The organism is Bacteroides muris (ex Afrizal et al. 2022), from assembly GCF_004793475.1.
Taxonomy (GTDB): domain Bacteria; phylum Bacteroidota; class Bacteroidia; order Bacteroidales; family Bacteroidaceae; genus Bacteroides; species Bacteroides muris.
The window spans coordinates 1-115,343 of the sequence record NZ_SRYZ01000001.1 but is presented as its reverse complement, the minus strand read 5'-3'; the positions used below and the strand labels follow the sequence as shown (position 1 = coordinate 115,343).

The following is a 115,343-nucleotide window of genomic DNA, read 5'->3' as shown; positions in this document are numbered from 1 at the left end:
TGCCCAAAAGAGAACCCATCTTCGCTATGATGGCGGTCTTTGCCTCCATCTTGACCGCCTCCAACTTTTGCGTGTTGATTTCCTTTCTGGCCGTTTCCAGCCGTTTTTCCGCCTCTTCCTGCTCGGTTTGGAGTTGTCGCACGTTCTCTTCCAGTTCGTCCGTCTGCCGCCTCAAATCGCGGTAATACTGGGCGGTGGAGACATGCCGGGCTTCCGAACCTCTTATCCCGCGTTGCAGGCCGTATTTCACCATGACTCTGGCATAGTCGTCGTGGTAGGCAATCAGTCTGGTGCGGTTCAGCACGTCGTCGGCACACAGCCGGGCGGCATTCGCCTTCTTGCGGTAGGTTCGCCCTCCCTCCTGCGGCTTCTTCTGCCCCGCCTTCCTGCGCTCTCCCGTCACTATCGGTACGAGCGTGGCGTGTATGTGCGGCGTGTGCTCGTCCATGTGCAGCACCGCCGAGACCACGTTCTCCTGCCCGAAGGTCCTGTACAGCCAGTCCATGCTGTCTCGGCACCAGTCGTCCAGTCTTCCGGCTTTCTCTATTTCCATCATGTCCTCATGTGTTCCTGAGAGCATGACACGGATGGCGCGTACCTGGTCGTGGGTGATTTTCCTTCTGATGCCCGCACTACTGATGCGGGCGGCAATCGCATCGTCACGCTCCCTGATGCCTTCGGGCATCCGGACGAGCTCGCGGTTCAGGTGCGTGCGCGTAGGGTCGACGTTCGGTGCTATCACCCTGCGCTCGATATGGTCGGACATCCGGCTGTCGGATGCCCCCTTCGCTTTTCTGAAATCGAGTGAGAAATATCCCATTGTAAAGTCTTTTTAAGTTTGACAATTCCGCCTGCCGTGCGGATATGCCTCACGGCGAACGGGGTGTGCAGAGGGGCCGGCCCCTCGCCTCAATAGGGCGTTTTTAGCTGCGCTTGCGCTGCGTGAAGAAAACGCCCTATTGAGCTATGGCTTTTCACTGTGCAAAAAGCCTGCGGGATGCGTGCAGTTACATTCCGATGCCTTTCCCCTTTTTCTTGCCAGGCTGCTGCACCCACTGTACTTGCTTTGCCTGCCGTACCGGGTTCGCCTGCTGTGACAACTTTTTTCCGTTCAGGTAGTCGTTCAGGTCCTTGTACCCGCTGTACACATGTGACGCGTCGCGGACACGCAAACCGTACTCTCTTTGGATTTCGCGCAGGGCTTCCAGCCCGGCGCGGTCGTTGTCAAGGAAGCAGTGTATCCGCTCATAATCCCCCAGCGGCCGCAGGGCTTTGGAAAGGTTGGAAACCGAGTTCAGCACAATACAGTCCTGTCCGTCAAGGGCGGGGCGGTCGGGATGCCTCTCCTGCCGCAGCGTGAGGAAGGATAGGTAGTCCATGAAACCTTCGAAGAGGCAGCAGGTTTCCCCCGGTTCCGTTTGCCGTATGTGGGTGATGTCTTTCGGGGCTATGCAGCCCTTGAAGAACTTGTTGCGTATCTCGTAGCCTCCCGAACGGTTGGGAAAACCGACGGCAAAGTAGGGTTTGCCGTCGGTCAGATAGTGCACCTCCCTGCATTCTCTTTTTGCCAGTTCCGTATTTATCCCCCTTTCCCGCAGATAGGAGAATAAGGCGGGGGAAGAAAGCGGCATTACTTCCAACTGCCGGAAGCTTGGTTGTGATAATGTCTGCCCGCCAAAAGAGAAGGAGACGGGGCGCACGTGCGGTGCCTGCCTTGCTATCATTTCCAGAAGGTAGGGCACATGGTCGGATGCGTAGAGTTCCGCCGCCAGTGCGATGATGTTGCCGCCTTTCCCGGTGGCAAAGTCATACCAGAGGTTTTTCCCGGTGTTCACCTTGAACGAGGCCTCGGTTTCCTCCCTCAGCGGTGACTTGTACCATAGGTTGCCGCCCTGCCGTCTTACGGGTGAGCACCCCAGACTGTGCAGGTATTCGGCTATGCTGATTTGTTTCGCTGTCTGAATGTCCATACGTGTGAGTGTTTGAATGAATGACTGTTTTTGTTTTTTCGCCCGCACCTTCTTATATAAGGTACGGCATATACATGGCTTCACTTAAATGCTCGTATATATAGGATACGGATATTAAGTGAAGCGGTTGCGTGATGTCCTCGTACCGCTTCGCTTTTCCCTTATATATAGGCACCGTGAATAAAGTGAAGCGTTTTTCCGCAGCCGGTTTAATAATGGAAATCGGGCATGAAGGTGTATTTCCTGCCGTTCTCCTGCACTATCATCCGCTTGTTGCGCAGCGTGGTGATGAGTGATACCGCCTTATGGTGGTTCAACTTCACGCCGACGGCGGCATAGGCATTTATCAGCGCGTCCTCCAGCTCCTTGTAGCCGTATTCGCTTTTCAGTGCGAATGCCGCCTCCAGCGCGATGCGGTGCTGCTGCTCCGTGATGTGCCTGTACGCGTCGAACGGCTCCTGCTGCGGTCTTCCGGCCTTCCTCTCCTGCGGGGCATAGTTCTCCACCAGTTCGGGAAGTGCCCTGTCATTGATGCGGAAGGCGAACGGCTCGAAGTCCATCGCCCGGATGTGCATGGCCGACACCCGGCTGATGTCGCAGTCGTTCTTGTCCTTCTCCACGAGCAGGACGGTTTCCGCTTTGTTGTTCAGTTCCGTACCGATATGTCCTCTTGCATTCTCGTCGCCCTTGTTCTGGTGCAGTATCGTGTGGATGTGTATCTGGCGGTCGTCCGTCCACTGCATCAGCTTGGAGATGATGCGTGTGGATTCGCCGGGGCTGTTGATGTCGTACACCATGTCGCGGATGCCGTCTATCACGACAAGCCCCAGTTCCGGGGTGTTGTAGATGGCCTGCTCCACAGCCGCGATGCGTTCTTTCGGGGTGTACTTGCGAAGGGCGAGAAATTCGAGGTGCTCGCTGTCCCGGTCGGTCGGCAGTCCCGCCATGCGCAGGATGCGTTCCATCACCTTGAGACAATGATAGGGGCTTTGCTCGGTATCGACATAGAGGATTTTCCGCTTGTCCTTGGGCAGTTCCGCCGAGTACAGCAGTACCGTGCCGTTCTTCAGCGCCGCCGCGACGATGGCGGAGACGTTGAACGTCTTCTTGCTTTTCGCCTTGCCGATGGACGCGCTGAAATTGCCCAGTGTGCCGACGACAGTTCCGTTCGCCTTCAGTATCTCGGGGGCCTTCTCACATTTCATGCCGATGCTCAGCCGTGAGGCCTGCCAGATGATGATAGCGTTCTCACGGGTCACCTCCTCCATGCGTTCGCTACTTTCCATGGCTGCGGAGCTTTCGGTTTGCGCTTCTGGCGATGGCGAGTGCCGCCTCACCCTTGTCGTTCACACGTCTTGCGAGGCTTTCGGCCCATGACAGCAGTTCCCTGCGGGAGAACAGCAGCTTGTTCCCGTACTTGCGGAACGGCACGTCCCCTTTGGCGGTCAGCTTGTAGAGGCGGGCCTTTGAAATCAGGAACCCGTGCTGTTCGAGCACCCCCACAGCCGCATCCGGCGTGAGGTTGTCGGGTTCGTTCTTCGGCAGGGTCAGCCCCGCCAGTGTCTGCGAGACGCTCTCGCTCACGATTGCCCGGAGTTCCTCGGGCGTGGTAAGAATGATCTGGTTCATGTTCTTCCTTTCTTTTTGGGTGTTTGTACTATGGCTGTCGTCACAGCCGTTCCAACCGGTTGTGGCGCAAAGGAAGAATAAAGGAAAGCGAATATCAAACCGCAAATAACTTAACACGGATATGACTTTTATGGACGTTTCATGACTTTTGGTGACACTGCGTGGGGCGGGTAAAAAGAGAAACGGTGCAATAGGCGGACATAATCCTCCAATGGCACCGTTTTGCACACATATGTCAAGTGATTCGGAATGTACCTTTATTTCACACCCTTTAACTTTCCGAGTTGGGAAATGACTTCTTCTATTACGAAATATTTCTCTCCCGGTATCCCGATGTCGGAGCGCGATATGAAGCCCAGCTCTTCCCACCGGGCTATGGTCTGGCGGCTCACGCCCGCCATCTTTGCCAGTACGCTCTGGCCTATCATCTCCCTGCCGAGGATGGCGGGGTACCTGTACTTGCGGGTGGCGTGGCTGAACCTTATGCGTTCGATGACCGCCTCCACATTGTTTATGGTGGGCCGTACCCGCTCCTGCACGCGTATCACGGCCTCCGTTATCTCATATCCGGCAAGCCCGGGATGTCCGGAAAGCTCCTCCCATATGGCACCGAAACATTTGAGGTGCCGTATCTTTATCTCTCTGGTCTTCTTTCTTGGCATGGTCAGTCGAATTTGGTAAGTAACTGCGCGTTCCTCATCCGTTCGTCCCGCTCGAAACTAGCAAGGTAGTTCTCCGTTATGACAAGGTTGGAGTGCCCCAGACTTTCGGATATGTAGGAGATGTTCGTCCCGCTGCGCTTGAGCACGGTGGCGAACGAGTGCCGGGCCGAATACGTGGTCACGGGTGGCAGACCCACCGCCTCGGCTATCCTGCCCAATACCTTGTTGCATTTCTGTATGACCGTATCGACAAGGTGCTTGGTGGCGAAGCCGTCCTCCTTCCCCGTGGCGAACTTGAAGATGAGCGTGCCGGGGTTGCCGTCATCGGGGTTGCCCCAGCGGTCCATGATTTTCCGCATCTCGGGAGTGAGCACCGCACGTATGGTACGCACTTGCTTGGAAGTGTTCATCGTCTTTGCCCTGACAAAACAGATTTCACCGCCCACGATGTTCCCGTAAGTAAGATAGAGCATGTCCCGGAAGTTGATGCCGTTGCAGAGGTAGGAGAAGAACCACATGTCTCGGTAAAGCTCGGTTTCCTCCCTCCCGTCGGTATAGGTGACGAGCCTCTTTATCTGTTCCAGCGTGAGTGCCAGCTTCCTGCCCTCGGCTGAGGGTATCTCGAACCTGTTCCTGCCGAACGGGAAGTGCGCCTCCTTTATTATGCCGTCCGCCTTTGCCCGGTTCATTATCGCCTTGAGCATCTTGAAATAGACGCTGAGCGTGGACTTGCTTTTCTTTTGGCCCGTCCAGAATCTTCCGCAGCGGTTCAGCCAGTCCACCGTGACGGCAGAAAACGGAATGTCTTTCCCTGCGAACTCCTCCACCGCCGTCAGCAGTGCATGATAGCTGCGGTACGTGCCCGCCTGCCCGTTGAGCCTCAGTTCCTCTATTTTTGCCTTTATCGCGGCGTTCACCGTCGCGGTGGAGCATCTGCCCAGCCGGACACTCAGCAGGTCGAAAGCGAAATCGCCACGTTCGGCGAGTGCCTCTACCTGCCCCTTGATGATTGAGAAGCTGTTCTCTATGTTCGAGCGTGCCTCCGTGAGCCTGCGGCTCTTGCTTTCCGCAAGGTTCGCCCAATCCTCCTTTGACAGCTCCTGTCCCGTGGAATAGTATTTCTGCCTGCGGTTGTGTATGACTTGTATCTTCACGGGGAACAAGCCGCTTTTCTTCGCCCTGCGTGCGTCCAGCACCGACAGCACCGAAATGCCGTCCTTTGAATACTTGTACATAATCTGCCGTTTTTGATGGTTCTCTACTTGGTCTGTATGCAAATATACGTGCATACGATTTGCATACAAAAATAGAGATTATCGGAAAACGATGCAAATTATTTGGAGAGAAAATTTGCCAAAATACGCTATAATACAGCGATTTGCGTATATCAGTCAAATAGTGGAAAATAAATAAAAATGGGCTTGTTTTAACGTCTTGTTAACATGGAACAACTACTGCATTACGTTTGGAAGCACAAAATATTTCCTTTGTCGGCACTCCAAACAACTTCCGGACAGCCGGTAGAAGTGATAGATCCCGGTTTGCCGAACATCAATGCAGGCCCCGACTTCTTTAATGCCAAGCTGAAAATAGACGGTACGCTCTGGGTGGGCAACGTTGAAGTGCATACACGGGCATCAGACTGGTTGCTCCATAGACACGACCGCGACAAGGCATATGATAACGTCATTCTGCACGTAGTGGGCGAATCTAATTGTGATGTGTATCGCACGAACGGTGAATTGATTCCTCAAATGGTGCTCGCTTGTCCCGAAACTGTCAGCCGGCGTTATGAAGAGCTCCGTCAGACGGAGATTTATCCTCCCTGCTACTCCATCCTTGCATCCCTTCCGAAGCTCACCGTCCATTCCTGGCTGTCCGCCTTGCAGGTGGAGCGCTTCGGGCAGAAGGCACGCGCCATATCCTGTCGGCTCGAACGCTGTAATCATCATTGGGAAGATGTTTTTTTCATTACTCTTGCCCGTAACTTCGGTTTCGGGCTGAATGGAGACGCTTTCGAGGCATGGGCAAACCGTCTTCCGTTCCGCGCCGTAGACAAGCATCGGGACAGTCTGCTTCAGGTGGAGGCTTTCTTCCTGGGGCAGGCAGGACTGCTGGAGGAAGACTCGGCAGGGATGGATGATTACTATTTGAAACTTCAGAAAGAGTTCCGCTACCTGCAGCACAAGTTCGGGCTGGCAGCTCCTATGTCTGTTGAACAGTGGCGGTTTCTGCGTCTTCGTCCCGATAACTTTCCGCATGTACGTCTGGCCCAGCTTGCCAAGCTGTATCACAAGGAGCGGGCACTCTTCTCGCGCGTCATGGAAGCTGAAACGCCGGAAGCAGTGAAGAAGATACTGGCTGCCGATACTTCCGTATATTGGGAGGAGCACTTCAACTTCAGAAAGGTTTCACCCCGGAGGGAAAAGCGGGTAGGGGACGGCGCCTTGAATCTGATAGCCATCAATACGGTTATTCCGTTTCTTTATGCATACGGCATGCACAAGGCCGATGACGCTTTGTGTGACCGTGCCACCCGTTTCCTTGAATCCTTGAAGGCTGAGAACAACCACGTGACCCGTCTGTGGGACGGTGCCGGCCTGCCGGTATCTACCGCTGCCGATTCGCAGGCATTGCTCCAACTTCAAAAGGAGTATTGCGACAAGAAGGACTGCCTGTGCTGCCGGTTCGGTTACGAGTATTTGCGGCGTAGATGATGGTTTAATGTGCTAATATGGGTAATGTGCCAATGTGCTAATGTGCTGCGCTGTGTTTCTGTTATGTCTTTACACCGCAGGTTATTGGCATATTAGCACATTGGCACATTAGCACATTAGATTTTTATCATTATCTTTGCGCCTTGAAAAATAATCCGAGTATATGAAGGCTATCCGCTTTGTTCTTTGTCTGTTTGCGGCACTTATGCTGACCATTCCCAATGGTCTGGCTGCCGAAGAGGAGGATTTCAAGACATTTCTCAGGAAATTCACGTCCAGTGCCTCATTCCAGTATTCCCGAATCAAGTTTCCTTTGAAGTCTTCCATCGTCCTTTTGAAGGATGACGGTGAGACGGAACAGACTTTTCCCTTCACCCGCGAGAAGTGGGCATTGCTGGACGAAGAAACGCTGAAGGAAGGGCATATTGCCGAAGAGGAGGGAGGCACCTATATATCTCGTTTCACAGTCAATGAACCTGCCCATAAGGAGTTCGAAGCAGGCTATGATGAATCGGAACCTTCCCTTCGTGTGGTCTTTGAACTGGCAGACGGCAAGTGGTACGTCACCGACTGCTATAACGACTGGTACAACTTCGACCTCCCCGTCAGTGAACTGGAAGAAACCATTCAGGCGGTGCAAGAAGAAAACAAGGCTTTCGAAGAACTTCATCCTTGAGAAAGTAGGGGCAGAAATTCGCCTCAATCATTATTTTATCCTTCTTCTGTACGATTTATGCCCCTCTTTTTCCAAAAAGAGGGGTTTCTTTGTACCGTACTAATACATTGAAATATGCGGTTACGACTTCTTTTGCCGATTTTCAAGCGGTGAATATCAATAACCTTAAATAAACGGACATGATGCAATTCAGTAAATGGAAAATGGGAGCGGCAGCGCTCGTTTGCATGTGGCTGCCGGGCAGTGTACATGCACAAATCGTGAAGAATGAGCGTTTGCTTTCTTTTGAGGAGAAGCTGGTTCCGGCGTTTGTCACTACGGCAGCCGGTTCGCAGTTGGGCATTAGCGATGAACATTATAGGGACGGCGACCACAGCTTGAGCTGGACTTTCGAGCCGGGTGCCGCACTGTCCATCAAGAAAGACTTGAAGTTTGAGAAGAAAGATCCGACGGGGAAAGACACCTATCTTTCGGCTTTCATCGTATGGGTGTACAATGAGCAGGCCCAGGACAAGCAGATTCAGTTCGAGTTCCTGAAGGATGGCAAGGTATGCACCTCTTTTCCTTTTGGCATCAACTTTACCGGTTGGCGCGGAGCATGGGTATGTTATGAACGCGATATGCAAGGCACCCCGGAAGAAGGGATGGACGAAATCCGCATTGTAGCCCTCGACGTGAAGGGGAAGCTCTTTTTCGACCATCTGATTACTGCCGGCAAGGTAGATGCCCGCCAGCAGACTGCCGACTTGCAGGTGCCGTTCGTAAATAAGGGAACCACCAACCACTGGCTGGTTATCTACGAACACTCCTTGTGGAAACCGGACATCCCCTTGACAGACGTGACCGAGGCGCAGAAGCAGGATATACGGGTTATGGAGAAGCGTTTCCGCGACATGCTCTACACGCCTTCCGCGCTTTCGGACAAGGAGATGCAGTCCATTCGCAAGAAGTATGATTTTTACCGGATTACCTATAAGAACGGAAAAGTGGCGGGACGTCCTATCTATTTCGTACGTCAGTCCGAGGCTTACGAACGTATCATACCCGATTGGGACAAAGATATGTTCTCCAGACTGGGGGTGGAGATAAGCGACTACTTCAATCTGATGAAACGCATTGCCACTGCTTATAACAATACGCAGGATGCGGTGCTGAGACACGAGTTGAAGCAGAAATTCATCGCCATGTACGATAACGCCACCGACCAGGGCATTGCCTACGGCAGTTGCTGGGGAAATATCCACCATTACGGATATAGTATGCGCGGCCTTTTTGTGGCTTATTTCCTGATGAAGGACGTGTTGCGTGAGGCAGGTAAGCTGGAAGAGGCGGTACGTACGCTCAACTGGTATGCCATCACCAATGAGGTATATCCCGAACCTGCCGTCAACGGTATTGATATAGATACGTTCAACACCAAGTTGCAAGGGCGCGTAGCCAGCATTCTGATTATGGAGGATACGCCGGAGAAACTGCAATACCTTCGTTCCTTCTCCCGCTGGCTGAACAAAGGCTGCCTTCCTGCGCCGGGACTGGCCGGTTCTTTCAAGTCGGACGGTGCCTGCTTCCATCATTGCAACAATTATCCCGCTTATGCGGTGGGCGGTCTGGACGGTGCCACCAATATGATTTACTTGCTGAGCGGTACGGAGTTCCGTCTGTCCCGGCAGGCGCACGAGACGGTGAAGAAAGTGCTTCTCGCCATGCGTTTCTATTGCAACCTCAAGCAATGGCCGCTCTCCATGTCGGGCCGCCATCCCAACGGGGGAGGAAGTCTGATACCTATCCAATATGCCACGATGGCCATTGCCGGTACGCCGGACGGCAAGCAGAAATACGACCCCGAAATGGCCGCAGCCTATCTGCGTCTGGTTGCCCATACGGAAGCTCCGGACAAGAATGCGCCCGACTATCTGCCGAAGGCTTCTACCCGCCACGAGCTGGAGATGAAGAAGCTGCTCGAAACCCAAGGCTTCCGCCCCGAACCGGTTCCGCAAGGCAATCTGGCTTTGGGCTATGGTTGTGTATCCGTGCAGCGCCGCGACAACTGGGCTGTCGTAGTACGCGGACATTCCCGTTACCTCTGGGCTGCCGAACACTATCTCCCCGCCAACTTCTATGGCCGTTATCTGGCGCATGGCAGCATGCAGATTCTTACCGGAAAACCCGATGAAACGGTTACTTTTGCCACCAGTGGCTGGCAGGAGGCAGGCTTCGACTGGAATCGTATTCCGGGGGTCACGAGTATTCATCTGCCTTTCGACCATTTGCGTGCCCGGGTCTTGAATGTCGATACCTTCTCCGGCATGGAGGAGATGCTCTATTCCGATGAGACTTTCGCCGGCGGTTTGTCCCAAGCACATCAGAACGGTAACTTCGGTATGGTACTGCACGAACATGACAAGTACAACGGCTCGCACCGTGCCCGCAAGTCTTTCCACTTCTTCGGCGGCACCATTGTATGCCTCGGTACGGACATCGAGAACCTGAATGACGAGTATCCGACGGAAACCACCGTGTTCCAGCTTGCCGCCACCACTCCCGAAACCCGCCGGTACTGGGAAGCTTATCAGAGTGACGGACAGACCTATATCGACCCCAACGGCGTGGGCTATTACATCTCCAAAGCCTCACGCCCGGATGCCCGTTACGAGAAGAACTTCCCGCAAGTGACCGTGGGCGAGCGCAGCACCGAGCCTACTTCCGGCGACTGGATATCCCTGACGCTGCAACATGGCAAAGCCCCGAAGGGTGCTTCCTACGAATATGCCGTGCTGCCCCACACGGATGCCGCCGCTTTGAAGGCATTTGCCAAGAAACCCACTTACAAGATTCTGCGGCAAGACCGCAACGCCCACATTGTGTCTTCTCCGGTCGACGGTCTTACTTCTTACGTCCTGTTCGAGACCCCGCAGGCGCTACCCGACGGCGGATTGTTGCAGAAAGCCGATACATCGTGCCTTGTCATGATACGCGAATATGAGGACAAGCTTCTGCTGACTGTCTCCCAGCCCGACCTGGCCTTGTATCGTGGCCCGAGCGACGAGGCTTTCGACAAAGACGGAAAACGTATTGAGCGCAGTATCTATTCACGCCCGTGGATAAAAAATGTCAGTGGTGAAATTCCCGTGACCATTACGCTGAAAGGTTTGTGGAGAGTGACCGAAACTCCATATTGTCAAGTGGTGGTGGCCGACCGGAAGCAGACAGTACTTCGTTTTACCTGTCGCGATGCAGTGAGCCTTGACGTGGAATTGAAAAGGTGAACCTTAGAAATCGATTTTTAAATCCGATAAATTTGTACCATGATGAAATTCAAAGACGTACTATTTTGTACCACAGCTTTTGTTCCAGTTTTGTCGGGAGCCAAGGAGTTGCCGAATATTATCTATATTGTGACCGATCAGCAAACGGCTTCTGCCATGAGCTGTGTGGGAAATACGGATGTGCATACCCCGAATATAGACCGTTTGGCGCAGGCGGGTGTCTTGTTTACCAATGCTTATTGCTCTGCTCCCTTGAGCGGTCCTTCTAGGGCATCCATGTTTACGGGACACACATCCCATGAAATAGGTCTTGCGAGAAACAATGTGCCTATGCCCGATTCCTTGCGGGCAACGACCTTGGGAGTTCTGATGCAGCATGCCGGATATGAATGCGCATATGCCGGAAAGTGGCATGTACATACCGCTTCCATACCGGATCGGGAGTTTGGTTTTTCTGTCCTTCATCCGCACACCGACCACGGATTGGCTGAGGCTTCCGTTGCCTTTCTTGAACGGGAACACACCCGGCCCTTCTTTCTTGTAGTTGGCTTCGATAATCCCCACAATATCTGTGAATATGCACGTGGGCAGAATCTGCCATACGGCAATTTGCCTGAACTTTCTCAAGACGAATGGCCTGGATTGCCCTTGAACTTTTCCCGCCATCCTTACGATGCCGATGTGATAACCTATGAACAATCGCTGAACTATTCGACCTATCCCACGCGTCATTATTCCCCGGATGACTGGCGTCGCTATCGCAGTCTTTATTTCCGTTTGGTAGAAAAAGTGGATGCTGAAATCGGAAAGATTGTCGACATCATTGATCGGCGGAATCTATGGAAGAACACGGTAATTATCTTCACGAGCGACCACGGTGACGGTGTGGGAGCACATCAATGGAATCAGAAGTCTGCTCTTTACGAAGAAGTGGTGAACATCCCTCTGATAGTGACTCTACCCGGAAAGAAGAATGCCGGAAAAGAGATGCCGCAGCTCGTCAATGCAGGTGTTGACTTCTTTGCTTCCGTATGCGACTGGGCAGACATTCCTCTGCCCGGAGGTTTGTATGGCGTTTCTTTTAAATCCTTGGTTGAGAGTGCCGACCCAGAACAGGCACACCAACCTTATGTGGTCATAGAAACCACCTTCGACAAAGGTATTACCCGTGGTTGGGCTTTGCGTACTCCGCGTTATAAATATGTGTTGTATGATAAAGGAAACTATCGTGAACAGCTTTATAACATGGAGGACGACCGCGGAGAGATGCGTAACTTGGCTCTTGAAAAGAATTATCGGGAAGTGTTGCAGCAGCATCGCGCCTATTTGGGCGAATGGATGAGACGGCATCGTGTGGCGCAGATACGGCCTGAGGTACATCTAATCCCAGAGTAATGTTCTTTCCATTTTGTAACTGTTTGCATCGCTTGTGAAACTTCGGTAAGCTCAAAATCGGTTTCTCAAAGTTCTGCAAACAGTCGAGCGACGGCTACTTCGTAGTTGCTTAGCTTCGTTGTCTTATGGATGATTTTCTTTGCTTTCCGGTCGGCATTGGGAAGCAGGTATTCCCAAAAACTTTTCATTTTTGTCAGCAGTTGTAGGTCACCACCTTGTAGGCGTTCCTTGTAGGCATTGAACACTTCGTTGTGTAGTAGTCTCACTTTTTTTGCCATTTCATCGGAAGAAAGAGGATGTCCTTGCTGGTACTCCCAGGCCAAAGCAGGGTTGGCGAGCAATCCACGTCCTATGACAACACCAACCAATCGGGGAAAGCGGGCGACTATGCTTTCGATGTCATCTGGCGTGTGTATGTCACCGTTGTACAACAGTGGTTTGTCACATCCCTTGTAGAAGGCTTCAAAGCCATTCCAGTCAACAGTACCTTTATACTGCTGGATGCCTAAGCGCGGATGGAGAGTGACATGTGAAAGTGGCAGTTCGTTCAGTAGAGGGAGCAGGGCGAGGCACTCGTCCGCATGTTCCCATCCCAATCGCAGTTTTACTGAAAAGCGGATTTCCGGGAACTTCTCTACAGCGGTTTTCAGCAGCGCCTCTACCTCCTTGGGGTGGGGCAACATACCTGCTCCGTTGTGCCGCTTGACCAACATGGGAAACGGACAGCCAAGGTTGATGTCGGCTTCCCGATAGCCGTATTCGATGAAAAGGGCCATTATCTGCTCTAATTTATCGGGAGTCGGGGCTATGAGTTGCGGAATGAAGTGCATTTCCCCGTTGTTGTCGGGATGGATTTCGCGTATGTCCTTGCGACGGATTTCGCCGTGTTCCACACGTACAAACGGAGAATAGTAGGTGTTGATACCTCCGAAGATTCGGGCATGTGCCAAGCGGTAGGCCGAATCAGTGTAGCCTTGCAGTGGGGCGAAGTAGATGGGTAATCTGTTTTCGTTCATATCGGCAAAGATACATGTTTTCTTGCGAAACAGCACTTGCTTTGCCGAAATTTTATATTTTCCCCACTGCTTTCTCCGGCTTTTTATCGCTTGCTAACTATTTGTTCAGCAGGATAAATTCTATAGGCTGCCCGTGTCTGCAAGTCACGGTGAGTACTGTTTCTGTTTGTCCTACTTCTACGGTTACGTCCTCCTGCAGTGTTTTACATTTCCATTGACCTTTCAGTATCAACTTCTTCTCAATGGGGCGGCTTGGCTCTTTGGTGGTAAAAGCCTTTTCAGAGATATTCAAATTGGGGTCGCATACGCTGAGCAAGAGGTTGGAACCAGATTGCTTTTGCATTACCATCGTTTCTGCAGGGATGGAAAGGAATAGTTCGTCTTTTTGGGGAAGATAAGTTTCAAAAGCTGCGTATGCAGTGATACCTGTCTGTTTATCGATAACCACATGGGCGATACTGTCTTTGTGGAGTATCTGGTAAGGTGCTTTCCGTCGGGCGGCATCCAGTTCTTTTGGACTGGGCTGTATCAATACCATATATTCGTATCCGGCATTTTGTGGCGCTGCCCCATGATTGATATAGGCAGAAGCAAAAGTTCCTTGTGTCTTGGCACGGTTTTTTTCATGGTGGGAGTCTTGCCGGGCAATCTGTATCTGCACGTTATCTCCATTCACCAGATAGTAATTGTTATATCCATCTTGGATGCAATGACGTTTGCCATCGTTTAATTCTTGGTGGAAAGGCACGTCCTTTAGTTTGCCGTCTACATAGATGTCGCTTTTCCCCTTTTGGAAGGTACTTTGAAAGAGCGTTGTTTCCGTTGGGAAAGAAGCATTGCTATTGCTGATACCCGTACCCAGACATATCATACGGTTATTGAAACAGAACACAGATTTGCGGGCAACGAAATCGGGTGTGAAGTTTTTCAAGTTACGTTCCATCAGCTTCATGGCAAACATACCGTTCTTACCTTCAAGGGAACTGCTGCCGGAGAAGTTCTCTTTGGAATGTGCCATGGTGGTACCGGGCAGAGGACTGTCTAGTAAGTCGAACGGTAAATGTATTGTGGTGGTTCCGGGCAGACGGTTCCAGTCCCATCCGTTTTCATCGAAACCGCTGGCTTTGCGCGACGGATAACCCATGATTTGGACGGAACCATAACTTTGGTAACGTCCGTAACGATTATCTTTCCTATATATTTCGGATCCCCATACATCGGTAGTATAGCCTTTCAAGGTTACCATCCAGTCGTTTCGGCGGAAAATGCCTGCCGAACCATAATTGTATACAAAAAAGCCTTGCGGAGCTTTTGCGGGGGTAATTCCTTCTTTTCTGAAATAGATGGCTTCGGGAGTATCATTGTTGCAAAGCCGCATATAGTCTGCTGCTAAGTGGTGGTCGAAGGTATTGCTTTCTCCTGATAAATCTCCGGCAAGGGCAAGATAGGCAAAGGCAGCTACGTCATTTTCTTTCATGGAACCTCCGAAAGGGTGTCTTCCGCTGATACCGATACCCCATTCATAGATGTTGCAATAATTGCGCATAGATATGAATGCGGATTTCAGCACCTGGCGTGCTTCCATGGTAGGCACGTACCGGGTATGGCTGGTGAGTGCTATGAACTGCCCTACTATGGCGAGCACTCCGGTGGTATAGGCAGGATAGAATCCTCCGTGGTGGAAGGTTGTTCCGTCTACCTTGATACCGCCAATGGTTCCCGGACTGTATTGCAAGGAACCACTCAGCCATCTGGAGAGTCCGGCAAGGGCCCGTGCTCTTTCCCTTTCGTCCACAAACAAGAGTGCAGATACGGTTTTTGCCATCAGCAGGGTGTGCCAGCTATCCAGTAATTCGTCCCGTCCGTATTGGAAAGGTATCCTTGTTTCTTGTAATGCTGACCAGAAGATAAGTGCTGAGAGAATATTATCCCTATTGGGAGCTTTCCAGATAGCGTCGCGCATCAGCCATGCCGTAGTATATATTTTTCGTACCTGATAACCGTAGTGATGGTTGGTGCCCATGCCACTGCCAAAAGCGAAACCTTGGTTGATAGCGTAGTCCCAAACGAGGAAGTAATTCTTTGCCGATTGGGCAGAATGGTTGTAGTAAGCATCGTATGCAAACCCCGAGAGCATATCTTCCAGATTGTTCCAAGAGAGTTCGCCTTTTCGACGGTTTAGTTCATCGGGTGCTACAACGGGAGCACCGGTGAAACCGTTACTGGATGGACGGATATTGGCCGCCTTGAATGTGCTGTAGGCTTTTGATATTCCTTTTTTAGGTGCTTTTGGGGTGTCGAGTATTGCGGTCAGCCGTGCTTCTATAGTGGCCAGTTCTTGTTTCTCGTCGGTGGTTAACGATTCGCTCAGAGGTAGGTCGTATTGATATTGTTCCCATTGCCAGACGCGGCACCAATGCCACAGGTCGCGATAGGTCAGCGAGTTATTGGTCGGCATCTGCAAATCGGGGGTAGTACGGTCATTGATTTTTTTTACCGGGAAGGTCAGTCGGTCTATAAAGACTCGTCCGGTGCGGTTGGGGGCAATGATACGGTAACCGGCAATTTTCTTATCTTGTTTGTCTCCTTGCATGTGCTTGAAGCTTATCCAGCAGGCGCGCCATCCGGCAGCGTATAGTCGGAATCCGAAGTGATGGGAAACATGTCCGTTGGGAGAGTAAAATTCAAAACGCAGGGAGTCTTGCTGAGGCTTTTCATTGTATATCCACAGAGTGATTCCATTGTCGCCCTCCAGGGTAAAAACAGATTCGGATGGAATGTCCAATATGCTGTTAGGAGAGAATTTCCACTCCAGGCTCTTGCTTCCTTCTTTATAGTATGATGATGATAACGCCAACTCTTGTTTATCGGAACTTTTGAAGTTACAGGGGATTTCTTCTTCGAAACTTACGAATTGTGCAAAAGCGGATGAACTAAGATAGGTCAAAATAAATAGCAACTGAAAAAACTTTCGTGTCATAACTATCAGGTTAAATAAGGTAATTAATTGATTGTGTTACAAAATTACGGAATATTGTTTTCATAAGATGTGTGGATTGTACAAAACAAGTGGTAAAATCATTCATTAAAATGAGGAGAGTAATCTCTCGATTACCCTCCTCTGCACAAATAAAATTAATTAAGGTCTATTTGATTATTTGTGATATAGAGATAATAAGGTTAGAAGTCTTGCGGTTTTATTACCACCATTTGTTCTGTTTTAGTTTAGTATTCACGGACAGTTCTTTGTTGGGAATGGGATAGAACTGATGTTTTTCTTCTGTTTTGGCTGCTACAGTAGCGGCGAAGTCATATTTGCCACCGGTCTTGTCGGCCTTGGCTTCATTTTCACTCTGTGAGTTCCAGCGTTTGTCGGCTGCTGCCGTACCCAGTGTATTCTGCATTCTTTCCAAGTAAATTCCCCAACGTACCAAATCGAACTTACGTATGGACTCGAAGCAAAGTTCGCGGGCGCGTTCATCACGTAATTCTTGTTGGAACTGGTCGTATGACAAGTTTTTGAGTTCCGGAATGCCGGCGCGCTTGCGTACAAGATTTATTGCTGTATAAGCCAGGTCCGTAGGTTGCTTGTTCACTTCATTTTCGGCTTCGGCCAGCATTAGCAATACGTCGGCATAGCGCAGAATCGGATAATTCTCGGGAGTCCAGTTCTTGTTCTTGTTTTCGGCTGTTTCCCACTCACGGCGGAACTTACCACAACGGCGCATGGTGATTTCATGGTCTTTCCATTTTACTTGCACGTCTTTCGCATTCAAGTAATAAGGTGCCATGGAAAGGTCACGACGTTTGTCTGTACTGTTCTTTTCAAATAAATCCCAAAGGACTAATGTACCTGCATAGAAAGCATAGGTATAACCTTTACCCGTGGCGTTACCATTTCTTTGGGCGTTACCGATGGTATTACCAATACGGCTTTCGGTATAATTATTGTCAAGGCGAGTACCTATAAATTCTACTTCCCAGATGGATTCGTTATATTCAGTGTCATATTTATCTGTTGCCATACACTTCCACATGGCGTACACATCAGGGTTTAAGTCATGTTTCTTGGATTTGTAGACTTCATTGGCATATTGAGCCGCTTTTTTATAATAGGCTTCTCCACCGTCGGAAGGTTTTCCTGCTCTCCATAAGCATACGCGTGCTAGGATGCCATATACAGAAGTTTCTTTCACGTGGGATGGGCTTTTGTCATATTCTTTTTTGTCAACCAAGGGAATGCAATCTTCCATTTCTTTGATAATCCAGTCTAATGCTTCCGCATTGGAGGTGGCAGGCATACTGGCGGCATTGATGTCATCTAAAGATTGTTTGCGGATAGGCACCTCATAGAAAGCCTGTACAAGTAAGAAGTGATAGTAAGCACGGAGGAACTTAGCTTCCCCTTTGATTCTATCTTTGGCGATTTGACTCATTTCTGCCTTGTCTATGTTCTCAAGCAAACCATTGGCGTTTTTAATGCCGGTGTATAGTGCTTCCCAGATATTCCATATTTCTTGAGTGGTGCTGGTATAGTCGTTTGCCCATAGCTTACCGGAAAAGTTGCTGTTGCGCGTATAGTAGCTCAGGTCATCTATATTGGTCATTTCTGTGGAATAGAAATTACCATATAAGTTGGCGGTTGCCATTGGGTAATATACTGCGGCAAGTGCCATGGTACATTCAGACTCGTTTCTATAGAATGTGGTTGGTGAAACGAAATCGTATGGTTCGGTTCCTAAGAAGTCACATGAAGTCATAGAGACTACTCCTATGAGGACAAGGGCTTTTTTGAATATATTATAGAACTTTTTCATCATTGTTTTTGTTTTATACGTTTGTTGTTAGAAAGTAAGGTTCACTCCGATAGATGCGTTGAAAGAGCGTGGATATGCAGACCAGTCGAATCCGGGAGTCAATACCGAATTACGTGTAGATACTTCTGGGTCTGAGCCGGAATAGCCTGTAATGGTAGCGATGTTTTCAGCGGAAACAAATACTCTGGCAGAGCTGATGAATGCTTTTCTCAGCATCTGTGCCGGAAAATTGTAACCTAAAGAGATGGATTTCAGTTTCAAGAACGAACCATCTTCCACATAGAGAGAACTATACTCGTTGGAGCCGAGGGCATTTGCACGGGGCATGTTGCTATACGGGTTTTCGGGAGTCCAACGGTTGGTATAGGATGCAAACATGTTAGTGTTCTTCTTCTTGGCGGGATTTTCAAAGACCATTCGGTTAGCGTTCAGAATATCATTTCCTAAACTCCATTGCAAGAAGATACTGAAGTCCCAATTCTTATAGGTAAAGCTATTGGTGAAACCGCCGGTGCATGTGGGCAGGCCGTTACCGATGGTGGTACGGTCTTTGTCATTGATGATACCGTCGCCTGTATCAGGAATACCGTCGCCATTGGTATCTATCGTAGGCATGTCTTTATATTTGGGGTCACCGGGTTGGCAGCCTTTCACGTAAGAAGCGATACCCTCTTTCAGGGTGTACACTTTCTTGCCTTTGTCGTCCGTAGTGATGTTGAAGTCCGATTCTTTGTAGGTACCTTCATAAATGAAACCATACATCTTGCCGGCCGATTCGCCGATACGGCTGACGTATGCGGGCATGGTTTTGTACTTGTTGTCCCAGCTTACATAACTTGTAATTTCACCTTTTCCTTCCGTCAATGCGGTAATCTTGTTGGAGTTGAATGCTATATTGAAGTTGGAAGTCCATGAGAACTTCTTATTCTTCAGGTTAATAGTTTCCAAAGTAAGCTCGAAACCTTTGTTCTTGAGTTTACCGACATTGAGCGTTGCACTGGAGAAACCGGAACTGCCTGGAACATCAGCTCTGAGTAACAAATCCTTAGTGGTTTTTATATAATAATCGGCAGTCACGTTGATACGTCCGTCGAAGAAACCTAAATCCAGACCGAAGTCTATTTGTTCGGTAGTTTCCCACTTGAGTTGTGAATTGGCTTTATTGGCAATATGGAAACCTGGGGTAAATGAACCATTCCAAGGATATTTATACACGTTGTCGCTTGTAATCAGTTTGGCCATGTAGTCAAAGTCGCCCACACGGTTGTTACCTGTCTGGCCGTAGCTGAGGCGTAGTTTTCCATTAGACAGCCAAGAAGCATTTTCCGATACAAAAGCTTCGCGACCGAAAGCCCATGCCACAGATGCAGAAGGGAAATATCCCCAGCGGTTGTTTTTCGGGAATTTAGAAGAACCGTCGGCACGCATGGTGGCGTTAAGGTAGTATCTTGAATCATAGTTATAGTTGATACGACCGAAATAGGACATCATCTTGCTTTCTCCCTGGTTGCTCTCTATGGTTTGGTTGGTACCTTTATCTAGTCCTGCCATACCGAAAGACTCATTACTGATATGTTCGGTTGCTACGGAGTGGGAGTAATTGCTGTTCTTCTGTAAACTTAAACCTGCCAGTACATTCATGCTGTGAAGTTTTTTATTGAACTGATAGGTCAATGTGTTTTCGTTCAGATAGCTTCTGAATTCATATTGGTACAACTTAGCATTGATACCTTTACTTTGTGTATTGGAAGGGTGAGAATTACCGGTACGGGTATTAGGACCATTAAACTCTTCTTCCTTTATGTCACGGCTCGAATAGCCTGCTGCAACTTTAAACTTCAAGTTCTTGATGATTTCATACTCTGCACTCAAGTTGGCTTGCAATGTGTTGGTAGTGTTCCTGCGATATTCGTTCTTGGCCGACAATACAGGGTTGAAGCGATAGTCTTCTGCCATGTCTATATCGGTATCGTAAATTTCGTCTTTTAAGTCGGCGCCTGACGGAGATACGGGACGGTAAGCCCATACACTGTACATGAATGCGGTAGACATGGCGCTGGTGTTGTTCGAGGGATTGGGCCCGTTCTGTGTTGTACTGGCAAAGTTGGCGTTGGCATCTACCTTCAGTCTCTTGTTGAATTGCTGGCTGAGGTTGACACGTGCCTGGTATCTGTTTAAGTCAGAATTGATGATGACGCCTTCCTGGTCATTGTAGGATACGGAAGTAGAATATTTCAAGTCGCCGGCATTGCCATTCAAAAGCACGTGATGGTTATGGCTCATGGCTGTGCGGTAAATCTCTTTCTGCCAATCGTAGGATTTGAATTTGCGGTAATCCTCCAGTGTATTTCCATCTTTCAGATACATGTTCTTGAAATCCTCTGCACCCATGACTTCTTGTTGGAGTTTCACAAATTCATATCCATCCATCATTTCGGGGGTATTGTTCACCAGTCCTACCGTGAAACTTCCGTTGTAGGAGATGGTCGGTTTTCCAGATTTGCCTTTTTTCGTAGTGATGATAACTACACCATTAGCACCACGCGAACCATAGATGGCGGTGGCGGAAGCATCTTTCAAAACGTCAATGGATTCGATGTCATTCGGGTTTAAAGAACCCATGTTAGAGGTTTCTTGCGGGAAACCGTCGATAACATATAGAGGCGCTGTGCTTTGGGTCAATGAACCGGCACCACGAATCACAATGTTGAAGTTGTCACCGAGTCCGCCGTCCGTCGATGAAACCTGCACACCTGCAATACGTCCTCCTAAAGACTCAGCAACATTGTTTACCGGAGTTTTGACTAATTCCTTGATGTCTGCTTTCGCGATGGAACCTGTCAGGTCTTTGCGGCGGACATCGCCGTAACCCACTGCCACTACCACTACTTCTTGCAGTTGTTGTGAGTCTTCTTTTAAATTGATGGAAAGTTTCTGCTGATTGTTTACCTGAATTTCTTGTGTCTGATAGCCGATGAATGAGATAACCAGAGTTCCTTTGGCTGGTACACCGGACAAAGTGAACTCTCCGTTCATATCGGTGATACTGCCATTGCTTGTACCCTTCACGAGGACTGACGCACCGATGATCGGACCGAAGTCATCATTCACCGTTCCGGAGACGGTCAGTTCCTGTGCATTGGCCTGCGTGGCAAATAGGACAAGTAACATAATACCTAATGCTTTAAAGAAGCTGGATTTTTGTTCCATAAATATTAATTTAATTAGTTAATAATAAAGGTTGTTTCTTCGTCTTGTACTCACTTTGGGGTGAAATCACATCGCAAATGTAGGGGATGGAATATACAAACATATCCGTTAATAGTTCGCAAAAAGTACGAATTCGTACAAAACCCGCGGACGGCAACACTCTTGTACTTTTATCTCCCTCCGTTTCACGGCTCTTTCATTTAAGGGAGTTAGAAGGAGTTATCGCCCTTTAACTCCTTTAAATGAGAGGGCCGTGCCTCCGTTTTAGTCCTTTGCGCCCTTAACCTTTTCCAGCAGGGCGGAGAGCGCTTCTATCTTTTCCGGATGGGCATCTGCCACATTGTCTTTTTCAGACGGATCGACGGAAAGATTGTACAGTTGGGGCTGCGGGGCGTTTCCCATTTCCGTTTGGGTCCAATACTCCAGTGCGGGTTTGTCGCTGGGCTCTATGTATTTCCAGTCTCCCTCGATAATGGAGAGCGTATTGTCCAGATTTTGCTGTACGATATAGTCACATCCGGCGGTGTCGGTTCCCAGAAAGTTGTTGAGCTGGTCGCGGCTGTCGGGAGCGGTGCCTGCTTTCAGCGGATAGTCCAGCAGGGCGGCGAGTGAGGCATAGACGTCAATCATGGAGAAAAGGGCTTGTTGTTTGCCGGGCTTGATGCCGCCGGGCCAGCGTACGATGAAAGGGATGCGTGTGCCGGCATCGAAGGCGCTGTATTTCCCGCCGCGGTAGTGCTTCATGGGAGTGTGGCCGTTCAGCAGTTCGCGTGCCCGGTCTTGATAACCGTCGTCTATGACGGGACCGTTGTCACTACAGAATACGAAAATGGTGTTGTCGGCAATGCCGAGGCTGTCCAGGGTATGCATGATTTCACCCACGGTCCAGTCCAGCTGGAGGATGACGTCGCCACGTACGCCCAAACCACTCTTGCCGGCGAAACGCGGATGTGGCACGCGGGGAACATGTACATCTTGCGTACCCATATAAAGGAAGAAAGGTTCGTCTTTATGGGCTGTGATGAAGTTCTTAGCTTTGTCTGTAATCACGTCGGCAATGTCTTCGTCTGTCCAAAGGGCGAATTTGCCGCCGGTCATCCAGCCGATGCGGGGGATGCCGTTGATGATGGTGTTATTGTGCCCCTGGCTGGGTTTCATCTTGACGAGTTCGGGGTTTTCGAGACCGGTGGGCCAGTCACCGACCTTGTGGTCGTAGCTCACAGTGATAGGGTCGTTGGGGTCGAGACCCACTACATGTCCGTTCTCTACAAAGACGCAGGGAACGCGGTCGACGGTAGCGGGGATGATGTATTCATAGTCAAAGCCGATGTCTTGGGTGTTCGGTTTAATCCGGCGGTTGAAGTCCGTACCGCCTTTAGGACCCAGGCCGAGGTGCCACTTGCCCACTGCTGCAGTGGCGTAGCCTTCTTCCTTGAACATATCGGCCATAGTGACGCAGGCGGTATCGATGATGAGTTCGGAATTGCCCGGAGCAATGCCGGTATTCTTCTGTCGCCAGGGATACATGCCTGTCAGCAGGCCGAAGCGGGAAGGGGTGCTGGTGGAAGAAGTGGCATAAGCGTTGGTAAACTGCATGCCTTGTCCGGCAAGGCGGTCGATGTTGGGAGTGCTTACTTTGGTGGCACCGTAACAGCTCAGGTCGCCGATACCCAGGTCATCAGCAATCAGATATACTACATTGGGCTTCTGCGGCGAGTGCTCCGAAGTCTTGTCTTTAGGTTGGCTTCCGCATCCCGCTATCAGGGCTGCACCGGGAATCAGAGACCACAAGGGGGAAAAATGCTTCATAGTTCTTTGACTTTAGATTGTAATTCTGAGGTCAAAGGTAAGAGGTTTTATGGAATCGGGTGTATAAGGAAGTACAAGGGAAGGGAGAAAAAGTACAAACCGTATCATGCGATGGCTTGATGTACAATATTAAGATGTCTCTTCACTGTCTTCCGTACTTTCCTCTCCTCCATTCTCTCCTTTGCGGTAGGCCAGTGGGCTGACATGGTAAATGTCCTTGAAGCATTTGGAGAAATAGCGTGAAGAACTGAAACCGATCCGGTCCGCAATTTCAGTAATATTCAGCTCCGGATTGTTGCGCAGCATCAGAGCGCCTTTCTTCAGGCGGATGGTCAGGATAAAGTCGTTCGGAGTTTGTCCGGTGATAGCCTTCAGCTTGGTGAACAGATTGGTGCGTGCCATTGCCATTTCACGGGCAAAGACGTTGACGTTGAATTCCGTATCGTCCAGATGTTGCTCGATGACTGCCATGGCACGGTCCAGAATCTCCTTGTCTATGGGGTTGGTGGCAAGCATCTGTACAAAGGCTTGCGGCTGCTTGCTGAACTTCTCCTGCAGGAGGATGCGCGAGTTCACGAGGTTGTTGCAGCGCGAAATCAATAGATTGGTGTTGAACGGCTTGGTGATATAGTCGTCCGCACCGATGCGTAGTCCCTCGATATTCTGTTCGATGGCAGTACGTGCCGTGAGCAGTACCACGGGAATATGGCAGGTGTTGAAGTCGCTCTTTATCTGTTTACACAGTTCCGTTCCCGACATGTTGGGCATCACCACGTCGCTGACTACGATATTGGGCATTTCGCTGCGTACCAGTGCAAGTCCTTCCGCTCCGTCGGCCGCAGTCAGCACTTCGTAGAAGGGCTTGAAGATACCTGCCAGCATGTCGCGGATGGAGTCGTTGTCTTCCACTATCAGGATTTTTGCATCCGGGAGTCGTTTGATGGGAGCACTCTCTTCCAGCTCTGCCTTGAGCAGGGCATCGTTTTCCGGTTTGGGAATTTCTATTTGTTGCACACTGTCTGCATTCTTGTTTATTTGCTCTTCGTCAAACTGTGCGTTCCCCAATTGCAGGTTTACGATGAAGCTGCTACCTTTGCCCAGTTCGCTTTCCACACGGATGGTGCCGTGATGGAGCTCCACGATACCCTTCGTCAATGCCAGGCCGATACCCGTACCCGTCTTGCTTGCATCTGTAGAGTCCATTTGGTCTATCTGGTAGAAGCGGTCGAATATCTTGTCCACTTCCCGGGCATCTATGCCGCTGCCGGTATCGGTCACGCGGATGACGGCATTGCTGCCTTCGGTCTTGATGCTGAGGGTGATGCTGTCTTCCGCCTTGGTATGCTTGACGGCGTTGGACAGCAGGTTGTTGATTACTTTCTGCATCTGTTTTTGGTCATACCATACTTCGAGGCTGTCTGTTTCCTTCTCGAAGCGGAGGCTGATTTGTTTGGCGCTGGCATATTCCAGGAAAAGCAGATAGTTCTCGTATAGGAAGTTCACGATGTTGTGCGGACTGACCTTTATCTTCATGTGCCCTTGTTCCTGCTTGCGGAAGTCGAGCAGTTCGGTGATGAGTTCCCGTAGCTGTATGCTGTTCTTGTAGATGCCCAATACCTTGTTATATATGGCAGGCGTGAAGTTCTGGAGTTGCATCAGCGTTTCCACTTGTGCCACGATGAGCGTCAGCGGGGTGCGGAATTCATGGGAAATATTGGTGAAGAAACGCAGCTTCGACTGGTTCAGGGCCTCTACGTCGCGGATGTGCTTCTGTTCGTACTTCAGCGATTCGCGCAGCTTGATTCTCGACTTGTAGGTACGCACTAGATACCAGAGCAGGATTCCCGTCACTATCAGGTAAATAAGATAGGCAAGGGGAGTCTTGTAGTAGGGAGGCAACACGTGAATGGTCAGGCGGACTTGCGGACAAAGGCTCTCGTCTTTTCCGTTGGGCCTTATAATCAACTTATAGGTTCCGGCGTTCAGGTTGGTATAGGTGATGTTGTGCAATCCACGGGCACTGTTCCAGTCGTTGGAGAAGCCTTCCAGCTTATAGATGATGTCGTCTTTGTTGGCGGCTACATAGTTGGAAGTGGCGAACTCTATGCTGAACATGGACTGATTGGCGTTGAGCGTAATCTCGGGGGTGCAGTACAAGGCTTGTTGCAGGATGCCGGTCTCATCTCCCACTTGTATTTCCGTTCCGTTCACAATGAGGCGGGAGAGGATGATTTTGTAGGGCTTCGGCGTGAAGTTCAGCTCCATTTCATGGAAGGAAATCATTCCCTGCGTGCCTCCCAGGAATATCTCTCCGTCACGGGTCACGCAAAGGGCATTCTCGTTGACGGCAGTCGTCGGGAAACCGTTTTCGGCACTGTAGTTTATGAATGCCTTTTGCCGGTAGTCGAAGATGGAGAACCCTTCGTTGGTGATGAGCAGCAGTTTGCCGCTGGTGGGAGATTCCCGGGTTTCATAGATGCAGTCACTGGAAAGGCCGTTTTTCGCCTGGTCAAAGTTCTCGAAGTCGTTGCTTGCAGGATGATATAAGTCCAGCCCGCTGCCCGAAGTGGCGAACCACAGATTGCCCTTGCTGTCTTGGGTAATGTTGTTTACATTGTTGTTGCTGATACTGTGCGGGTCGGCAGCGTCATGCCGGTAGTTGGTCAGTTCGTTCGTATCGAAGCGGTAGCTGAACACACCTTCGCCCGTGGCTGCAATCCAGAGTGTGCCATTGTTGTCAAAGGTAATGTCTGCCACCATCTTGATTTTTTTGCCTTCTTTACTGTCTTGGAACAATAGCCGGCATTTCCCGTCAGCCGGATCGAAAAGGCAGATGCCGTTTTGGGTGGCTATCACCAGTTGGTCTTGGTAGGGGGCGATGTCACGGATGATGTCCGACGGCAGTGTTTCCGGATCATTGACTTTCATGCGGTAGTGTGTGAAGCGTCCCGAACGTATGTCCAGCTTGTTCAGTCCTCCCAGATGTGTTCCTATCCAGATGACATCTTTGGCTGCATCGTAGTAGAGGGCTTTGATATTGTTGTGTGAGATGCTGTTCGGGCTGTCTTCTGGGCGGAACCATTTGAACTCACGGGTACGGCGGTTGTAATAGTTCAGTCCGCCCCCTTCGGTGCCAATCCACAGATTGCCGTCCTTGTCTTCTATGGTGCGGCCTACAACCGGATTGCTCAGCCCCTTCTTTTCGATGGGCGAATACATATAGTGGCTGTATATCTCGTATTCGGGGTTGAAATAGTTGACGCCGCCAAAGTAGGTCCCCAGCCACAGCGTTCCTTGGTTGTCCTTCACAATGCACCAGATGGAAGAGTGTGTCAGTCCGTCGTTCTGGGCATCACTGGCAGTATGGTTCTGGAAGAGTCCCGTACTTTTGTCATAGCGGTTCAACCCGTTGAATGTTCCAATCCAGATGTTTCCCAGATTGTCTTCACAGCAGGCTCTCACGAAGTTGGAAGAGATACTGCATGGATTCTTTGCGTCATACTCAAAGACTTCGATTTCCCCGTCGGCCTTTACATGGTGCAGCCCTTCTTCCCAGCTGCCAATCCATAACTCGCCTTCGCTGTCTTGGTATATGCTGGTGATGTTGCCTTTCAGGATGGGGTGGGTCAGCTCGTTCTTGTCCAGTTGCAGGCGGTATGCTCCGTCGGTGGTCGTTCCAATCCACATTTGTCCTTTGTCCAGATGCATACAGCAGATTTCCAGACTTTTTCCGGGAAGCTGGTAATAGAGGTCAAAGTTCCCGGTCTGCTCGTTATAGCGGTAGATTTCATTCTGTTTTCCGATGAAAAGGGCCTCTTTGTAATATATGCTGTGTACATTTCCTTGCAGCAGGGTGGTGAATCTTTGGGTGGCGAGATTGAACTCGGCTACTCCTTCCGTACAGAGCAGGTAGATTTTTCCGTTACGGTTGCCGGCCATGCGCAGCACGGTGTTGCAGAAAAGGCTGTAAGGGTCGTTCTTCTGCAGCTTGTAAGTTTGTATGTCTTCTCCGTCATAACGGTTCAAGCCTTCTCGGGTTCCAATCCATAAGACACCGTTTTCATCGATGTAAAGGCTGTTCACGGAGAATTGTGACAGACCGTCGTCGGTTGTCAGATGGTTGAAGGTGATGTTTTGACCTTGCAGGGTTGTGGCAACCATGCTCAGTAATACAAGAAGCAGCCGGATGGTAGACTTTCGCACTTTTTCTGGTGGTTTTTAAGGTTTCAGTTACAAATATAGGTATATTTTATGCAAGACTTCTTATTTATCCGGAGCTTTTTGAGGTTATGTCCGTTTAAATGTATAATTTTGGATGCTCGGTGGACCATACTTGCCTTTTGGCATAAGGCAAAAGAGCATTTTTGTAAACTAATTAATCCATAAATTGTCATGAAAGACCTTTTATCTATTGTATCTCATTTTCGACTGAAAGGTACGGTCGTTGAAATCAAGCCCTTAGGTGCCGGACTAATTAACGACACGTACAAAGTGACCACCTCCGAAGCCGATGCTCCGGATTATGTATTGCAGCGTATCAACCATGCCATCTTCCAGAATGTGGAGATGCTGCAGGCCAATATCGGGTCAGTGACCGGACATATACGCAAGAAACTGGAAGAAAAGGGCGAATCCGACATCGAGCGGAAAGTGCTTCATTTCGTTCCCGGGGCGGATGGAAAAACCTATTGGCATGACGGTGAGAGCTACTGGCGCGTGATGACCTTCATTCCCCGTGCCAAGACTTACGAAACTGTAAATCCTGAATATTCCTACTATGCAGGAGCGGCCTTTGGCAATTTCCAGGCTATGCTTGCCGACATTCCGGATACACTGGGCGAGACTATTCCCGATTTCCACAACATGGAGTTCCGCTTGAAGCAATTGCGTGAGGCGGTGGCAGCCGATGCGGCCGGACGGGTGAAGGAAGTGCAGTATTTTCTGGACGAGATAGAGAAACGTGCCGACGAGATGTGCAAGGCCGAACGTCTGCACCGTGAAGGCAAGTTGCCCAAGCGCGTGTGCCACTGCGATACGAAAGTGAACAACATGATGTTCGACGAAGACGGTACTGTGCTCTGTGTGATAGACCTTGACACGGTGATGCCGAGTTTCGTCTTCTCCGATTATGGCGATTTCCTCCGTTCGGGTGCCAACACGGGGTTGGAAGACGACAAGAACCTGGACAATGTGAACTTCAATATGGAAATATTCCAGGCATTCACCAAGGGTTATCTGGAATCGGCCAAGTCCTTCCTGCTGCCGATAGAGATTGAGAACCTGCCGTATGCGGCTGCCTTGTTCCCGTATATGCAGTGCGTACGCTTCCTGGCAGATTATATCAACGGTGATACTTACTATAAGATTCAGTATCCGGAGCATAACCTCGTCCGTACCAAAGCTCAGTTCAAGCTGTTGCAGAGTGTGGAAGCGCATACACCGGAGATGAAAGAATTCATATCCTCATGTATCTGAAAAAGTATCTGATGACGGTGGCGGCACTCTTTTGTATGCTGCCGCTGTCTGCAATTAATCCTCAAAACAGCAAAATGAAAGAGTTAAGTGTAAAGAAGGTGAGCGTGGCCAATGTGCCCGTAGAATCGGTGCCGGCTCTCTTGGATAAAGAAAAAGTGGCTTTTCAGCCGGTCAATACAGTGAACTGGGCAGACTATCCTTACTGTCCTGATGTGGAGTTCCGCATAGCCCATACCTCCGATGCCATCCTGCTCCATTTCAAGGTAAAGGAAGGCAGTGTGGCTGCGGTTGCCGGACACGACAACGGCCCGGTGTGGGAAGACGCTTGTGTGGAGTTCTTCTCCGTGCCTGCCGCCGACGGAGTGTACTACAACATGGAGTGCAATTGCACCGGAACTTTGCTCATCGGCGCCGGTGCCGGTCGCGACGGTCGTCGGCATGCCCCGCAAGAAGTGCTCGACAAGGTGCAGCGCTGGGCTTCTTTGGGTCGCGAATCGTTCGCGGAAAGAGTAGGAGAGTGCAGTTGGGAAGTGGCTCTGGTCATCCCTTATTCCGCTTTCTTCCTGCACCGCATCACTTCATTGGATGGCCAGACCATTCGTGCCAACTTCTATAAGTGTGGTGACAAGCTTCAGACCCCCCACTTCCTTTCCTGGAATCCGATTGAACTGGAGAAGCCGAACTTCCATTGTCCGGAGTTCTTCGGTGCACTGCATTTCGAGTAATCATAACGTGAATTCGGCGAATTAGCAGAGCATCTGAATTCGTCGAATTCACGTTGATTAGACTTGTTTTGTCCTGACATTTTCGGTCAATTAATACTTTGCTCTCGGATTTAATGGCTATTTTTGCCAAAAGTCTATAGAGATGAAGTTCCAAGAAACAATAAAAAAATGCGCGAGGAGCATAACATGCTTCAAAGGCAAGTTGCAGCAGCTCTGAATATTGATACTGCGCTCTGAATGACAGATACCGATAATATAAAATAAATAAGAGAACATACTTAAGAGCCTTAACCATGCAGGAATATTTTTTATGCCATATACTGAAATTTTATCCGTGCATTCTATTTATATTATACAGAGTTGGTTGCCTTTGCACCACGAAAGATTAAATCAATGGAACAATTACAAGTAATTCAAAGCAAGATATATGAAATCAGAGGTCAGAAAGTAATGCTTGACTTCGACCTTGCAGAAATGTACCAAGTAGAAACTCGTGTACTTAACCAAGCAGTCAAGCGTAACATAGAACGCTTTCCTAAAGACTTTATGTTTCAACTTACATTAGAGGAATGGGACTCTATCTCATCACAATTTGTGATGACATCACGAATGAAACGACCTAAGTCCGCTATGCCACTGGCTTTTACAGAGCATGGAGTAGTAATGCTTTCAAGTGTACTAAGAAGTGATATTGCCATTCAAACAAGTGTTTTGGTTGTACGTGCTTTTGTTGCCATGAGACAACTGATTACAGCAGCCCCACAAATAGACAGAGTAGGACAATTGGAACAACAAATGAAAGAGTTGAAAGACTACATAGAAGAAGTGTTCGCCGATTACAACGATATTAATGACGATACGCGGATGCAGTTGGAACTCATTAATCAAACATTGGCAGAACTGCAAGCCAAGAAGAAACTGGAAGAAAAACCACGCAGAAGAATCGGATTTATACAGCATGATGAATAAATGTTTAATCGCTAAATACAGAATAAGTATGTCGCCATAATTAGCTTATACTATCTGTCATTAGCTTCGCTCAAAACCTCTTCTGATTATTTCATTAAGGTATAGTCAGAGCGTAGCGAAGAATCTCTTCTCTGCGTATTCATAAAGAGAGTAGATTCTTCACTACGTTCCCTTAGACAGATACAATAATATAAAATAAATAAGAGAACATACTTAGAATATGAGAAATTACATCTGTAGGAGCGTTTAAAGCAATGGGAGCAAGAAGGAAAGAAAAGAAAGTTTGCAAACCTGCCCTCACCACCCTCACCCCTTTCCCGAAACGCCCTGTTCATCGGCATTGCGGTGGTGAGTGAGAGCAAATAAAAAGGGTGAGGGCAAAATTTGCCCTCACCCTTTCGGCTTTATCCTGTTGCTTACTATCACTCCCCTCAAGACGCACGGGCTTTCGTCCATCTCTCCCCCGTCCTTTATTGAGAAAAGCATATATATTTCTTGTGCCAAACGCAGTGTATTGACAACGGCTCACCTTAGTGGTCTGCTTTGTTCACCTAAGTGAGCTGATTTGTTCACCTTAGTGGTCTGACTTGTTCACTATAGTGGAGCATTGGCAAATCAAAAGGTTTCTCGGGAGAAACACGTATGCGGAACACAAAGAAACCCTGTACAGCACACGATGAATACGGTTCAAACGGGAATGCATCCTTTGAAAAAAACACGACCGGACAAGGATAAGCTAAACAAAAAACATTATTTTTGCAGTATATCAAGCTGCAAACTGCATGAGAAAACGAACCATAGCCCTCATAGCCATACTGACCGCACTATTGGCAGCCTGCACAGAAACGACAGGCTACAACACAACATTGGTACAAGCAGACTCGCTGATGGCATCGCATCCGGACAGCGCACTGCGCATGCTGCAAGGCATCCCAGCCGAGAGCCTGAAAACAAAAGCAGACCGTGCCTACCATGCACTGCTGCTGACGCAGGCACGGGACAAGAATTACATAGTGCAGACGGATGATTCACTGATACGAATAGCCGTGCGCTACTATGACTCCATGAGAGACAATAGAATGCAGGCGCGAGTCTACTACCTTTGGGGCAGTGTTTGCAGAGACAAGAATAGGCAGACAGAAGCTATAGAAAAATACATCAGAGCGACCGATTTAGCACAAAAAGCAGGAGACGAAGTACTGCTGGGACGAATATACGCCAATGCGGGCTATATTTATTACCTGCAGAAATTCTATGCAAAAGCAGATTCCATTTATCGGCAAGCCGAGCAAATCAGTATCCGGCTGAAAGATACTTCCCTGCAGATTTCAAGTCTCGCCATGCAAGGAAACATACAACTTTACCAAAAAAAATATCAGCAAGCAGAAAAGAAACTGCTACAGGCAGAATCTCTTTTGAAAGAAGTCAGACAAGATGCCATAAAAGCAAACGTTTTTTCAGCTCTGGGCGCACTGTATGTCAGAACCGGAGAGAGCACAAAAGCACTGCGATATGCCAAGCAAAACTTCAAGCTACAAAAAGACACCCTGCACTGTTACCGTACCTTCTTGGAATTAGGAGATGCCTATTATCAAGCAGGGCAATATGACTCTGCCACCATATATATAAGGAAAAGCCTCGCATCCTCAAGCTATAGCACCAAAGAAGCAGCCTATATGCGACTGGCCGATATAGCAAGAGCACAAGGCGACATTTCCCGGTCTCTCAATATGGAACAGCTATATTCGACCTATAAGGACAGTGCAAACTTATCTCAGCAGAGAACCGGAATCATCGAAACAGAGCAGACCATAGAGATGCTACACCAACAGACACTGTACGAATCTTATCTGAAAGAATATCGCTACTACATTCTCTGTTCGATACTCATAGGCATTGGAAGCATTTATCTATTGCGGAAACGCTATCTCAAGAAATTCCATCAGCAAAGACAAAAAGCTCTTTTAAAAGAAAAAGAACTACGCAGACAATACCTTTCTGTGAAAGAAGAAACGAAACAAAAAGAGGAACAAATAGCCGCCCTGCAACAAAAAATAATACAACAGTATATTGACGAAGTTCAAAAGGAACAAATGCAAAAGGAATTGGAGAAATTGAATAAACAACACATTGTACTACTAAAAAAGGTGTTAGAATATTCGGATGTCTACAACAAAATGAAGAAAATCATTTCGGACTGTAAGGAACACGGAATCTCTAAGGTGACATTGACAGACGATGAATGGATTAGATTTATGGCAGAAATAGAGAAAACGGACATCCTCTCAAAACTGGCTGTTGAATATAAATTCAGTAAAAACGAAACCCGTTATTGCTATCTACTATTTACTGACTTCTCCATCAAAGAAAGAATGCAGATTCTGAAGATTGCCCATGCTACCCTCTACCGGACTGAGCAGAGAATTTGCAAGAAGATGAATGTCCCTTATCAGGCAAATGAATTACAAAAACTGCTAAAAAGCATAATAAACAGTACTCTTACTGATGTATGAGACATGTCTCATGCAAAAATGAGACAATTCACATCAAAAGTGAGACATGCTTTTTTGTGCAATAGATGAAAATTTCGCTAACTTTGCCATAAACAAAAAAACAAAAAGCATGAAACGAATCTTGTATCTTACCGCTTTAATCGTATTCTTTATAATAATGAGTACAGCAATATCCAACGCCAAAGAGCCTGCTAATAATGATGGAGAAATTACACTCACTGCGACCAAAGATGACACGAGACATATAGGACATGAACAAGATGTAGAACCGGACAAAGCCGGGACTCCACGCAGTATCATTGTTCAGCCGGCCTATGCTTACCTATATAATAATGTGGTAAATGTTAGTTTCAATGAAAACATTGCAGTTGTCAATGTCACTATCACCAATGAATCTACCGGTGAAACGGTCTATTCAGAGACATGTAGTAACCCTGCTGCCCTTAATATAAACCTGAACGGTGAAAGCACCGGTAACTATCTCATTGAGATAGAAGCAGATGATACACTGTTAATAGGGGTATTCTATTTATGATATTTTGTGCACTAAAATATAAGCAGAATCGAAAAGCTTTAATAGAGTAGAATTAAGTAAACAAATGTACTATGAAAAAAGTTTTTATACTTTTTGGTTCTTTGTGTATTGGCTCCTGTTAGTTATGCAGCAGTGCAAATCGCTCAGTTCATTATTACAGAATGTGGAACGATGTATCAAATTCCCTCTGACTCTACAGAAAAAGAAGCATGCGAGTATCTTGATTTCTTGACAGCAAGAGACTGCGGTTAAAAGAGAATGATAGCTATTTTGATATAAATCAAAAAGCGAATTTATTCTAACCAAGCTTGCCGAATCTTTTTGTTTAATAGAAAACTCTCGGCAGGCTCGGCTTATAATAGCAGGTATCCGGCAAAGTATCAAAATGATTATAGATATGAAACTAATTTACTGTATCCTATTATTCTTTTTCGTTTCATACATAGAAGCGCAAGAAATTGAAAATGTGCAACTGCGCGTTCATTATGCCACGAAATTTAAGAGATGGGAGAACTCAAAAAACATGTCCTCTGATGAGCAGGTATTGGACATCGGAAAGAATGTATCCAAGTTCTATAGTTTATGGGAGACCAGAAATGAAGAAATCCGTGATAGTATACTTGCTCGTGGCGGAACATATCAGGAAGTGCAGAACGTATTAGGAAAAGCTGGCTATCCGCGTAGTTATGAATATTATGCAGTATATAAGAACTATCCAGAGAAAGGGAGAATCACCTATACCGACAAGGAATTTAAAGATTATATGTATCAGGAGGAATTAGAAAAGCCCCAATGGCAAATTTTTACGGAAGAAAAAGCACTTGTCGCAGATTATCAATGCCAAAAAGCACAAACTGACTTCCGGGGAAGAACATGGACTGTATGGTTCACTATGGATATACCTATTGGAGATGGTCCTTGGAAACTCTGTGCCTTACCTGGACTAATTCTGAAAGCAGAAGACAGTAGAGGGGATTTTCTTTTTAAATGTATCGAGATAAAATATATGGATAGAGAGAACATCAGCATCCCTAAACACAAGTATCTAAAGTGCGACCGGGAAACACTGAAAAGACTAAAAATTAAATCAGCGCAGGATCCAGTCGGCTATTTAAGACAATTGGGATATGAATCCGGAGGAGGCATGGACGCCAACGGGAGGCCACTTAAATATGATGAAAAGATGCCGGTACTTTTAGAATATGAAAGTTTCTCTCTATAACATTAATAAAACAGTAGATTTCGACTCTTTACTTATAAAAATATCGTAGCCGTACTACTTATCCTGACATTAGGTTTTACAATCCATTTTCTATTAAGATATATGTTGACATAAAAATATTAGTTTCGCGAACTAAGCAAGAGATTGAGGAACACCGAGAATCTCAAATTAACTAAAGTGATTAATTTAATTTGATGGTATTATGAAAAAGTATTTATTGTTTTTCGCACTTATTGCATTAACTTCATTAAGTTATGCAGCCGTAGAAATTTCCCAAGCCATTATTACCGATTGTGGAACTGTGCATCAGATTCCAGATAGTGCTACGGCAGAGGAAGCCTGCATGTTACTTGACTCTTGGTCAAAAAAAGATTGTGCTGGCAAATAAGGAAAGAAAGGGCTAGAGAAACTCTGATTTCTTTGCTTACAGAAAGTTCTTATACTATACAAACTTAGTTTGTATAGTAATACTTGAACAATAACTTGGTACGCATTCAGACAATTTGATGAGATAAAATGCTCTCATTTCATCTAAAACAACACCAAGTTATTGTTTGCTACTATCAAAAGCTGTATTGGTAAATCTTTCAAATAATTATAGTTATGAAACTTGTATATTGCCTGCTATTCATTCTTTTCGCTTCGCATGGCGAGGCACAAGAGATAGACAGTGTCCGGTTACGCATTCACTACGCTTCCAAATTCAAGGCATGGGAAGACTCAAAGAAACTATCTTTGGATGAGCATATTTTGGATATTGGAAAGAAAACATCCAAATTCTACAGTCTGTGGGAAACAAAAACCGATGAAATCCGCAACAATATACTTGCTCATGGAGGAACGTTTCAAGAAGTGCAAAACGCCTTGGGAAAATCTGCTTATCCACGTAGTTATCAATATTATGTAGTATATAAGAACTATCCGCAGAAAGGAAAGACGACCTATACTGACAGGGATTTTAAGAACTATATTTATGAAGAAGACTTGGAAAAGCCTCAATGGAGAATCTGTACAGATGAAAGTATAACTATCGCAGACTACCAATGCCAAAAAGCGCAAACCAACTTTCGGGGAAGAACATGGTTCGTATGGTTCACAACCGATATTCCCATTAGTGATGGTCCCTGGAAATTATGTGGTCTGCCCGGCTTAATCCTGAAAGCAGAAGATAAAAAAGGAGAATTCTTATTTGAGTGTATCGAAATAAAGAATATGGATAAAGAGGCTATCAGCATTCCCAATCTGAAATATATTAAATGTAGCCGGGAAGCTCTGAAACGATTGTTGATAAAGTCGGCCAAAGATCCAGTCGGCTATTTCAGACAAATGGGCATTGAGACAAGTCTCGGAATAGACGCAAACGGGAAACCGCTCAAATATGATGACAAGATGCCGGTATTTTTAGAATATTAAAGGAACAGACATGCGAATTATCTCTTTATTTATACTTATTCTGTACGGCAATATATATGCTTATTCACAACAAGTTTATCGAGGGACTGTAAATGACAGTCAGACAGGTAAAGGGATAGAAGATGCTGTTGTATCACTGCTCAATGAACAGATGTTGATAATCGACTTTACCTATACTGATAAAAAAGGGGATTTCCTTATTTCCTCTGATTCAGTTCCCCACTGCATCATGTTGTCACATATAGGATGTGAAAAGCAGATAATGCCAGCAATGAAGTTCAAGAGCGGAAGTACTTTTATCCTTCAAAATAAAGGATACAAGATTAAAGAAGTAAAAGTAACGTCTAAACGCATTATTGAGCGGAAAGACACACTGATATATTCCGTCAGTGGATTCCAGATGCCACAAGACAGAACCATTGCCGATGTGCTGAAGAAAATGCCAGGCATAGAAGTGCTCCCATCGGGACAAATCAAGTTCGAGGATAAAGCCATCAGCAAACTATACATTGAAGGGATGGATCTTATGGGTAACCGTTATTCGCTTGCCACTAATAACTTGTCAAACAAAGTCGTAAAAGAGGTTCAAGTTTTAAGAAATCATCAAGCCATATCTGTACTGCGAGGCAAATCATTCAGTGAGCAAGCCGCCTTGAACCTGGTGTTGACGGATGATGTACGCTATACATTTTCAGGCAGTGCAGATATAGGTATCGGATATTCCGGCAATGATGAGTTGGTATGGGATGCACGCCTTGTAGGACTGTTCTTCGGAAAACGGCAACAGAATCTGTCTATCTACAAAACGAATAATATCGGCGAAGATGTCAGTGATGAAGTTCGCTTGCAAAGCGGAGATGATAATGTCGAGGATATCTCTATCGAGCCTTTATTGTCTGTGCCATCCATATCCATACGGGGAATAGACGAAAAGCGCTATTTAATGAACCGTAGCCATTTGTTCGCCGCCAACCATCTTTATAAGATAAGCAGCACTTCCAACTTGCGAGGGCAATTTACCTATGTAAATAAGCAGGACAAACAGAAAAACGACAGATTTTTGTCTTATTTTTATCCCGACGGAAATATCACCATACAAGAAGATGACAATCTGTCGCTGAATACAGAATGCTACACTGCCGAAATGGATTATCAGTTGAACGGCAACAAAAAATATATCCGCAACTATATGGTCGGAAATATAGAGAACAATAAGGTCGGTAGCTTTATTAACAGCAACAATACCCTCATTAATGCAACAACGCAGGTCAAGAGAAAGGACATATCCAACTATTTCCAACTGATTGGCACTTACGGAAAAGGTCATGTACTGAAAATTCTATCGAACAATTCTTTTCATGAATCCCCCCAGAAGATGATTGTATCTCCGGGTTTATATGAAAAGGTGATAAACGCTGGAAAGCCTTACGACGCATTTATGCAGGATGGCTATTTACGCTATTTTCATTCTCATACATCAACAGAACTGCAACTTAAAATTGCCGGATTCTATGCCAATATGCAGGTAGGAGTGGAATATCATAATCAGAAGATGGGTTCGGCACTATATTGTAAGGAGAACGACGAAATATACCCGACAACGGCTGACAACTTCGTCAATGACCTTACTTTTATGGATACCAAAATTTATAGCACCCCCTCCCTGCGATATAAAAATTATCACTGGGAATTGCGATTGGATATTCCTATATCCTACCATAAATACCATCTTAACTATAAAAAGGAAGGTGAAAAAGAGAATATACATCGTGTTTATATAGAGCCTTTATTCAACGTCACTTATGAACTGAATGCTTATTGGAAACTCATCAATGCAGTTAATTTCAGCTATCAAATACCGAATATCAATTACTTCTATACAAACTATATATTCACAAACTATAGAAATGCCTTTAACGGTAGCAGCTTTTATGATTCCAGATCGCTTGTTTACAATCTCGTTCTTAAATTCAACAATCCAATGAATGGACTATTTTGGTCAGCGGGAGGCAGCATTATCCCCAATTGGCAGGACAAAATGCTGAGTACGAAGCAAGATGGCATTCTGAGTTCAAACGAAATGCTTGACATCAAGCATCGGAACTTGTATTGGAATGCCCGTACACGACTCTCGAAAAACTTCGGCTGGTGGAAACTCTTTACCGCACTTACCGGAAATTACAGCCAGTCCCAAACCAAGAATCTGCTATCAGAGGAGATAGTGCCATATACAACAAGGAATCTTTCGCTGGCATTCAACTTCTCTGTCCAGCCTTGCAAATATATAAGTATAGAAGGAAGTGAGGAATATTTGCGTTCTGCACTTTCCAGTGAAATAACGCAAGGGGTACACGCAGAGTATTTTCACAGCAACCTGACATTCAATTTATTTCCCACAAGTAGTTGGAGACTAAAATGGGACAACCAATATTTGTTAAGCAGAAAACCTATATATTCTTCAATTTATTTTATGGATATTGGCACTTCTTATTTATGGGGAAAAGTGGAAATAGAGTTTAGCTTCAACAATGTACTGAATAAACGAAATTTCCAACAAACAACTTACTCTTCCATGAGTGAAAGTACAACATTGAATTACTTCCGCCCGAGAGAAATACTGATCAAAATGAGGCTGAATTTTTGAAGTATCGAAAAATTGCCGAGGTACTTACGGAGGAAGTATCTGTAGAGGAGGAGTATAGAAAAAGGCACGAACTACGCAGACTTACAGAAAAGAATTTATCCATCCGTATTGTCTGCGTGATTCGTGCCCGAAGAAGGGTGTTTACTTCACGATTCCTTTGGAATTCCTGATGAAGTTGATGATATTGTGTATCTCGTCACTCATCGGTACTTGGTCTTCAATCTTCTGTAAGGCATCCTGCACGCTGAAGTTTCCCTGGTATACCAGACGGTATGCATTCACGATATGGCGCAACACACGTTCGGTCGCCTGATGCTTGTGTTGAAGCACGGCGGCGTTGATGCCGTGGTACTCTGCCGGGTTGCCGTTCATGATGACGTAGGGCGGCACATCCTTGGCGATGCGGCAGCCTGCCTGAATCAGCACCCAACTTCCTATGTGGCAGCATTGGTGCAGAATAACGTTGCTGCTCAGAATGGTGCAGTCGTCTATCCGGCATTCTCCGGCTACGGTAGTCTTGATACCCAGTACACAATGGTTGCCTATCTGCACGTCGTGGCAGAGGTGTACACCATCCATCAGGTAGTTTTCATTGCCGATGCGGGTAGCGCTTTCTGCATGGGTGGCACGGCTGATGACCACGTTCTCGCGGATATCGTTGTGCTCGCCGATAACCAGCAGGCTTTCTTCTCCCGTATAGTGGAAGTCTTGTGGTTCGGCACCCAGGATGGCATTATGATGCACCTTGTTCCCTTTTCCCAGGCGGGTGCCGTTCAGGACTTTGGCGCCCGACATGATTATACAGTCATCACCTATTTCCACGTTCCCTTCGATAAATGCAAAGGGCTGGATAGTTACATTCTTGCCGATTTTTGCGGCTGAATCTACATAAGCTAACGGACTTATCATAGTAATTAGCGATTAATGATTAATGATTAGTGATAAATGGTTAGTGATTAGGATTTACTATTTCATTAATCGCTAATCACTAATCACTTATCGCTCATTTTATTCTCTTCCTCCTCCAAGCGCTTGATACAGGCTGATAACCGCCTGCATGCTGCTGAAGGTGTCGGATACTTCTGCAAGCTGTGCGCTGAGGTAAGACTGCTCGGCAGACAAGACTTCCAGATAGGTCGACGTGCCTAAGTTAAACAATTCTTTTGTATCTGAGGCAGCTTGGCGGGCAGAATTTACTTGAATAGTGCGTGAAACAGCTTTGTCCTTCTCCATTTGATACAGATGCAGGGCGTTGCTCACTTCATTTCCGGCATTCAGCAGGGCGGTTTGGAACTGAATCTTAGCCTGCTCCTCTTGTGCCTTGGCTTGTTTCAGACGGGCAATGTTGGCACCGCGATAGAACAAGGGTTGCGTCAGCGAACCGATGGCGGAAGCCAGTAGTTTGCCCGGGTTGACGATACCTGCACCGGAGTTATTGGTCCAGCCTCCCGAACCGCTCAATGTAATCTGCGGGTAGAAAGCGGCACGGGCGCTATTGGTGTTATAGTAGTTGGCAGCCAGTGACATCTCGGCAGCTTTCACGTCCGGACGGTTGGATAGCAACTGCAAGGGGATACCTACTGAAAATTCCGTAGGCAGCTGTTGCTCTTCCAGCACACCGCGTGCGATGCTCTGTGCCGGTTGGTGCAACATCAGGCAGAGGGCGTTTTCGGTTTCGCGTATGCTCTGGCGTATGTCGGGCAGTGATGCCATAACTTGAGCGTAGGCAGTGCGGCTCTGCTCTACGGCAGCAGAAGTGGTTCCGTAGATGCCTGCATCTTTCATGGCTTGCACGGTCTCCAGGTTCTTTTTCAGAATCTCGACGGTGCCTTCGGTGATTTGCAGTTGGCGGTCTAGCATCAGCAGGGTGTAGTACATGTTGGCTACGCCAGCGATGACTTGCGTCTGAACGGCTTGTTCGTAGAATTGCGTCTGCTTCAAGCTAACCTTTGCTTGTCGCTTCGGGTTCAGCAGTTGACCGAAGAGGTCGACTTGCCAGCTTGCGGTGACGGGCAGGGAGTAGATTTGTGTAGCCTTTCCCTTGTCCCAGCTGCTGACGGTTCCTTGCGGAGACAAGGCAAGCATCGGAGCATAGGCAAGGCGGGCAGACATCAGTGCGGCTTGTGCTTGTTTCACGTTCAAGGCGGCACTGCGCAGGTCACCGTTGTTGGTGAGTGCTTGCTCGATAAGTGTCTGCAGCTGCGGGTCTGTGAACACTTCTCTCCAAGGCAGATTACCGAAGTTGGCCGTATCTGCGGCTAATGTATCGTTCACGGACGCCGTGTCGCGATACAGTCCGGCAGTTGTTATGTCTTCGGGTCTGTCGTATGATTTGTAGATGTGGCAACTGCTCAATAAAGCAGTTGCGCACATCAGGCATATTATTTTCTTCATAATCGCTAATCGTTAATCACTATTTTGTATATTGTTCAATCTCCGGTTCTGCATCCGAGTTGTCCACATCTTCCCATTCCATCGGCTTGAATTTCTCCTGCAGGTACTGGAATGCCACGAACAGTGCGGGCACTATGAAGATTTGCAGAATCATACCGATTAACATGCCGCCGATGGCTGAAGTACCCAGCGTGCGGTTACCGTTGGCACCCGCGCCTGAAGCAAACATCAACGGAAGCAGGCCGACAATCATTGCCAACGATGTCATCAGGATAGGACGCAGACGGGCACCTGCACCCAGCACGGCAGCCCACGTGATGCTCATGCCCATCTTGCGGCGGTCGAGGGCGAACTCTACAATCAAGATGGCGTTTTTGGCCAACAGACCCATCAGCATGATAAGGGCAATCTGCATATAGATGTCGTTGGACATGGTGCCCAGAATCATTTTCAGTGCAGGAATGTTGCCCAATGAACCGATGCCGCTGACAAACAAGAAGCTGCCTAGCAAACCGAACGGCACGGAGAGCAATACGGAGAGCGGAAGGATGTAGCTCTCATATTGCGCGCTTAGCAACAGGTAGACGAACACGAAGCAGAGCACAAAAATCAATCCCGTGGTACTGCCGCTTGTTTCGGCTTCTTCGCGTGCCATACCGCCAAGTTCGTAGGCAAAGCCTGCAGGCAGGTTCTCCTTGGCTACTTCTGCAATGGCTGTCAGTGCCTGGCCGGATGTATAACCGTTGGCGGGAGCTACCATTACCTTCATGGATGTATAAAGGTTGAAACGGCTGATGATATCAGGACCGTATACCTTCTTGATAGATACAAACTGAGTGATGGGAGCCATTTCGTTGCCGTTGCGTACCTTGATACTGGAGAGCGACTCCAGATTCTTGGTTGCGTTCGGTTCTGCCTGAATCATTACACGATACATTTTACCGAAGCTGTTGAAGTTGGAAGCGTAAATACCTCCAAAATATCCCTGCATGGTGCTGAGGATGTCACTTGGGCTGATACCTGCTTTCTTGCAGGCGGCTGCATCGATATCCAGCATATATTGCGGGAAGTTGGGGTTGAAGCTGGTTTTTGCGGAGTTGATTTCCGGACGAGTTTCCAGGGCGGCGGTATAGTTGTTCACCACGTCGAAGAAGTGGTTCAGGTCGCCACCGGTCTTATCCTGCATGTTCAGCTCGATATCACTGGATGCCGAGTACCCCGGAATCATAGGGGGAGCAAAGAACAATACCTGGGCTTCCTTGATGATTTTCTGTGCACGCATAAAGAGTGTAGCGTAGACCACCGTTGAATTCTGCATGGTGGAACGTTCTTCCCAGTTCTTCAGTTTGATGATGAGCGAACCGTAAGAAGGTCCCTGACCTCCGATAAAACTGAAACCTGAGATTACGGTACGCGATTCTACTGCCGGATCGGCTGCAACAAGACTGTCCACACGGTTAAGCACTTCCATGGCACGTTCTTGTGAAGTTCCTGGAGGAAGAGTCACTACTCCCATAATGGTACCGGTATCTTCATTGGGCACCATACCTGTCGGTGTGATGTTCATAAAGACTACCAGCAGAATGATGGAGCCTACAACAATACTGCCCGACAGCCACTTCTTTTGTATGAAACGCAATACTTGCTTTTTATACTTGCCTAGAATGTTATCGTAGGAAGCATTGAAAGAGTGCTTGAATTTGTCGGTGGTCATGCCTGCCAGTGCAAGGATGCTGATTACAATCATAACCATACAAAGTATGGGATGATTCTCGAAACTGAATAGCCCGAAAATCATGCCTAAGATAGCAATGATAGTGAAAAGCAGCGTCAGGCTGGGACGCATCATCCGACCGATGGAATCTGCATAACGGGCAATCATGATTTTGCGGGCCTCCTTGGCTGCAACACCCATCCGTTCTTGCACGGTAGTGTCGCTGTTGTGCGGTTTCAGGAAGATGGCGCACAAGGCCGGACTCAGCGTCAAGGCGTTCAGGGCCGAGAAACCGATGGAAATCGCCATGGTAAGACCGAACTGGCGGTAGAACGTACCGGCAGTACCGCCCATGAAGCTTACCGGAACAAACACGGACATCATTACCAAGGTGATGGAGATGATGGCACCGCCCAGTTCGCTCATGGCATCGATGGATGCGGTCCGTGCCGACTTGTATCCTTGATCCAGCTTGGCATGGACACCCTCGACAACGACTATGGCATCATCGACCACAATCGCAATAGCGAGCACCATGGCCGAGAGGGTCAGCAAGTTGATACTGAATCCAATCAGTTTCAATACGAAGAAAGTTGCAATCAAAGCTACCGGGATGGCTATGGAAGGAATCAGTGTAGACCGCATATCCTGCAGGAAGATGTATACTACGATGAATACGAGGATAAATGCCTCGATCAATGTCTTGACAACTTCGTGGATAGAAGCAAACAGGAAGTCGTTGGCACTCTGGGCAATATTGATTTTCAATCCGGAAGGCAGAGTCGTGGAAGCATTGTTAAGTACCTCTTCCAAGTCACTGATGGTTTGTGTGGCATTGGAACCGGCCATCTGGTAAACGATACAGGTCACAGACTTGTGTCCGTTTACCATATTGTTGAAGTTATAAGACAAACGTCCCAGCTCTATGTCCGCTATGTCTTTCAGGCGGAGTACTTCACCGTTTTCAAGTGCCTTGACAACGATATTCTCAAACTCTTCGGGCTGTTGCAGACGTCCTTTGTAGCGGATGGTGTATTGGAAGCTCTGCTTGCCGCGTTCGCCGAACTGGCCGGGAGCCGCCTCTATGTTCTGCTCCGCTAATACGCCGGAAATGTCGTTGGGCACCAATTTGTATTGAGCCATGATGTCCGGTTTCAGCCAGATACGCATGGAGTAGTCCTGACCGAGCACATTGGCATCGCCCACACCGTTTACACGCTTTATTTCCGGAATAAGGTTGATGTTGGCATAGTTCTCTAGAAATTCGATGTTGTACTGGTCGTTCTCATCATAGATGGAGAATACCATCAACATGGAGGTTTGGCGTTTCTGGGTAGTTACGCCGACTCTGGTAACTTCTGCCGGCAACAAGCCTTGTGCCATAGATACACGGTTCTGTACGTTGACCGCAGCCATGTCGGGGTCGGTGCCTTGTTTAAAGTAAATGGATATATCTGCAGAGCCGTTGTTTGCGGCATTGGAGGTCATGTACATCATGTTCTCCACACCATTGATTTGGTCCTCTAACGGTGCAATGACAGAGTTCAATACCGTTTGTGCATTGGCACCCTGATAGGTGGCACGTACCGAAACGGTAGGAGGGGCAATGTCCGGGTATTGTGTGATAGGTAGTGTGGCCAGACCAATGAGTCCCAGGATTACTATCAGGATGGAGATTACCGTTGACAGTACCGGACGGTTTATAAATCTATCTAATTTCATTTCATGAAAAATTAAAGAATTAAAAATTAAAGAATTAAAATGGGATAAGAATCAATGCTGTGCCTGTTGTGAGCAGCTTTTCATTCTCTCAATTTTCATTCTTTTATTGGAATGCCGTTTGAATATTGCCTTCTTTCTGGTCTTTCAGGGCCTTCTGATATTCTGCTTCTTTCTCGGCGGGAGTGATGGGTGTGATACTCTGTCCGTCTTTTAGATTCTGCACGCCTTCGATAACGATTTTCTCGCCTGCTTTCAAGCCGTCTGTTACGTAATAATACTTGCCGTCATTCAGTTTGAATACTTTGATTTCGGTATTCTTTAGGGTGTTGTCCGGCTGTAGGACGAATACGAACTTTTTGTCCTGAATTTCCGTTGTGGCAGATTGTGGTATCATGATGACATTCTCCATTAGATTCGGAAACACGACGTTGCCGGTACTTCCACTACGCAGTACATTGTGCTTGTTGGGGAAAAGAGCACGCATGGTTACAGAACCGGTAGCCTGGTCTATGACTCCGCTGATTGTTTCTACGCGGCCGCTGTCGGCATACATGGTTCCGTCGATGAGCTGCAATTGTACATCCGGCATCTTTTCTAAGATTTCTTTGATGCTGCCGCCTTCACGAATCTGTGACAGGAGTTGGCGTTCGGTCATAGAGAAGTAGGCGTACATTTCGGAGATGTCGGCAACGGTAGTCAGCGGACTGGCTACGGAAGGACTGACCAGGCTACCTACGCGGTAGGGGATGCTACCTACTACGCCGTCACTGGGGCTGGTTACACTGGTGTATGACAAGTTGTTCTTGGCATTGACCAACTGGGCATTGGCTTGTGCCAGTTGCGCCTTTGTTTGTGCCAGCTGGTTTTCGGCCATTTGCAAGTCGTAGTCGCTGATGATGTTCTTCTTGTTCAGTTCACGTTTGTTGTTTACAGTCAGTTCTTGTGTGTTTACGGCAGCTTTGGCTGTTTCAACAGCAGCTTTGGCCGAATTTACGGCTGCCTGATACTGTACGGGGTCGATGCTGAACAACACTTGTCCTTTACGCACTGTCGCGCCTTCGTCCACGTGCAATTTTGTGATGAAACCGCTTACCATCGGGCGGATTTCCACATCTTGTTTGCCTTTGATAGTGGCAGGGTAGCTGTTTGTCAGGTTGGCAGTGGTGGTCTTTGCCTCAATCACTGCAAATTCGGGAGTTTTGCCCGTTCCTTTGTCGCCTTGTCCACAACTGCTAAGCAGTGTCAGGCAACATGCCAATAATACTAATCTACTCTTCATACTCTTTTGTTCTCTGTATAATTTTATATTCTTCTTTTTTCGACTTTTGAAAGGCTGTTTTGTGTGCAATTCATGATTTAGAAAGCAAGGCGGGGAAAAGAAAACTGAATGTAAGCATTCAGTTTTCGTCTACAAAATTATTCTTTTCTTAGTATATAAGGTGTGAAACTCTTCCTTTTTTAACTATGTTTTATACATGGATGAGGGCAACAAGGACATTTTTTGATTAAAATACTGTAAAGCATACCGCTAATTGGTAGATAACCTTTATTTTTGCAGTATGTTAGAACGTAAACGCCATACTAAAATGAAGCCGCTTTTCCGCAGGTTGTTGGGGGGTGTCGGCATAGCTGCCGTGCTGTATTCTTGTGCCAGTGTGGGCCGCATTGAAGGAGGACCTTATGATGAGACTCCTCCGCGTTTTATTTCCGGCACTCCTGCGCCCGGCGCACTCCATTGCAATAAAAATAAACTTTCCATTGAGTTCGACGAATTTATCAAACTTGACAAGCCGAATGAGAAGATTGTAATATCTCCTCCGCAGGTGCAACAGCCCGAAATTAAGTCTAATGGGAAGAAGGTGGTCATCACCCTGCAGGATACATTGAAAGCCAATACCACTTATACATTCGATTTTGGTGATGCCATCCAGGACAATAATGAGGGGAATCCCTTGGAGAATTTCTTCTATTCTTTCTCTACGGGCGACCGTCTCGACTCTATGGCTGTGGCCGGTACAGTACTGAATGTGGCCAATCTTGAACCGGTGAAAGGAATGCTGGTCGGTCTGCATGCCAATCTGGCCGACTCCGCTTTTACCAAACTTCCTTTTGAACGGGTGGGGCGTACGGACAGTCGCGGACGTTTCTCTATCCGTGGAGTGGCTCCCGGCAAGTATCGCATTTATGCCTTGCAGGATGCCGACCAGAATTTTGCCTATTCCCAGCCGACGGAAGTGATAGCTTTCAATGACTCCATCATCATTCCTTCCATGGAAGAGCGCATGCGCCAGGATACGGCTTGGATAGACTCGCTGACAGTAGATACGATTGTAGAACGTCAATATACCCACTACCTTCCGGATGATGTCCTGCTGCGTGCTTTCAAGGAGCTTTCCTTCTCGCAACGTTTCTTGAAGGCCGAACGGTTGACTCCGGAGAAGTTTTCGCTCTATTTCACTGCTCCGGCAGACACGTTGCCTTTATTGAAAGGATTGAACTTTAATGAGGAAGATGCGTTTGTTATAGAACAGCCCACCGGCCGGAACGATACGATTCATTATTGGATAAAGGATTCCTTGCTTTATAAGCAGGATTCCCTGAAAATGAGTATCACCTATTTGTATACGGATAGCTTGAAACAACTGGTGCCCCGTACCGATACTTTGAATGTGTTGGCTAAGCTGACATACGACAAGCTGCAGAAACAGAAACAGGAGGTGAAGGAAAAGGCACAGAAGGAGCGTGAGAAGAAAAAGAAGAAGTTGAAGGAAGGTGAGGTGGAAGAGCCCGAGCCGACGGAATTCCTGGCTGTAGATGTGTATGCCCCTTCTGCAATCGATGTATACGATTATCTTACTCTGTCGTTTACGGAGCCGGTGGCAAGCATAGATACCACCGCTTTCCATCTGAAACTGAAAGTGGACTCGTTGTGGCAGGATATCCCGTTCGACTTTATGCGCGACTCTTTGGACTTGAAGCGTTATAATCTGTTTGCCGAATGGGCACCCGGCGAAAGCTATACATTTGAAGTGGATTCTGCTGCCATACGCGGGTTGTACGGGTTGTTCTCCGACAAGATAAAGAAGGACTTCAAGGCCAAGAAGCTGGAAGAGTACGGGCAGATATTCTTTAATGTGCATGGAGCGGACTCTCTGGCTTTTGTGGAACTACTGGACGGTCAGGACAAAGTGCTGCGCACGGTGCCGGTGGTGGATGGGAAAGCCGATTTCTATTTCCTCAATCCGGGCAAATATGGAGCGCGGCTGATAAATGATACGAATGGGAATGGCGTCTGGGATACGGGAAACTATGCCGAGAAGCGCCAGCCTGAAATGGTTTACTATTATCCGATGGTTCTGGAGCTTAAAGCGAACTTTGATTTGACTCAGGAATGGGATATCAAGGCTAAGCCTCTGGATAGGCAGAAACCGAACGAACTAAAAAAACAAAAACCGGATGAAGACAAGAAAAAGCAAAGCAGGAACAAAAATAACCGTAATGGCAATCGCAACAGCGGTAGGGGCCGTAGCTATTAAGTGGAAGCGGCTGTTTGTTCTGTGGATGGTGGGGATGTGCTGTTTGGGAATCTCCCAGTCTGTTCAAGCCCAGTGTGCCGCCCGAAACGAGGCATTCCAGTCGGGCGAGCACGTGATGTACGACTTATATTTCAACTGGAAATTCATCTGGAAGAAGGTGGGCTTGGCCAGTCTCACCACCAACGCCACGACCTATCATTCCGAGCCGGCCTTTCGCTTCAACTTGCTCAGCGTGGGCAGCAAGAAAACTGACTTCTTCTTCAAGATGCGCGACACGCTGACCTGCTACGTCAGCGACCGGCTGGAGCCGCTTTACTTCCGTAAGGCGGCGGAGGAGGGGAGCCGTCACACGGTAGACGAGGCTTGGTTCTCCTATAAAGACGGTGTAGCCAGTGTGAAACAGCGACGCACCTGGTATAATCCTGTCCGCGAGCCGCAGGAGATGGAGTACAGCGATAGCCGTTGTATTTTCGACATGCTGAGCATCCTGGCCCAGGCTCGTTCCTACGACCCCAAGGATTACAAGGTAGGGCAGAAGATACTCTTCCCCATGGCTACGGGGCGCAGGGTGGAAGAGCAGACGTTGATTTATCGCGGTAAGGAGGACGTCAAGGCGAATAACGACACCGTTTACCGCTGCTTGGTATTTTCTTTCGTAGAGTATAAAAAAGGTAAGGAGAAGGAGGTCATCACCTTCTTTGTGTCCGACGACAGGAACCACCTTCCCATCCGTCTGGACATGTATCTGAACTTCGGTTCGGCCAAGGCGTTCTTCAAGAGTGTCCGGGGCAACCGCTATCCGATGACGTCTGTGATAGGGAAAAAGTAATCTTGTCTCCTTTCCTAAACACACTGGATTCGAAAGTGGCAATCAGTTTTCCTTCCTGGTTGGTGACGTCAATCTGGTAATATCCGGTGGTGCGGCCGATGTAGCGTTCGCGTGCTTCGGCATACAGCACATCGCCCGGTCTGCTACTGCGCAGGAAAGTGATAGTGGATGAAAGAGAGAAAGCCAATACTCCGTGAGAGTTGGCTGCTGCTGCCAGTGCCAGGTCGGCAAGGGTGAAGAGGACGCCACCTTGTGTACGGCCTCCCGCATTGAGATGTTCTGCTGTGATAACCAGGCGTGCCTTGCTGTACCCTTCCTTTATTTCTATCAGTTCTACACCTGCATTCGTGGCGAAACGGTCGTTTTTGAAAAATTCTTGTGCGGTCATGGGGGAGTAATGGTTAATAATTAATGATTAATGGGTGGAAAACATGTAATTCCGGACACAAAAGTAACGATTTTGGCCATTAATTGAATTATTTAGGCAGGTTAAATCTGTACACTTGCTCTACTTTTGCAGCAGGAAAAATCATAAACTCTTAATAAATAAATCCCTTATTATGAAAACAGTCCTCACTACGTTGGGAATCTCCCTTCTTGTATTGGCAGGTTGCGCAGGCCAAAAGCAGGCTGAAAGCAACTTTATCCAAGAAAACATTGATAATGCTGTGGCTCAGGAGACAATTCAGACAGACATTATCGAAAAATCCGGTAAAATCCTTAATCCCCGCACCATTGATAAGGATGGGAACATTGTCTATGTACCTATCGACGATTGGTGTTCCGGTTTCTTTTCTGGTAATATCTGGCATATGTACGAGCTGACCGGCGACCGGAAGTGGCTGCCGTTAGCAGAGAAGTATACCGAGGATTTGGATTCGGTACAATACCTCACTTGGCATCATGATGTAGGCTTTATGATTGGCTGCAGCTACCTGAACGGATACCGTTTTGCGGGTAAGGAAGAGTACAAACCGGTCATTATACAGACGGCCAAATCCTTGTCTACCCGTTTCCGCCCTGCTGCAGGCGTACTTCAGTCGTGGGATGCAGACAAGGGATGGCAGGCTGAACGTGGCTGGAAATGTCCCGTTATCATTGATAATATGATGAATCTCGAACTGCTGTTCGAAGCTTCCAGACTGTCGGGCGACTCCACTTTTTACAACATAGCCCGGAAGCATGCCGATACGACTATGGCTAACCATTTCCGTGAGGACAACAGCTGCTATCATGTGGTGGATTATGACCCCGAAACCGGTGAAGTCCGTAAGAGACAGACTGCACAAGGTTATGCCGACGAGTCTGCTTGGGCACGTGGACAAGCGTGGGCCTTGTACGGCTACACTATGTGCTATCGCTATACACACGACGCCAGATACTTGGGACAGGCTGAAAAGATTTACAACTTTATCTTCAACAACAAGAATCTTCCGGAAGACTTGGTTCCCTACTGGGATTACGACGCTCCCAATATCCCGAATGAACCTCGTGATGCTTCGTCAGCTGCCTGCACGGCATCCGCCCTTTACGAGCTGAGCACTTATCTGCCGGATAAGGGATACAAAGAAACTGCCGACCGGATTATGGAAAGCCTCGCTTCTCCTTCCTACCGTGCCAAAGTGGGTACCAATGGTAACTTTATCCTGATGCACTCTGTGGGTAGTATTCCCCACGGTGCGGAGATTGATGTACCGCTGAACTATGCCGATTATTACTTCCTGGAAGGATTGATGCGTAAAAGAGATTTGGAAAAATGAAAACTCAATTAAATATTTTGTTAGGTGGTTTAGGCTTGTTCGCCTTGCAGGGTTGTAAAGTCCCGCAAGCGGAACAAGCCGTCCGGCCGAATGTCATTTACGTTTTTCCCGACCAATACCGTAACCAGGCGATGGAGTTCTGGGGTCAGGAAGGTTTTCGCGAGAAAGTGAACTTTCGGAATGACCCGGTGCACACCCCGCGTTTGAATGATTTTGCCCGGGAGTCGGTAGTATTGACATCTGCCATGAGTAACTGCCCGTTGAGCAGCCCCCACCGTGGTTCTCTATTGACGGGAATGTATCCTAATAAGAGTGGTATTCCATTGAATTGCAATTCGAACCGTCCCATCAGCTCCTTGCGTGAGGATGCTGTGTGTGTGAGCGATGTATTCTGCAATGCCGGATATGACTGTGCCTACTTTGGTAAACTGCATGCCGATTTTCCTACCCCTAACGACCCCGAACGTCCCGGACAGTATGTGGAAGACCGTGTACCTGCATGGGATGCCTATACGCCGAAAGAACGTCGTCACGGGTTCAATTACTGGTATTCTTACGGTACCTTCGACGAACACAAGAATCCGCATTACTGGGATACGGAAGGCCGTCGCCACGATCCACGTGAGTGGTCACCGTTACACGAAGCGGACAAGGTGGTGTCTTATCTGAAGAACGAGGGAAATGTACGCGACCCGAAGAAACCTTTCTTCATCATGGTAGGCATGAATCCTCCCCATAGTCCGTACCGTTCTTTGGACGACTGTATGGAGGAAGATTTCAATCTCTATAAGGACCAGCCTCTGGACAGCTTGCTCGTCCGTCCGAATGCCAATCCCAAGATGCCCAAGGCGAAGAGTGCACGCTACTACTTTGCTTCTGTGACGGGTGTTGACCGTGCTTTCGGTCAGATACTCGATGCCTTGAAGGAACTCGGACTGGACAAGAATACCATTGTCGTGTTTGCTTCCGACCATGGAGAGACCATGTGCAGCCAGCATACGGAAGACCCGAAGAATTCCCCATACTCCGAGTCCATGAACGTTCCTTTCCTGGTGCGTTTCCCCGATAAGATTACCCCCCGTGTGGACGACCTGATGCTTTCCTCGCCGGACATCATGCCTACCTTGTTGGGCCTTGCCGGTCTTGCCGACTCCATTCCGGCCGAGGTGCAGGGACGCAATTATGCACCGCTTTTCTTCGATGAAAAGGCAGATATTGTACGTCCTACCGGTGCTCTCTATATTCAGAACTTGGATGGTGAGAAGGATGCGGAAGGTATGGTCTGTTCCTATTTCCCTTCATCGCGCGGCTTTAAATCGGCGCGCTATACGCTGGCGCTCTACATTGACCGCGAAAATCATAAACTGGTCAAAAGTTTGTTGTTTGACGATGAAAAGGACCCGTATCAGATGACTAACCTTGCTTTGGAAGAAAACCAAGAAGTCGTAAAAGACCTTTGCGCAGAGATGGGCAAAGTATTGAAAGAGATTGATGACCCTTGGTATAAGGAAGGTGTCTTGAAGGATATGATACCTTATTGATCGGATACAGGTTATAGATAATTCTCCATGAATTGCTTGAACATTTTTCTGCGACCCGCTTCGACTGATAATGAACTATTTGTCGGAGCGGGTTGTTGGATTCAGAATGGAATAAATTTGCCAATACGTATTTAAGTAAAGGATGGAGATGAAGTACAGACTATGGGCTTGTATTTGTTTTTGCCAATCTAACGAGCATATATCAAAATATGCAATCACTGCAGAATCACCAGATTCTATTGTTCAGACAAAAGAACAGAAGAACAAAAGTGAGAAAAATATGTTCTTTTGTTCTTCTGTCTAAAACTTACCTCAATCTGTATAAATCTGTGGTGAGTTGTGATACATTTGTTATTTATTCAGCTTCCATTCGCTTCCGTCCTTACCGTCCTTAATCTCGAAACCGAGTGCGGTGAGTTCATTACGGATTTTATCGGATGTAGCCCAATCTTTGTTGGCTTTTGCTTTTGAACGCTCTTCCAATAGCATGTCCACTACTTTGCCGAAGGCGGCTTCACGCTCCTCGTTGGAGGCGTTGCCTTCTTGTAATCCTAAGATGTCGAAGCAGAAAAGATAGAAGGTTTCCTTCAATTCTTTCAGGTCTTCGGCTGTGATGGAATCGTTTCCTGCCAGGATATTGTTTACCATCTTGGCGCCGTCGAAGAGGTGGGCGATGACAATCGGTGAGTTCAAGTCATCATTCATGGCTTCGTAACACTTGGCACGCAGAGATTTCACGTCTATGGTAGAGATTGAAGCAGGGGTAATCTTGTCCAGTCCATGTACAGCATCCATCAGTCTTGCCAGCCCTTTTTCAGCGGCTTGCAGAGCTTCATTGCTGAAGTCTACCGTACTGCGGTAGTGGGCTTGCAGGGTGAAGAAGCGAATGGTCATTGGGCTGTAGGCTTGCTCCAGCATGGGGTGTGTGCCTTTGAAGAGCTCTTCCAATGTGATGAAGTTACCATAAGACTTACCCATTTTCTGTCCGTTCACGGTCAGCATATTATTGTGCATCCAATAATGTACCATATCTTCCCCTTGGGAAGCTACGGATTGTGCAATCTCGCATTCGTGATGCGGGAAGATAAGGTCCATGCCGCCGCCATGAATGTCGAAGTGCTCGCCCAAGTATTTCTTTCCCATGGCTGTACATTCGGCGTGCCAGCCGGGGAAGCCGTCGCTCCACGGGCTGGGCCAGCGCATGATGTGTTCCGGTTGCGCACATTTCCAGAGGGCAAAGTCTGCGGGGTTGTGCTTCTCGCTCTGTCCGTCCAGTTCGCGGGTTGTGTTGAGAACATCATCCAGGTTGCGTCCGGAGAGCTTGCCGTAGTGATGGTCTTTATTGTATTTTTCTACATCGAAATAAACGGAGCCTTCACTTTCGTAGGCATATCCGTTCTTCAAAATCTCCTTTACAAGTTCTATCTGCTCGATGATGTGGCCGCTGGCATGCGGTTCAATGCTGGGCGACAGCACATTCAATGCATCCATTGCCTTGTGGTAGCGATTGATGTAGTATTGCGCCACTTCCATTGGCTCCAGTTGCTCCAGACGTGCTTTCTTGGCAATCTTGTCCTCTCCTTCGTCGGCATCGTGCTCCAGATGGCCCACGTCGGTAATGTTGCGGACATAGCGCACCTTGTAGCCGATGTGCGTCAGGTAGCGGAACAGCAGGTCGAAAGTGATGGCAGGGCGTGCATGTCCCAAATGCGGGTCACCGTACACGGTCGGTCCGCAGACATACATGCCTACATGCGGTGCATGCAGCGGTACAAACAGCTCTTTTTTTCTATTTAAAGTGTTGTAAATGGTCAGTTGATGTTCCATAACAGTTGATTATTAGTTCTTTTAGGAGTACAAAGGTATAATAAATCTGTGAAAATCTATAATGATATTCTGTTTTATAAGAGTAAATGCAGCGGATTTCACCTTCGTTTATTACTTTTGTATCCATGAAGTCAGATAAACGTGTATTGCTTGGCATGAGCGGCGGTACGGATAGTTCCGTGGCCGCCATGAGGTTGCAGGAAGCCGGTTATGAGGTGACTGGCGTGACTTTCCGTTTCTATGAGGCAGGGGATGAAATCGGGTATCTGGAAGATGCACGGGCTCTGGCCCTGAAGCTGGGGATGAAACACATCGCCTATGATGCACGCGAGCTTTTCCGTTCGCGTATTATCCGCTATTTTGTGGAAGAGTATCTGAGGGGGCGTACTCCCGTTCCTTGCACAGTATGCAATAATGAACTGAAGTGGGCACTGTTGGCTAAAATAGCCGATGAAAAGGGGATTTATTGGATTTCTACCGGACATTATGTGCGCAAAGTCTTGTCTGGAGGAAAGTATTACATAGCTCCTGCCGCAGATAAGGATAAAGACCAGACCTTCTTTCTGTGGGGGTTGAAGCAGGATATTCTGCGGCGTATGTTGCTTCCGATGGGAGATATTACGAAAAATGAGGCGCGCTCGTATGCGGCGGAGCGTGGTTTCGGGCAGGTGGCTGCGAAGAAAGACAGTATAGGTGTGTGCTTTTGCCCTTTGGATTACCGTTCCTTTCTGAAGCGTGAAGTCCCCGAAACACTATTACCCGGTAAAGGTAGATTCGTCGATGAAAAGGGAGATTTCTTGGGATGGCATGAGGGGTATCCGTTTTATACCGTAGGGCAACGTAGGGGCTTGGGCATCCATTTGAACAAAGCTGTTTTTGTGAAAGAGACAAGAGTGGAGACCAATGAAGTCGTTCTAGCCCCGCTTTCTTCTCTCTACAAGCAGGAAATGTGGCTGGGAGAGTGGAACCTGGTGGATAACAGTCGCGTGCTGGGTGCAGACGAGGTTATTGTGAAGATACGCTATCGTAAGCAGGCAAACCACTGTAAGGTAAGTCTCACAGTGGAGGGATTGCTGCATGTCCGCCTGTTAGAGCCGCTGGAATCTATTGCACCGGGGCAGGCAGCGGCTTTCTATGATGAAAGTGGGCTGCTGCTGGGCGGTGGAATTATTTTGGGATAAAATCTGCCTTCATATTTTGTTATTCGTTCAGCTTCAGCATCTCCTCTATATACTCCCTCGTATTGCTGAGCCGTGGCACCTTATGCTGCCCGCCGAGTTTACCCTTGCTGTCCAGCCAGTCGTGGAAGAGGTTGGGACGGGCGACGATGACTTCCAGCGGTTGCAGCGCCAGATTATTCTGCCTTTTAGCTTCGTAGTCGGAGTTCACCTCTTTCAGGGTGTCGTCCAATACTTTGGCGAACTTCTCCAGGCTGTCCGGCATTTGTGCAAACTCTATCAGCCACTGGTGGCGGCATTTGGCATGCTTGTCCATAAACACGGGAGCAGCAGAGTAATCCACTACCTGTGCACCGGTCTCGGCACATGCCCTGGCAAGTCCTCTTTCCGCATTATCCACAATCAGCTCCTCGCCGAACGCGTTGATAAAGTGCTTGGTGCGTCCGGTGATGACGAACTTATAGGGATGTTTCGACGTGAACTTCACCGTATCCCCAATCATATATCGCCACAAACCGGCAGAAGTGGAGATTACCATGGCGTAGTTCTTGTTCAGTTCCACCTCTTCGAGGCAGAAAGTGTTCGGATTCTCCTTGCCTACATCTTCCAGTGGGATGAATTCGTAGAAGATGCCGTAGTCAATCATCAGTAACATGGCAGGGTCTGCAGGGTCGTTCTGCGTGCCGAAGTAACCTTCGGATGCGTTGTAAGTCTCTACATAATGCATCTTGCTGCTGCGGATGACATCTTTGTATTGCTCGCGGTAGGGAGTGAAGGCAACGCCGCCGTGGAAGAATACCTCCAAGTTGGGCCATATTTCCTCGAGGCTCTGTTTTCCCGTCTTTTCCAGTATATGCTTGATGAGTACAAGCATCCAGGACGGTACTCCGGAAAGGTTGCTGACATTTGCATGGATGGTTTCGCGGGCTATAGCCTCCATTTTGGGCTCGAAGTGCTCCATCAAGGCCGTTTGTTTGCGGGGTACGCGGACAAAGTTTACCAGCGGGTTGATATTTTCTATGAGGATGGCGGAGAGGTCGCCTACAAGACTGTGGTTGGTGTTCAGGTTGGGAGCGTGGCTGCCTCCAAGGATAAGCCCTTTACCGGAAAAGAAACGACTTTCAGGATTCTGTCCCAGATAGATGGCAACGGCATCCCGGCCTCCCTTGTAATGCGTATCGTGCAAGGACTCCCGGCTGACGGGCAGGAACTTACTCTTGTCGTTGGTGGTACCCGATGATTTGGCAAACCAACGTATTTCCGAAGGCCAAAGCAGATTCTGCTCACCGGCACGCAGGCGGGTTACATAAGGTTTTACTTCTTCGTAAGTTTGTATGGGAAGGCGCTTCTTGAAATCTTCATAAGTACGGATAGAGGCATAGTCGTGCTTCTTTCCCCACTCCGTGTTTGCCGCTGTCCGGACGAGACGTTGCAGTACAAGCTGTTGCAATTCACCTGCATGGCTGGTGTATTGTTCGATTTCTTTCAGACGGGGAGCAAAATATACCTTATTCAGAAACTGTGTAATATTCATCGTTCTTTGTGAAATCTTATTTTAAACCGCAAAAATAATCTTATTTATCGGCATCTCTATCTTTTTTCTCTTTTTTTTCTATCTTTACGGACCTATAGAACAATAATTCAAACAAAAATATCATGAGAATAGGTATTTTGACTTCAGGAGGCGACTGTCCCGGCATCAACGCTACCATTCGCGGTGTATGTAAAACAGCTATCAACCATTATGGAATGGAAGTAATTGGCATTCACAGCGGTTTTCAGGGGCTGCTGACCAAGGATGTGGAGTCGTTTACCGAAAAATCCTTATCTGGTTTGCTGAACTTGGGAGGTACGATGCTCGGTACTTCGCGCGAGAAGCCCTTTAAGAAGAACGGCGTGATGTCCGGCGTGGACAAACCGGCACTGATAGCGCGGAATATCGAAGAGATGGGGCTTGATTGTGTAGTCTGTATCGGCGGGAACGGTACGCAGAAGACAGCCGCCAAACTCTCTGCTATGGGGCTGAACATTGTGTCTGTACCTAAAACCATAGACAACGATATCTGGGGAACCGATTTCTCCTTTGGATTTGATTCTGCCGTCAGTATTGCTACGGATGCCATCGACCGGCTGCACAGTACGGCCAGTTCGCACAAACGGGTGATGGTGATTGAGGTGATGGGGCACAAGGCAGGTTGGATAGCCTTATACTCCGGTATGGCAGGTGGTGGTGACGTGATTCTGATTCCGGAGATTCCCTATAATATTCACCGCATAGGAGAAACGATTCTGAATCGGCTGAAGAAAGGAAAGCCTTACTCCATCGTGGTGGTGGCCGAAGGCATACAGACGGACGGGCGGAAGCGTGCGGCCGAATACATCGCTCAGGAGATAGAGTATGAAACGGGTATTGAGACCCGTGAGACTGTGCTGGGTTATATTCAGCGTGGCGGCTCACCCACACCTTTTGACCGTAACCTTTCCACCCGCATGGGAGGACACGCCACGGAGCTCATTGCCAACGGGCAGTTCGGACGGATGATTACCCTGAAAGGCAATGAAATCTCTTCCGCGCCGTTGGAGGAAATAGCCGGCAAGCTGAAGCTGGTGACAGCAGACAATGACTTGGTGGTGCAAGGACGCAGAATGGGAATCTGCTTTGGATAAAGTATGGCTTCCCTTTATTAAAAGTACGGTCTCCCTTTTATTAAAGAAAGCTTCTTGAAAGATTGTGCCGCTCCTGCTCTATAGGAGTCGGCTTTCTTTTACCTTTATATCATCCGGCTTATGTTTTACCGAATGCATGATGTAGAATACTGTGCTTAAAGCCAAAGCAATGTTGATGGCCACAATGGATATGTTTCTGATAGCAATGTCGGTAATGAGAATACGACATAATATAGAGCATAGGATGGCCGGAAAAAGCCATCCTCCAAGTCTTTTCAAGGTCGGTTTAGCTACGTAAATTCGTTTGGAAACAAACAATCCGATAAGGTTTCCGCTCATCGTGAACATAGTAGCAATAGAACAAGAAAACAGCCAATTATACTCTTGGCACAAAAGGAGTGTAGTGAATCCTGCAATGACCAATAGAAAAGATAGCAGGGGGATGATTAATTTTTTATTCATGGCTCTGTACTATTTGTGGAATCTTCAGAAACAGGAACTGTTTCGTCTGTATCGGGCGTCTCGTCAGGAACAGTGGTAGATGATGTGGCAACATCACATGCCCATGTTTGAAAAACTAACCAACCAATAGCAACAACGACTCCTACTCCCATACTGGCTGTTGATGCGGCGGTTGACCATATTATACCTGATAATCCTAAAGCCAAATTGCATCCCCAGTTTTTCGTTTTTGTATTTATTAGTTCAATGCCTTCATAGATTTCGACAACCTCACAAGTTTCATTGGTGTTGTTGATTATTGCTTTGAAAATGGGAATATTATCCTGATCTTTACATATGAATGATGTTTCATTGGTAGTGCTTACTGTTTGATTATATTCTATAATCAAACAACTTTCAATAGTATCGTTCTTTTTGTAGAATGCCATTATGTTATTGGCATCTGTAACATTACGAACCACTATCATGGTTTCATCAGAATTTGGATTGGGACATACAATTTCTTGAGTTGTAATGTCATAGATGTCCGTTGGCTCAAATGGTGTTGTTGGTGATGAGTTTCTAGTCAGAGTTTTTTGCCCCAAATAATCCAATATTTGTTGCTGTAACGTTGAACTGTTTACTTTTTCATAGGTTTTGTACTCTTGAATCTCGTCATTTATGTTCAGGTTGTTTGAACATGAGAACAGGAAACTGCATAAAATGAACAAAAAGGAGGCTTTACTTTTCATAATGTTTTGTTTTTTAAGCTTATTAATAGAAAAAGAATTGTCAATTAAAAAAGCCTATTTTGAATTTTAATAGAAAATTTCCCGTTGCAGACTTATAATTTTTAAATCAATGAAACTTTCAATTTGATAGTTATAGTTTTTATTCGGATTTAAAGTTAATATTTGATGTCTTAATGATTTGCTTACAATATACGGAGAATACATGTAATATACAAACAATGACGTTTTTTTTAAAAAAAATAACACTATTTAGACTGATCTGTCTTTTGTTTTCGCAAATCGTTTTTTATTCGTGCGTAGGTAATTCGGAAGTATCTTCTGATTCTGTAGTAGGCGATGTTGTGTTCTCCACCGTATGGTTCCGTTCCTTTGCAGTCAGAATCTCCTCCTTGAAAGCCTCGTCTTCTTTGAGTTTCTTCAATGCTATCTGTGCGGCATTCTGTTGTGACTCTTTTTTGGAATAGCCTGTACCTGTACCTGCCGAGAGCCCTTCGATGCGGACTTCGGTGTGGAACATAGGATTGTGCTCTTCGTCAATAAATTGCTCGATAAGCTCGAATGACACCTCCATTTTGTTTTTCTGGCTCCATTCGATGAGTTTTGACTTGAAGTTGACCTCTTTGCGAGACATCTTGTCGAGGTCGATGTAGTTTTGGAAAATCTTCTTTTCCATGAACTGCTTGCAACGGTCGTAGCCCTGGTCCAGATAAATGGCGCCGATGAAGGCTTCGAATGCATTGCCGTACATGTAACTGTTGTGGGACGAGGAGCGGGTAGAGTATTTCACCAGTTTGTCCAGTCCGATTTCCACGGCCAGTTTGTTGAGCGTTTCGCGCTGTACAATTTTAGAGCGGGTGTTGGTAAGGAAACCCTCGCGGCGTCCTTCAAAGTGGCAGTATACAATGTCTCCTACAATAGCGTCCAGGATGGCATCTCCCAAAAATTCAAGCCGTTCGTTATTAACGGGGCGTCCTTTTTCGGAACGCAGGGAGATGGATTTATGCAGCAAAGCCTGCTGGTAAACCTTGATGTCACGTGGGAAGAAGCCGAGAATTCTGTAGAAACAAAAATAAGACTCTCTATCCTTGCGGAACAAGAGCCTTATTTTGTCTATTTGGTTACGTAACACGACCTTATTATTCTGCGTATTTCTTAAATATGACACACGCATTATGACCACCGAATCCAAAAGTATTGGACAAGGCTACGTTCACTTCGCGTTTTTGTGCTTTGTTGAACGTAAAGTTCAGGTCATAGTCGATGTTTTCGTCATTATCACCCTCTTCGTGGTTGATAGTCGGAGGAACAATGCCATTCTTGATGGCGAGGATGCTTGCAATGGATTCTATTGCGCCGGCAGCGCCCAGCAAGTGACCGGTCATGGATTTTGTCGAACTGATGTTCAACTCATACGCATGTTGTCCGAATACCTCTTTGATTGCTTTTGCTTCCGAAATATCACCTACAGGAGTAGATGTACCATGAACATTGATATAATCTACCTCTTCGGGTTTCATTTCTGCATCTTCCAATGCATTGCGCATCACTAATTTGGCTCCCAAACCTTCGGGATGAGAGGCTGTCAGGTGATGAGCGTCGGCAGACATTCCTACGCCGGCAACTTCCGCATAGATTTTGGCACCGCGTGCCTTGGCGTGTTCCAGTTCCTCGAGAACAAGGCAACCACCACCTTCACCCATGATGAATCCGTCGCGACTTGCGCTGAACGGACGGGATGCGGTTTCGGGAGAATCGTTGCGGGTTGACAATGCATGCATGGCGTTGAAACCGCCTACACCGCAAGCAGCGATGGCTGCTTCCGAACCACCGGTGACGATGGCATTGGCCTTACCCAGACGGATGAGGTTGAATGCATCGGCAATGGCATTTGTAGAAGTGGCGCATGCAGAACAAGTCGCGTAGTTGAGACCGTGGAAACCGTACATGATGGAAATCTGTCCGGCAGCAATGTCCGAAATCATCTTGGGGATGAAGAACGGATTGAACTTGGGACCCATTTCCTTGCCGTTCAAGGCATAGTTGCCTGCTTCTTCTTCGAATGTACGGATACCACCGATACCGGCACCGAAGATGACACCGATTCTGTTTAAATCCTCATTTTCGACGTCAAGCCCAGAGTCACCTACCGCTTCTTTGGCTACTGCAATGGCATATTGTGTATACAAGTCCATCTTGCGGGCCTCTTTGCGGTCCATATATTTGGTAGCATCGAAGCCTTTCACCTCGCATGCAAACTGAGTCTTGAAAAGTGATGCATCGAAATGAGTAATAGGTCCTGCTCCACTAACCCCATTCACAAGGTTTTCCCAGAATTCGGGAACGCTGTTGCCAATGGGAGTAATGGCGCCAAGACCTGTTACTACAACTCTTTTTAATTCCATGTTATAAACGAATGGATAAGATTACTTAGCGTGTTCTTCGATATAAGATACAGCATCACCTACAGTACCAATCTTTTCAGCCTGGTCGTCGGGGATAGAGATACCGAATTCTTTTTCGAATTCCATGATAAGTTCTACAGTGTCAAGAGAATCAGCTCCCAGGTCGTTGGTGAAGCTAGCTTCGTTAGTAACTTCTGATTCTTCTACGCCCAATTTATCGACAATAATCGCTTTCACTCTTGATGCAATTTCAGACATAACTTTAAGTTTTTAATTAATAATTAGTTTTATTTCTTTAAATTTGCGGTGCAAAGGAATGAATATTTATCATTCCGCGCAAATATTTGATGAATTAAATACATCTTTTTGCACATTTTTCACGGTTTTGTGCAGCATTTGGAGGGGTTATGAGAAGAAATATCGCGGTTTTAGCGTCGGGAAGTGGTACGAATGCCGAGAATATTATCCGTTATTTCCGGGAAAAAGATTCGGCACGTGTGGCTCTGGTTCTGACTAACCGGCAGAATGCGTTCGTTTTAGAGCGTGCAAAGCGTTTGGGAGTGCCTTGTGTCTGGTTTGCCAAGAGCGATTGGGAAAGTGGAGAGCTTGTTTTGTCGACGCTTCGCGAGTATGAAATTGATTTTGTGGTATTGGCAGGGTTTCTGGCACGTGTGCCGGACAATATTCTGCATGCTTATCCCAATAAAATGATAAATATACATCCTTCGCTGTTGCCCAAGTTCGGCGGAAAGGGAATGTACGGCGACCGTGTGCACGAGGCAGTGATTGCTTCAGGCGAAAGGGAAAGCGGCATTACCATCCATTATACAAATGAGCATTATGACGAAGGTGGCATTATCTGCCAGCAGAAGTGTCCCGTCCTGCCGGGCGATACGCCGGAGGAGCTGGCGCAGCGCATCCACCGGCTGGAGTATGAATACTATCCGAAGGTGATAGAGGGGTTGGTGTAAGACCTGTCTACCAGCGCTTTATTCATTAAAGTTGGTGCAAAATCATAGTGCGTGGTACGGTAATGGTAAGAGCGGGTTGCATCTCTAAATGTATGTGCTACTTTGGGATATAAGTGTAAGCTTCTTTTTCTCTTCGTAGCGGGTAGTCTCCCCGCAATTTTTCAAATTGTTCGGGATGTGTTTTCAGTGCTTCGCTGTCCCTTCTCGGGTCATACATTTGCAGATATGCTTCTGCCGGGCTGCCGGCGGTAATAATCGGGTTCCGGGGTTGGGGGGGAGCGATGCGGTAGTCGGCTTTGATGTGAAAGAAACGGCAAAGGGCATCCAGGGACATACGGGTGGCATTGGCTTTTCCGTCGGCTGAATAACCGGCTATATGGGGAGTTCCAAGGAACACTCTATTTAATAAGGTAAGATTGATATCAGGCTCATTCTCCCATACATCAATGATGGCATCGGAAATCAGTCCGTCTTCTAAGGCATTCAGGAACGCATTGGTTTCAATCACCTCTCCACGTGAGGTATTGATAATGACGGGACAGCGTTTTAATGACCGGAAGAAAGCATGGTCTGCCAAATGTAATGTCTTGTATGGCCCTTCCTTATATAAAGGTACGTGGAAGGTGAGGATATCACATTCTGCTGCGAGTGCTTGCAAGGAACTGAAATCGCCCTCTCCTTCCTTGTCTTGCCGGGGCAGGTCATTCTTCAGGACACGCATGCCCAGTTCTTGCCCTACTTGGGCTATTTTGCTACCCACATTGCCTACGCCGATGATGCCTAATGTCAATTCGGACAGTTGTACTCCTTTGAGCTGTTGCAGTAACAGCAGAGCTGATTGCACGTATTGGGCTACGGATGCAGAATTACATCCGGGGGCGTTGGTCCAAGCGATGCCTGCTTCACGGCAATATTCCGTATCTATATGGTCGAAGCCTATGGTAGCGGTGGCAATGAAGCGGACTTTACTGCCTTCCAGCAATTCCTTGTTGCAGCGGGTGCGGGTACGTATAATCAGTGCATCGGCATCTTTTACCAACTCCGGAGTGAAGTCACTGCCGGAAGTATAAATCACGCTGTCGGCTATTTTTTCGATGGCTTCTTTAATGAAAGGTATTTTGTTGTCAACAATGACTCTCATAATGCTGCTGTTCTTTTCGACGATTTTCCATCGTGCGAAGATACGACTAATCCGTCAAAGTGGCTAAGTAATGCCCGGAAAATAATTTGGCTCTTTCCGTTTTTAAGTTTGCATTTCTGCCCTCACCGCTCTCACTCTTTTCTTCAACTTCCCTATTCATCGGCATTGCAGGGGTGGGTGAGAGCAATTGAAAAGGGTGAGGGTAAATTTTGCTCTCACCCGTGTTTTCTTCCGTTCCGCATCCTTCTTTCTTCTGTTGCATCCTTTTCATTCTTTCGTTTTACTTTTGGATTCTTCAGCAGCCCACGTTAGTGAGCCGTGATGTTCACTTGAGTGAACTAAACAGCTCACTAACGTGGTTGAATTGGTTCATAACAGTGGGCCGATGATGAATAAAGTAGTTTTCGGGAAGGAGATAAGGTGTTTGAAGGATAAAGCAATGGGCCAGTACGGATTGGGCAATGGGGATGTGCCCGACTCCGTACTTGGTTTTTGTAACAGACGGCAAGTGATTGCTCATCTTTATCTTATGTTTTATAGGTGAATTTGTGTTTTTGTCAAAAAAGGAAAGCGAAATAGACTGCTATATGAGGATTATCTTGTACATTTGCAGCTGAAACTTTTTTAGAGATGAGAATAGGATACGACGGAAAACGGGCTGTGCAGAATTTTACGGGATTAGGCAATTACAGCCGGTATGTGGTGCAGTCATTGTCAGCCTTTGCTCCGGAAAACGAGTATTGGCTGTATGCTCCGGTACACCGTGAAAACCAGCAACTCTCGTCGATGGTGGCCGAAAGCCGGGGAACGGTATCGGTACATTATCCGTCTTATTGGCTCTGGAGAGGAATGACTTCGTTGTGGCGTGTGGGAGGCATACGCAGGACTTTGAAACGGGACAACATACAGCTGTTCCACGGACTGAGTAATGAACTTCCCTTGACCATCCACAAAGTGCAGGAGGTGAAGAGCGTGGTTACCGTCCACGACCTTATTTTCCTGAGACTCTCACACTGCTTTTCGTTGATTGACCGCTTTATTTACAACTATAAATGCCGTTATGCATGCAAGCATGCCGACCACATTATCGCCGTGAGCGAGTGTACCAAGCGTGATATCGTGCATTATTACGGGATTCCGGCCGATAAGATTTCCGTTATCTATCAGGGATGCAACCCGCTGTATGCCTGCCGTGCCGATGAAGAGAAACGCAGGGAAGTGAAGCGGAACTACCGGTTGCCCGAACGCTATGTCTTGTCGGTGGGCACCATCGAAGAACGTAAGAATACACTGGCCATCGTGCAAGCCTTGGAACATCTGCCCGATGAACTGCATTTGGTTCTGGTAGGGAGACCCACGGCCTATATCCATCAGCTGAAAGAGTTTATGGCAAAAGCCGGATTGCAGGACCGGGTACACTTTCTGCACGGCATCCCTTCAGACGATTTACCTGCCATTTATCAGTCGGCCGAGACTTTTGTATACCCATCCGTTTACGAAGGTTTTGGCATCCCTATTCTTGAGGCTTTGCATTCCGGCATTCCGGTGGTTGCGGCAACCGGCTCTTGTCTTGAAGAAGCGGGGGGGGAGCATTCATTGTATGTGAGTCCCCATGATGTGGAGGGATTGGCGGCGGCGATTGCCCGTACACAAGAGCCTTCTTTGCGTGCCACCATGATTGAGGAGGGGCTGAAGTGGGCACAGCGTTTCACGCAAGAGCAGATGGCGCGCGAGACGATGGAGTGTTATCGGAAAGTATTAACAAAAGAAACCTAAGATATGAATTATTTGGACCGCAATGAGTTTAACTACGCACCTTCGCAAGAGGTGGTGGAGGCTCTGAAGAATTTTGATATAAACAAACTCTGTTTCTATACCCGTATCTACGACGAAGGCAAGAAGAGCATTCTGTCCGTTTATCTGTCCGAGACTTACGGAATCGATGAGCCGCAGGTGCTGTTGGGTTATGGTGGAGAAGATATATTGAAACAAGCAGTCCACTATTTCCTGACCCAAGAGGATGGGAACAAGACGATGCTCATTCCTAAATTCTCGTGGTGGTACTATAAATCCATTGCTGATGAAGTGGACGGGCATACGTTGCAGTATCCATTGTATGAGGATGGCAATACCTTTAAATATGATTTCGCTGCCATGAAAGAGATGGTACAGCGTGAGAATCCCAAGGTCCTGTTAATCGCTTCGCCCAATAATCCCACCGGTAACGGTCTGACCCCTGCAGAATTGGACGCTTTGTTGGCTGAGTTGCCCGTAACAACCATCGTTTTGGTGGACGAAGCCTATGCCTCTTTCGTATCTACTGATACGGACTATATTAAAATGCTGGTTGATAAATATCCCAACCTGATTATTTCACGCACGCTTTCCAAGTTCTACGGATTGCCCGGATTGCGCATGGGGTTTGGGTTTATGAGTAAGGAGTTGGCCAGCTTTGGCAAATACAGCAACAAATATCTGGGTTATAACCGTATCTCTGAGGATATTGCTATTGCCGCACTGAAATCGGATGCGCATTACCGGAATATAGCACGGCTGATGAATGAGAGTCGTGCCTGCTTTGAAGCGGAGATAGGGACGTTGCCTGGTTTCAAGGTATATGAGTCGGTGGCGAACTTTGTCCTTATAAAATATCCGATTGTCTTGAAAGAACGCTTGCAGAAAGCTTTTGCCGACGAGGATTATAAGGTGAAGTTCATGAATGAACCAGACATCAATACCCATTTGCGTATTACATTGGGGCGTCCTGAACAGAACCGTATTGTCATTGACACCATTAAAAAAATTGCATTACAATGAAAGCGGTTATACTGGCTGCAGGGATAGCTTCGCGTTTGCGTCCGCTGACTGATACCACCCCGAAGTGCCTTCTGAAGGTGGGAGAGCGTTGCTTGCTGCAAAGAGCCTTTGATGCCTTGCTGCAGAATGGCTTTCGGGAGTTTGTCATCGTCACCGGATACAGGCAACAGCAGATTGTGGATTTCCTCGAATCCCACTATCCGGCATTGAAGGTTACCTTTATCTATAATGAAGCCTATGCTTCTACCAACAATATCTACTCCTTATGGCTCACACGGCCCTATGCGGATAAAGAAGAAGTCCTGCTGCTGGACAGCGATATACTCTTTGATCCACAGCTCGTTGCCAAGCTGCTTGGATATGCCCAAGCGGATGCGCTGGCTCTGAACCGTCATGCGCTGGGAGAGGAAGAAATCAAGGTGATAGCGGATACCGAGGGCAAAGTGCTGGAAATCAGCAAGACTTGCTCCATATCCCAAGCCATCGGAGAGTCCATCGGCATCGAGAAGATGTCTGCCGCCTATACGGAGGCGCTTTTCCGGGAACTGGAGGTAATGATTACAAAGGAAGGTTTGGATAACATCTTCTATGAGCGTGCTTTTGAGCGTCTCATACCGCAAGGACACTCTTTCTATGCACTCGATACTACCGAATATTTTTCAGTGGAGCTTGATACGGTGAATGACTTTGAGCAAGCACAGCGGTTGATTCCTTCACAACTTTATTAATTAATGGGCTGACTTCTATGGCAGATTATGATATACGTCCTTTGCAGCTTCGTATTCTGAAGATATTGCTTGCTGTGGATAAAGTGTGTAAAGAGCATGGCTTGCGCTATTATATTATGGCGGGCACTATGCTTGGTGCAGTCCGTCATAAGGGATTCATCCCTTGGGACGACGATTTGGATATCGGTATGCCGAGGGCAGATTATGATTTGTTGATGTCCCATTCCAAGGAGTGGCTTCCCCGGCCTTACGAGGCTGTCTGTGCCGAAAACGACCCCGATTACCCGTTGCCATTTGCCAAGATACAAGATGCCGATACGACTCTTATCGAGCGTATGCACCTGAAATACCTGGGAGGTATCTACTTGGATGTGTTCCCGTTGGACGGTGTGCCGCAGGGCAATCTGCAACAGCGAATCCATTTTGCCCGCTATGAATTCTACAAGCGGGTACTCTACTTTATCTACCGCGACCCTTATAAGCATGGGAAAGGTCCCGGCTCGTGGTTGCCGTTGTTGTGCAGGAAGCTCTTTACTACTGCCGGCGTACAGAGAAGCATCCGGAATGTGATGACTGCCTATGACTTTGACAAGTCTTCGTTGGTCTGTGATTATGACGACGGTATGCGCGGCATCATGCCCAAGACAGAATTGGGAACTCCGACTCCCGTCCTGTTTGAGGACGAAACAGTATGGGGAGTACAGGATTATGATGCCTATCTGACCCGGAAATATGGAGACTACATGGTAATACCGAAACAAAGCGGGCAGAGACAGCATAATTTCCATTATCTTGATTTGGATAAGCCCTACAGAGAATACAAAGGAGTATGATTTGCAGATAAAACATCTTTTAATACAACATCACTTTGTGAGATTAAAATCATAAGACAGCGGCAATTTTGCGGACTTGCGCCAGCTTCTCCATGAATGATTTGTCTTTCCGGGTGGTTAGCATATTGTATTTCAGTTGCAGGCGCATCAACGTCTCTGCATCGACATTCAATGCCGCTTCAAATAGCAGCGCTGTCTTTTCCGTCAATGGACGGTGAGCGTTGAGAATCTCGTTCAATACGGAATATTGCATACCCATTTGTGTCGCCAGTTTGCGCTGCGATATGCCTCGACATTCGATTTCATCTTTTAAAATCTCCCCCGGATGTGTCGGATAAGCAGGTGTTAACCTATTTGCGCACATTCTTTTGTTTATGTTCTTATCTGTATCCATATTTTTTATTTGTAATGGTTCGACAAATCTGTTATATCACATATTGTAGCAATGGTTTCTCCGTCCTTGATATGCTCCTCAAACTCTATTCGATATTGGTCATTTACCCGTACCGATGACAATCCGGTTTTATCTCCTTTCAGTTTCTCGTAGTTCAATGAATTGTAATTCAAAAGAGAAAGGACATTCGGCAATTCCACCATCAGGTCTATGACACGGATATATTTGCGGATTATCTGAGGTTGGTATCGGTGCTTCTTGTCAGATACGCCTTCGGTATATAACCGTTGCAAATATTCCTCGTTGAAATTGATTTCCATTATATGTTGTATTACTATGCAAAGGTATAACTTTTATTCGATATGTTCGCAAAAAAAGCGAATGCAAAATCGCTCATAATCATTAGTGCCCCGATTTTAACGGGCACTAATAATATCAATTAAAACATTAAAATAGCGCAAATAGCCTGTCCTTGATAACATTACATCAATGGCAGACTTCTTTTGTGTCTTTCAACAGGGACATTTACTGAATATCCTTACATTTTCCAAAATTTCCATAAGGGACCGAAATCTTTGGTTAATAAATAAAATACGCCTTTTAGGCGGCTGCGTATTAGACTTATGTTGAATCTATTTCCCGTTTTAAAAGTTCCTATCTTTTGGGAATTGAAATCTTCTCCTTTGTAAGTGAAAACTTTGCGGAATGTGGATGAAGTCATGCCCCATTTTAATAGAAATTGCATTTGACCACAATTCTTGCGTATGCGGGTAGTCGATTTTGTTTCAAAATGATAGATACGGCTGGCTTGTAGCCCTTTCATGAATCTGACTCCACACATATATAATTTTGCGGTGAAATCTGGGTCGCTGTACATTCCGGGTGAGTATTCTATACTATAACCGCCCACTAAATCCCAAATGTCTCGGTGTACGATATTGGGAGGAATGGTAGCCCCCATCCAGTCGTTTATTGGGTAGCTCATGTATTCTTTCAGTAATTTATCTTCTTGAAAAGTTTCGATACTGTCTCCATAATTGGCCAAGATGGTTGATGCGCTTTGTGTGTGTGGCTGTATTGATGTAGCTGAAAGAAAGAAATAATTATCAGGCAGCTTTTCTATTTCGTCATAAAGAACCTTGTCCCAAAAAGGGAGTACATACATATCATCATTCAAAAATAGAATATAATCAGTTTTGACTTTAGTGCGCATCATATTCATAGCAAAACATACTCCGACATTCTGTTCAGAATGTGTGTAATCAATTTCTTCTTTTTTTATCCACTCTAAAGTCCCATCACTTCCGTCGTTTACGTGTACAATGATTTGGTGATTGTAATAAGAGTTTCTTTGGATGCTTTGTATGCATAGTTTTAGGAAAGCAAGGTTATTCCATGTAGGTATAACGATTGAAAATAGTCTGTCTTTGGATTTTATAGCTGCCATCTTTTGTTGATTGAGAAAATGAACACAAAGATATTTATATAAATGGAGTTTTTGATTATAATTACTTGAAAACATTTATATTTTATAATATACGAAAACAATATTAGTTTGAAATATACTGTTTTAAGAGTAATATATAATACTTTTAAAATAGTCTGGATTTGAATTGAATTTTTATGCTTGCGTTTTATGTTGGCTGATGTTCTGTATTATATGATTAGCCTATATCGCTATTTGCGAAACTTGAATTAAGTTATTACTTTTGTGCCGAATCAGCATTTCTAATTAATTTGTTATGACCAAATTCTTAATTATCCGTTTCAGTTCCATAGGCGATATTATCCAGTGCATGGGGGTTATTGGCGGAATACGTGAACGGTTTGCAGATGTGGAAATCCATTGGATTACCCGGAAAGATATGGTGGGAACCTTGTCGATGGATGGCAGGATTGATAAAATCTGGGCGTTTGACAAGGAGACCGGACTTGCCGGGTTGTTGAAAATGGCGGCTGATTTGAGAAAAGAGCATTTCGACTACATTTATGACGCTCATAGTAATATCCGTTCCAACATATTGAAGCTGATATTGTCTCCATTGCCTTTTGTGAAACCTTATGTTGCTTTGCGGAGCAAAGAGAGAGGCAAACGCTTTTTGTTGTTTAAACTGGGAATCAATCATTTCGACAAGCCTTTCAGGGGGATGGTGTCTTTTCAGAAACCATTGAAGAAATGGGGAATTACGCATTTTCCGGACAACTATCACGACTGGCATTTCCCGGATGAAATACGTAGCAAGTATGAGAACTTTGTAACCAAAGATATGATTACGCTGGTGCCGTCTGCCAACTGGGAAATGAAACGCTGGCCCGTTTCCTATTGGAAAGAATTGGTTGCCCTTCTTCCTGAGTATAAATTTGTTATTCTGGCTGGTCCGAAGGATACTTTCTGTGAGGAAATCAGAAGTGCTGCACCGGAACGGGTAGTTAACCTTGCGGGGCAAACCTCATTGATGGAGTCTTCTTACATAGTGTTGCGTTCCAATCTGGTAATCAGCGCTGATACGGGTTTTATGCATGCCGCTGATTTGTTCCGTGTTCCTGCTTTTGCCTTGATGGGACCTACGGCCTTCGGTTTCCCTACGGGACCTACGGTGGAAATACTCGAAACAGCCCTGCCTTGCCGTCCGTGCACCAAAGACGGACGGGGTAAATGCAAGCTGGCTGTTTATCAGAAGTGTATGGTGGATATTACCCCCCAACAAGTCGCTGAAAAGATTATTGCTTCTCTTGGTTGATGGCGCCTATAGTCTTTGTAGTGGAATAACCGTCTACGAAAGGGATAGTTACTGTTTCTTGGGCGTACTCCCTGCCTACAATGTTTTCTATGGCATAGTCGCCACCTTTTACCAACACGTCCGGTGCAACTGTCTTGATGAGATTCAGAGGGGTGTCTTCCGTAAAAATCACTACGTAGTCCACTGCTTCCAAGGCTGCCAGGACTGTGGAGCGGGCGTTTTCATCATTGATGGGGCGCGATTCCCCTTTCAGACGTTTTACCGAGCTGTCCGAATTCAATCCTACGATAAGTACGTCCCCCAGTCTTTTGGCCTTTTCCAGATAGCACACGTGTCCTTTGTGCAGAATGTCGAAGCAGCCGTTTGTGAATACGATTTTGCGCTCCTGCGCACGCAGTTGTTTTATAGTATCTGCAAGTTGGGGAATAGGAATAAGTTTGCTGGCCGGTTTCCCGATTTGTAGCTCGTCCTGCAACTCTTTGAACAGAATGGGGCTGGTGCCTATTTTCCCGACTACAATGCCGGCCGCTTTATTGGCAAGATAAATGGCATCTGCAATAGGGATACCGGATGCCAGTCTGGTATATTCAACAGAAGAACGATGCTATATGGTTAGTGCTATCCGCTATGTAGATGAAGTGGTGGTCTATCGAAACGTGGGTGACATTGTGGATGAAGTGGATTTCGACCTGTTTGCCAAAGGCCCCGACCAGTCTCATGCGGGATTTCAGCGCGTAGTGGATTATTGTGGCGAGAATGACAAAGAAGTGGTTGTCATGGCCCGTACGGAAGGAATCTCCTCTTCAGAATTGAAGGACCTGATTAAATGTATGAAGTGATGAATATCAAAGACATAAAGATAGAAAAATGGCGAATTACGATATAAGATCTCTGCAACTTAGGCTGCTGGATATCCTGATGGCCATTGATGCGATGTGCCGTAAATACAATCTTAAGTATTATCTGGTAGACGGCTCTCTTATCGGTGCCGTACGCGAGAAAGGCTTTATTCCCTGGGATGATGATATGGACATCTGCATGCCCCGCGAAGATTACGAGAAGCTGATTGCGCATAGCCGGGAATGGCTCCCTGCTCCGTACGAGTTTGTCTGTTTTGAGAATGCCCCTGAATATCCGCTTCATTTTGGCAAGGTGCAGGATGCAAGTACCACGTTGATAGAACGTCCCCATTTGTATTATTTGGGCGGGGTGTATGTGGACGTGTTTCCCATTGACGGGGCACCGGAAGGAAAACTCGCGCAGCGGTTTTACGACATTAAGTACAAATACCTGAAGAAGGCGCTCTATTTCCTTTTTCGCGACCCTTATCGTCACGGACACGGGCCTTCGTGCTGGCTGCCCTTGCTGGTGCGCAAATGCTATACGTTGCCGGGGTTGCAGATGAAGATAAAGCGGCACATGATGCTTTATGATTTGCGCACGAGCCGCGTGGCAGCCGTCAACCACAATGACGGACTGGGCAGTATGGTTGATAAAGAGAAGGTATTGGGGGAACCTACACTTATAGAATTTGAAGGAAAGACTGTTATGGGCATGAGGGATAACGATGCTTATCTGACGCAGTTATTCGGTGATTATATGACTCCTCCTCCTGAGGGTAAACGTCATCAGCACAACTTTTATTTTATGGATTTGAATCTGCCTTATCGGGAGTACAGGAAATGACTTACCTCCGTGTCTGGCCAACGGTCAGAACAGTTTCTTATAAAAGCGTTTGTTTCTTTTCCTTTTTTCAAATTTACCAAGTGCATCCATTACCTGCTTCGTGCTTTGTGCAATATCCCAGCCACGCAAGGAGGCATATTCTTCTGTGATATATTGCAGCAAGTCTCTCCTGTGGGTGATTCTCTTCAGGTTCTCCAGACATTCTTTGGGTGAAGCGGAAGCCTTGAAGGTGGAGCGGTTGGTATCGATGACGGTGAAGTGATACTTCCCCGCCTCATCAATGTGATAAAGGATGTTGCTCAGATTGGGGTCTCCGTGGAAGAATCCTTTTTGATGCATGGATACGAAGAAAGCCGCCAGAGCAGAAGCCGCCCGCTTGTCGAATGCTTCTTCTTTTACCAGTAGCGGATAGAGCGGTGGGTAATGGCATACGCCGGAGATGAAGTAGCCGGTATGGAACAGCCGATACTTTTTGCATTCAATGCATGCGATGCCTTCGGGAGTGTCTATTCCGATTGATTCTAACTTATGGGCATATAAGAATGCTCTTTTTGCTTTGCTCTTCCGCCAGAAAGTATAGGCCAGCCGTTGGATGAGGTTCGGTGTCTTGTATCGTTTTACAATCCATTCTTTATCATCGTTCTTGAATCTTTTGACCACATTGCGGCTGGCGTATATGGTTTCTCCTTCTGTTCCGAATTTCTCCGGCAGATTGGAGACAAATTCGAATGCCGATTGGTATTTGGGCTGGATGAGAATCTGCATACGGTTATTATTGGTTGGTGGTTTGCAGAAAAGCTATGGCCTTTTCCGCTGCTTGTTTGAAATAGAATCCTTTGGATATCCTGTCACTCATTCTCAATACATTGTTTCTCATCTCGCGGTATTCTTCGACAGTAATTGAAAGGAGTAATCGGTTCAGGTCTTCCAGTTTGCCGATACATAATCCCAAGCGGTTGCTTTGCACGAAAGGTGCCAAGGCAGCTCGCTCCCAGATAATGACGGGCAGTCCGCAACGAATGTATAGTGAGGTCTTGTGCGGAGTGTTGAACTGGAGGTACTCTCCGAAGTCTCCACAGCAGGTTTCTACGGAATCTCCGTCCCATACAAGGCCGAAATCCCCTTCTACGGATTCGATTAGCGTGTCGGACTGTACGAACCCTTTTATGCGAAAATGCTCCCTGCCTTTTGCCTCTTCCAGGAAGAATCCGCTGCCATACAAGTTTACGGAGTATCCTTCTATCTTTTCTCCCCATGAGTAAAGGAAGGCATTTTTTCGTCGGCTGAGTGCTCCGGCATATACAATCTGGTAGGGGGGGGATGGCAACTCCTTGTGTGCGTCCGGCCGCGCTACCGATAAATAATCCCATACTCCCAGATGGCCGACAGGCATCTGGCAATGTCGGTCTTTTATCCATTGCTGCATGGCGGGATTGGTCGCGATGATATAGTCGGCATGTTCCAGTCTCTTTATTTCTTGGGAAACTGAGAGCTTTTTGCGACGGAAAGAACCCAAGTCGTGTATGAGTATCACTATCTTGCAGCCTTTGAAATGGGCGACGTTGCAGATGAAGCTGAAATACTTCTTTAGGGGATATTGCAGGAAGAGTATGTCTCCTTTTCTTAAACAAACTAATGCTTTCAATACTCCAAAAAGTGTCAGTACAAATGATACGATGACGTGGGGATAGAAAGTACGTTTGAGTCCGATGTTTCTGAATCCCCATCCCGCCATTAAATCTTCCATATCCGTTTTGGCTTTGTAGCCGGAACTGGAGACTCCTTTGTAGTTACGAGACAAATAACATTTCATGGTTTTTTGCTGATTACTGATTCTACTTTTTGTATGATACTTTGGACTTTTATCTGCGTTAAGCAGGCATAGTCGTCTCTGAGGCAAGGCTTGTTGCCGAAAATGGAACAAGGGCGGCAGGGTAGGTCTTCTGTTTGTATCGCATTTCCGGCGGTTTGTCCCCATCCCATAAATCCGGCAAAAGGATGCGTCGCTCCCCAGATGGAAATCACGGGAGTGGCAGTCAGCGAAGCCAAGTGCATGTTGGCCGAGTCCATAGATACCATTACTTTCAAATGGCTCATCAAGGCTAGCTCTTCGTCCAGTTTCAGTTTTCCTGCCAATGACAGCACATTGTTGTATGCTTTACTCCATAGCTCTAATTTTTCCGTTTCGGTTTTTCCTCCTCCGAACAGGAATATTCTCCAGTCTTTGTGAGATGAAGCTTCCTCTATCAGTCGGGCAATGGTGGTGTCGGGCAAAGTCTTTCCCCGATGTGCTGCGAAAGGGGCAATCCCTATCCAATGTTTGTCGTCGGGCATTCCGGTGACGGATTGGAACAGGGAAATGGCACCTTTTCCTTCGCTGTAGATGGAACAGAAAGTCGGTTCTATGGGATAGCCCAATTTGTCGAGTACTTCTTCATAACGGATAAAGGAGGAAGGAAGTTGTCTCAGCTCCTTGTGCTTTGGTTTCACCAGTTTTCTTTTTTCCTTACGGCCTTTGTCGATGTGTGCTATTTTTGCTCCCGAAAAAATGAAAAGCATCCGTAATATTTGGGTGCGCAGCACGTCATGAAGGTCGGCCACGGCATCATAATGCCTCTCTTTTTTCAGTTCGCGGAACAGTCGAAACAACCCTCCCAGTCCTTTATATCGGTTTACGTCAACTCCCCGAAAGTGCACGTTAGACGGTGCTTCGGCAAACAAAGGTTGCATGAACGGTCTGCTTAGGACTGTGATATCCAGTTCCGGATATTGTCGGGCCAAGGAGTCAATGACCGGTACTGTCATCGCCACATCGCCTAATGCCGAAAATCTGATAACCAAGAGTTTCATTTCCTGCCGTAAAGAACCGGATTCAAACTTGGGTCATTGTACATCTTCATCTGTTTGTAGACCTTCATGTATTTGCTTCCGGCTTCAATGTCTGCAATCAGTTGGTCGATGGCGGTAGATAAATCATGCCGTTGCTCCAGCAGAATGTTCAGTTTGGCTTCGCACTGCGCATGATGTTCGGCGGTAGTCTCCGTACGCTCCACTTCCTGGCGCATGTGATGTATTTTCAATGCCAGAATGGAAAGTCGGTCGATGGCCCATGCCGGGCTTTCGGTATTGATGGTAGCGTCCGGCTTTACTTGGATACTCTTGTATTTGTCCAGAAAATAGCTGTCTATCAGTTCCACCAGATCCGTGCGGTCTTGGTTGGACTTGTCTATTCTTCTTTTAATCTTCAAAGCTTCTGAAGGCTCGATATTCGGGTCGCGGATGATGTCTTCCAGATGCCACTGTACGGTATCTATCCAGTTCTTCAGATACAGATAGTACTCAATGCTTCTCAGCTCGTAAGGATTTTGAATAGGAGTGTCCACATGGTCTTCCTTGTGATAGTCAAGAATAGACTCTGTAAATATACGATTGCTAAGTGTTGTAAAGCTCATAACTTCAAAGATTAAATGATAAACTATGATTTATTGAATGACAAAGCTAAGCAAACTTTCCTATATATCCAATTATTGTTGGGCTTTTTGTGTTGTCCCCGCACGGCTCTTTCATTTGTAGTAGTTATCGGAAACTTTAGCTATTCCCGTTTCAATCATTAATGAAAAACATCCGAAGTATTTGAGAAAAACATCCGAAGTGTAAAGGATAAAGTTGGAAGATATAAAGAGGAAGAGGTTTTTCCAGCTTTGGTCTTTCTATCCCAAACCTTGGGATAGAAAGACCAAGGCTTGGGATACATGTCCGTAAGCTGAGGATAAACCTTGCGCAACATAACTCCTTTAAATGAAAGAGCCGTGCTGCCCCGTCTTCTTGACAGCGCGTTGCCGGAGTTTTTCTACTTTGGCTGGGAGAGGTAATCGAAGCGAATCATCCGGTCGGAAATATCGTATGCTTTTTTAGCGAACTCGGCTTCTGCCGGGGTGGGCTCTTCACCTACCACCTCCATTTGGGGGCTGATGGCGAATCCTTTCTTGCATGGGTCGAGGATGCTTTGGCCCAATCCGCTCCAGTAATAATCGTCCAGTTGGAGCAGGTTCAACAGGGTAGGGTACATGTCGATTTGCCCCATCACTTTGTCATAACGCATGCCTATCGGAGAGTTTACTATGATGAAAGGGGTGAATGTCTTGTCGGATACGATGCCCTTGCCACCGGGTGCGTTGCACAGTTCTTCGCGGTAGGCAGCCAGTCCTTCGTGGTCGCCGGTGATGACGATAAGGGTCTCGTCGTATTGTGGGAGTGTTTTCAAGTACTCCACGAATTTTCCTATCGCCTTGTCCGTATAGCGTGCGGTGGTCATGTAGTCGTTCATTTTCTGTGGAATGGCCGGAGAGAAATGAATCTCTTTCAATTCTTCGGGCAATTTGAAGGGAGCATGGCCGGAGTAGGTCACCAGCTGCATGTAAACATTCTCCCCCTTCTTCCAGATTTCCCCCTTCTCTATTTTTTGGCTGCATTGCGCCAGGAAGGAGCCGTCTCCGGTACGTTTGTGCGTGCCGAAGGCTTCTGTCAGTTCAAAGTCATGATAAGCTATGATGGTGTCGGTGCCGAAGCTGTAGGCTATGACGCCTTGGTTCCAGGTCGATACTTTATCAATGGTCAGGAGGTAGTTGCGCGAGTTCTTCTGCTGATGCATGGCTTTTTGCAGGGTTCCGTAGGTGTGGTCTGGATATTGGCTGCTGTATGTGCCGCTGTTGATAGGCAGCATACCGGCGCAAAGCAACAGCTGTGCATCAATGGAACGCCCTCCTTTCACTTGCGTCAGCACGCGGGGAGCGTATAAGGTGGTGGAGTCCTGCAGCAGTTTGTTGAGATACGGGGTAATCTCTTGCCCTTCCACTTCCCTTTCGAGTATCCAGCTTTCCAGAGATTCTGCCAGGATGACGATGCAGTTGTTGCGGATTCCGATACGTCCGGCCAAAGGGTGATGTCCGGGTTTCTGGCTCAGCCACTCCTTTATCTCTTGCTGTATCTGTGGGGTGGCCTCCTGCTTCTGGTTGATGAGGTCATAGCATAGGCTTCCGAAGACGGTATACATGGAAGTGGTGCTTGCACACAGATAGGCTTTCTGGCGGACGGTGTTGTATGCTTCCTTGAATCCTCCTTTTGCCAGGGTGGTGATGGCAAACAGCAGAATACCGATTCCCAAAGCTCCTCCGTAATACTTGTATGATGTTCTTCCGGCGGTATTTCTTTTGTAATGCCAATAAAGGGGGATACCGGCAATGGTAGATAGAGGGAAGAAGATGTCGTACCAGCGGAAGGAGTCGTAAACGCTTCCGGTGAAATCGGCGAGGTTTCCAGAAAGTCCATAGCTGTTAAGTGGGATGGCAGTATAGTAGGTGCGGAAATACATCAGGTTGACAATCAGTAGTATATCCAGCAAAAGCATGATGACTATCTCTGTTTTCCAGAGCCGGAAGAACTTATAGGGGACGAGAAGTACGAGGGTGGCTATTATTTTGGTCGCATAAAATTCGATGGTAGAGAATGAAGCGAATGTGGTGGGTATGCCCCAGATGAAATCGAATAGCAGGAATTTGAAAAAAATGGTGATTCCGAACAAAAGAGTCACTTTATCTGTTGCCCCTTGTTGACTGTCGGAGCAATGAAAAAGATTTCTTTTCATAAAATAGTATTTTTAAAATATTGGGGTGCAAAGATAGATATTTTAGAGAAGAAAAAGCTTCATAAACAGCAACTTTTGGAGAAAAGTTGATAAAAGTCATTTTTTTCCCCGGATTGATGCAGTATATGCAGAATTCTTGTATTTACTTTGCAGACGTTTAAAGCAAAGAAAACAGAATTGTAACAAACTAAGGGCTGGACTTTATTGTTCTATTGGTAATTTGAGGTGACGATTGTGTTGTTGCCGTGATATTTTGAGTGTATGAAGAAGCATTATTTATTTTTCGTTTCGGTAGCCTATTCCTATCCTATACTTCGCCCGCTTCAAGACGAAATCAGGCGTAGAGGGGATGATGTTGCATGGTTTATTGAGCCAGACTGCCCGGTGCTGTTGGCCAAGGATGAGAGGTGGCTTCAAACTGTTCAGGAAGTGATGGATTATCAGCCTATTGCAGTTTTTGCACCGGGTAATTATATTTATGATTTCTTCCCGGGAGTGAAAGTTTCTCTTTTTCATGGCTACCCTATCAATAAGCGTGGCGATGAAAAGGACGACCATTTTTCTGTTCGCGGATGGTTTGATGTCTATTGCACGCAAGGAGAAACGAGCACTCTTCCTTTCAAGGAACTTGAGAGGAAATACGGCTTCTTCAAGGTATACGAGACGGGCTGGTGCAAGGCGGATACTTTCGTGAAGGAACGTGCGCATATTCCTCATAATGCACGTCCGGTAGTCTTCTACTCCTCCACGTTTACAAAAAATATTACTTCCGCCCCTCATCTGTTTGATACCATCAAGAGACTGGTACGCGAGAAGAACTGGGATTGGATTATTTCGTTCCATCCGAAATTCTCGGATATGGAAGTCCTCAAAAAATACAAGGAACTGGCTGCTTCCTGCCCCAATATTACTTTCCACGAGAGTGGACTTGTCGATGCCAAGCTGCTGAACAGTGCAGATGTACTGTTATCCGATGCTTCGTCCGTCATTGTCGAGGCGATGATGTTGGACAAGCCGGTGGTGACCTATTGCAACACCATGCCGGGACCTCATTTGCTGAATGTCACTGACACGGATGCTGTAGAGGGAGCGATAGAAAAGGCCATTTCCCGTCCGGCAGAACTGATGGAGCGGATGCGTGCTTATGTGCACAAGCATGAAGCCCATCTGGACGGTGAGTCCTCTTCACGGGTACTGGATGTCGTAAACAACTACATCTGGTATTTTCAAGGTAAAACCAGAACCAAGCCCTGGAATCTGGTGCGTAAGTTTAAATTGCGATGGCGGGTGGGCTATCCGTTGATGGCCACTTTGCGGTTGTGGTAATTGTCATAGCTTATGGAGAACACTGAGACACTAGCTCTGATAAGTATTATTGTACCGGTCTATAATGTAAAGAATTACTTGGAGAAATGCCTGCAATCTATTTGCGGGCAGACTTATAAGAATCTGGAAATAATATTGATTGACGACGGCTCTTCCGATGGTTCGGGAGAGCTTTGTGATTTATTTGCCCAAAGGGATGGGCGGATAAAGGTTATCCACCAGACGAATGCAGGTCAGAGTGCAGCCAGGAATAGAGGTTTGGCTGTAGCTCAAGGTGAATTCCTTGGTTTCGTGGATAGCGACGACTGGATTGAACCGGATATGTACGAATTCTTGTATCACTTACTGAAAGCGAATGGGGCGGATATATCCATTTGCTCGCATTATCGGGACAAAGGTGGGAAGAGTGTGGCAAAGTATGCTTCGGGAGAGCAGTTTGTGTTTACTCGTGATGAGGCTGTCCGTGCTCTGGCAGTAGACAAACATGTCAGAAACTATATGGTGGATAAATTGTTCAAACGCAGCCTGTTTGCAGGTATTGTCTTTCCGGTTAATCGTGTTTTTGAGGATTTGGCCATTTGCTATCGGGTGTTTTACGGGGCAGGGAAGGTTGTGATGCAGGATACTCCTAAATACCATTATATGATACGGGAGGGGAGCACGATGCAGAGCAGGTATAATCCCCGGAAAGAATATAACCTTTTTCAGAGCGTCTACGAGCAAGTGAAGTTCATACTTGAAAAAGATATATGGGATAAAGCTGGAGTTTATGTCATGCGTCGTGGAATACGCTTACTGGACCATACAATGATGGTAGAAGCCTCTGTTTCCACTGATGAAGTCATTCGTGATGTGATTACCAAAATGCATGAATTTGACTATGTCGGTTATGGGCAATTGGGCTTTTCTCTTTCTTTGAAACGTTATCTTATTTATAATCATAAGGACTTCTATCGGAAAGCTTATCGGTTGATAAGGTCAATCTTCAAATCGAAACGTCATAAGTATTGAAACTGATTGAGTATGGCTGAAATAAAGATGTCTATTATAGTTCCGGCATATAATGCAGAGAAATATCTGGAACGTTGCCTTGATTCATTGGTAAATCAAGATTTGTCGACCAAGGAATATGAGATTATCGTAATTAATGATGGTTCAACAGATAGAACCGGAGCTATTTTACATGAATATTCCAATCGTTATTCTTATTTTCATTGTATGACAGTAGAAAATAGCGGTGTCAGTGAAGCACGAAATTATGGTTGTCGGAAAGCTAAAGGAAAATATTTTTTATTTGTTGATGCGGATGACTGGATTCAAAGTAATGTCTTACAATATGTTTATGACTCTCTTGAAAAAGATGAATTAGACATTTTGGTAATGGATTTTCAGTATTGGGATGAAAAAGGAAAACTTCCCAAAGAGTTTAATCGAGTGTCTGATGAAAAGGTCTTGTCGGCTCAAGTTTGGTCTGGAACGGATTTTATGCAACAGTTTTTGCCACAAGTGGTCTGGTGCAATGCTTATAGAGCCTCTTTCTGGCAAGAACATAAATTGAAGTTCTTGCCTATTCGTCATGAAGATGAAGAAATTATTCCCAGAATCTTCTTTTATGCAAGGCGTGTAAAATATTCATCTATAATTTTCTATCATTATTATAAGAATTCAGATTCGTTTATGATGAATTATGATGAACACGCTTCTCTTTATATGCTTCAGGCTATGGAGAGCTTGGAAGCATTTAGACAAAAGAATGTGAAAACGGAAAAGATGAATAGTTTTTTTAAAAATTTGATTGCAAGAAGGCTATTGACTACTTTTCGTATAGGAATAAGAAAAGGGATACCGGCAAGATTCCAGCATGAGATGATTGTGCAAATGAAAGCAAAGGGACTATCACCGTTACCTAAAGGAAAGGGAATTATGCATATCTTTTTATATAAGTATGCCCCTTCTTTATTTATTGCATATTATCGTAGCAAAGAGAAACGAAAAAGAAAATAACTTTTGGACTAAATGATAGCTTTTTATGATGTAGGGAAAGTGAATTTGTATTAGAGTCTGAGTTGAAACTAATTATGAAGCGAATTTTATTTTTTCATGAAGTGTTTCCTTGTGGAGGAGCAGAAAGGGTTACAATTGATATAGCTAATTATCTATCTGGCTATGGTTATGAAAGCTTTGTGGCTTTATGCCATAAAACGTATGATGTAGCTGGTATAGAAATCATAGAACTTCCTAATCAGGATATTAATTCGTTGGAGAATGCGAATGCTTTTATTGAAATTATAAATTCACTCTTTATTGATGTTTTTGTATTGCCTATACATCTTTTGAAACATCTGGATTACATCATGGACGGTGTTCATTGCAAGCTGGTATTTGCGCCGCATAGTATTCCTTTATGGGAGGCTGTGGCAAAAGTGGCAGATAAAGGTAAACGTGCCGAAGGTTCATGGTTGAAAATGTTGAAGTGGCGTTTTATAACTTGTCCAAGGGAAAAATGGTTCCCAAAATATGATAAGCCGTTTATTGAACAACATAAAAATTTGTATGGGCGGGCTGATGCATATGTTGTATTGTGCGAAGACTACAAGCATACGCTGATAAAGAAACTTGGTGTACCTTTTGAGAACAATAAATTTCACGTGATACCCAACTCTGAAAGGCAAATTCTTTCGGTCAACCATCATAAGAAGAAACAAATATTATTTGTAGGGCGCTTTACTTATGTTGATAAACGTGTGGATAGGTTGATTGATGTTTGGAAGCGGATTTATAAACAAGTGCCGGATTGGGAGCTGCTTCTGATTGGTGATGGTGTTGAAAGGCAGAACCTTCAGCAGAAAGCTACTGCCTGCAATTTGCAAAGGATTCGTTTCTTGGGCTATCAGGAAGATGTGTCCGGTTTTTATAGGGATGCATCGGTGCTGTGTCTGACATCTACTTTTGAGGGGTGGGGGCTTTGCTTGACGGAAGCGCAGGCGAATGGAGTAGTGCCCGTGGCTTATGATTGTGGCGCCGGAGTGCGGGAGATAATTTCACCGTCAGGAGTGAATGGATTTCTTGTATCGCCTTTTAATCAATCTAAATATGCGCGGACACTGTTGAAGCTATTGAAGGATCCCGATATGTTGAAACAAATGCGGCAGAATGTTGTCGTGAAAGCGCAAGAGTACTCTCCGCAGATTGTGGGAAAGAAATGGAAAGAGTTGTTTGAATCCTTGTGATAGACTAAAAGCTTTGATGTATGAATAGTGATGCTTTGCCGTTGGTTTCTGTTATCATACCTGTTTTTAATACAGAGAAATATATTGAGGATTGCATTTTTAGTGTGATAAATCAGAACTATAGCCGATTGGAAGTTATAATAGTGAATGATGGGAGTACTGATGGAAGCCGTTCAATAATCCAGAAATATATGGAAGTTGACAGGCGTATTGTTTGTATAGACAAGAAAAATGAAGGGTTGCCTCTTGCCAGGAAAACCGGGATATTGAAGGCAAACGGAAAATATATCCAGCATCTTGACAGTGATGACACGTTGATTGATGGGGTTATTGAAAAGTTAGTATGTAGGGCAGAAGAAACTGATGCTGATATTGTTGCATCTTCTTTCCTTTTTTGTTATCCGGACAAGGGGCCTGTTCTTTCAGAGCCTTATACATTCGGTGAGATTTCAGGAATCAGTTATTTCAGGCAGAAATTGAATTTGCAGGCTTATTGGAGTGTGTGGTCTCATTTTCAAAAACGTTCATTGTTTCTTAACAACAAGATTGAAACTGTCGCCGATATATCGATAGGTGAGGATGCCATCATGATGACACAATTGATTCTGGCGGCTGATAGGATTGTTTCTTTGAATATTCCTACTGTTAATTATTATAGAAATTCGTCCTCGATGTCTTGTCTGCCGAATGAGGAAAAGTATAAGGATTTCAGGGCTTATCAACGATGGATTGAGAAATATGTGTCTGCCAAAGGTTTGTCGGAACAATTGGGAAAGGAGATTGCCTATATGCATCTTCAGACTGCATATACGAGTCTTTACTGGAAACAATACGGGGATGTTGCAGATGACATGAGACGGTTGGTTGCTGATGTGAAGCGATACCCGGATTTGGTTGAAAATCTGTCCAGGCGGGAACGTAAGCTGTTGGAGGCTTACAAGCTTTCAACCTTTTGGGGGAATTTGAGGGTAAAATATTATATCTTAAAAAACAAACTATAGAATGAATATATTGCACAAGATAAAATGTAAAATATATCGTTTTCTTCTGAAAAATGGAATGTTGGTTCCTAAGGTGGTACTTTTGATGGATGGTGGGGTCTGCTCACAGATGCATCAGTATTTGCTGGGACATCTTTTTGGACAAAAAGGATATAGGGTGGAATATGACTTGACCTTCTTTAAAGAGTGGGGGAGCGATATGGATTATCATTTTGTCAGAAACTTTGATTTGCAGAAAGCATTTCCCTATTTATCTGTAAAGAAGGCTTCGAAAGTAGCTGTTGACGTGTATAAAAGGAAATATTACAATTTGGGGAACAATACGTTGAGTCGGGAAAATGACTTTTCATTTCTACAAAAGAAGCCTCCGGTCTATTTAGGTGGTTATTATCATGTTCCGGCTGATATTTGGCTTCCTGCATTTCGGTCGCTTTTTAGGGTAATGCCCGAGGTGCTGGATGCACAGAATAAATTGCTGTATTCAGAGATTGGTTCACGTCCTTGTTCCGTGGCTGTCCACGTAAGGCGTGGGGACTTGAAAGTGGAAATTCCGGCTTACGGCAAACCTGCTTCATTGGAGTATTTCAAGTCGGCAGTGACTTATATGCAGGATAGGGATATGTCTTCTTTCTTCTATTTCTTTTCGGATGAGCCGGACTGGGTGAGGGATGAACTTATTCCGCAACTTTATCTTACGGAAGGTAATTGTAAGGTTGTCGATATAAACGGTTCGGATAAAGGATATATGGACTTGTTTTTGATAGCCTGTTGTCGGCATCAGATTACCAGTAAAGGGACTTTGGGCAAATGCGGTGCTCTCTTAGAGGATAGTCCGGAAAAGACAGTAGTCCTTTGCGATGATGAAGTGGAATATCCGTGGAAGGAACTGTTTCTGAATCCGGTGTTTTTATAGAGCCACTTCGTTATTGTTCTCAATGAATGAATAATATGGCGTATATTTACAAATTATAGAAATCTACATTTATCGATATGAGACCTAAACTAAGCATTATAACTGTAAACTTTAATAACAACAGTGGTCTAAGCAAAACGTTGGAAAGCGTCAGACACCAGTCTTTTTCCTCTTACGAGCATATCATTATTGATGCCGGTTCCAAGGATGGTAGTCTGGAAACAATCAAGCAGTATGCGGAAGGAAACCCGCATGTGACATTCTGGGTGTCAGAACCGGACAAAGGGATATACGACGGAATGAATAAGGGAATGGAACATGCTGGTGGAGAATACTTGCAATTCCTTAATTCCGGTGATTTTCTGGTGGGAGATGTTTTAGGTCAGGTGGATTTTGATGGGACGGAATACATTTATGGCGATGTAAGGGTTGCTGTTTCGGCAGATAAGAAGATAAATATACAATCTCCTTTTCCTCTCGACCTTGTCTTCATTTTACTGAAAGATACCATTTGTCATCAAGTGTGTTTCATTCATCACTCCCTTTTCAATAATCAACGATACAGAACGGACTATATCCTGGCTTCCGATTGGATTCATATTGTAGAGAATATTATCCTGAGAGGATGCAGCTATAAACGTGTGCCGGTATGCATTGCCGAATACGACGGAAATGGAATCAGTGCGTCCAGCGGGTCTTTAGGGGTAGACGAGCGGATGCGTTGGATAAAGGATAACATACCGGCAGCATTTTATGATAGCTTGTTGGAACTCGATAGAACCCGGATGGAACTTAATGAGTACAAGAATTCCGAGTTAGGTAAGATAATCCCCATAGTGAGCCATACAAGGAGGTTCTCCAAACGTGCCCGGAAACTCGTTCTGTTCTTGTATAGAATAAATTCCATCTTCTCGTCCTCATCAAGGCGGCATAAGAATCAGAAAAAAAAGAAGTAGTGGTATGGATGTCGTGATATGTGTTTCTTCCAAGGACTGCCTGATTGTCAAGAAGACTGTTTTTTATATTCACCGGAATATAGGAAGTGATAATATTTATATTATAACAGACAAGCATAGTTTCGGCTTCTTTTCAAAAAGGTTCCGGAGCAGATATAATGTCAGTCTGGTTGATGAGGAAGAGATTGTTGCGGACCGTCGGCAGCTGGAGGCAATAGCCGGGCGGCACTTTACATGTGAGTATAGATTCGGATGGTATTACCAGCAGTTCCTCAAGATGGAATTTGCGCGTAGCCGATACGCCAAAGATTATTATCTGATATGGGATAGTGATACCATCCCTCTTAACCGGTTGTCCTTTTTTACCTCAAATAAAATGATATTTACTCCGAAAACAGAATATCATGAGCCCTACTTCAGGACGATGCAGGCGCTCATCGGCTATGGCAAGGCTACGGACTATTCATTTATTGCCGAACACATGCTCGTTTCTGTTCCTATTATGAAGGAGCTGATTCGGAAGATGGAAACTTCCGGCATTCCGGGCGATTCATGGTTTGAGAAGGTTATCAATGCAGCTCCTGCGGATGAGAAGAATGGATTTTCTGAATTCGAAACTTATGGAACTTATTGCCATTACAATTATCCGGATTATTTCATCCTGAAGGAACTCCGCACATTCAGAGAAGCAGGAAACGTTTATAGTCGTAGTATCTCTAAAAGAAAGCTCCGAAAATTATCCAGGAAATACGATACTATTTCGCTGGAAAGCTGGAGCACTCCCCGTAAGTCTATTAGGAAATTGTGCAATGATATGGAGGAATACATATTCTATCCATTGATGAAGCTGGTTTCAAAATTGCGGTAAAATTGAATAGGAAAGGAAATAAAGGGGGATGATAGCGTGGAAGAGGGATTTTAGTACCCTTTTCCACACTGTCAAATCTTTAGAAGCAATAACCCAATGAGAGCATCAGGTTGCGGTTTTTGTTGCTACCGTTCTCAATATTGTCAGTCAGTCCCCAGTCATATCCGATGGAGAGTTGATATTTCTGACAGAATTCAATACCGGCTTTTAATCCCAGACCGAAGTCGAAACGTTTCAAGGCATTGTCTCCGAAAGCGCTGGCAGAATCATAGATATTCGTAAATCCTCCTACTTCGTCAATTGAGTAGTCCGTTTCTTTCATCTTGCCGAAGAGACCGACGGCAAAGTAAGGGCCGAAGTTGGCAAATAGGCTGATGCTCTCCGTTACGGCATGTTTGTAGCCCATGTGTATGGGGATTTCCAAATAGTAAGGATTGATTTTTAAGGATGCGCCACTGGCGCTGACTTGTGCTCCTTTCAGGGACAGCAGTGCAGCCATGTCGAGATAAACACCTTGGGCTATCTGGGGCAAGTCTTTCTCGGCCTTGATGCCGGCATGGAAACCTACCTTGCTGTCAAAACCATCGGTGGAGAACTTGCTGGAATTCATACCTGCCATCGCTCCCCATTTGAGTCCTTCTTGCGCGTGGATGCCCATAACGCCAGTCATCAGTAATGCGAATAAAACTAAAATCTTTTTCATGTTGTTTATTAATTAATTAATTAATGTTGGTGCAAAGGTAATGCTTATTAGAGAAATGTGTTTAATCCTTTTGAACATTTTTCAATCTTTATAAGGAAGCATGTAGCCTATTATATAACCGATTTGTTCGGGGTCGAGCGCATAACCCATATTCTGCATATACTTCACTTCTGCGGAAGATGTTGTGTAGAAGGTATTTCTGACTGCGCCTTTGTAAAGTCTATAAAGAGGGACGGTTCCAGGCATTTCGTTTTTGTAAATATAGCCTTGAATGTATGATGTTTTAAAATTATCGTAGTTATATCCTTTCTTTTGCATGTTTTGGACCTCATCCCACGAGGTGGTATAATATGAATTCTTTGTAGAAGATTTATATAGTCTGTAAATAGGTACAGTCCCGGGTTCTGCATTTTTGAATACATATCCCTGAACATAATTAGTTAATATAGGGTCAGGAAGATAGCCAATATTCATTTTGTCTATTATTTCTTCATATGAAGATGAGTAAAAGGTGTTTCTGTCTTTGCCTTTGTATACCCTATAAAATGGATTCACTTCTTTCACTACGATTTTTTTGCTATCAATATAGGCAAGTACAGCTTCTTTTACTTTTTGCTTTTTAATCGGGTCGGATATTAAGTCATAGATAGGGTATGTCGCATTCCAGTCCGCGTCAATCAGTTTTGAATGCTTGTCGTCTACGGATTCCGACCAAGCTCCTAAGTTGATGGTGTATGAAGTGCTTTGGCCGGGAGTAACGGTTATTGATGTCCCGGATGTGGAACCGCCGATTGATTTGATATGGCATTCCCAATTGGTGTTTTTTTTGTTTGTTTCTGTTATTTCAGTTTTATTCCATGCTCCGTTGGCATTTAAACCTATAGAACTGAGATTGTACTTGGCTCCGGCACTTACAGTTTTGGTCTTTTCTGTACGATTTGTTTCTTCTGTTATCGCTGATTTATAATCTGCAACATATTTTCCTCCGACAATAATTTTAGTCAGTACATGAGTTCCATACATTTCTACGATTTTTGCAGCAGAATATTTATTGAGGTCTTCGATGAAAGTCGTGGATAGGTATTGGGACAGTGTGCTGATGTCTGTATTCAATAAATATCTTCTTTGCTTTTTCAGGACTTCAGCTCTTGCAAAGGAGTATTTGGTAGAGTAAGATGACATGGTGTTTGACTTGAAACCGGTTTTGATTGTACCAGAGAAGAATCCTTCGGCATCATCTTTAATGCCTATTTTGCCTACAGACCCTTCGAAGTTGGTATCAGTGATGACTTGGTGCAGAAAGGAGTGTGCATCTTCTCCGGCAAACACTCTTTGGTCGATTATGCCTATAAAGGGGTTGTCGAATCTGTCTTTATGGTCTTTTACGAATGCATCCACATCTATTATTCTTAATTTGGTTGAATTCTCGCCCATATATTCTTCGGTTATGTCATAGCCATAACCTAATACATCATATATGCCATCACCTGCGGTTCGGGTATTTACACTTTGAGGAAGTGACGTTGAATCGGGTTCGATGACACTTTCATCGGAACAACCGGATAATGCAAGTATTATCCAGCTCATAAATAGAAATAGCTTTTTCATGAATTTCGTATACTTTTGATTGATAAATTGTATGCTGAGTGCTTCTATAGTGTGAAGTTGCCATACAAGAATACTCCATCGGATTCTATTTGGATAAAATAGTTGCTGCAAGATTCTTTATCTAGGTTGATGCTGATATTTGTTGGAGCATCGCATGTTTCCGAATAGACGGTTTCACCGGTCGATTCGTTGATGAGGGTGATGGTGACAGTGGGCAATGTCTCGTTGAAGTCGATGCATACTGTATTATTATATAAGTAGGCATTGGCAGTTCCGGGAAGTATGCTACGGGGTATAGGGTGGTTTTTCTTATCAATTGTTTTTTTTCTTTGGTTCAAGGTAATTTCTGCAAAAGGACTGTTCTCTCTTTGTGCGTATGTCAGAACGCTGCTTAATGAGAATATTACAGTCAGCATAAAAAAGAATCTTTTCATTGTGATACACTTTATTGGTTATTGATAGTGCAAAAGTAGCTTTGATGCACTACGGAAAGTGTATAATGTTGTATAATCATGTCGTATAAAAGTGTATAAAGACATATAAATCAGTCTTAATGGAGCTCTTTTAAAACATTCTTAAGTGAAGCTTCTTTGTGTGCGAATCCCATTCGTTGCTCCAGTATACGGTCTGCTCTTTTGTATACAGTATCTCGTGTACAATTCAATATGTGGCAGAGATGGCTTGCCGGAAGGTCGGCCAAGTACAGACAGCATAAGCGGATTTCATCTTCGGTCAGTCCGTATCTTGATTGTAATGTGGAAGTTATATTACTCCAGCATTTGTCAGTTTCTGTTATCAATTGTCGCCAGTCGTTTTTGTGCATCATTTCTGCTGAACCGCCATTCGTCTTGTAGGACTGAATGATGCGTTTCATCTTTTTGTAGACATCGGATTGCTCGAACATTTCTTCATGAATCTCTTCAGGTATATATGCTGCAATCGGATGGGTGGTGTTTTGTTTCTTTCTTAGAAATAGTACATGGATGAAGATTGCTAAAATTCCGATGAATGTTAGTGGAATGCCAATAGACAAAATTAGGGAAATGGATTGTGTGTTGAGTTTCTCTGGTAAGGAATTGAATCGCAGATTTTTTTCGGCAGTGATAATCTCATCGGTTTGACTGTTGTTCTGCATACTATTCAAGTAGGCTGAATACTTGCGTTCCATCTCTAAGGAAGTAGCCAAGTCGCCTTGCTCTTTGGCTATATCGGCCAGATACATATATATACTGGCTTTGGTGGCAAAGTGCTTTGTAGGCAGGGCTTTCTGTAGATAGTAATGGGCTGAATCGTATTGTGATATTTGGTAATATGCGCTTCCAAGTAGTTCGAAAGCTTTGTAGCATGTGTCTGGGTTCGCTTGTACGCCAAGATTCCGTTTGGCGAATTCTATAGCTTTCTCTCCGTTTTCCATCCAATTGTATAGTAGGCATAGTGAGGTGAATACGCTTTCTTTCAATCGTATGTTGGGTGAATTTTCCGCAATGCTGAGTGCTTTTAATATCATTTTTTCGGCTTCGGGATAAGATGCCTCTCCTTTTTCCATTTGGATGAGTCCTCTTTGTGTTAGGACTGATGCTTGAAGGACGGGGTCTTTTTCTCCTATTTGTGCTGCCAGCCGGTAGGTGGAATCGGCTTGTGTGTTCAGATTTTGTGAATAATACAGATGGCCTATGTTGAAGTAGATAAGGCTTAACAAACGCTTTTCTCCTGCTTCTTCAGCCAACGGCTCTGCCATGAGAAATTGGGTCATGGCTTCCTTTTTCTTTCGTGAATCCCGGTAGACGCAGCCGGAATAGTAATGGGCCCTTGCCCGCTTTTCTATGTCGTTTGTGCCGTTGTAGTAGGTCAGGGCCGATTGTATCAGGGAATCATTGGTTTGGATAATGTAGTTCTTATCTCTTGCTTCTGTCATTAATAGGCCATAATAAGCACTGTCAGCTTGGGTCTGCAGGCTGTTTGTCGGGAATGCTTCGAGCATAGATAGGGCAGTGTCCGGTTGCTGAACGATGAGCGAGTCAATTGCAATCAGGTACTTATTATAGTTCACTCGGGTATTGCAAGCAATGAACAGAAGTACGATTAGGACAGATAGGGTTGTAATAATAGCTTTTCTCATGTGGTGAACAAAGTTCTCTGTTAAGTCGGGTGCAAAGGTACATCTTTTTCATTATTTACTCATATAATTGCTTGGGCATATTGAAGTTTGAAGAGAATTGTGTGGAAGTTAGGAGTAAAGATGGAAAATAAATGAGCCGGCTATTATTAAAGAAAGTAGAGAATGTGGGCATTTAGGCAGAAATAACCTGAAACCCTTTCCCATTCCCCCGTTTTCTTGTATCTTTGTCGCCTCATAATTCACTTAACTGCAAGCAATGAAGGAATTCCTGCAACTGATGCGGCGCTTTGTGTCGCCTTACAAGAGATATATCGGTTGGGCAATCGTGCTCAATGTGCTGTCCGCTATATTCAATGTCTTTTCATTTACACTGCTCATTCCTATTCTCAATATTCTTTTCAAGACCGGGGCGAATACCGAGGTATATCACTTCATGGAGTGGGGAAGCGGTAGCCTGAAGGAAGTGGCGGTGAACAACTTCTACTACTACGTCACTCAGATGATTGAGATACACGGGCCGCAGATGACACTGCTGTTCATGGGGCTTTTCCTTGCTTTCATGACCATGCTGAAGACTTCCTGCTATTTCGGCTCTTCCGCCATTATGATTCCCCTTCGCACGGGAGTGGTACGCGATATTCGTGTCATGGTCTATTCCAAGGTGATGCACTTGCCGCTCGGCTTCTTCTCCGAAGAAAGAAAGGGAGACATCATTGCGCGTATGAGTGGTGACGTGGGTGAAATTGAAAACTCCATAACCAGCTCACTGGATATGCTGCTCAAGAATCCTATTCTGATTCTGCTCTACTTCTCTACCTTGATTGTGACCAGTTGGCAACTGACTTTGTTCACCGTTCTGGTGCTGCCCGGTATGGGCTGGTTGATGGGGAAGGTCGGTAAAAAATTGAAGCGCAAGTCGTTGGAAGCCCAAGGGAAATGGAGTGACACCATGTCGCAACTGGAAGAGACGCTTGGTGGACTGCGTATAATCAAGGCTTTCATAGCCGAAGACAAGATGGTGGACCGTTTTAAGCAATGCAGCGACGAGCTGCGCGATGCCACCAACAAGGTAGCCATCCGTCAGTCGTTGGCACATCCGATGAGCGAATTCCTCGGCACGCTGCTCATTGTATTGGTACTGTGGTTCGGCGGTCTGCTCATTCTGGGTGAGGGTACATCTATAGATGCCTCCACGTTTATCTTTTATATGGTGATTCTGTATAGCATCATTAATCCGTTGAAAGACTTTGCAAAGGCAGGATACAACATCCCGAAGGGGCTGGCATCCATGGAACGTGTGGACAAAATTCTGAAAGCCGAGAACCCCATTAAGGAACCGGTAAACCCGTTGCCGCTGCACGGGATGAATGACCGGATTGAATTTAAGGACCTCTCCTTCAGTTACGACGGCAAGCGCGAAGTGTTGAAGCACGTCAATCTGATGGTGCCCAAAGGACAGACCATTGCACTTGTCGGCCAGTCCGGTTCCGGCAAATCTACATTGGTGGATTTGCTGCCGCGCTATCACGATGTGCAGTTAGGTGAGATTACAATTGACGGTGTGAATATTAAGAATTTTCGCATTCACGACTTGCGTGCGTTGATAGGAAACGTGAACCAGGAGGCCATCCTGTTCAATGACACCTTCTTCAACAACATTGCCTTCGGTGTGGAAAATGCAACTATGGAGCAGGTGATCGAAGCGGCAAAGATTGCCAATGCCCACGACTTCATCATGGAGACCGAGCTCGGTTATCAGACCAACATTGGCGACCGTGGCGGCAAGCTTTCCGGCGGACAGCGCCAGCGTATCAGTATTGCCCGTGCTATCCTGAAGAATCCGCCTGTCCTGATACTCGATGAGGCCACTTCAGCACTCGATACCGAAAGCGAACGACTGGTGCAGGAGGCTCTGGAACGGCTAATGAAGACCCGTACCACGATTGCCATCGCCCACCGCCTTTCCACCATCAAGAATGCCGATGAGATTTGTGTACTCTATGAAGGTGAAATCGTGGAACGTGGTAAGCACGAGGAACTCTTGGCGAAGAACGGCTACTATAAGCGGCTGAACGATATGCAATCCCTTGCGTAGAGAGATGTGGACAGTTGAAGAGAATAATGAAGAAGAATTGATACGGAGATTGAAGCGTGGAGACTACAATGCTTTCTGCCGTATCTACGACCTCTATGCCAAGTGTCTTTACGCTTACAGCCTTCAATATATCAAGCAAGCCGAAGATGCCGAAGAAATCGTGCAGGATGTGTTTGTCAACCTCTGGAACCGGCGAGATACTATCCGGCAGGAACAGACTTTGCGTGCCCTGCTCTTTATCATGGCCAAACACTTGCTGATAAATGCCTACCGTGCACAGGTGAACCAACCTGTCTATGAAGATTACCTGAATTATCAGGACTGGTTGAGTGTGGAAGATACCCGATACCGGATGGAATACAGTGACTTCCTGAAGAAGTTCGATAGCGCCCTTGCCACCCTGGTGCCTACGCAACAGAAGGTGGTCAGGCTGTCGCGACTGCAACAATGGTCGAACAAAGAAATAGCCCAGCACCTGCAGCTGAGTGAGCAGACGGTCAAGAACCAGCTTTCGCTCGGTATGAAAAAGTTGCGGGAAGTGTTCGACAAGCTTCTTTGCCTACCCGTCTTCATGTTAATACATTAACTAATCCTTATAAATCGAATTATTTATTAATAAACTGCTACCTTTTCGGTACGGATTGACTTTAAAGATTGTCATTATTAGAAAAAGACGGTAATGAAGGAACTGATAGATAAATATAGAGACAACACATTGACGGCCGAGGAACTGCTTCGGCTGAGACAGCAAGTGAACAGCGCCACAGACAACGAACTGGAGCAGCAACTGCTGGATGATTGGAACCGCAAGGATATGAACGGCATAGCTGTGGATGACGAGTGCGTCGACCGGATGAAGCGGCAGATAGATCGACGGATAGGCCGTGGTCCGAAAACTTCCGAACGATGGCGCTTCACCGGATATACCTATATGCGTGTGGCCGTAGGCCTCCTGTTGCCCTTGCTGATGGCATACACCTTCTACCTGCGGCATGATAACAAACAGCTGAAAGCGAGTGAGGTGGTAGTGTCCGCCCATGCAGGAGAGCGTGCCAGCGTACTGTTGCCCGACGGAAGTCGGGTGACGCTTAACTCCATGTCGGCTTTATCCTACAGTCTTGGTACCTATAATCAAAAAGCACGGCACATTCATTTCAGTGGCGAAGGATACTTTGAGGTACGCCGTGATCCTCAATCACCGTTTATCATAGGTAGTTCCCATCTGCGGGTCGAAGTACTGGGTACTACTTTCAACCTTGCTGTTCGCTCCACCAGCAAGACAGCCGAATTGGCATTGGAAGAAGGCCGCGTGTTGCTTATCTCCACGCAAAAGAATGACAGCGTCTTTCTGAATCCTTCCGAGAAAGCCATTGTGGATCAACAAACGGGGAGCATTACCGTGGTGAAACCGTGTGACATCACCACGGCATCAGCCTGGATGCGTGGTGAACTGATATTCCGTAACTCGCCGCTGGCCGATATTCTGCACGCACTGGGCGAGACTTACCACCTGCGTTTCAAGGTAGAATGTCCGGAGTACGTGCATAATACTTTCACCGGTACTCTGCCCACCAAGGATTTGAACGAGGCACTGGAAATCGTTGAGCTTTCCTACAACCTGAAAGCAAGCATCCGGAACAAAGAAGTGATTTTGGAGAAGAAATAGATATTTATATGTTGTACAACATATAAACGGATCGGTACTTTTTTTGTGTTTTCTTGTCTTTAGTTATGAAATCGGCCGATTTCATTTTTAAACTTAATCTGAAAAAAGTATTATGAACCAACATGCAAAGAAAAGATTCGTAGCATTCGTCTCATTCTGCCTGTTCTGCCTTGCCGGTCTTCCGCTGATGGCACAAGAGAACACAGTAACAATTGATGTACGTAACGCTTCCCTGCGGCAAGTGTTTGATGTAATTGAAAAGCAAACCACTTATCGCTTTGCCTATCAGGACGTAGTGATAGATAACCGGAAAGATATCTCCCTTAGCAAGAAAAATGCTTCTGTGCCTGCTGTGCTCGACATCGCACTGAAGGGACGGGATATGACCTATACTATCGTTTCATCCAAGTCCATTGTAATCACTCCCAAACAAGTTGCTTCCGCACAGGCAAGCGTCCAACGCCAAGTGACCGGAACAGTGACCGATGCCAACGGCGAACCAATCATAGGCGCCAATGTCCTGGTAAAGGGCGAAAGCGGAAAGGGAGTCATCACCGACTATGATGGCAACTTTGCCATCACCGTTTCTTCTGACGCTGTGCTGGAGTTCAGCTATATAGGATATTCTACTATCGCTTTGCCCGTGAATGGCAAGTCTGCATTGACGGTAAAACTGAAAGAAGACCAACAGTTGTTGGATGAAGTGGTGGTAGTGGGTTACGGCTTGCAAGCAAAGGTCAATCTTACCGGAGCAGTGGCTTCCGTTTCGAACAAGGAGCTGACTGCACGTCCCATCACTTCCGTTAAAGCGGGCATACAGGGATTGGTTCCGGGACTCACCATTACCAACAGCCAGGGACGGCCGGGCGAAGACTCGAGCACCATGCGTATCCGAGGTACTGGAACGCTGAACAATGCTTCGCCCTACATCCTGATTGACGGTGTGGAAGGCGGATCCATGAATCAGCTGGACCCCAACGACATTGAGTCCATATCCGTGCTGAAAGACGCTGCCTCTGCTGCCATCTACGGTTCGAAGGCTGCCAATGGTGTTATCCTTATTACCACCAAGCGAGGTAAGACAGGACGTCCCGTGCTGTCCTACAACGGTTCGGTGGGATGGCAGCGTGCTACGGGGCATGTGGAACGCATGAACGCCGCTGACGCCGCCTCGTATTACAACCGTGCCCTCGAAGCCAGTGGCAAGAGCCCACGCTTTACGGACGAGGATATTGCACTCTTCCGCAATGGAAGTGACCCTTACGGGCATCCTGACACCGACTGGAACGAACTCGGGTATCAGGGAAGCGGATTCATGCACCAGCATAATGTGAACATCTCGGGGGGTAACGAAAGCGCGCAATACATGGCCTCGGTCGGATATCTGGGACAGGAGGGAATCATGCAACACAGCAACCGCCGACAGTTCAATCTGCGCACCAATCTCGACCTGAAACTGTCGGACAAGTTTACTGTACGCACCAATTTGGCCTACATCAACAACCGATATGACGACCCCACAAACTCCTATGTGGGCGGTGGTTCCGACCAAATCATACGCCAACTGAACCTCATTGCTCCTTGGATTCCCTATAAGAATGAAGATGGTTCTTACGGCACCATAGGTGATGGAAACCCTGTGGCATGGCTCGATCTGGACCAGGTGCTGACGCGCAAGACACAAAATTTTTCGGGCATCCTCTCGCTGGATTACCAGATATTGAAGGAACTGAAATTTACGGCTACGGGTGCATTTGTGTCGAATGTGCAGGTGACCAACGACTTTGTGAAAGATATACAGTACAATGAAAGCAAGTATCACGGACTCAATTCGCTTAAAGTGCGTCATTACCTGTGGAACCGTCCTTCGCTGGATCTTCTGTTGAATTACGCCAAGAACTTCGGCAAGCACAACCTCAAGGCGCTGGCAGGCTACAAGATTGAAAAGTACAATTATGATGAACTGAAAGCCGGGCGTCGGGATTTTCCGAATAATGACTTGACCGACATCAATGCCGGAACCTCGTCTACACAGACTAACGAAGGATTTACACGTGAACTGGCCATGATGTCCTACTTCGGGCGTATCAACTACGACTATGCCGGCAAGTACCTGTTCGAGGCCAATTTCCGTGCCGATGCCTCTTCACGCTTCAGCCCCGATAACCGCTGGGGATATTATCCCTCGCTCTCAGCCGGATGGCGCATTTCTGAAGAAAATTTCATGGAAGGCACACGCAACTGGCTGCAATCGCTCAAAATACGCGGTTCATGGGGACAATTAGGAAACCAGGACGCACTTGACGATTATTATCCATGGCTGGTGACCTACTCGTTGGGCAAAAATTATCCTTTCGGTGGCTCGCTGGAGTCGGGCATTGCACAGACAAATCAAAAACTGGAAACCATCTCGTGGGAGAAATCGACTACCTGGGGTATAGGTTTCGACTTGAGCCTGCTGGGTTGCATCGATTTGAGCTTCGACTATTATGACCGTAAGACTACGGGTATCATCATGGACGTGCCGGTACCGGGTAGCTTCGGCCTCAGTGCCTACAAGGACAACGTGGGTGCTATGCGCAACCGGGGCGTAGAAATGACCTTGGGTTATCACAAAGAGTGGAACGACTGGACTTTCCGTGCCAATGGTAACATCGCTGTCAACCACAATGAGGTATTGAATCTGGGTGGGGTCAACGAGCAGATAGAATCAGACGGCTATCACATCAACCGGGTGGGCATGCCTTATCATGCTTTCTATGGCTATGTGGCCGACGGCCTGTTTAAGAGCCAGGAGGAAGCCGATGCCTATACCGAAAAATATGGCAACCCGTTCGGCTCGTCGAAAAAGTTCAAGGCAGGCGATGTGCGTTATCGTGATGTCGACGGTGACGGACGCCTTACCTCCAAGGATCGCGATGTCATCAGCTCCGAGCAGCCTAAGTTTACATTTGGCCTCAACCTGAGCGCTTCATGGAAAAGCCTTGATGCTTCTGTCTTGCTGCAAGGTGCCTGTGGTGTGTCGCGCTATTTCAATGAAGAGGTGTTCGGAGCCTTCAGAGGCGATACCAGTCATCCGGCCACGGCTTGGTTCAATGCTTGGTCGCCCGAAACTCCGAACGGCACATTCCCCCGTATCGTAGAACCTGACTATACAGCCAGCTACCCCAATACTGTATCCTCGTTCTGGATATTCAAGACTAACTACCTGCGTTTCAAAAATATCCAGTTGGGCTACACCCTGCCTTCGCAATCTTTGGGGCGTTTCGGCATTTCGCGTGCACGTATCTACTATTCGGCCGAGAACCTGTTCAAAATAGATAATCTGCCGGTCAATATCGACCCGGAATCGCCCTCAGGCCGCGGTTCACACTATCCGCAAGTGGCCACTCATTCATTCGGTATCAATTTAACCTTTTAACAACAGACGCTTATGAAACCAAATAACTTTCTCCTGCCCATTCTGCTGGCAGGTGTTCTGATGACCTCGTGTGACGATTTCTTTGACACTGCTCCCAAAGATGCCTTGTCGCCGGCCACATTCTGGAAAACTGAAAGCGACGCTCAAAAGGCTGCGGTGGCTTGCTATGAAGATTGGGTCAGCCCGGCTACCGGCTCCTCGGAGGTGTTCTTTGCCGATTGCATGTCCGACATTTGCTACAGCTTCACAGGTTCGAGCAGTTACAAGTATGTGGGTAACGGTTCGGCTACACGTTCTAGCACAGTGAAATATTATGACTACTCCATTATACGACGTTGCAACACGTTCATGGCCAATATTGATAAGGTGCCTTTTACTGATTCCAAGGCGAAGGACAACTTGGTGGGGCAAGTGCGTACTATCCGTGCTTGGCGCTATTTTCAGATGAATTTCTGGTACGGAGGCGTTCCCTTGATTACGGGATTGCCCCAGCTGGCTGATGAAGCCAAACTGCCGCGCGATTCGGAAGAAACCGTCAAGAAGTTTGTTTATGACGAACTGGACCAAGCCATCCGTGAACTTGACGAGCGGCCTGCAGCCCGCGGACGCATTGCCCGCGGAACGGCTCTTGCCATCAAGATGCGTTCGGCACTTTACTGGGGCGATCTGGATCGCGCGCTCTCGGCTGCACGTGACATCCAAGGCTTGCATCTTTATGAAATTGAAAAGACCCTCAGCTACCAAGAATTGTTCAGCCTTCGCGGAAGAGATTCGAAAGAGATTATCTGTTCCATGCAGCACATCCCTACTACCGAACCTTTCGGTAATACCATCCGCCTCTTCAGCAACCAGGATGGCGGCTGGGCCTCCATGGTGCCTACGCAGAATCTGGTAGACATGTTCGAAATGGACAACGGTCTGATGCCCGGTGAACCGGGTTCGGGTTACGATCCCATACACCCCTTTGCGCACCGCGACCCGCGTCTGGCACAAATTATCATCTATCCCGGACGTGACTGGCTGGGAGCCAACGGACAGATGCGCGTGTACAATACATTGGATAAGACCATTGACGGAAAAGCAAACTCCGATTATATGGATGCAGGCAACAACGCCACACACACAGGCATGATTTGGGCCAAATATACCGTGCCCATCTCGCAATACTCTGCTTCGCTTTCCGATGACGAACTTTGTCCCATCCTCTTTCGCTATGCCGAAGTACTGCTTACCATTGCCGAAATCAATGTAGAGAAAGGTGAGAACACCGATGAAGTATTTGATATCATTGACGAACTGCGTACGCGTGGTGGACACATTGCTGTAGACCGGAGCCGCTACGCCACCCAGGCCAAACTGCGTGAACTCGTGCGTCGCGAGCGCTGCATAGAGTTGGCAGGCGAGGGTCTGCGACGTGCCGACTTGGTGAGATGGAAAGATGAAAACGGCAAGATGTTGGCCGAAACACTGCTCAACAGTCCGCTCTACCGTATGGTAGGCACCGTAGATGCTTCCCATCCCGATCCGGCAATGCGTGCAGTCATCGAGTTGCCCACCGAGGAAAACCAGCGGTTACGCAAACTGGAAGACCGTTCTTTCTATCCTTATCAGCGCTATTTGCCCATCCATCAGGAACAATTGAACACCAACCCCAACTTGACACAAACCGAAGGCTATGATTGATAACGACATGAAACGATTCTTCTCTGACCTTACAAAGACTGTTTTCAGTCTCGTCTGCTTTGTCTGCCTGACGATGGCCGGACATGCGGCCGACCGCATCCGCATTTATCACGGACCTTATTTGCAGAATGTGAAAGAAACCGAAGCTACCTTTGTGTGGATGGCTAGCAAGCCCTCTGTAGGATGGGTGGAATTGGCCCCCGACGACGGCAGCAATTATTACAATAAAGAACGCCGCAAGTATTTTGATACGACCAACGGTGTGAAGAACACCTCGTTGCTTCATGTGGTAAAGGTGACCGGGCTTGAGCCCGGCACCGCCTACCGCTATCGTGTCTATGCCACCGAAGTGCTGGAACACAAGGGAGTGGAGGTGATATACGGTAAGACTGCCGCCCTTGATGTATATACCGCAAGGCCGCCCGTCTTCCGCACCCATGATGCCACGAAGCCCGAAACCTCTTTCGCCATCATCAACGACATTCATGGACGCACGGCTGATATTCCGGCTTTGCTGAATGCCGTCCACTGCCAGCAGAAAGACATGGTAATATTCAACGGTGATATGCTTACTCAATTGCGAAGTGAGGAAGAACTCTTCTCTGGGTTTATGGATGTTTCCATCGACCTGTTTGCAAAGCAGGTGCCCATGTATTATGCACGTGGCAATCACGAGACAAGGGGTCTGTTTGCCACCTCCTTTCAGCACTACTTCTCGCCCAAGGAGTCTCATTTGTATTACATGTTCCGCCAGGGTCCCGTATGCTTCCTCGTGCTTGATACCGGTGAGGATAAGCCTGACACGGATATCGAGTACAGCGGTATTACTGACTATGACAACTACCGTAACGAACAGGCCGAATGGCTGAAAGAAGCCGTACGCGCTCCCGAATTTCGCGATGCCAAGTTCCGGATTGTCATTGCACACATGCCCCCGCAACCTGTCAAGGGTCTGTGGCACGGGCCGCAAGAAGTACTTGATAAATTCGTGCCCATCCTCAACGAAGCGGGCATTGATGCCATGCTTTGCGGTCACCTGCACCGCTACCTGCACTGCAACCCCGACTCACAGGTGCGTTTCCCGGTGGTGGTCAATGCACACAATACGGTGATAGACGGGCAGACGAGCGGCGACCGGTTGCAGCTTGAAATACGCGACACTCAAGGAACTTTGGTTGACAAAATCCTGCTGGAACGGCACTAGGAAGAGTCGTTTCGGCACCCGAGCGGATGCCGGATATCGCAAGTGAATCTTGTTCGTTTCTTTCAGCTATAAACAGAGTCCTGGCATTCGTTTGCCGGGATTCTGTTCATGTAGCCGGGATTCATCTGCAATCTGAAAAATCGGTATCCCCAAAAACGAATGCCCCAATGAGCGAAACCGACCAGCAACATCTCCTATATACCTCTTTAAAATCTACTTTTTAGCTCCTTTATGTGTAATATAATCGTTTGTATATCAATATGATTATTTTTTTTGAATCTACTTTTACCTACTTATGACGTTTACTCTCTCTGTTTTTTCTTATTATAATAACATAATTTTGCCCAAGCAACACAAAAATAAGATATGGGCTGCGGCCGTTCAATCGGCACAGGCTTTTTAAAGAATGATTATGTTTTAAGAGGAAAATTAGATTTAGAAAAGTTTTTCAAACAGGTGTTGAAGAAGTTTTCCAGACAGGTAAAAAGAAAATAGGGATGATACGGAACCGGGTACGCTTGGTTCCTTTTCTTGCAGACTTCTTATAAAAATGAGACAATATCATGTATATGGATGGAATGAAATACATACAGCCGGAAAACCCTCGGAAAGGGGGGGCTTCTTGCTGCTTCGCCGCTTCGTGCAGAGGAGAAAGGACGAGATGTTTTGCACTTTTTTAACAAACAAATTCGTCTTTTCTATAAAGAATTGTCTTACTTTTGCAAAAACACAATCATCAGGCACGAGATAAATCTTATTATAAAAATATCATAATCCATGAAAATAAAAGTTGGTTTGATAGGGTTTGGCAGAATGGGGCAGATGTATTGGGAAGAGATGCAGAAGAGCGGTCGGTGGGACATTGCTTACATCTGCGATATTGACCCTGCCTCTCGAGAATTGGCCAGAAACCTTTCTCCTTCATCCAGAATCATATCCGATGAACAAGAAATCTTTGACGATCAGAGTGTAGAAGCTGTTGGTCTTTTTGCATTGGCAAATTCCAGGAAAGAACAAATAGAGAAAGCCGTTCATAGTGGCAAACACATTCTTACGGAAAAACCCATTGCTGATACCATCGACAAAGAGTGGGAAATTGTGGACCTAATCGAGAAGTATGACAAAATTGCCGCTGTCAACCTCTACCTGCGCAATTCCTGGTATCACCAAGCTATGAAGCAATTCATTGCCGAAGGCGAGATTGGTGAACTGGCTATTCTGCGTATCTGCCATATGACTCCAGGATTAGCACCGGGTGAAGGACACGAGTACGAAGGCCCGGCTTATCACGATTGCGGCATGCATTACATAGATATTGCCCGTTGGTATGCCGGCAGTGAATATAAAAGTTGGCACGCACAAGGCATGCGCATGTGGGATTACAAAGACCCTTGGTGGGTGCAGTGCCACGGCACATTCGAGAACGGTATTGTGTTCGATGTCACACAGGGATTTGTCTATGGACAACTTTCTCAGAATCAGACACACAATGCCTATACGGATATAATCGGTACCAAAGGCATCGTGCGCATGACACACGACTTCCGTACTGCTATCGTAGAACTTCATGGCGTCAGTCGTACTCTTCGTCTGGAAAAACCCTTCGGTGGAAAGAATCTGGATAAACTGTGCAACCTCATGGCCGACTCCATCGAGAGCGGCAAGCGTGATCCCGGGTTGCCTCTGATGCGCGATTCGGCAGTAGCCTCTCAGTACGGATGGACATTTTTGGACGATGCTCGCTGCCACGACCTGCCCGGTATAGGCAATTTGCAGACACTGGAAGAAATCAGAGAGCGTCGCCGTCACATGAAGGATGGTTACGGGTTGCTTCGTCCGAAGAAGACCATTGTGTGAATCCGAAGTAAAAAATGTTTTTCAAAACACATAATATTAACCGATTTTAAAATCTAAAGAACCATGTCGAAATTTACAAGAAGAGAATTTCTTAAGACCGGAGGTTTAGCTTTGGCGGGACTTACCATTGCTCCGAGCAGCATTTTGGGTAAGAGCCACGGACACGTACCTCCCAGTGACCGTTTGAACATTGCTGCCGTAGGTATCGGCGGTATGGGACATACAAACATCAATCATGTGAAAGCTACGGAAAACATCGTGGCTCTTTGTGATGTAGACTGGCGTTACGCGAAAGGTGTGTTCGATGAGCTTCCCAATGCGAAGAAGTATTGGGACTATCGCAAGATGTACGATGAAATGGGCAAGGACATCGATGCCGTTATCATCGCTACTGCCGACCATACGCATGCCATCATCACAGCTGATGCCATGACGATGGGCAAACATGTATATTGCCAGAAACCGTTGACGCATTCCGTATATGAGTCCCGTCTGCTTACCCGATTGGCCGCTTCTACGGGGGTAGTTACCCAGATGGGTAACCAAGGTTCTTCGGACGAAGGCACCGACTTGGTATGCGAGTGGATATGGAACGGTGAAATCGGTGACGTGACGAAAGTGGAATGTGCTACTGACCGTCCCATCTGGCCGCAAGGATTGAATGTTCCTGAAAAGGAAGATCGCATTCCCAAAACCCTGAACTGGGATTTATTTACCGGTCCGGCCAAGATGAATCCATATAACGAGATTTATCATCCTTGGAACTGGCGCGGATGGTGGGATTATGGTACGGGTGCTTTGGGTGATATGGCTTGTCATATCCTGCACCAGCCGTTCAGAGCTTTGAAGTTGCTGTATCCTACTAAAGTGGAAGGTTCGTCTACATTATTGCTCAATGCCTGCGCTCCGCAAGCACAGCACGTGAAGCTGACTTTCCCTGCTCGTGAGAATATGCCGAAGGTAGCTATGCCTGAGGTGGAAGTACACTGGTACGACGGTGGCATGATGCCCGAACGTCCGAAAGGCTTCCCCGAAGGAAAGCAACTGATGCAGAGCGGTGGCGGTCTGACCATTTTCCACGGAACGAAGGACACGCTGATTTGCGGTTGCTACGGACAGAACCCGTGGCTGCTCTCCGGCCGTGTGCCCAATGCACCGAAGGTTTGCCGCCGTGTGCCGAAGGCTATGAGTGGCGGTCATGAGATGGACTGGGTACGTGCTTGCAAGGAAAGTCCTTCCAGCCGCGTAATGCCTAAGTCAGACTTCTCTGAAGCAGGACCGATGAACGAAATGGTGGCAATGGGTGTATTGGCTGTTCGTCTGCAAGGTTTGAACAAGACATTGGAATGGGACGGTGCCAATATGCGCTTCACTAATATCGGTGATGATGAAACACTTCGTACGGTCATCAAGGACGGCTTTAAGATACACAACGGCCATCCGAGCTTCGACAAGACTTGGACAGATCCGGTAAATGCCAAAGCTTTTGCAGAAGAGCTCATCAAGCACAACTACCGCGAAGGCTGGAAGTTGCCCGATATGCCCAGATAAACATTAAAAAGAGCATCGGAACTAGGTTTCTGATGCTCATAAACGAATACTAATCATTTAATTTTTCAGATTATGAAGAAAATATATTATCCTTTGGCTTGTTGCCTTATTGGAGGCATGCTTGCCTCTTGCGGTGGCAGTGCAAAGAAATCGAACGCTACGGAAGAAGTCGTAGCTACTACTACTACTACTACTACAGTGTCCTACTCCAAGTCTCTGAAAGCCGACGAAACCGAAACCCTGGATTTGCCGGTAGACGCAGATGGTTACATCACTATCTTTGACGGAACAAGCTTCAACGGATGGCGCGGTTACGGTAAGGATAAGGTGCCTTCCCGTTGGATTATTGAGGACGGCTGCATCAAGTTCTGCGGAAGTGGTACAGGTGAAGGCCAGACAGGTGAGGGGGGCGACTTGATTTTTGCTCACAAGTTCAAAAATTTTGAGTTGGAACTGGAATGGAAGGTTTCCAAAGGTGGTAACTCCGGTATCTTCTATTTGGCTCAGGAGATTACTTCCAAGGATAATGACGGCAACGAAGTATTGGAACCCATCTATATCTCTGCTCCCGAATATCAGGTACTGGACAATGCCAACCATCCTGATGCCAAATTGGGCAAGGACAACAACCGCCAATCGGCTTCTCTTTATGATATGATTCCTGCTGTTCCGCAGAATGCAAATCCTTTCGGTGAATGGAACAAAGCCAAAATCATGGTATATAAAGGTACTGTGGTTCATGGTCAGAACGATGAGAATGTAGTGGAATATCACTTGTGGACTAAACAATGGACTGATATGTTGCAGGCTAGCAAATTCAGCGAAAAGAAGTGGCCCTTGGCCTTCGAATTGCTGAACAATTGCGGTGGTGAGAATCACGAAGGTTTCATCGGATTGCAAGATCATGGTGATGACGTATGGTTCCGCAACATCCGTGTAAAGGTTCTCGACTAATCCTTTTTTAAAGATAGTATTATGAGAATCAAACAGATGATGATTTTGCCAGCACTGTGCTTGTCCATGATGACTACAAGCTGTAGCACCCACAGCACGGAAACAATGCCGGAAACGACGAAAAAGGAAGTAGCCATACAGCTCTACTCTGTAAGAGACTTGGTGAAGGACGGTAGTAACCTCGACCGGATTCTGAAGGACCTGGCTGATATGGGCTATACCAGTGTGGAGGCCGCCAACTACAATGACGGTAAGTTCTACGGCAAGACTCCCCAAGAGTTCAAGCAGATGGTGGAAAAGAGCGGTATGACCGTGCTTTCTTCACACACTACCCGCGGGTTGTCGGACGAGGAACTGGTTTCAGGCGACTTTACGGAAGCCTTGAAATGGTGGGACCAGTGCATTGCTGCCCATAAGGAGGCCGGTATGGAGTATATCGTGACTCCGTGGATGAACGTTCCCAAGACATTGAAAGACTTGCAGACCTACTGCGACTATTACAATGAAGTGGGCAAGCGCTGCCTGGCTGCCGGTCTGAAATATGGCTATCACAATCATGCCCATGAATTCCAGAAAGTGGAGGACAAGGAACTGATGCTGGACTACATGCTGCAACACACCAACCCCGAATATGTATTCTTCCAGATGGACGTTTACTGGGTAGTGCGCGGCCAGAACAGCCCGGTGGATTACTTCAACAAGTATCCCGGACGTTTCACCATGCTCCATATCAAGGATCACCGCGAGATAGGACAGAGTGGTATGGTAGGTTATGATGCTATCTTCAAGAATACGGATACTGCCGGTGTGCGCCACATCGTAGCTGAGATAGAGAAATACAGTTGCTCCGTAGAAGAGAGTGTGAAGCAGAGTCTTGACTACTTACTTGAGGCTCCTTTCGTGAAGGCATCGTATAGTAAATAAGACGCTATGGCTGAGGCTTGTTGATAAGCTGAAAGCTGATAGCTGTCTCTAGCAGGAGGGTGTGTCAAAACCCTCCTTTTAACAAAATCACCCTTGCTACAGATATCTGTGACAGGGGTGATTTTCATATTTTTGGTGTTTTGACACATCTCCTTTTTGTGGAGAGGTTTACTCTACATCACACCCGATTTTAGGGTGCAGGATGTTTCATTGCCTACCTCGTTTCTACTTGCTACAATAAAGTGGTGATATTGTGCATAAAGTGATGATTTTTATATCAGAAGATATATAGAGAGTGCATTCGGAGATGCGAAAAAGAATCGATGATATTTTAGACTCATTTATAGTAAAATGAACCTTAGTGGATAAATTATTTCCGTCCGAAATCAGCGGGTATCTCCCCCCATTGATTCGTCTCCCATTTCAGGATGCGGGTGGTATAGGTATTTTCGCGCAACCACTTCTCCGCACGTTCTATCAGGCGGAAGAGCTCTTCGGTCTTGGCGTCGCGTGGCAGTTTGGTCTTGCATTTTTTCTGTTTTATCCAGTTGATGGCGTTCACGCTGTCGCTGTAGATGGGCATGTCGAAGCCTTTTTGCTTCAGCAAGGCCAATCCGTGAACAATGGCCAGAAATTCTCCGATATTATTGGTACCGTACATCGGCCCGAAGTGAAAGATTTCCTGACGGCTGGCGACGTGTACTCCCCGGTACTCCATGGCACCGGGATTTCCGCTGCAGGCAGCATCTACAGCAAGGCTGTTTTCTGCGACGGCGGCGGGAAGGGGAGCGTCGGCGCCGGGAGTAGTCTTGGCAGGAGAGGGAGCCGAGCGCTTGATGTACGCGTACGGCGAAGAGGCAAAGGCTTTTTCTGCTTCTTCACGTGTTTCGAACGATTTGTATTTCGCTCCTTGGTAGCCTTTGGTCTGCAGTTGGCAGTCCGTCCAAGAGGTGTAGATGCCCGGGTTGACTCCCGCCCATACGACGTAGTATTTTCTTTTCTTCATAACTGCGGACAAAGGTAAAAAAGAAAATCCGAACCACTTCCCTCTTTCATTTGTTTCTTTGTATGGCGGATAGAAAATGAATAAATGAAAATTTAAAAGAAAGTACAAAAATGAAGAGAACATTTGCAGAAGCCATGGCGCATCGCCGTAGTTATTACTCTATCGGCAGTGATTCGCCGGTGCTGGATGAAGAAGTAGTACACGTTATTCGTGAAGCCGTAAAGAATGTGCCTTCAGCTTTCAATTCACAGTCTACGAGAATTGTATTGCTGCTGGGCGACGAACATAAGAAATTGTGGAGCATCGTGAAGGAAACCTTGAAAGCGCGTATCTCCGCCGAGGCCTTTGCCAAGACGGAAGTTAAGATTGATGGCTGTTTTGCCGGCGGACACGGTACTGTCCTCTACTTTGAGGATACTTCTGTCGTCAAGAAGTTGCAGGAAGCGTTTCCTTCCTATAAAGATAATTTCCCTACTTGGTCACAGCATACCTCAGCCATGCATCAGTTTGCCATCTGGACTATGCTGGAAGACATGGGGTTGGGGGCCTCCCTGCAACACTACAATCCTTTGATTGACGACGAGGTACGCCGCATCTGGAACCTGCCCGGCGACTGGATGCTGATTGCACAGATGCCCTTCGGCACACCCACCGGTGAACCGGAAGAAAAGGAATTCGAAGATTTAAGCAATCGTATCAAAATTTTCCTCTGATACAGAGGCGTTTTCAGCTTGGAATTGCTACCTTTGCGGGAAACCTGTAATTCGTAGCGGATATGATACGTATTTTCTTGACTGGCTATATGGGAGCTGGTAAAACTACTTTAGGAAAGGCTTTTGCCTGCGAAATAAGTGTGCCGTTCATCGACTTGGACTGGTATATTGAAGAACGTTTTCACAAATCAATCCGTGAATTGTTCACCGAGCGGGGAGAAGCTTCTTTTCGTGAATTGGAGCGAAACATGCTGCATGAGGTAGGGGAATTTGAGGATGTCGTGGTCTCTACTGGCGGTGGTACTCCTTGCTTTTTTGACAATATGGAGTACATGAACGGTTGCGGACAGACTGTGTTCCTGGATGTGCATCCCGATATTCTATTCCGCCGGCTTCGGGTGGCGAAGCTGCAACGCCCCATCCTGCAAAGCAAGACGGACGAGGATTTGCGCACCTTTATTGTGGAGGCGTTGGATAAGCGTGCGCCTTTCTACTCGCAGGCCCGTTATCGCTTTGATGCCGGTTATCTGGAGAGCCGCGGCCAGATTGACGAATCTGTGCAACGGTTACGCCAACTTTTAGGACTTTAATTCCTTGTAAGTGTGTATTCTTCAGTCCGAAGAGCTGGATATATTAGATTTATGTGTATTTTTGTCCCCCCCTTATAAGACACACTACTGTGGGAAAATAGTAAATTGTAAATAGTCTAATAGTAAATGTACTGATGAGAAAATGGCGTATTGAAGATTCAGAAGAGCTGTACAACGTAACTGGTTGGGGCACTTCGTACTTTGGTATCAATGACAGAGGTCATGTTGTGGTGACACCGCGTAAGGATGGAGTTGCCGTCGATTTAAAAGAGTTGGTGGACGAGTTGCAGTTGCGTGATGTGGCGGCTCCGGTCTTGGTGCGTTTTCCCGATATTCTGGACAACCGCATCGAGAAGGTATCCTGCTGCTTCAGGCAGGCGGCTGACGAGTACGGATATAAAGGAGAGAACTTTATCATCTACCCCATTAAAGTGAATCAGATGCGTCCCGTGGTGGAAGAGATGATTAACCATGGGAAGAAGTTCAATCTGGGTCTGGAAGCGGGTTCAAAACCGGAGTTGCATGCTGTGATAGGGGTCAATACAGACCCGGGTTCCCTCGTGGTTTGTAACGGATATAAGGACGAGAGCTTCATTGAACTGGCACTGTTGGCACAGAAAATGGGCAAACGCATCTTTCTTGTCGTAGAGAAACTTAATGAGCTGAATCTTATTGCCAAGATGGCGAAGCAATTGAAGGTGAGACCCAATATAGGTATTCGCATTAAATTGGCTTCCAGCGGAAGTGGCAAATGGGAAGAAAGCGGAGGAGATGCCAGCAAGTTCGGACTGACATCCAGTGAACTGCTCGAAGCGCTGGACTTCTTGGAGAAGAAAGATATGAAGGACTGTCTGAAGCTGATACATTTCCATATCGGCAGTCAGATAACCAAGATACGTCGTATCAAGAATGCTTTGCGTGAAGCTTCGCAGTTCTTTGTGCAACTGAACAAGATGGGCTTCAACATTGAATTCGTGGATACCGGTGGTGGCATGGGGGTTGATTATGACGGTACACGTTCTTCAAGCAGCGAAAGCTCCGTTAACTATTCTATTCAGGAATATGTCAACGATGTGGTGTCGACCTTCGTCGACGCTGCCGACAAACACGGTTTTCCTCATCCCAATATCATTACTGAGACGGGACGTAGCTTGACTGCCCATCACTCTGTGCTTATCTTTGAAGTGCTGGAAACGGCTTCCCTGCCCGAAATGGACGACGATTGGGAACCGGGAGAGGATGCTCACGAACTGGTGAAGGAACTGTATGATATATGGGACAACCTGAGCCAGCGTAGCATGCTGGAACCTTGGCACGATGCGCAGCAGATACGCGAAGAGGCACTCGACCTTTTCAGCCATGGTATCGTCGACTTGAATACGCGTGCACAGATAGAGAAACTCTATTGGAGTATCTGCCGCGAAATCAACTCCATTGCCAGCGGCATGAAGCACTGCCCCGAGGAATTCCGCAAGTTGAGCAAGCTACTTGCTGACAAGTATTTCTGTAATTTTTCATTGTTCCAGTCGTTGCCCGACTCCTGGGCCATCGATCAGATGTTCCCCATCATGCCCATACAACGGCTGGACGAAAGACCCGACCGCGAGGCTACCTTGCAGGACATGACTTGCGACTCGGACGGTAAGATTGCCAATTTTGTCAGTTCGCGTGCCGATACGACCACCTTACCATTGCATTCGTTGCGTGACAAGGAGCACTACTATCTGGCGGTTTTCCTGGTAGGGGCTTATCAGGAGATTTTGGGAGATATGCACAATCTATTCGGTGATACGAATGCCGTACACGTGTCCGTCAATTCCAAAGGCTATACCATCGATCAGCTGATTGACGGCGAGACGGTGGCCGAGGTGCTGGACTACGTGCAATATAATCCTAAAAAACTGGTGCGTACGCTGGAAACATGGGTGACGCAATCCGTCAAGGAAGGGCGCATCTCTGTGGAAGAAGGAAAGGAATTTTTGTCTAATTACCGTTCCGGACTGTACGGATATACTTATTTGGAATAAAATGGAGAAACTGACTGTAATCAAAGTGGGTGGCAAAATTGTAGAAGAGGAAGCCACCCTCTATAAGTTGTTGGATGACTTTGCAGCCATTGAGGGCTACAAGGTGCTGGTACACGGAGGCGGACGCTCGGCTACGAAGATTGCCGCCCGACTGGACATTGAAAGCAAAATGATAAATGGCCGCCGCATCACTGATGCCGAAACGCTGAAAGTGGTGACAATGGTGTATGGCGGATTGGTGAATAAGAATATCGTTGCCGGTCTGCAGGCGCGCGGTGTCAATGCACTGGGTCTGACGGGGGCTGATATGGATGTGATTCGTTCCGTAAAACGTCCCGTAAAGGAGGTGGATTATGGGTTTGTAGGCGATGTGAGGCAGGTGAATGCCGCTTTCCTGGCAGACCTCATTCATAAAGGTGTGGTTCCCGTAATGGCTCCGTTGACGCACGATGGAGAGGGGCACATGCTGAATACGAATGCCGACACCATTGCCGGAGAGACTGCCAAGGCTTTGGCGGGCTTGTTCGACGTTACTTTGGTATTTTGTTTTGAGAAGAAGGGGGTACTGCGTGACGAGAACGACGATGATAGCGTGATTTCACAGATAACGCCGGAGGAATTCAAGCAATATGTGGCGGATGGGGTGATTCAAGGTGGTATGATTCCGAAATTGGAGAACTCTTTCGAGGCATTGAATGCCGGTGTGGCTGAAGTCGTAATCACTTTGGCATCAGCCATCAACGGGAATAGTGGAACCCGTATCCGGAAATAATTTAAAAAAAGTGGCAGTAGGCTGTAACTTTCTGAATACTTAACCGTCAATTTCTTAGAGATGCAAGAACTCAGCTTTCGCAATGACATTCTTCCGCTGAAGGACAAGCTCTTTCGGTTAGCCTTGAGAATTACGTTCGATAGGGCAGAGGCGGAGGACGTTGTGCAGGAAACGCTGATAAGAGCCTGGAACAAGCGTGACGAGTGGTCGCAGTTCGGTTCTATCGAAGCCTATTGCTTGACAGTGGCAAGAAATCTGGCGATAGACCGTAGCGAGCGAAAAGACTCCCGTACCTTGGAGTTGACACCCGAAATGGAGCAGGCTTCCGATGCATCGAGTCCTTACGAAAAGCTGGTGAACAAGGAACGGATGACGCTGATACATCGGCTGATGAACAAACTTCCCGAAAAACAGCGGCTGATTATGCAGCTTAGGGATATTGAAGGTAAGAGCTATAAAGAAATTGCAGCGGTTCTGAGCTTGACCGAGGAGCAGGTAAAAGTGAACCTCTTCAGGGCGCGGCAAAAAGTGAAACAAACGTTTATTGATATAGAAGGTTATGGACTCTAAATATATAGAACAACTCTTGGAACGCTACTGGCAGTGCGAAACTTCTTTGGAAGAGGAAGCATGCCTGCGTGCTTTCTTTAGCGGTAACGATGTTCCCGGACACTTGCTTCGCTACAAGGACTTGTTCGTATATCAGCAGCTTCAGCAGGAAGTGCATTTGGGTGAGGATTTTGATGTCCGGGTGCTTGCCGAAGTGGAAGTTCCGGTGGTCAAGGCAAAGCGCCTGACATTGACCGCACGTTTCATGCCGTTGTTCAAAGCCGCTGCAGTAGTGGCAGTGGTCCTTTCTATGGGGAATGTGATGCAACATTCATTTTTCTCGGATGTAGAGGAGGTGGCCGCAGCCGATACTATCGGTAAACAGATTTCCGCACCGTCGGTAGCTCTCTCGGGAGATGTGTCCGTGTCTCATGAGAAGCAAGTGATGGACAGCTTGCATCGGGTGGAAGAGGAACAGGAAATCGAGGAATAGATATTTTCATTTGCTTTTAAAATAACATTTTCATTTGCTTTAAACATAATAGTTAGTGTACTTTATTAAAACAACTTGAGGCTGTGAAGTTTCAATTCTCTCAAAATCTTATAAAAACTAACTAACATAGAAGGGACGCCGCGTGATGCAGCGTCCCTTTATTGTTTTTATATGTTCGATGTGGTTGAAGGTTGGGTGGAAGGACGTCTTGCTCCAATAAAAGAACGAAGGACTTCCTCGCAAGAGTCCTTCGTCATCTTTGTAGGTAATTATTTGAGAGAGAATTTAGTTTAGGCTTACAATCATTCTATCTTTTCCAATGTTAGAGCTTATACAGTCCTTTTTTCGGATAGTCCAGTTCCGGATTACCCTTGTAGCCCACACTGCCGCTTCCGCTGGTGCGTACTTTCAGGAAATCTGTGGCATGGCATTTGATGTCGCCTGAACCGGCAACACTGGCAGATGCCTTTTTGGCAACAAAATCGGAAGCAAACAAATCACCCGAACCTGCCACACTGTATTCTGCTTCTTGGGTGCTACCGCTTAGGATAGCGGTACCCGAACCTGCAATAGATGCTTTGGTGGAGTGGGCCGTTACGTTGTTCAACTTCATGTCACCGGAGCCTGCAACGGATACTTGGAGGTCATTGCAAGTGATGTTGCTGCTGTTGATGTCTCCCGAGCCTGCGATGGAAATACTGAGGTCTGTACAAGAGATATTGTTTCCGCTGATGTCTCCCGAACCTGCCACGGAGATTTTAAGGTCGTCCGTTTTTAGCCCGTTTTTCAATTCCACGTCTCCTGAACCTGCCACGGCAATACCGTTCAGCTTTTCTGCGGAGACACGGACTTTCAGTTTGTCGTATGATACGTTGACATTCTTTTTGAAGCCGACGTAGAGGGTATTGTCCTTGACACGGATATCCAGCAAATCTACAATGTTGTCCGAGGTGTATACTTCCACTGTCGGTTTTCCGGACTTTTGCGTGTAGGTCACGTCGGGACTGCCGGCTACACTCAGTTTGGTGAAGTTGTCCACTTTTATGTCTTTGGTTACATAATTCTTGCTTGCCTTGACCGTTTTGCTGCCGAAGCTTCCGGAACGGTATGTGTGTTGTTGTGAACAAGCGGTTGTACAGAATGCCAATAAGGCGATTGCGATAAATGTTGTTAGAGTTTTCATATTCTTTTTTGCGATTCAATATTTATTAGTTAGACGTGAACTGCCTTGAAAAAGTTGCATGTAGAAATGCTTTTTTTAAAGGACGTTCGGTTGTTATACCTTAATCAATTATTGTGCCATAAATCTAAATCTTTGATAACTAAAGAATAACTGCTTTTACACAGTGTTCATTATCGGACATCCCGTCCGCTTTTGTCAAGTGTTTGCTTGCTTTTTCGGACGATTCTTTGTTCATTTGCAAAGTCTCTTCCCTGTCCCCCTCTATGGGAGAGGCTTTGATTTATGACAGTAAACCGTATTATAGAAGATAAAGAGCTTGGGTCTTTGTTTGTCCGGGTCAATGTCCGGGCACGGCGTCTCACTTTCCGTACAAAGGAGGACGGAATTTACGTGACTGTGCCTCCTCGGACTTCTCTTGCCGAGGTAGAGAGTGCCATCGAGCAGCTTCGTCCGCGTCTGAAGGATGCCAGACAGAAGCTGGTCAGAAAGCTGATTGATTTGGATTACCGCATTGATACGGAGTTTTTTAAACTGACGTTGGTCAGCGGACAACGGGAACGGTTCCTGTCCCGTTCGGAATTGGGAGAAATGCAGATAATCTGTCCTCCTGATGCCGATTTCTCGGATGAGAATCTGCAGGCTTGGCTGCACAAGGTAATTGAAGAGGCTCTGCGCCGGAATGCAAAGATTATCCTTCCTCCCCGTCTGTATATGCTCTCCATGCAGCACAATCTGCCTTATAAAAGTGTGAAAATCAATTCCAGTAGCGGGCGTTGGGGAAGCTGTTCGGCACAAGGTAATATCAATCTTTCCTATTATCTGGTGCTTCTTCCCAAGCATCTTATAGACTACGTGCTACTGCACGAGCTGGCACATACCCGCGAGATGAATCATGGGGAGCGCTTCTGGGATTTGCTCGACCGGATGACCGGTGGAAAGGCACAAGCATTGAGAACAGAACTCCGGAAATACAAAACGGAGATATAGCGGTCTGCCTCTTCTATCACGTTTGAAAGGTATCTCAGAAAGTTAATACCGGTATGGATAATGCGAGATTATTAACAGAAGCAAAATGTCATGTTTGATTATAAAGAAATAGAACGAACAATCAAAGATAACCATCTTCCATTTCAGGAAATAGGAGATGTCGATAAAGAGATTTTAATACAACGGTTATATGACACATTTGTAATTGGAAATCCTCGTGCATTATGGCTGAAATTTAAATATGTGCCATATAGTATAGATTGTAACATGGAAGATCCTTATTTTCATCTATTGGATATAATTGACAAAAATATCGTTTTCTATTTTTTTATTGATTATTGGAACAGGGATTTTATCGTTTATAAAGCAAGAATGTCTGATATACATATATTTATCGGCGACTGTGAGGGGCTTGACGAATATTACTTGGTAACAGAGGATTTTATGGAACTGTATAGTATAATAATACTTCGTTAAAATTACAGTTAATCCGTTGAAAACAAATGAGTTAGTAAATAATATTTAGTATAATAAAATAGGCCAAGTGGCTGATTTTCATTATC

The 115,343-nt window shown here is 46.5% G+C and carries 94 protein-coding genes (1 of these 94 running past the window's edge); 53 read left to right on the top strand and 41 right to left on the bottom strand.

Features of this window, described 5'->3' with window-relative positions; genetic code table 11:
* From mobV to E5355_RS00450, 6 genes are all read right to left on the bottom strand, one after another.
* On the bottom strand, positions 1-820 hold the 5' portion of the coding sequence (mobV, locus tag E5355_RS00475; protein ID WP_057281871.1) for a MobV family relaxase. 548 nt of this gene lie to the left of the window's left edge; the window shows 820 of its 1,368 coding nt (coding positions 1-820); it begins with the start codon at positions 818-820; its stop codon lies beyond the left edge, outside the window.
* Between the two features lie 187 nt (positions 821-1,007).
* A complete protein-coding gene (locus E5355_RS00470; protein ID WP_057281872.1) occupies positions 1,008-1,970 on the bottom strand; it encodes a toprim domain-containing protein in 963 nt (320 codons plus the stop codon).
* Positions 1,971-2,179: 209 nt separating this feature from the next.
* Entirely contained in the window at positions 2,180-3,256 is a 1,077-nt protein-coding gene (locus E5355_RS00465) for an AAA family ATPase (RefSeq protein ID WP_057281873.1), read from the bottom strand.
* Positions 3,246-3,599 (bottom strand): helix-turn-helix domain-containing protein, encoded by a 354-nt coding sequence (locus E5355_RS00460; protein ID WP_057281874.1) that lies wholly within the window; start codon positions 3,597-3,599, stop codon positions 3,246-3,248. Before E5355_RS00460 ends, E5355_RS00465 begins: the two co-directional genes overlap by 11 nt.
* Positions 3,600-3,856: 257 nt before the next feature.
* Complete coding sequence (locus E5355_RS00455; RefSeq protein ID WP_057281875.1) at positions 3,857-4,261, bottom strand: hypothetical protein; 405 nt, start codon at positions 4,259-4,261, stop codon at positions 3,857-3,859.
* 2 nt (positions 4,262-4,263) lie between these two features.
* Positions 4,264-5,496, bottom strand: a complete 1,233-nt coding sequence (locus E5355_RS00450; RefSeq protein ID WP_057281928.1) for a site-specific integrase — start codon at positions 5,494-5,496, stop codon at positions 4,264-4,266.
* 207 nt (positions 5,497-5,703) lie between these two features.
* On the opposite strand from E5355_RS00450, the gene E5355_RS00445 reads away from it, so the two are divergent.
* From E5355_RS00445 to E5355_RS00430, 4 genes are all read left to right on the top strand, one after another.
* Entirely contained in the window at positions 5,704-6,978 is a 1,275-nt protein-coding gene (locus E5355_RS00445; protein WP_136008714.1) for a DUF2851 family protein, read from the top strand.
* A gap of 163 nt (positions 6,979-7,141) precedes the next feature.
* A complete protein-coding gene (locus E5355_RS00440) occupies positions 7,142-7,654 on the top strand; it encodes a DUF4348 domain-containing protein (RefSeq protein ID WP_136008713.1) in 513 nt (170 codons plus the stop codon).
* Positions 7,655-7,833: 179 nt separating this feature from the next.
* Entirely contained in the window at positions 7,834-10,920 is a 3,087-nt protein-coding gene (locus tag E5355_RS00435; RefSeq protein ID WP_136008712.1) for a chondroitinase family polysaccharide lyase, read from the top strand.
* A 42-nt stretch (positions 10,921-10,962) separates the two neighbouring features.
* Positions 10,963-12,315, top strand: coding sequence for a sulfatase (locus tag E5355_RS00430; RefSeq protein ID WP_369904470.1), 1,353 nt, complete (start codon positions 10,963-10,965; stop codon positions 12,313-12,315).
* A 65-nt stretch (positions 12,316-12,380) separates the two neighbouring features.
* Here E5355_RS00430 and E5355_RS00425 read toward each other — a convergent pair whose 3' ends face one another.
* The 6 genes from E5355_RS00425 to E5355_RS00400 all read right to left on the bottom strand — a co-directional run bounded on the left by E5355_RS00425 (position 12,381) and on the right by E5355_RS00400 (position 27,370).
* Positions 12,381-13,331 (bottom strand): tRNA-dihydrouridine synthase family protein, encoded by a 951-nt coding sequence (locus tag E5355_RS00425; RefSeq protein ID WP_136008711.1) that lies wholly within the window; start codon positions 13,329-13,331, stop codon positions 12,381-12,383.
* 97 nt (positions 13,332-13,428) lie between these two features.
* On the bottom strand, positions 13,429-16,311 hold the full coding sequence (locus tag E5355_RS00420; protein ID WP_136008710.1) for a chondroitinase family polysaccharide lyase: 2,883 nt from the start codon (positions 16,309-16,311) through the stop codon (positions 13,429-13,431).
* Between the two features lie 220 nt (positions 16,312-16,531).
* On the bottom strand, positions 16,532-18,148 hold the full coding sequence (locus E5355_RS00415) for a RagB/SusD family nutrient uptake outer membrane protein (RefSeq protein WP_057281930.1): 1,617 nt from the start codon (positions 18,146-18,148) through the stop codon (positions 16,532-16,534).
* 27 nt (positions 18,149-18,175) lie between these two features.
* The gene (locus E5355_RS00410; RefSeq protein ID WP_136008709.1) at positions 18,176-21,358 is read right to left on the bottom strand and encodes a SusC/RagA family TonB-linked outer membrane protein; all 3,183 of its coding nucleotides are present in this window, start codon (positions 21,356-21,358) and stop codon (positions 18,176-18,178) included.
* A gap of 264 nt (positions 21,359-21,622) precedes the next feature.
* Positions 21,623-23,167: a sulfatase family protein gene (locus tag E5355_RS00405; RefSeq protein WP_136008708.1), complete on the bottom strand. Its 1,545-nt coding sequence runs from the start codon at positions 23,165-23,167 to the stop codon at positions 21,623-21,625.
* A 129-nt stretch (positions 23,168-23,296) separates the two neighbouring features.
* The gene (locus tag E5355_RS00400; protein ID WP_136008707.1) at positions 23,297-27,370 is read right to left on the bottom strand and encodes a hybrid sensor histidine kinase/response regulator transcription factor; all 4,074 of its coding nucleotides are present in this window, start codon (positions 27,368-27,370) and stop codon (positions 23,297-23,299) included.
* Between the two features lie 189 nt (positions 27,371-27,559).
* Here E5355_RS00400 and E5355_RS00395 point away from each other — a divergent pair, with 189 nt between their 5' ends.
* The 9 genes from E5355_RS00395 (at position 27,560) to E5355_RS00355 (ending at position 38,663) form a co-directional block, all read left to right on the top strand.
* The gene (locus tag E5355_RS00395; protein ID WP_136008706.1) at positions 27,560-28,642 is read left to right on the top strand and encodes a phosphotransferase enzyme family protein; all 1,083 of its coding nucleotides are present in this window, start codon (positions 27,560-27,562) and stop codon (positions 28,640-28,642) included.
* Positions 28,633-29,367, top strand: a complete 735-nt coding sequence (locus E5355_RS00390) for a carbohydrate-binding family 9-like protein (protein ID WP_136008705.1) — start codon at positions 28,633-28,635, stop codon at positions 29,365-29,367. The genes E5355_RS00395 and E5355_RS00390 overlap by 10 nt, the downstream gene beginning before the upstream one ends.
* Before the next feature lie 393 nt (positions 29,368-29,760).
* Positions 29,761-30,336, top strand: a complete 576-nt coding sequence (locus tag E5355_RS00385) for an ORF6N domain-containing protein (protein ID WP_136008704.1) — start codon at positions 29,761-29,763, stop codon at positions 30,334-30,336.
* 782 nt (positions 30,337-31,118) lie between these two features.
* A complete protein-coding gene (locus E5355_RS00380; protein WP_136008703.1) occupies positions 31,119-32,849 on the top strand; it encodes a tetratricopeptide repeat protein in 1,731 nt (576 codons plus the stop codon).
* 157 nt (positions 32,850-33,006) lie between these two features.
* Positions 33,007-33,384, top strand: a complete 378-nt coding sequence (locus E5355_RS00375; protein ID WP_136008702.1) for a DUF3244 domain-containing protein — start codon at positions 33,007-33,009, stop codon at positions 33,382-33,384.
* A 397-nt stretch (positions 33,385-33,781) separates the two neighbouring features.
* Entirely contained in the window at positions 33,782-34,606 is an 825-nt protein-coding gene (locus E5355_RS00370; protein ID WP_168354250.1) for a GLPGLI family protein, read from the top strand.
* 202 nt (positions 34,607-34,808) lie between these two features.
* Entirely contained in the window at positions 34,809-34,994 is a 186-nt protein-coding gene (locus E5355_RS00365) for a hypothetical protein (RefSeq protein ID WP_136008701.1), read from the top strand.
* Between the two features lie 215 nt (positions 34,995-35,209).
* Positions 35,210-36,019, top strand: a complete 810-nt coding sequence (locus tag E5355_RS00360; protein ID WP_117959281.1) for a GLPGLI family protein — start codon at positions 35,210-35,212, stop codon at positions 36,017-36,019.
* Positions 36,020-36,029: 10 nt separating this feature from the next.
* The gene (locus tag E5355_RS00355; RefSeq protein WP_136008700.1) at positions 36,030-38,663 is read left to right on the top strand and encodes a carboxypeptidase-like regulatory domain-containing protein; all 2,634 of its coding nucleotides are present in this window, start codon (positions 36,030-36,032) and stop codon (positions 38,661-38,663) included.
* Positions 38,664-38,804: 141 nt separating this feature from the next.
* Here E5355_RS00355 and lpxA read toward each other — a convergent pair whose 3' ends face one another.
* From lpxA to E5355_RS00335, 4 genes are all read right to left on the bottom strand, one after another.
* Positions 38,805-39,572 (bottom strand): acyl-ACP--UDP-N-acetylglucosamine O-acyltransferase, encoded by a 768-nt coding sequence (gene lpxA, locus E5355_RS00350; protein ID WP_136008699.1) that lies wholly within the window; start codon positions 39,570-39,572, stop codon positions 38,805-38,807.
* Positions 39,573-39,671: 99 nt separating this feature from the next.
* The gene (locus E5355_RS00345; RefSeq protein ID WP_136008698.1) at positions 39,672-41,057 is read right to left on the bottom strand and encodes a TolC family protein; all 1,386 of its coding nucleotides are present in this window, start codon (positions 41,055-41,057) and stop codon (positions 39,672-39,674) included.
* A 19-nt stretch (positions 41,058-41,076) separates the two neighbouring features.
* Complete coding sequence (locus tag E5355_RS00340; protein ID WP_136008697.1) at positions 41,077-44,493, bottom strand: efflux RND transporter permease subunit; 3,417 nt, start codon at positions 44,491-44,493, stop codon at positions 41,077-41,079.
* Between the two features lie 103 nt (positions 44,494-44,596).
* Entirely contained in the window at positions 44,597-45,772 is a 1,176-nt protein-coding gene (locus E5355_RS00335) for an efflux RND transporter periplasmic adaptor subunit (RefSeq protein ID WP_136008696.1), read from the bottom strand.
* A gap of 280 nt (positions 45,773-46,052) precedes the next feature.
* Between E5355_RS00335 and E5355_RS00330 the strand changes: the two genes are divergently transcribed.
* Positions 46,053-48,029 (top strand): Ig-like domain-containing domain, encoded by a 1,977-nt coding sequence (locus tag E5355_RS00330; protein WP_210434508.1) that lies wholly within the window; start codon positions 46,053-46,055, stop codon positions 48,027-48,029.
* Positions 47,950-48,858: a DUF3108 domain-containing protein gene (locus tag E5355_RS00325; RefSeq protein ID WP_136008695.1), complete on the top strand. Its 909-nt coding sequence runs from the start codon at positions 47,950-47,952 to the stop codon at positions 48,856-48,858. The genes E5355_RS00330 and E5355_RS00325 overlap by 80 nt, the downstream gene beginning before the upstream one ends.
* Here the strand turns inward: E5355_RS00325 and E5355_RS00320 are convergent.
* Positions 48,803-49,246, bottom strand: a complete 444-nt coding sequence (locus E5355_RS00320; protein WP_136008694.1) for a PaaI family thioesterase — start codon at positions 49,244-49,246, stop codon at positions 48,803-48,805. The two genes, E5355_RS00325 and E5355_RS00320, sit on opposite strands and share 56 nt — an antisense overlap.
* 172 nt (positions 49,247-49,418) lie before the next feature.
* On the opposite strand from E5355_RS00320, the gene E5355_RS00315 reads away from it, so the two are divergent.
* Both E5355_RS00315 and E5355_RS00310 read left to right on the top strand, forming a co-directional pair.
* Positions 49,419-50,618, top strand: a complete 1,200-nt coding sequence (locus E5355_RS00315) for a glycoside hydrolase family 88 protein (protein WP_136008693.1) — start codon at positions 49,419-49,421, stop codon at positions 50,616-50,618.
* Positions 50,615-52,159, top strand: a complete 1,545-nt coding sequence (locus E5355_RS00310) for a sulfatase (protein ID WP_136008692.1) — start codon at positions 50,615-50,617, stop codon at positions 52,157-52,159. The genes E5355_RS00315 and E5355_RS00310 overlap by 4 nt, the downstream gene beginning before the upstream one ends.
* Before the next feature lie 351 nt (positions 52,160-52,510).
* Here E5355_RS00310 and cysS read toward each other — a convergent pair whose 3' ends face one another.
* Positions 52,511-53,986, bottom strand: a complete 1,476-nt coding sequence (gene cysS, locus E5355_RS00305) for a cysteine--tRNA ligase (RefSeq protein ID WP_136008691.1) — start codon at positions 53,984-53,986, stop codon at positions 52,511-52,513.
* A 125-nt stretch (positions 53,987-54,111) separates the two neighbouring features.
* Between cysS and mnmA the strand changes: the two genes are divergently transcribed.
* On the top strand, positions 54,112-55,167 hold the full coding sequence (gene mnmA, locus E5355_RS00300; RefSeq protein WP_136008690.1) for a tRNA 2-thiouridine(34) synthase MnmA: 1,056 nt from the start codon (positions 54,112-54,114) through the stop codon (positions 55,165-55,167).
* Positions 55,168-55,186: 19 nt separating this feature from the next.
* On the opposite strand, the gene E5355_RS00295 is transcribed toward mnmA, so the two are convergent.
* Complete coding sequence (locus tag E5355_RS00295) at positions 55,187-56,698, bottom strand: GH3 auxin-responsive promoter family protein (RefSeq protein ID WP_136008689.1); 1,512 nt, start codon at positions 56,696-56,698, stop codon at positions 55,187-55,189.
* Between the two features lie 122 nt (positions 56,699-56,820).
* Between E5355_RS00295 and E5355_RS00290 the strand changes: the two genes are divergently transcribed.
* Positions 56,821-57,831 carry an ATP-dependent 6-phosphofructokinase gene (locus E5355_RS00290; protein WP_136008688.1) on the top strand — a complete coding sequence of 337 codons (1,011 nt, stop codon included), beginning with the start codon at positions 56,821-56,823 and terminating at the stop codon, positions 57,829-57,831.
* Positions 57,832-57,909: 78 nt separating this feature from the next.
* Here E5355_RS00290 and E5355_RS00285 read toward each other — a convergent pair whose 3' ends face one another.
* The 5 genes from E5355_RS00285 to E5355_RS00265 all read right to left on the bottom strand — a co-directional run bounded on the left by E5355_RS00285 (position 57,910) and on the right by E5355_RS00265 (position 61,684).
* Positions 57,910-58,293, bottom strand: coding sequence for a hypothetical protein (locus tag E5355_RS00285; RefSeq protein ID WP_136008687.1), 384 nt, complete (start codon positions 58,291-58,293; stop codon positions 57,910-57,912).
* On the bottom strand, positions 58,290-59,024 hold the full coding sequence (locus tag E5355_RS00280) for a hypothetical protein (RefSeq protein ID WP_136008686.1): 735 nt from the start codon (positions 59,022-59,024) through the stop codon (positions 58,290-58,292). The genes E5355_RS00285 and E5355_RS00280 overlap by 4 nt, the downstream gene beginning before the upstream one ends.
* Before the next feature lie 286 nt (positions 59,025-59,310).
* The gene (rnc, locus tag E5355_RS00275) at positions 59,311-60,153 is read right to left on the bottom strand and encodes a ribonuclease III (protein WP_246866850.1); all 843 of its coding nucleotides are present in this window, start codon (positions 60,151-60,153) and stop codon (positions 59,311-59,313) included.
* A 7-nt stretch (positions 60,154-60,160) separates the two neighbouring features.
* A complete protein-coding gene (gene fabF / locus E5355_RS00270; protein ID WP_136008684.1) occupies positions 60,161-61,426 on the bottom strand; it encodes a beta-ketoacyl-ACP synthase II in 1,266 nt (421 codons plus the stop codon).
* A gap of 21 nt (positions 61,427-61,447) precedes the next feature.
* Positions 61,448-61,684, bottom strand: a complete 237-nt coding sequence (locus E5355_RS00265; RefSeq protein ID WP_004291965.1) for an acyl carrier protein — start codon at positions 61,682-61,684, stop codon at positions 61,448-61,450.
* A gap of 149 nt (positions 61,685-61,833) precedes the next feature.
* On the opposite strand from E5355_RS00265, the gene purN reads away from it, so the two are divergent.
* A complete protein-coding gene (gene purN / locus E5355_RS00260; protein ID WP_136008683.1) occupies positions 61,834-62,397 on the top strand; it encodes a phosphoribosylglycinamide formyltransferase in 564 nt (187 codons plus the stop codon).
* Positions 62,398-62,494: 97 nt separating this feature from the next.
* On the opposite strand, the gene pdxB is transcribed toward purN, so the two are convergent.
* Both pdxB and E5355_RS00250 read right to left on the bottom strand, forming a co-directional pair.
* On the bottom strand, positions 62,495-63,538 hold the full coding sequence (gene pdxB / locus E5355_RS00255; protein WP_136008682.1) for a 4-phosphoerythronate dehydrogenase PdxB: 1,044 nt from the start codon (positions 63,536-63,538) through the stop codon (positions 62,495-62,497).
* Positions 63,539-63,584: 46 nt separating this feature from the next.
* A complete protein-coding gene (locus E5355_RS00250; RefSeq protein WP_244074291.1) occupies positions 63,585-63,800 on the bottom strand; it encodes a hypothetical protein in 216 nt (71 codons plus the stop codon).
* A gap of 368 nt (positions 63,801-64,168) precedes the next feature.
* Between E5355_RS00250 and E5355_RS00245 the strand changes: the two genes are divergently transcribed.
* The 4 genes from E5355_RS00245 to E5355_RS00230 are packed head-to-tail and all read left to right on the top strand — an operon-like array spanning position 64,169 to position 67,916.
* The gene (locus tag E5355_RS00245) at positions 64,169-65,314 is read left to right on the top strand and encodes a glycosyltransferase family 4 protein (RefSeq protein ID WP_136008680.1); all 1,146 of its coding nucleotides are present in this window, start codon (positions 64,169-64,171) and stop codon (positions 65,312-65,314) included.
* A 3-nt stretch (positions 65,315-65,317) separates the two neighbouring features.
* Positions 65,318-66,355 (top strand): pyridoxal phosphate-dependent aminotransferase, encoded by a 1,038-nt coding sequence (locus E5355_RS00240; RefSeq protein WP_009037401.1) that lies wholly within the window; start codon positions 65,318-65,320, stop codon positions 66,353-66,355.
* Complete coding sequence (locus E5355_RS00235; RefSeq protein WP_136008679.1) at positions 66,352-67,083, top strand: NTP transferase domain-containing protein; 732 nt, start codon at positions 66,352-66,354, stop codon at positions 67,081-67,083. The genes E5355_RS00240 and E5355_RS00235 overlap by 4 nt, the downstream gene beginning before the upstream one ends.
* Before the next feature lie 17 nt (positions 67,084-67,100).
* The gene (locus tag E5355_RS00230) at positions 67,101-67,916 is read left to right on the top strand and encodes a LicD family protein (protein WP_136008678.1); all 816 of its coding nucleotides are present in this window, start codon (positions 67,101-67,103) and stop codon (positions 67,914-67,916) included.
* Positions 67,917-67,965: 49 nt separating this feature from the next.
* Here E5355_RS00230 and E5355_RS00225 read toward each other — a convergent pair whose 3' ends face one another.
* The 3 genes from E5355_RS00225 to E5355_RS00215 form a co-directional block, all read right to left on the bottom strand.
* Positions 67,966-68,310: a HigA family addiction module antitoxin gene (locus E5355_RS00225; protein ID WP_136008677.1), complete on the bottom strand. Its 345-nt coding sequence runs from the start codon at positions 68,308-68,310 to the stop codon at positions 67,966-67,968.
* Positions 68,311-68,315: 5 nt separating this feature from the next.
* The gene (locus tag E5355_RS00220; protein ID WP_136008676.1) at positions 68,316-68,630 is read right to left on the bottom strand and encodes a type II toxin-antitoxin system RelE/ParE family toxin; all 315 of its coding nucleotides are present in this window, start codon (positions 68,628-68,630) and stop codon (positions 68,316-68,318) included.
* A 218-nt stretch (positions 68,631-68,848) separates the two neighbouring features.
* On the bottom strand, positions 68,849-69,757 hold the full coding sequence (locus tag E5355_RS00215; RefSeq protein WP_136008675.1) for a glycosyltransferase family 2 protein: 909 nt from the start codon (positions 69,755-69,757) through the stop codon (positions 68,849-68,851).
* Positions 69,758-70,052: 295 nt separating this feature from the next.
* Between E5355_RS00215 and E5355_RS00210 the strand changes: the two genes are divergently transcribed.
* The gene (locus E5355_RS00210; protein ID WP_136008674.1) at positions 70,053-71,051 is read left to right on the top strand and encodes a glycosyltransferase family 9 protein; all 999 of its coding nucleotides are present in this window, start codon (positions 70,053-70,055) and stop codon (positions 71,049-71,051) included.
* On the opposite strand, the gene rfaE2 is transcribed toward E5355_RS00210, so the two are convergent.
* Positions 71,032-71,526 carry a D-glycero-beta-D-manno-heptose 1-phosphate adenylyltransferase gene (gene rfaE2, locus E5355_RS00205; protein ID WP_246866849.1) on the bottom strand — a complete coding sequence of 165 codons (495 nt, stop codon included), beginning with the start codon at positions 71,524-71,526 and terminating at the stop codon, positions 71,032-71,034. The two genes, E5355_RS00210 and rfaE2, sit on opposite strands and share 20 nt — an antisense overlap.
* Positions 71,527-71,596: 70 nt before the next feature.
* Here rfaE2 and E5355_RS00200 point away from each other — a divergent pair, with 70 nt between their 5' ends.
* Positions 71,597-71,890 (top strand): hypothetical protein, encoded by a 294-nt coding sequence (locus E5355_RS00200; RefSeq protein WP_136008673.1) that lies wholly within the window; start codon positions 71,597-71,599, stop codon positions 71,888-71,890.
* 28 nt (positions 71,891-71,918) lie between these two features.
* A complete protein-coding gene (locus E5355_RS00195) occupies positions 71,919-72,737 on the top strand; it encodes a LicD family protein (protein WP_136008672.1) in 819 nt (272 codons plus the stop codon).
* Positions 72,738-72,761: 24 nt separating this feature from the next.
* Here E5355_RS00195 and E5355_RS00190 read toward each other — a convergent pair whose 3' ends face one another.
* The 5 genes from E5355_RS00190 to E5355_RS00170 all read right to left on the bottom strand — a co-directional run bounded on the left by E5355_RS00190 (position 72,762) and on the right by E5355_RS00170 (position 78,381).
* Positions 72,762-73,502, bottom strand: coding sequence for a lipopolysaccharide kinase InaA family protein (locus E5355_RS00190; RefSeq protein WP_136008671.1), 741 nt, complete (start codon positions 73,500-73,502; stop codon positions 72,762-72,764).
* 7 nt (positions 73,503-73,509) lie between these two features.
* Positions 73,510-74,550 (bottom strand): galactofuranosyltransferase, encoded by a 1,041-nt coding sequence (locus tag E5355_RS00185; protein WP_136008670.1) that lies wholly within the window; start codon positions 74,548-74,550, stop codon positions 73,510-73,512.
* Complete coding sequence (locus tag E5355_RS00180) at positions 74,547-75,587, bottom strand: glycosyltransferase family 9 protein (protein ID WP_136008669.1); 1,041 nt, start codon at positions 75,585-75,587, stop codon at positions 74,547-74,549. The genes E5355_RS00185 and E5355_RS00180 overlap by 4 nt, the downstream gene beginning before the upstream one ends.
* A complete protein-coding gene (locus E5355_RS00175; RefSeq protein ID WP_136008668.1) occupies positions 75,584-76,189 on the bottom strand; it encodes a DUF4254 domain-containing protein in 606 nt (201 codons plus the stop codon). The genes E5355_RS00180 and E5355_RS00175 overlap by 4 nt, the downstream gene beginning before the upstream one ends.
* 398 nt (positions 76,190-76,587) lie before the next feature.
* Positions 76,588-78,381: an LTA synthase family protein gene (locus tag E5355_RS00170; protein WP_136008667.1), complete on the bottom strand. Its 1,794-nt coding sequence runs from the start codon at positions 78,379-78,381 to the stop codon at positions 76,588-76,590.
* Positions 78,382-78,642: 261 nt separating this feature from the next.
* Between E5355_RS00170 and E5355_RS00165 the strand changes: the two genes are divergently transcribed.
* From E5355_RS00165 to E5355_RS00130, 8 genes are all read left to right on the top strand, one after another.
* Positions 78,643-79,707: a CDP-glycerol glycerophosphotransferase family protein gene (locus tag E5355_RS00165; RefSeq protein ID WP_136008666.1), complete on the top strand. Its 1,065-nt coding sequence runs from the start codon at positions 78,643-78,645 to the stop codon at positions 79,705-79,707.
* A gap of 12 nt (positions 79,708-79,719) precedes the next feature.
* Positions 79,720-80,718, top strand: a complete 999-nt coding sequence (locus E5355_RS00160) for a glycosyltransferase family 2 protein (RefSeq protein ID WP_136008665.1) — start codon at positions 79,720-79,722, stop codon at positions 80,716-80,718.
* Between the two features lie 12 nt (positions 80,719-80,730).
* On the top strand, positions 80,731-81,711 hold the full coding sequence (locus E5355_RS00155) for a glycosyltransferase (RefSeq protein ID WP_136008664.1): 981 nt from the start codon (positions 80,731-80,733) through the stop codon (positions 81,709-81,711).
* Between the two features lie 74 nt (positions 81,712-81,785).
* Entirely contained in the window at positions 81,786-82,937 is a 1,152-nt protein-coding gene (locus tag E5355_RS00150) for a glycosyltransferase (RefSeq protein WP_136008663.1), read from the top strand.
* Positions 82,938-82,957: 20 nt separating this feature from the next.
* Positions 82,958-83,938 carry a glycosyltransferase family 2 protein gene (locus E5355_RS00145; protein WP_136008662.1) on the top strand — a complete coding sequence of 327 codons (981 nt, stop codon included), beginning with the start codon at positions 82,958-82,960 and terminating at the stop codon, positions 83,936-83,938.
* Between the two features lie 58 nt (positions 83,939-83,996).
* Entirely contained in the window at positions 83,997-84,851 is an 855-nt protein-coding gene (locus E5355_RS00140) for an alpha-1,2-fucosyltransferase (protein WP_370282018.1), read from the top strand.
* Positions 84,852-84,928: 77 nt separating this feature from the next.
* On the top strand, positions 84,929-85,807 hold the full coding sequence (locus tag E5355_RS00135) for a glycosyltransferase family 2 protein (RefSeq protein ID WP_136008660.1): 879 nt from the start codon (positions 84,929-84,931) through the stop codon (positions 85,805-85,807).
* Between the two features lie 4 nt (positions 85,808-85,811).
* Positions 85,812-86,675, top strand: a complete 864-nt coding sequence (locus tag E5355_RS00130; protein WP_136008659.1) for a DUF6492 family protein — start codon at positions 85,812-85,814, stop codon at positions 86,673-86,675.
* A 79-nt stretch (positions 86,676-86,754) separates the two neighbouring features.
* Here the strand turns inward: E5355_RS00130 and E5355_RS00125 are convergent, their stop codons facing one another.
* The 4 genes from E5355_RS00125 to E5355_RS00110 all read right to left on the bottom strand — a co-directional run bounded on the left by E5355_RS00125 (position 86,755) and on the right by E5355_RS00110 (position 91,105).
* The gene (locus tag E5355_RS00125) at positions 86,755-87,378 is read right to left on the bottom strand and encodes a porin family protein (protein ID WP_136008658.1); all 624 of its coding nucleotides are present in this window, start codon (positions 87,376-87,378) and stop codon (positions 86,755-86,757) included.
* Positions 87,379-87,459: 81 nt separating this feature from the next.
* Positions 87,460-88,965: an MAC/perforin domain-containing protein gene (locus E5355_RS00120; protein ID WP_246866847.1), complete on the bottom strand. Its 1,506-nt coding sequence runs from the start codon at positions 88,963-88,965 to the stop codon at positions 87,460-87,462.
* Between the two features lie 65 nt (positions 88,966-89,030).
* Positions 89,031-89,420: a DUF3244 domain-containing protein gene (locus E5355_RS00115; protein ID WP_136008656.1), complete on the bottom strand. Its 390-nt coding sequence runs from the start codon at positions 89,418-89,420 to the stop codon at positions 89,031-89,033.
* A gap of 116 nt (positions 89,421-89,536) precedes the next feature.
* Complete coding sequence (locus tag E5355_RS00110; protein WP_136008655.1) at positions 89,537-91,105, bottom strand: tetratricopeptide repeat protein; 1,569 nt, start codon at positions 91,103-91,105, stop codon at positions 89,537-89,539.
* Between the two features lie 256 nt (positions 91,106-91,361).
* Between E5355_RS00110 and E5355_RS00105 the strand changes: the two genes are divergently transcribed.
* From E5355_RS00105 to E5355_RS00060, 10 genes are all read left to right on the top strand, one after another.
* A complete protein-coding gene (locus E5355_RS00105; RefSeq protein WP_136008654.1) occupies positions 91,362-93,200 on the top strand; it encodes an ABC transporter ATP-binding protein in 1,839 nt (612 codons plus the stop codon).
* A gap of 4 nt (positions 93,201-93,204) precedes the next feature.
* Positions 93,205-93,786: an RNA polymerase sigma factor gene (locus E5355_RS00100; RefSeq protein WP_136008653.1), complete on the top strand. Its 582-nt coding sequence runs from the start codon at positions 93,205-93,207 to the stop codon at positions 93,784-93,786.
* Between the two features lie 93 nt (positions 93,787-93,879).
* On the top strand, positions 93,880-94,866 hold the full coding sequence (locus tag E5355_RS00095) for a FecR family protein (RefSeq protein ID WP_136008652.1): 987 nt from the start codon (positions 93,880-93,882) through the stop codon (positions 94,864-94,866).
* Positions 94,867-94,978: 112 nt separating this feature from the next.
* Positions 94,979-98,287, top strand: coding sequence for a SusC/RagA family TonB-linked outer membrane protein (locus E5355_RS00090; protein WP_168354249.1), 3,309 nt, complete (start codon positions 94,979-94,981; stop codon positions 98,285-98,287).
* A 12-nt stretch (positions 98,288-98,299) separates the two neighbouring features.
* On the top strand, positions 98,300-99,970 hold the full coding sequence (locus E5355_RS00085) for a RagB/SusD family nutrient uptake outer membrane protein (protein WP_136008651.1): 1,671 nt from the start codon (positions 98,300-98,302) through the stop codon (positions 99,968-99,970).
* A gap of 7 nt (positions 99,971-99,977) precedes the next feature.
* Positions 99,978-101,174 (top strand): FN3 domain-containing metallophosphoesterase family protein, encoded by a 1,197-nt coding sequence (locus E5355_RS00080; RefSeq protein ID WP_136008650.1) that lies wholly within the window; start codon positions 99,978-99,980, stop codon positions 101,172-101,174.
* A gap of 777 nt (positions 101,175-101,951) precedes the next feature.
* Positions 101,952-103,031: a Gfo/Idh/MocA family protein gene (locus E5355_RS00075; RefSeq protein WP_136008649.1), complete on the top strand. Its 1,080-nt coding sequence runs from the start codon at positions 101,952-101,954 to the stop codon at positions 103,029-103,031.
* Positions 103,032-103,094: 63 nt separating this feature from the next.
* The gene (locus E5355_RS00070; protein WP_136008648.1) at positions 103,095-104,582 is read left to right on the top strand and encodes a Gfo/Idh/MocA family protein; all 1,488 of its coding nucleotides are present in this window, start codon (positions 103,095-103,097) and stop codon (positions 104,580-104,582) included.
* 72 nt (positions 104,583-104,654) lie between these two features.
* A complete protein-coding gene (locus E5355_RS00065) occupies positions 104,655-105,536 on the top strand; it encodes a 3-keto-disaccharide hydrolase (RefSeq protein ID WP_136008647.1) in 882 nt (293 codons plus the stop codon).
* 66 nt (positions 105,537-105,602) lie between these two features.
* On the top strand, positions 105,603-106,460 hold the full coding sequence (locus tag E5355_RS00060; protein WP_246866860.1) for a sugar phosphate isomerase/epimerase family protein: 858 nt from the start codon (positions 105,603-105,605) through the stop codon (positions 106,458-106,460).
* A 370-nt stretch (positions 106,461-106,830) separates the two neighbouring features.
* On the opposite strand, the gene E5355_RS00050 is transcribed toward E5355_RS00060, so the two are convergent.
* Positions 106,831-107,466, bottom strand: coding sequence for a viroplasmin family protein (locus tag E5355_RS00050; protein WP_136008644.1), 636 nt, complete (start codon positions 107,464-107,466; stop codon positions 106,831-106,833).
* Positions 107,467-107,576: 110 nt separating this feature from the next.
* On the opposite strand from E5355_RS00050, the gene E5355_RS00045 reads away from it, so the two are divergent.
* The 6 genes from E5355_RS00045 (at position 107,577) to E5355_RS00020 (ending at position 112,610) form a co-directional block, all read left to right on the top strand.
* Positions 107,577-108,179, top strand: a complete 603-nt coding sequence (locus E5355_RS00045; RefSeq protein ID WP_136008643.1) for a nitroreductase family protein — start codon at positions 107,577-107,579, stop codon at positions 108,177-108,179.
* A 62-nt stretch (positions 108,180-108,241) separates the two neighbouring features.
* On the top strand, positions 108,242-108,769 hold the full coding sequence (locus E5355_RS00040) for a shikimate kinase (protein WP_136008642.1): 528 nt from the start codon (positions 108,242-108,244) through the stop codon (positions 108,767-108,769).
* Positions 108,770-108,903: 134 nt separating this feature from the next.
* Positions 108,904-110,796 (top strand): biosynthetic arginine decarboxylase, encoded by a 1,893-nt coding sequence (gene speA, locus E5355_RS00035; protein ID WP_136008641.1) that lies wholly within the window; start codon positions 108,904-108,906, stop codon positions 110,794-110,796.
* A gap of 1 nt (position 110,797) precedes the next feature.
* A complete protein-coding gene (argB, locus tag E5355_RS00030; protein WP_136008640.1) occupies positions 110,798-111,568 on the top strand; it encodes an acetylglutamate kinase in 771 nt (256 codons plus the stop codon).
* 60 nt (positions 111,569-111,628) lie between these two features.
* Positions 111,629-112,138 (top strand): RNA polymerase sigma factor, encoded by a 510-nt coding sequence (locus E5355_RS00025; RefSeq protein WP_136008639.1) that lies wholly within the window; start codon positions 111,629-111,631, stop codon positions 112,136-112,138.
* On the top strand, positions 112,128-112,610 hold the full coding sequence (locus E5355_RS00020) for a hypothetical protein (RefSeq protein ID WP_136008638.1): 483 nt from the start codon (positions 112,128-112,130) through the stop codon (positions 112,608-112,610). Before E5355_RS00025 ends, E5355_RS00020 begins: the two co-directional genes overlap by 11 nt.
* Before the next feature lie 322 nt (positions 112,611-112,932).
* On the opposite strand, the gene E5355_RS00015 is transcribed toward E5355_RS00020, so the two are convergent.
* Positions 112,933-113,793 (bottom strand): head GIN domain-containing protein, encoded by an 861-nt coding sequence (locus tag E5355_RS00015; RefSeq protein WP_136008637.1) that lies wholly within the window; start codon positions 113,791-113,793, stop codon positions 112,933-112,935.
* A 282-nt stretch (positions 113,794-114,075) separates the two neighbouring features.
* Here E5355_RS00015 and E5355_RS00010 point away from each other — a divergent pair, with 282 nt between their 5' ends.
* On the top strand, positions 114,076-114,780 hold the full coding sequence (locus tag E5355_RS00010; protein WP_136008636.1) for a SprT family zinc-dependent metalloprotease: 705 nt from the start codon (positions 114,076-114,078) through the stop codon (positions 114,778-114,780).
* Between the two features lie 90 nt (positions 114,781-114,870).
* Positions 114,871-115,257, top strand: coding sequence for a hypothetical protein (locus tag E5355_RS00005; RefSeq protein WP_136008635.1), 387 nt, complete (start codon positions 114,871-114,873; stop codon positions 115,255-115,257).
* Positions 115,258-115,343 lie beyond the last annotated feature (86 nt).

Coding starts and splice junctions, on each gene's coding strand:
- E5355_RS00320 (WP_136008694.1), bottom strand. CDS start 49,246: ATGACCGCACAAGAATTTTTCAAAAACGACCGTTTCGCCACGAATGCA.
- E5355_RS00375 (WP_136008702.1), top strand. CDS start 33,007: ATGAGTACAGCAATATCCAACGCCAAAGAGCCTGCTAATAATGATGGA.
- E5355_RS00210 (WP_136008674.1), top strand. CDS start 70,053: ATGACCAAATTCTTAATTATCCGTTTCAGTTCCATAGGCGATATTATC.
- E5355_RS00190 (WP_136008671.1), bottom strand. CDS start 73,502: ATGCAGATTCTCATCCAGCCCAAATACCAATCGGCATTCGAATTTGTC.
- E5355_RS00060 (WP_246866860.1), top strand. CDS start 105,603: ATGATGACTACAAGCTGTAGCACCCACAGCACGGAAACAATGCCGGAA.
- E5355_RS00430 (WP_369904470.1), top strand. CDS start 10,963: ATGAAATTCAAAGACGTACTATTTTGTACCACAGCTTTTGTTCCAGTT.
- E5355_RS00425 (WP_136008711.1), bottom strand. CDS start 13,331: ATGAACGAAAACAGATTACCCATCTACTTCGCCCCACTGCAAGGCTAC.
- E5355_RS00290 (WP_136008688.1), top strand. CDS start 56,821: ATGAGAATAGGTATTTTGACTTCAGGAGGCGACTGTCCCGGCATCAAC.
- E5355_RS00445 (WP_136008714.1), top strand. CDS start 5,704: ATGGAACAACTACTGCATTACGTTTGGAAGCACAAAATATTTCCTTTG.
- E5355_RS00015 (WP_136008637.1), bottom strand. CDS start 113,793: ATGAAAACTCTAACAACATTTATCGCAATCGCCTTATTGGCATTCTGT.
- E5355_RS00310 (WP_136008692.1), top strand. CDS start 50,615: ATGAAAACTCAATTAAATATTTTGTTAGGTGGTTTAGGCTTGTTCGCC.
- E5355_RS00160 (WP_136008665.1), top strand. CDS start 79,720: ATGGAGAACACTGAGACACTAGCTCTGATAAGTATTATTGTACCGGTC.
- E5355_RS00295 (WP_136008689.1), bottom strand. CDS start 56,698: ATGAATATTACACAGTTTCTGAATAAGGTATATTTTGCTCCCCGTCTG.
- E5355_RS00280 (WP_136008686.1), bottom strand. CDS start 59,024: ATGAAAAGTAAAGCCTCCTTTTTGTTCATTTTATGCAGTTTCCTGTTC.
- E5355_RS00180 (WP_136008669.1), bottom strand. CDS start 75,587: ATGAAACTCTTGGTTATCAGATTTTCGGCATTAGGCGATGTGGCGATG.
- E5355_RS00380 (WP_136008703.1), top strand. CDS start 31,119: ATGAGAAAACGAACCATAGCCCTCATAGCCATACTGACCGCACTATTG.
- E5355_RS00225 (WP_136008677.1), bottom strand. CDS start 68,310: ATGGATACAGATAAGAACATAAACAAAAGAATGTGCGCAAATAGGTTA.
- E5355_RS00085 (WP_136008651.1), top strand. CDS start 98,300: ATGAAACCAAATAACTTTCTCCTGCCCATTCTGCTGGCAGGTGTTCTG.
- E5355_RS00285 (WP_136008687.1), bottom strand. CDS start 58,293: ATGAATAAAAAATTAATCATCCCCCTGCTATCTTTTCTATTGGTCATT.
- E5355_RS00075 (WP_136008649.1), top strand. CDS start 101,952: ATGAAAATAAAAGTTGGTTTGATAGGGTTTGGCAGAATGGGGCAGATG.
- E5355_RS00195 (WP_136008672.1), top strand. CDS start 71,919: ATGGCGAATTACGATATAAGATCTCTGCAACTTAGGCTGCTGGATATC.
- E5355_RS00105 (WP_136008654.1), top strand. CDS start 91,362: ATGAAGGAATTCCTGCAACTGATGCGGCGCTTTGTGTCGCCTTACAAG.
- E5355_RS00230 (WP_136008678.1), top strand. CDS start 67,101: ATGGCAGATTATGATATACGTCCTTTGCAGCTTCGTATTCTGAAGATA.
- pdxB (WP_136008682.1), bottom strand. CDS start 63,538: ATGAGAGTCATTGTTGACAACAAAATACCTTTCATTAAAGAAGCCATC.
- E5355_RS00165 (WP_136008666.1), top strand. CDS start 78,643: ATGAAGAAGCATTATTTATTTTTCGTTTCGGTAGCCTATTCCTATCCT.
- argB (WP_136008640.1), top strand. CDS start 110,798: ATGGAGAAACTGACTGTAATCAAAGTGGGTGGCAAAATTGTAGAAGAG.
- E5355_RS00170 (WP_136008667.1), bottom strand. CDS start 78,381: ATGAAAAGAAATCTTTTTCATTGCTCCGACAGTCAACAAGGGGCAACA.
- E5355_RS00440 (WP_136008713.1), top strand. CDS start 7,142: ATGAAGGCTATCCGCTTTGTTCTTTGTCTGTTTGCGGCACTTATGCTG.
- E5355_RS00025 (WP_136008639.1), top strand. CDS start 111,629: ATGCAAGAACTCAGCTTTCGCAATGACATTCTTCCGCTGAAGGACAAG.
- E5355_RS00245 (WP_136008680.1), top strand. CDS start 64,169: ATGAGAATAGGATACGACGGAAAACGGGCTGTGCAGAATTTTACGGGA.
- E5355_RS00185 (WP_136008670.1), bottom strand. CDS start 74,550: ATGAAATGTTATTTGTCTCGTAACTACAAAGGAGTCTCCAGTTCCGGC.
- E5355_RS00095 (WP_136008652.1), top strand. CDS start 93,880: ATGAAGGAACTGATAGATAAATATAGAGACAACACATTGACGGCCGAG.
- E5355_RS00390 (WP_136008705.1), top strand. CDS start 28,633: ATGTATCTGAAAAAGTATCTGATGACGGTGGCGGCACTCTTTTGTATG.
- E5355_RS00010 (WP_136008636.1), top strand. CDS start 114,076: ATGACAGTAAACCGTATTATAGAAGATAAAGAGCTTGGGTCTTTGTTT.
- E5355_RS00065 (WP_136008647.1), top strand. CDS start 104,655: ATGAAGAAAATATATTATCCTTTGGCTTGTTGCCTTATTGGAGGCATG.
- E5355_RS00330 (WP_210434508.1), top strand. CDS start 46,053: ATGTTAGAACGTAAACGCCATACTAAAATGAAGCCGCTTTTCCGCAGG.
- E5355_RS00420 (WP_136008710.1), bottom strand. CDS start 16,311: ATGACACGAAAGTTTTTTCAGTTGCTATTTATTTTGACCTATCTTAGT.
- fabF (WP_136008684.1), bottom strand. CDS start 61,426: ATGGAATTAAAAAGAGTTGTAGTAACAGGTCTTGGCGCCATTACTCCC.
- mnmA (WP_136008690.1), top strand. CDS start 54,112: ATGAAGTCAGATAAACGTGTATTGCTTGGCATGAGCGGCGGTACGGAT.
- E5355_RS00125 (WP_136008658.1), bottom strand. CDS start 87,378: ATGAAAAAGATTTTAGTTTTATTCGCATTACTGATGACTGGCGTTATG.
- E5355_RS00145 (WP_136008662.1), top strand. CDS start 82,958: ATGAATAGTGATGCTTTGCCGTTGGTTTCTGTTATCATACCTGTTTTT.
- E5355_RS00215 (WP_136008675.1), bottom strand. CDS start 69,757: ATGGCAGCTATAAAATCCAAAGACAGACTATTTTCAATCGTTATACCT.
- E5355_RS00265 (WP_004291965.1), bottom strand. CDS start 61,684: ATGTCTGAAATTGCATCAAGAGTGAAAGCGATTATTGTCGATAAATTG.
- purN (WP_136008683.1), top strand. CDS start 61,834: ATGAGAAGAAATATCGCGGTTTTAGCGTCGGGAAGTGGTACGAATGCC.
- E5355_RS00100 (WP_136008653.1), top strand. CDS start 93,205: ATGTGGACAGTTGAAGAGAATAATGAAGAAGAATTGATACGGAGATTG.
- cysS (WP_136008691.1), bottom strand. CDS start 53,986: ATGGAACATCAACTGACCATTTACAACACTTTAAATAGAAAAAAAGAG.
- E5355_RS00460 (WP_057281874.1), bottom strand. CDS start 3,599: ATGAACCAGATCATTCTTACCACGCCCGAGGAACTCCGGGCAATCGTG.
- E5355_RS00385 (WP_136008704.1), top strand. CDS start 29,761: ATGGAACAATTACAAGTAATTCAAAGCAAGATATATGAAATCAGAGGT.
- E5355_RS00355 (WP_136008700.1), top strand. CDS start 36,030: ATGCGAATTATCTCTTTATTTATACTTATTCTGTACGGCAATATATAT.
- E5355_RS00045 (WP_136008643.1), top strand. CDS start 107,577: ATGAAGAGAACATTTGCAGAAGCCATGGCGCATCGCCGTAGTTATTAC.
- E5355_RS00415 (WP_057281930.1), bottom strand. CDS start 18,148: ATGAAAAAGTTCTATAATATATTCAAAAAAGCCCTTGTCCTCATAGGA.
- E5355_RS00235 (WP_136008679.1), top strand. CDS start 66,352: ATGAAAGCGGTTATACTGGCTGCAGGGATAGCTTCGCGTTTGCGTCCG.
- E5355_RS00135 (WP_136008660.1), top strand. CDS start 84,929: ATGAGACCTAAACTAAGCATTATAACTGTAAACTTTAATAACAACAGT.
- E5355_RS00040 (WP_136008642.1), top strand. CDS start 108,242: ATGATACGTATTTTCTTGACTGGCTATATGGGAGCTGGTAAAACTACT.
- E5355_RS00050 (WP_136008644.1), bottom strand. CDS start 107,466: ATGAAGAAAAGAAAATACTACGTCGTATGGGCGGGAGTCAACCCGGGC.
- E5355_RS00435 (WP_136008712.1), top strand. CDS start 7,834: ATGATGCAATTCAGTAAATGGAAAATGGGAGCGGCAGCGCTCGTTTGC.
- E5355_RS00345 (WP_136008698.1), bottom strand. CDS start 41,057: ATGAAGAAAATAATATGCCTGATGTGCGCAACTGCTTTATTGAGCAGT.
- E5355_RS00340 (WP_136008697.1), bottom strand. CDS start 44,493: ATGAAATTAGATAGATTTATAAACCGTCCGGTACTGTCAACGGTAATC.
- E5355_RS00115 (WP_136008656.1), bottom strand. CDS start 89,420: ATGAAAAGATTCTTTTTTATGCTGACTGTAATATTCTCATTAAGCAGC.
- E5355_RS00130 (WP_136008659.1), top strand. CDS start 85,812: ATGGATGTCGTGATATGTGTTTCTTCCAAGGACTGCCTGATTGTCAAG.
- E5355_RS00080 (WP_136008650.1), top strand. CDS start 99,978: ATGAAACGATTCTTCTCTGACCTTACAAAGACTGTTTTCAGTCTCGTC.
- E5355_RS00020 (WP_136008638.1), top strand. CDS start 112,128: ATGGACTCTAAATATATAGAACAACTCTTGGAACGCTACTGGCAGTGC.
- E5355_RS00155 (WP_136008664.1), top strand. CDS start 80,731: ATGGCTGAAATAAAGATGTCTATTATAGTTCCGGCATATAATGCAGAG.
- E5355_RS00360 (WP_117959281.1), top strand. CDS start 35,210: ATGAAACTTGTATATTGCCTGCTATTCATTCTTTTCGCTTCGCATGGC.
- E5355_RS00410 (WP_136008709.1), bottom strand. CDS start 21,358: ATGGAACAAAAATCCAGCTTCTTTAAAGCATTAGGTATTATGTTACTT.
- E5355_RS00395 (WP_136008706.1), top strand. CDS start 27,560: ATGAAAGACCTTTTATCTATTGTATCTCATTTTCGACTGAAAGGTACG.
- E5355_RS00455 (WP_057281875.1), bottom strand. CDS start 4,261: ATGCCAAGAAAGAAGACCAGAGAGATAAAGATACGGCACCTCAAATGT.
- E5355_RS00200 (WP_136008673.1), top strand. CDS start 71,597: ATGGCATCTGCAATAGGGATACCGGATGCCAGTCTGGTATATTCAACA.
- E5355_RS00175 (WP_136008668.1), bottom strand. CDS start 76,189: ATGAGCTTTACAACACTTAGCAATCGTATATTTACAGAGTCTATTCTT.
- E5355_RS00110 (WP_136008655.1), bottom strand. CDS start 91,105: ATGAGAAAAGCTATTATTACAACCCTATCTGTCCTAATCGTACTTCTG.
- E5355_RS00325 (WP_136008695.1), top strand. CDS start 47,950: ATGAAGACAAGAAAAAGCAAAGCAGGAACAAAAATAACCGTAATGGCA.
- E5355_RS00070 (WP_136008648.1), top strand. CDS start 103,095: ATGTCGAAATTTACAAGAAGAGAATTTCTTAAGACCGGAGGTTTAGCT.
- E5355_RS00315 (WP_136008693.1), top strand. CDS start 49,419: ATGAAAACAGTCCTCACTACGTTGGGAATCTCCCTTCTTGTATTGGCA.
- E5355_RS00250 (WP_244074291.1), bottom strand. CDS start 63,800: ATGCAACAGAAGAAAGAAGGATGCGGAACGGAAGAAAACACGGGTGAG.
- speA (WP_136008641.1), top strand. CDS start 108,904: ATGAGAAAATGGCGTATTGAAGATTCAGAAGAGCTGTACAACGTAACT.
- E5355_RS00450 (WP_057281928.1), bottom strand. CDS start 5,496: ATGTACAAGTATTCAAAGGACGGCATTTCGGTGCTGTCGGTGCTGGAC.
- E5355_RS00365 (WP_136008701.1), top strand. CDS start 34,809: ATGAAAAAGTATTTATTGTTTTTCGCACTTATTGCATTAACTTCATTA.
- E5355_RS00405 (WP_136008708.1), bottom strand. CDS start 23,167: ATGAAGCATTTTTCCCCCTTGTGGTCTCTGATTCCCGGTGCAGCCCTG.
- E5355_RS00335 (WP_136008696.1), bottom strand. CDS start 45,772: ATGAAGAGTAGATTAGTATTATTGGCATGTTGCCTGACACTGCTTAGC.
- E5355_RS00120 (WP_246866847.1), bottom strand. CDS start 88,965: ATGAGCTGGATAATACTTGCATTATCCGGTTGTTCCGATGAAAGTGTC.
- E5355_RS00140 (WP_370282018.1), top strand. CDS start 83,997: ATGTTGGTTCCTAAGGTGGTACTTTTGATGGATGGTGGGGTCTGCTCA.
- E5355_RS00370 (WP_168354250.1), top strand. CDS start 33,782: ATGAAACTAATTTACTGTATCCTATTATTCTTTTTCGTTTCATACATA.
- E5355_RS00465 (WP_057281873.1), bottom strand. CDS start 3,256: ATGGAAAGTAGCGAACGCATGGAGGAGGTGACCCGTGAGAACGCTATC.
- E5355_RS00090 (WP_168354249.1), top strand. CDS start 94,979: ATGAACCAACATGCAAAGAAAAGATTCGTAGCATTCGTCTCATTCTGC.
- E5355_RS00470 (WP_057281872.1), bottom strand. CDS start 1,970: ATGGACATTCAGACAGCGAAACAAATCAGCATAGCCGAATACCTGCAC.
- E5355_RS00150 (WP_136008663.1), top strand. CDS start 81,786: ATGAAGCGAATTTTATTTTTTCATGAAGTGTTTCCTTGTGGAGGAGCA.
- E5355_RS00005 (WP_136008635.1), top strand. CDS start 114,871: ATGTTTGATTATAAAGAAATAGAACGAACAATCAAAGATAACCATCTT.
- lpxA (WP_136008699.1), bottom strand. CDS start 39,572: ATGATAAGTCCGTTAGCTTATGTAGATTCAGCCGCAAAAATCGGCAAG.
- E5355_RS00240 (WP_009037401.1), top strand. CDS start 65,318: ATGAATTATTTGGACCGCAATGAGTTTAACTACGCACCTTCGCAAGAG.
- E5355_RS00220 (WP_136008676.1), bottom strand. CDS start 68,630: ATGGAAATCAATTTCAACGAGGAATATTTGCAACGGTTATATACCGAA.